The sequence below is a fragment of the Luteimonas rhizosphaerae genome (genome assembly GCF_002849595.1).
GTDB classification, from domain to species: Bacteria; Pseudomonadota; Gammaproteobacteria; order Xanthomonadales; family Xanthomonadaceae; genus Luteimonas; species Luteimonas cellulosilyticus.
Window position 1 is genome coordinate 398,766 of sequence record NZ_NRQR01000026.1, and the last position, 109,159, is coordinate 507,924.

Here is a 109,159-nt window from a genome sequence, read left to right on the forward strand (position 1 = left end):
CTGCTCGATCTGGAAGACGACCTGTCCGTCGTCGGTAGCGCGGCAGACGGCGAGAGCGCCTGGCGCGAGCTGCAGCGGCTGACGCCGGACCTGCTGGTGACCGATATCGAGATGCCGGGCCTGACCGGCCTGGAACTCGCGCAGCGCATCCAGCGGCACGCGCTGCCGATCCGCGTCGTCATCGTCACGACCTTCGCCCGCGCCGGCTTCCTGCGCCGCGCGCTGGACGCGGGCGTCGCCGGCTACCTGCTCAAGGACGCGCCGGCCGAACATCTGGCCGAGGCGCTGCGCACCGTGCATCGCGGCGGCCGGGCGATCGATCCGCAGCTCGCACTCGATGCCTGGAGCGAGCCCGATCCGCTCAACGACCGCGAGCGCCAGGTGCTGCGACTGGCGGGCGAGGGCCGCACCGCGAACGAGATCGCCGCGCAGCTGCATCTCTCGCACGGCACCGTGCGCAACTACCTGTCCGAGGCGATCGGCAAGCTCGGCGTCGGCAACCGCATCGAGGCCTACCGGCTCGCGCGGCAGAAGGGCTGGCTGTAACGCCGCGACGCCGGATGCGCGGCAGCGTGGTGAGCCCGCCCGCGTGCGCATCGTGGGCGCGCGTCCGAAGGCCACCGGCGGTGGCCGATCGACGGACGCGTTACCCTCGCACGCTGCGATCCTGCACGTCCGGAGCCCGACCATGTCCCTGCACACGCCCATGCCACTCGGCGCTCGCGTCGTCGCCCTGATCGCGCTGCTGTGGAACCTGTTCGGCGTGCTGATGTTCGTGCTGCAGATGTCGGTGACGCCGGAGCAGGCCGCGTTGCTGCCGCCCGCGCAGCAGCAGATCAACGCGGCGATGCCCGAATGGGTGCTCGGCGTGTTCGGCGTCGCGGTCGTCGCCGGCACCGCGGGCGCGTTCGGCCTGCTGATCGCACGCCGCTGGGCGGTGCCGTTGCTGCTGCTGTCGCTGGTCGCGGTGGTCGTGCAGCTCACGGCGAGCTACCTGCTGACGCCGGTGTGGGCATTGACCGGCGCGTCGGGCGCGCTGTTGCCGGTGTTGCTGGTCGGCGTCGTCGGCGCGGTCTGGCTGTTCGCACGCGCCGCGGCCGGCCGCGGCTGGTTGCGCTGAGCTGCTGCCTCCTCGTCGCGTCACGCCAGGCCGCGGCCTTCTGCGCCAGCTCGTCGCCGCAGAGGCAAGCAGGGGGCGTCCGCCTCACCCGTCATCGCCGCGAAGGCGGGGATCCATGGACGTGAGGCAATGCACGGCAGCGTCCCTGGATGCCTGCGATCGCGGGCATCACGTGCAGACGCCGCGTGGATGGAACGCGTGCACGCGACTGGACAGACGTCCGCTCGAGTGAAGCGCGACGCCCTTTCGGCGGAGGGCGCACGCGCGTTCGCGGAACGCGCGCAAGACCGCGACGCCGCGCAGCGCTGCACCGATCAGGACACCGGCACGCCCAGCGCCGCCAGCGAGTCGCGCTCGATCCGCGCGTAGAGGTCGAACTCGTCGTGCACCGGCATGCCCAGCGCCGCTTCGAAGGTATCGCGGTTCGCCTGCGCGCCATACGCGCGCTGTTCGCCGCCGCCGAGGTTGGACTGGAAGATGCCCGCGGCGCTGACCGGCAGGAAATCCTCGTAGACGATCGGGTCCGCCGTCGCCAGGCCCGCGGCGAGCAGGTCGTCGACGCTGCGGCCGGCGCGCGCGGCCGGGTCGGCGCGGCCGGCGTCGGTCAGTGCGTAGCGATAGAAACCCAGCCCCTCGCGGCGCAGGCGGTCGTCGTCGTCCGGGAAGGCGGCGAACGCCGCGGCCAGGCGCGTCGCGTAATCGCCGGTGCTGCCGGCGCCTTCGATCTCGCGCGCCTGCGCCAGGACCTCGTCGTACAGCGCGCGGCCCTTGCGGGTCAGCGCCAGGCCGCGCTGCTCGATCTCGCCGAAGCGCGCGGTGTGCGTGCCGGCGTCGGCGCCGTCGCCGCCGGGAAAGCGCACCGGTTCTTCCAGCGCGCGGAAGCTCGTCTGCCGCAGCAGGATCGGGCAACGGCGCGGCGGCGGCCCTTCGATGACCGCCTTGGCGTCGAAACCGCGGGCCTGCATCGCCGCCTGGGCGGCGTCGATGTCCAGCGTGCGCGGCGTCAGATGGTTGATGTGCGAGCCGCTGAAGCAGACGACATCCGCGATCAGCCGGTGGGCCTCGTGCAGCGCGCGATAGGTCGCCTGCGACACGGTCGCCTCGCTGTGCCAGCGGAAGGTCTCCAGCGCCTCGGCGACGAAGGCCGTCGCCTCGTCCTGCGCCAGGCCGCCGGCCTGCTCGCAGCGTTCGATCAACGCGACCGCGCGCGGGGTGAAGATCTCGCGCCGGGCGAGGATCGCCGCGGCCGCTTCGCGCAGCACCGGATCGTCGATCAGCTCGAGCCGCAGCAGCGAGGTGAACACCCGGAACGGATTGCGCGCCAGCGACGCCGCTTCGATCGGCCGGAACGCGGTCGCGTGCACCGGCACGCCGGCGACGGCGAGGTCGTAGTAGCCGACCGGCGCCATGCCCATCACCGCGAACATGCGCCCCAGCATCGCCAGCTCGCGCGCGCTGCCGACGCGGATCGCGCCATGGCGTTCCTCGTCGAGCCGGTCGAGCGCGTCGCTGCGCGCGAGCCGCGACGCCAGCGCCGGATCGCCGGCCAGCGTCGCCGCATTGACCTCGGCGACGAGCGACATCAGGTCGCCACATCGCCTGCGCGAACAGGCGGCGGATCTCGTCGGGAGCGACGTGCGGCGTGGTGTGCATCGGATGAGGTCGTCGAAGAAACGGTGGGAGGGCGCCATGATGCCCGCCCGGCGGCGCGGCATCACCGCGGTCCACGGAGGCGTGCGCGATGGCCCGGCCGCGCGCTGCCGCGACATCCCGGGACGTCGCGGCGGGATCCGGCTGGCGTCAGCGCGCGCGTGCCTCCAGCAACGCGTAGGCCGAACGCAGGCCCAGCGCGGCGCCGCCCTGCGGATGACCGGGCCGGCTGCTGTCGTTCCAGGCGTAGGTGTCGAGATGCGCCCAGGGCGTGTCCGCCGGCACGAAGCGTTCGAGATACAGCGCCGCGGTGACCGCGCCGGCCATCCGCGAGCCGGCATTCGCCATGTCGGCGATACCGCTGGTCAGGTAGCGCAGGTAGGGACGCCACAGCGGCATGCGCCAGACCGGGTCGCGCGTGGTCTGGCCCGCCGACAGCCACGCATTCGCCAGCGTGTCGTCGTTGCTGAAGAGCGCCGGCAGGTCGGGACCGAGGGCGATACGCGCCGCGCCGGTCAGCGTCGCGAAATCCAGGATCAGGGTCGGCGACAGCTCGCCGGCATATGCCAGCGCGTCGCACAGCACCACGCGGCCTTCGGCGTCGGTGTTGTCGATCTCGACCGACACGCCCTTGCGCGTCGCGATGACGTCGCCGGGGCGATAGGCATCCGGGCCGATCGCATTCTCGACCGCCGGCACCAGCAGCGTCAGTCGCAACGGCAGCCCGCGCGCCATCACCAGCTCGGCCAGCGCGATCGCATGCGCCGCGCCGCCCATGTCCTTCTTCATGTTGCGCATGCCGTCGGCGGGCTTGATGTCGAGGCCGCCGGTGTCGAAGCACACGCCCTTGCCGACGATGACGACATGCGGATGCGCGGCGTCGCCCCACTGCAGCTCGATCAGCCGCGGCGCGCGATGCGAGGCGCGACCGACCGCGTGGATCGCAGGCAGGTTCTGCGCCAGCAGTGCGTCGCCGACGATGCTGGTGCAGGTGGCGCCGTGCGCCGAGGCGATGTCGCGGGCGACGGCTTCGAGCTCGTCCGGGCCCATGTGTTCGGTCGGGGTGTTGACCAGATCGCGCACGCGCGAGGTCGCGGCGATGAGGTCGAGGGCCGCGGCATCGGTCGCGTCGAGCGCCAGTCGCGCCGGCGCGCGCGGCGCCTGCTTGTAGCGGGTGAAGCGGTAGGCGCCGAAGCCCCAGCCGAGCTGCAGCGCCTGCAGCGCGTCGGCGTCCAGCGGCGAGGCCAGCGCCCAGTCGCCGGCCGGCAGGCCGAAGGGCGCATGCGCGTACGCGCTGGGATCCAGCCGGTCGCCGACGCCGAGCACCGCGCCTGCGATGCCGGCTTCGCCCGGCAGCAGCAACAGCGTACCGGGCGCGCCGTCGAAGGCCTGCGCGTCGAGCCAGGCCTGCACCGGCGCCGGTTGCGCGTCGCGCCAGGCCCCGACGTCGTCGCGCGTGACCACGTGCAGCGGGCGCGTGTCGGTGGCGCCGACGGCGAACAGCGCCTCGGCGGCGGAATGCGTGACGGCATCGGACATGGAATTACCTCGGGATCAGGGGCGGTCGCCGGCGACGGGCACGGTGTCGAGCCAGTCGGCGAGCGCGGTGAGCGTGTCGAATTCGAGATCCGGCGCGAGTTCGGGATGTGCCCAGCGGCGGTCTTCGCGGTTGATCCAGCAGCTGCGCAGGCCTGCCCGCGCTGCGCCGGCGACGTCGGCTTCGATGTGGTCGACGACGTGCAGCACGTCGCCGTGCGCGCAGCCGAGGCGATCGCAGGCCGCATGGAAGATGCTCGCGTCGGGCTTGGCTGCGCCGTGTTCGCGCGACCCGAGCTGGAACGCGAACAGGTGCGACAGCCCCATGCGCGCGAGGTCGGCATTGCCGTTGGTCACCGCGGCCACCGGCACGCGCGCGGCGATGCGCTCGAGCGCGGCGAGGCTGTCGGGGTAGTAGTCGACGCGGTTGCGCTCGGCGTAGAACACCTCGTAGGCCGCATCGAGCAGACCCACATCGCCGCCGCTGTCGCGCAGCGCGTGCGCGATGGTCAGCTGGCGCAGCGCCGACAGGTCGTGGGTCAGATGCGCGTTGTCGGCGTACACGCGCTCGCGCAGGTCGCGCATCTTCTCGACCGGGAACATCGCGGCGGTCGCCGGGCTGTGCTCGCGCAGGAAGGCATCGAGCGCCTGCTCGATCCGCACGCCGATCGGCGCGAACGGCCACAGGGTGTCGTCGAGATCGAGGGTGATGGCGCGGACCGGGAATGTCATGGTTCGCATTGTAACGAGTGCCCGGTGCGGGCCCCGTGGCGCAGGCCCGTGCGCCCTTCGTCGACAGGGCGCGGCGTGGGCCTTCGGTCATACTGGGCGCGCTGGAGTCGCCACCGTCCGGACGTGGCGGCAGCGGGCGGCTCGCCACTCCCGATGCCAATGCCGAACGCCTACCGATTCTCCGATTACCTGCTCGACTGCGATGCACGCGAGTTGCGCCACGGCGAGCACGTGGTCGTGGTGCCGGCGCGCGTGTTCGCCTGCCTACAGCACCTGCTCGAGCATCGCGAGCGCGCGGTGGCCCGCGACGAGCTGGCGCTGGCGATCTTCGCCCGCGACAACGTCTCCGATGCCCAGCTGAGCCAGATCATCCTGCGTGCGCGCCGCGCGGTCGGCGACGACGGGCAGGAGCAGCGGGTCATCCGCACCGTGCCGAGCTTCGGATTCCGCTGGGTGGCGGAGGTCGAGCCGGTGGCCGCGGCGGAACAGACGCCACCCCCCGGGGTGGCACCGGGGCGGCCCGAACCCGCGGCGCCCGAAGGCGCGACATCGCCGGTCCGATTGGTCCGGTCCCGCCATCTGCTCGGCGCGATGGCCGCGCTGGTCGCGGCGCTGGCACTGGCGGCGGCGACCTGGTGGTGGGTCGGCGCCGCACGTTCGCCCACGCCGGATGCGGACGCCACGCCACGACCCGGCGCCGGCGCGGTCATCGTGTTGCCGACCGAACTGGCGCAGGCCGATGACGTGGCCTGGGCGCGGTTGGGCCTGATGGACTTCATCGGCGATCGCCTGCGCCGCGCCGGCCTGCCGGTGGCGGCCAGCGAAAGCGTGCTGTCGCTGCTGCATGCCCATGCCGGCGAGCGCATCGTGCCCGCGCGCCTGCGCGACGAGGTCGCCGGCGACTGGGTGGTCCACAGCCGGGCGCTGCGGCGCGGCGCGGTCTGGCGCGTCGAGATCACCGCCGAGGGCCGCGACGATGCGGCGCGGCATGCGTTCGGCGAACACGCCGACCTGGTGCGTGCCACCGACCAGGCCTGCGGCCGCCTGTTGGCCGCGCTGGGTCGCGATGCGGCGGGCCCCGACGTCGATGCCGGCCTCAGCGAACGGTTGCAGCGCGCCCAGGCCGCATTGCTGAGCAACGAGCTCGACGCCGCCCGGCGCATCCTGGCCGAGGCACCGGCCGCGCAGCGCGACGATCCGGATCTGCGCCTGCGCCTGGCGCAGGTCGATTTCAGGGCGGGCCTGTATCCGAAGGTCCGTGAGGAGGTCGAGCGGCTGCTGCGGCTCGAAGCGGCCGAGGCGCCGCTGTTCCGCGCCCGGGTGCTGCTGCTGCGGGCCGGTATCGACCGGCGGCTGGACCAGCGCGTCCCGGCCGAACGCGACTACACCGAGGTGCTGGCGCTGGTCGGGCCCGACGGTGACATCGCGCTGCAGGGCGAGGCGCTCAACGGGCGCGGCATGGCCCGCGCGCTGCTCGGCCACTACGACGGCGCGCTCGAGGATCTGGGGCAGGCGCGGATCCTGGCCGCGCGCACCGGCGACCCGCTGGCGGTCGCCCGGGTCGATGCCAGCCTCGGCTTCCTCGAGAAGGTGCGCGGCCGACCGGCCCAGGCCGCCGAGCACATCGCCCGCACGCTCGGCGAATTCCGCCGCTTCGGCGCGATCTACGAGCTGGTCTCGATGTCGGTGGCGCTGGCCGAAACCCAGTTGCTGCTGCTGCAGCCCGACGAGGCCCGCGCGAGCATGGAACAGGCCTGGGCGCTGCGCGCGCGCATCTCCGACCCGAGCCAGCTGACCAACATCGCCCTGGGCCGCGCCGAGGCGATGGTCCGGCAGGGCGCGTTCGCCGTCGCCGAGTCGATGCTGCAGTCCCATGCGGACGACGCGACCCTGAACAGCGACCTGCATCGCGCCGATGCGCTGCGGGTCGAGATGGCGTGGCGGCGCGGTGACCCCGCCGCAGCGGTGCGTGTGGCCGATGCGGTGCTCGCCGGATGGCGACCCGACGCGCGGACGGAGCGGCTGTTCCGGGTGCGCTGGATGCGGCACCAGGCCGCGCTGGAAGCCGGGCTGCCGCTGCGCGCCGACGCCGCACCGCGGCCGGCGTCGGCCGGGACCGGCTATGCCTGGGACTGGCTGCTGGTGGCGATGACGGCGCAGGCGCAGGGCCGCGATGCCGAGGCCGGAGAGGCGTATCGCAGCGCGGTGGCGCGCGCCGAACAGGACGGCGTGCCGGAGGAAGTCGCGCAGGCCGTCTATGCCGGCACGACGTGGCTGCTGGCGCACGACGACCACGCCGAGGCGACCGCACTGGTCGGACGCATTTCGCCCTGGGCGCGCCAGGATTTCGACCTGGCGCTGCTGCAGACCCGGCTGCTGCACGCGCTCGGTCAGACCGATGCCTGGTCGATCGCGCTGCAGGACGCCAGGCGCCTGGCGGGCGAACGGGTCATCCCCGCCGCGTTGCAGGTGCCACCGTCCGCGCCGGCGTCGGCGGATGCTGCAGGCCACTGATCGAAAAAGGAAAAATGCCGCTGTAATGGATCGGTAACAGGCCAGGAATGGCCTTCTCCGGCGCGCCGGGCGAAGGATCGGGTGCTGTCGCGTTGCGCGGCAATTCAGGTGGAACCCCCGTTCCGCCGCCACTGTTCCGGAGCCCCTCATGACCCGTACGACCCTGGCGCTGGCCATTGCCGCGCTCGTGACCGCCCTGCCGCAAGCGCATGCGCAGACCCCCGATCCCGGCCAGCCGGTGGGCGGCGATACCGCCGTCGCACAGGAGGCGACCGCGGACCCCGGAACGTCGGCCGACGCGAGCCTGCTGCAGGAAGTCGGAACCGAACAACGCTCTGCCGCCGAATCGGACGCCGTCGGTGCCGCCGCCGCGGCCGACGAGGAACCACCCGCCGGAACCGGCGTTTACTTCGCCGCCAACGGCGACGCCGGCGCATCCGCCGCGGGCGAGTTCGCGACGGCCGCCGGCTCGGGCGCGGCCGCGGGCGCACTGGGGGCCTCTGCCTTCGGCAGCGGCGCGTTCGCCGTCGGCGACTTCGCCACCGCCAGTGGCCACAACGCCGTGGCGTCCGCGCAGTGGAGCACGAGCCACGGCGCGTTCAGCGAGGCGACGGGCGCGAGCGCGGTGGCCGTGGGCGGGCAATTGAGGATGCTGATCGGCTCGCCGGGCGAATGGGACTGGGTGGAGGTGGACGTCTCGACGGTCGCCTCGGGCCACGCCAGCACGGCGATCGGGGCGGCTGCACAGGCGGTCGAGGCGAACACCACCGCGGTCGGGATGACGGCCGAGGCCAGTGGCATCGGTGCGACCGCCTTGGGCGCCGCAAGCACCGCCCGGGGTGACGACAGCATCGCCATCGGGGGACAGGCACGTGCCTACGCCGGCAACTCGACCGCCGTGGGCGCGAGCGCGGAGGCGCACGGCGAGCGGAGTTCGGCGTTCGGCCTGTTGTCCTACGCCTGGGGCGAGAACAGCCTGGCCCTGGGCAACTGGAGCGCGGCCGGCGGCCACGGAAGTGTGGCCATGGGGTCCAACAGCATCGTGCATCCGGGCAGCGACGGCGGTCTGGCGCTGGGGCGCAATGCCATGGTGGCCGATGGCTACGCCAATGCGGTGGCGCTGGGCGCGGGCTCGTATGTCGATCGCGACAACGCCGTGTCGGTCGGCACCCATGCGCGGGAGCACGTCGGCGGCAATCCCTTCCCGACGGACGTCGAGGCGGTCGACCGCCAGATCATCCACGTGGCGGCGGGCACCGAGGACACCGATGCGGTGAACCTCGGCCAGCTGCGCGATGCGACCCGCTACGCCGATTTCTTCGAGGCCACCGGCGACGCGGACAACCAGCAGCCCGCGACCGTGATGGGCGACTACGGCACCGCGGCCGGTTCCGGCGCGCTGGCGGCGTCGCTCGGCGCATCGGCCTTCGGCAGCGGTGCGTTCGCGTATGAGAAACACACGACGTCGGTCGGCTTCAACAGCGCCGCATCGGCCGACTACGCCAGCGCGTTCGGCGCGGGCGCGCAGGCTTCGGCCGACAGTGCGACCGCGATCGGCGGCCAGTACTACGTGATGAACGGCGAGACCTGGGAGATGGAGGAATTCTCGACCATCGCATCGGGCCGCGAGAGCACGGCCGTCGGGGCCGGGGCGCGGGCGCTGGAATACGCATCGACCGCGGTCGGCGCGGGGGCTTACGCCGGCGGCGAGGAATCGGTTTCGATCGCCGGCAGCGCGCAGGGCAATTCGACGACGGCGGTCGGCGTCATGGCGACCGCGGCGGCCGACAATTCGACCGCGATCGGCCACAGCGCGGCGGCCGGTGCGATGCGCACGCTGGCGGTCGGCGGCAGCGCCGGCGCCTATGCCGACAGCGCCACCGCAGTCGGCCAGGTGGCGCGCGCGTACGGCACGCAGAGCGTGGCGCTGGGGTTCCGGAGCCAGTCCGACGGCGAGGCCAGCATGGCGCTGGGCGCCGATGCGTGGGCAACCGCGACCGGCAGCGTCGCGCTCGGCGCCGGCGCCTTCGCCGATCGTGCAGGCACGGTGTCGATCGGGGCCGCGGGCGCGGAGCGGCAGCTGGTCAACGTCGCCGCCGGCACGCAGGGCACCGATGCGGTCAACGTCGACCAGCTCAGCGCGGTTGCCGACAACGCGATCGGCTACGACGACGCGAGCCGCGGCCAGGTGACGTTCGCCGGCGAGCGGGGCACGCTGCTGACCAACCTCGCCGAGGGCGAGGTTGCGGCGGACAGCTCGGACGCGGTGACCGGCAGCCAGCTGTTCGAGACCAACCAGCGCGTCGGCGCGGTCGAAGGCCGTGTCGACGGCATCGAGGACCGCATCGGCGACATCGAAGGCGTGGCCGGAAACGCAGTGGCCTATGACGACGCTGCGCGCGATCGCGTCACGTTGGCCGGCGAGGACGGCACGCGACTGGGCAACGTGGCGGCGGGTGCGATCAACGCATCGAGCCGCGAGGCGGTCAATGGCGCCCAGGTACACGCGGGGATGCAATCGGTCGCGACCGCATTCGGCGGCGGCACCGTCGTCGACGCCGGTGGTCGTCTGATCGGCAGCGTGTTCACGGTACAGGGTAGCTATTACGGCAACGTCGGCGACGCGCTGGGGGCGCTCGACGGCGTCATCGCGGGACTCGACGGTCGGGTCGGCGCGCTGGAGAGCGGTGGTGGCGCAGGCGGTGGAGGCGGTGGCGTGACCGCGCCGCCGTCGGGGCACGGCGACGGCCTGTCGATCGGCGACGGCAGCGTCGCGGTCGACGGCAACGACACCGCGGTCGGCAATGGCGCCGTGGTGGAAGCCGAAGGTGGCGCCGCGCTCGGCAGCAACGCCACGATCACCGCCGACGCGTCCAATGCGGTCGCCGTCGGTGCCGACGCGCGCGTCGAAGCGGCATCGGGCACCGCGATCGGACAGGATGCGCAGGTGAGCGCCGACGGTGCGGTCGCGCTCGGCCAGGGGGCGATCGCCGACGAAGCGAATACGGTCTCGGTCGGCAACGCGGATCAGCAGCGCCGGGTGACCCACGTCGCCGAGGGCATCCACGAGACCGACGCCGCCAATGTCGCCCAGGTGGACGCGGGCGATGCGCGCACGCTGCAGGACGCCAATGCCTACACCGACAGCCGCTTCGCCGCCTGGGACGACAACTTCTCGGCGCTGCGTGGCGAGATCGACGACCGCCTCCGCCACCAGGACCGTCGCATCGACCGCATGGGCGCGATGAGCGGTGCGTACGCGGGGATGGCGCTCAACACGTCGGGACTCGGCGGGCGCAATCGCGTCGGCGTGGGCGTCGGTGCGCAGGGCGGCGAACAGGCGATCGCCGTGGGGTACCAGCGTGCGATCGGCAACCGGGCCAGCGTGTCGTTCGGTGGGGCGGTCGCCGGCAGCGACCGCAGCGTCTCGGCGGGTGCGGGTTTCAGCTGGTGATCCGCGACGCCCTTGCCGGTCTCTGCCGGCAAGGGCGGTGCAGCGTCGGAGCGCTCACTCCAGCAGCCGCGCCCAGCCTTCGAAGCCTTCGACGCGGGCCAGCACCAGCTTCACGCACACCAGCAGCGGGACGGCCAGCAGCAGGCCGACGATGCCCCACATCCAGCCGAACAGCATCAGCGCGAGGATCAGCATCAGCGGGGAGATCGCCATGCGCCGGCCGAGCACGATCGGCGTGACCAGCTGGCCTTCGATCGTGTGCAGCGTCAGGTACACCGCGGCCGGCACCAGCGGCGCCCACGCGGACGTCGGCCAGTCGCCGTCATAGCTGATCAGGCCCATCAGCAGCATCAGCAGCACGCCGATCAGCGGGCCGACATACGGCGCGAAGTTCAGCAGCGCCGCGACCGTGCCCCACAGCAGCGCGTCCTGCAGGTCGAGGTCCATCCACCACAGCACGCCGGCGAACACGGCGCCCAGCGCGACGTTGATGACGGTGATCGTCAGCACGTAGCGCGAGAGCTCGCGCTCGATCGAACTCATGATGTCGACGGTGAGTTTCTTGCGCTGGCGCGTCGGCAGCATCGCGATCGCGTTGCGCTGCAGGTTCTCGCCGTAGACCATGAAGAAGAACGTCAGCAGCACGACCGCCAGCACCGAGGCCAGCACCATCGGCGTCGCGATGAGCGTGCGCCACGAGGCGTTGTCCTGGATCTGCACGACCTGCACGCGGCGCTGCGGCCCGCTGTCGGTCGCACGCGCCAGCGATTCCGCGGCCTGGTTGGCCTGGTGCATCGGCTGGGTCATCTGCTTGAGGCGCGGTGCCAGCGCACGCAACTGCTTGGGCGCCTGTTGCACCCACTCGCTGGCCGGACCGGCGAGCTGCAGGCCGAGCAGCCCGGTCGCCGACAGGCCGGCGACGATCAGCAGCACCGCGCCCAGCACGCGCGGGATCCAAAGCCGGCGCAATGCACGCAGCACCGGATTGCCGATCAACGCGAAGAACATCGCCAGCAGCACCGGCAGGATCACCGCCTTGGCCGCCCACAGCGTGGCGAACACCGCCAGCGTCGCGACGACGACCAGCGCGGTCGAGGCCCGCGGTCGGGTGAGCACGGGGGTCGGCGTGGGTTCGGGCGCACCCTCGGCGGGAGGCGGACTGATGGGCGTGCTCATCGATGTGTGCCGGGCCGGCCGCTCAGCGGTCGGATTCGGAAACGTCGGTCGCGGCTTCCGCGGGACGCGGCTGCTCCGCGTACGCGGGTTCCGGACGCCGGCGATCGGCGCGCGCCAGATCCGGCTGGACCTGGGGCTGGACACCGACCGGCGTCGTCGCCGCGCGCGTGCCGGCGGCGGCGGCCGCGCCTGCCGCCGCACCGGCGGCCGCTGCGGCATCGACACCCGCCGCGACCGGTGCGCCCGCTTCCTGTTGCACGGTTTCGGCGGCGTCCTGCGCGTCGCTCGCTGCGGCATCGGCGGTGTTGGCCGCCTTCTCGGCGGTCATCGCCGCAAACGCGGCCTGCATCGAGGTCAGCATGCCGGCGATCGAACTCACCAGCTGGATCGATTTCGGACCGCCGAGCTTGCCCAGCTTCTGCAGCGCATGGCGTGGTTCAGAACGCCCGGTCACGAAGCCGGCGATCAGGCCGGCGATGACGATACGACCCGGCGTCCAGGCATCGCGCCAGCTCGACTTCAGGGCGCCGTAGCGGTCGCTGGTCTGCTGCAGGCGGCCTTCGACCAAAGTCTCGGCGCGTTCGACGCGGGATTTGAGGGCTTCGAACTTCATGCGGGCGGCGTGGCGCGGGGCGCATCGGGACCGCTGGTGCCGGTCGTGGGCGTGGGCAGGTCGTCGTCGCCATCGTCGTCGACGCTCTCGTTGAAGAGGCCGAGGCGCGACAACTGGCGGCGCGTCGCATGCATGCCGGCGTAGTCGAAGAACACCGACACGCGCCAGGCCGCGATCGCGGTGACGATCAGGCTGATCAGCGTGGCGATGGAAATGGACCCCAGCCACGACATGCCCCAGGACTGCAGGAACGCGATCGCCGCGCCCATGGCCAGCAGCCACGCGGACGCGCCGAACACGACCGACACCGCCGACCAGGCGAGCGCACGGCCGAGGGCGCTGCGGGAAAGGGCAAAGTCGGCGGAGAACAGCTTGCGCAGGGCGCGGCCGCTGTCGAGTCCGGAACTGAAGGTCTCGCTGCCTGCCGCACGGATGCGACGGATGCTTTCATCGAGATGGGGGGCTTCGCCTGGGGCCCGGCCCGCCGCGCTGGCGGGCCGGTCTGCAGGGGAATCGCCTGGATCGCGTTCGGTCATGGAACAGCGACAGGCTTACTTGTCGCTGCGCGCGAGCTTCGCGATGATCCAGCCGGCCGCGAACGCGGCGCCGAACGAGGCGATCGGACGCTCGCGGATCATGTCCGCCGCGCTGTCGAGCAGATCACGGCCACGCTCCATCAGCACGTCCGCCTGTTCCTTGACCGCGGCCTGGCCTTCCTCGAACGCGGCGATGCCGGAGATCGCGGAGTCGGCGAGGTCGGCCTTGACGCTGGCCTTGCCGAGCTTGAGCTCGTCGGCGGCGACGGCGGACGCGCTCTTGACCGCGCTGGTCGCGTCGCGCGCGGCCTGCGCGAGGTGCGAGCCGGCTTCGTTGAGGTTGGTCTTTACCGCATCGGTCGAGGTGGGGGTCATCGTCGTTCTCCAGAGAGTGGCGCGAGCCGCGCGAGAGGTGCGCGGCGTGGTGGAATCGGGTCACCGCATGATCAGGTCACCGGTGCGTCCGCGGCGTGAAATGCGGATCGCCAGATCGGCCGGCCGGTCGGCCAGCGAGTCGCGGAACCCCGCGAGGTCGCGGAATTCGCCGCTGTTCGCCGCGAGGATCAGATCGCCCGCGCGCAGGCCGCTGGTGTAGGCGCGGCTGCCGGCTTCGACGTTCTCGACCAGCACGCCGGCGGCGCGTGCGTTCTGGCGGCGCAGCGCTTCGGGCAGGTCGGCGAAGGTCGCGCCGGCGAGACGCGGATCGAAGCTCGCACCGTCGCGCGGCAGGGCGCGCAGGCGCGTCTCCAGCGTCACCGGCCGGCCGTCGCGCAGCAGCTCCAGCGTCACCGGCGTGTCCAGCGCCTGCAGGCCCTGGAAGTTGCGCAGCGCTTCGCTGCTGTCGATGCGCTGGCCGTTCGCCGACACCACCACGTCGCCGGTGCGCACGCCGGCCGTCGCCGCGGGCGAGCCGCCGTAGACACGCGTGACCACGGCGCCGCGCGGCGTCTCCAGGCCGAGGCCCTGGGCGATGCGCGCATCCACCGTCTGCGTGTCGAGGCCCAGCGTGCCGCGTTGGACGCTGCCGGTCGTCGCCAGCTGGGTCATGATGTTCTTCGCCAGGCCGATCGGAATCGCGAAGCCCAGGCCGATGTTGCCGGCCATGCTGCCCTGGGTGTTGAAGCTGGCGGTGTTGATGCCGACCAGTTCGCCGCGCAGGTTGACCAGCGCGCCGCCGGAGTTGCCCGGGTTGATCGACGCGTCGGTCTGGATGAAGTTCTGGAAGCCGACACCCGGCACGTTGCTGCGGCCGACCGCCGAGACGATGCCCGAAGTCACCGTCTGGCTGAAGCCGAAGGGATTGCCGACCGCGACGACGAAGTCGCCGGCCTGCAGGTTGCCGTCGCGGGCCAGCGGAATCGCGGTGAGGTTCTCGGCGGGGATGCGCATCAGCGCGACGTCGGTGTCGGCATCGGACCCGACGAACTCCGCCTCCAGCGTGCGGCCGTCGGCCAGCGTCACCGACACGTCGTCGGCGCCTTCGATGACGTGGTGGTTGGTCAGGATGTAGCCCTGCGCCGCATCGACGATCACCCCCGAGCCCAGCGACTCGTTGATCCGCTCCTGCGACAGCTCCGGGAACATGCGGCGGAAGAACGGGTCGTTGCCGAACGGGCTCACCCGCACGCGCTGCTTGGTGTGCACCGACACCACCGACGGCGTCACCGTCTGCAGCATCGGCGCCAGCGACGGCAGCGGCTGGCCATCGACCACGGCCGGCAGCGCGGCCATCGTGCGCGTCGCGAGCGCGGGATTCGCAGGCGCGGCCGCGGCGGGCTGCTGGACCACGTTGTGGATCGCGGTCGCGGCGAAACCGCCGAACGCCGCCGCGGCGGTCAGGGCGAGGAGGGTGGTGCTGGTGCGCATCGTGGCAACCCCTGTCGAGATGGCAATGGCAAAGCGTGGAAGGTCCGGCGGCGACGGTCAAACCGGTGTGACCGGGCCGTACGCCGAGGCCGCAGTCTCGGCCCGCACGCTTGAATCCTGCTTGAAGCGCGCATTCATCAGGCGCCGCGCCGGCGCCGATTCCGCGTGCGGCGCCGGGTACTGCCACGACACGACGGCGACGCCGCAGAACGGCCGTTCCGTCGTTGACACCCCGCAGGCGTGAGCGTAGCGTGGGCCTCCGTCGCCGCCACTACATCTTGGGTGTCGACAGGCGGCAGGCCCAAGTGATGGGGCTTTCGCCAGAAGGCCGTCTCGTCGCCGTCCAGGGGAATGCACGCCGATGGAAGTCAGCACCACGCAGGACCCGGCCACGCGCCGGTCGTCGAAGCGCGCACCCGCGCAGCCTGCCGGTCGTCCCCGCACATGCCCGGTCCGCGCGTGATCCACGCGCGGCCCTGCCGTCGCCGGTGGCCTGCCACGGCGCGGTCGCCACGTCATTCCACACAACAACAACAGCGCGCCCGGCACGACCTGGCGACGTCATCGAAGGAGTTCGCACCCGCATGAGCACGGTTCGCCTGGAGGCGGTGAAGACAGACGCCGGTCCCGAGATCCCGATGCAGCCCGCATCGACCGACATCTGGGACAAGAAGTACCGCCTGAAGAGCAAGCAGGGTGTGGCGATCGATGCCGACATCGACGGCACCTACCAGCGCGTCGCGCGCGCGCTGGCCGACGCCGAGCCGACCGCCGAAAAACAGAAGTACTGGAACGAGCGCTTCCTCTGGGCGCTGCGCCGCGGGGCGATCCCCGCCGGCCGCATCACGTCCAACGCCGGCGCGCTGGAACACAAGCCCGCGACCAGCACGATCAACTGCACCGTGTCCGGCACCATCGTCGATTCGATGGACGGCATCCTCGAGAAAGTCCACGAGGCCGGCCTGACGCTGAAGGCCGGTTGCGGCATCGGCTACGAATTCTCGACGCTGCGCCCGCGCGGCGCCTTCGTCGCCGGCGCCGGCGCGTACACGTCCGGCCCGATGTCCTTCATGGATATCTACGACAAGATGTGTTTCACGGTGTCGTCGGCCGGCGGTCGCCGCGGCGCGCAGATGGGCACCTTCGACGTCAGCCATCCCGACGTGCGCGACTTCATCCGCGCCAAGCGCGAGGACGGCCGCCTGCGCCAGTTCAACCTGTCGCTGCTGATCACCGACGGCTTCATGGAGGCGGTCAAGAGCGACGCCGACTGGCCGCTGGTGTTCCCGGTCAGCGACAAGGAAGTCGACGAGATCGACCTCGCCAACGCCGAGCAGGTGGTCTGGCGCGACTGGCCGCAGCACGCCGGCTACATCACCCGCGACGACGGCCTGGTGGCCTGCAAGATCTACGGCCAGATCCGCGCCCGCCATCTGTGGGACATGATCATGGTCTCGACGTACGACTACGCCGAGCCGGGCTTCATCCTCATCGACCGCGTCAACGAGATGAACAACAACTGGTGGTGCGAGAACATCCGCGCGACCAACCCCTGCGGCGAGCAGCCGCTGCCGCCCTACGGCGCCTGCCTGCTGGGCTCGGTCAACCTCACCAAGTTCGTGCGCAAGCCGTTCACCCGCGAGGCGACGTTCGACTGGGAGGAATACAAGGAAGTCGTGCGCGTGTTCACCCGCATGCTCGACAACGTCGTCGAGGTCAACGGCCTGCCCCTGCAGCAGCAGCGCGACGAGATCCTGCGCAAGCGTCGCCACGGCATGGGCTTCCTCGGCCTGGGCAGCACCGTGACCATGCTGCAGATGAAGTACGGCGAGCCGGCGTCCTGCGAGTTCACCGAGCGGATCGCCCGCGAGATGGCCGTCGCCGGCTGGGAAATGGGCCTCACCCTGGCCCAGGAAAAAGGCCCCGCGCCGATCATGGAAGAGCGCTTCACCGTCGACGCGGCCATGCTGCGCCAGCGGCCCGAGATGGTCGCCGACGGCTGGACCCTCGGCCAGCAGATTCCCGGCAAGGTGCTGCACGCCAAGTACTCGCGCTACATGCAGAAGATCGCCAGCGTCGCGCCGGAGCTCGTCGAGAAGCTGGCCGAGACCGGCGCGCGCTTCACCCACCACAGCTCGATCGCGCCGACCGGCACCATCTCGCTGAGCCTGGCCAACAACGCCTCCAACGGCATCGAGCCCTCGTTCGCGCACCACTACAGCCGCAACGTGATCCGCGAAGGCAAGAAGTCGAAGGAGAAGGTCGACGTCTTTTCCTTCGAGCTGCTGGCCTACCGCGAGCTGGTCAACCAGAAGGCCATGCCGTACTCCGAGGACGCCGAGGCGCAGCTGCCGGACTACTTCATCGCCGCCGACGACATCACGCCCAAGGCGCACGTCGACGTGCAGGCCGCCGCCCAGCGCTGGGTCGACAGCTCGATCTCCAAGACCGCGAACGTGCCGACGGATTACCCGTACGAGGACTTCAAGGACATCTACCGCTACGCCCACGAGCAGGGCCTCAAGGGCTGCACCACGTTCCGCTTCAACCCCGCCGCGTTCCAGGGCGTGCTGGTCAAGGAAGCGGACCTGGAGAACACCACCTACCGCTTCGAACTCGAAGGCGGCGAGGTGCTGGAGGTCAAGGGCAACGAGCAGATCGAATACGACGGCGAGATGCACAGCGCCGCCAACCTGTTCGATGCGCTGAAGGAAGGCTATTACGGCAAGTTCTGACCGGTGCCGCGCGTTGGCCGCATCCACTCACCGGATGCGGGCACGCCACCACGCCGGGGGCTCCACGCTGTTTCTGCTTGCACCGTTGAACGTTCGCGCTACATTCCGCGTGCGGGCGACTGGCTCCGCCAAAAAGTTCACTGACGAGGACATCACCATGAGTAACGGCAACGGGGTCACGGAGACCCTGACCCACGCCGTCGAAGTCGTTGCCGAAACGGCAAAGGGCTTCGGCGACACGGTCAAGAAGAAAGCGAGCGCTGCGGTCAAATCCGCGAAGAAGACCGTGCAGGGCACCGAGAAGTCGGTCGGCGCGCGCACCAAGAAAATCGGCAAGGCCGTGACCAAGCGTGTCACCGCCGCCAAGAAGACCCTCACCGCCGCCAAGACCGCCGCCGCGGCCGAGATCGCCGCGCTGAAGAAGAAGGGCGCTGGCAAGGCCGCTACCAAGAAGACCGCCAAGAAGGCGACCAAGAAGGCCGCTACCAAGAAGACCGGCCACCGCGAAGAAGGCACCGGCGAAGAAGTCCGCCGCCGCCAAGTCCGCGACGCGCAAGACCGCCGCCAAGAAGGCCGCGACCACGCGCAAGGTCGCCACCAAGAAGGCCGCGGTGAAGAAGACCGTCAAGAAGGTCGCGAAGAAGGCCGCCGCCAAAAAGGCGACCGTCAAGCGCAGCGTCGCCGCGAAAAAGGGCGTTGCCACCAAGAAGGCCGCGACCGCCAAGCGGTCCGCCGCCGCCAAGAAGGGCGCCACCAAGCGCGCGTCGAAGAAGGCGTAAGTCCGCTTGAACCCCTCTCCCGCTTGCGGGAGAGGGGCACCCGCTCCCCGCCTGGGGAGAGCCTGCTTGAACCCTTCTCCCGTCTGCGGGACTGGGTGCCCTCCGGGGTAGAGGGGCAGGGGTGATGGCGCTGTTGCATGTCGCGCCCTCCGCATCCCGCCGGAACACCACACACCGCATCAGCACACCAGGAACCGCGTCATGGCCGTCAAGATCGATCGCAAAATCACCGGGTACGCCGTCGTCAAGCCGGAGGACAAGGCCGTCGAAGCCAAGGCCGTGCCGCGCGAGACCGTCGAGGCCGAGCTGCCCAAGGCCGACGTGATCCACATGCACGAGCGCATCGAGCGCCCGGAAGTGCTGATCGGCAGCACCTACAAGATCAAATCGCCGCTGGTGGAACACGCCATGTACGTGACCATCAACGACATCGTGCTCAACGCCGGCTCCGAGCACGAGCAGCGCCGCCCGTTCGAGATCTTCATCAACTCCAAATCCATGGAGCACTTCCAGTGGATCGTCGCGCTGACGCGCATCATGTCCGCGGTGTTCCGCAAGGGCGGCGACGTGACCTTCCTGGTGGAAGAGATGCGCGCCGTGTTCGATCCCAAGGGCGGTTACTTCAAGGCCGGTGGCGTGTACATGCCGTCGCTGGTCGCCGAGCTCGGCATGATCGTCGAGGACCACCTGAAGTCGATCGGCATGATGCACGACCCGCAGATGAGCGACGCCCAGAAGGCGCTGATCGCCGAGAAGCGCAAGCAGGTCGAGCAGCGCGAAGGCTCAAAAAAAAACGCTGACGTAAGCGGCGCGGCGCGCGCGTCCAGCAGTGCCGACGAGCACCCCGAAGACATCGCAATCACCGGCGACGGCGCGAGCTTCCCGCCGTCCGCGACCATGTGCCACAAGTGCAGCACGAAGGCGCTGGTGCTGATGGATGGGTGTGCGACGTGTTTGAACTGTGGTTATTCGAAGTGTGGTTGAGTTGGAATCCCACTCTCTCCGCCAGAACCTTTAGTAAATCAATGGCTTGTGAGGTATTTGTGGGCCTACCCACAAGTCACCCAGCAACATAATTCATTGCTGAATCGGATTTTTCCGATTTCTCTCGTTTGGCTGCATGACACCGGAACTCAGTCAATTCGCGCCGAGTCGCCATGCAGATAGTCATGGAGCGACCAGCATGGCAACGATCGAAGTTAGAGAAATGGACGGCGGCCGGTTCGAGGTCTACGCCGAAGAAAGACACCACGAAGCGTTCGCGGGATAGCTCGGCGCGGTCCTGTGCGCGAGCGCGCTGGCCGCCACGTTTGAGCGTGAGACGGGCGAGCCGTCCGACGTTGTGCGGGTGCGTCGCGACGCGTGAGGGAGTTGAGTCGGCAGCCCAGGAGTGGGGGCAACGCATGCATACTCGATGCACTGCACAACATGGAGAAGCGCATGGATCTGACGACGATTAGCCGAGTTGCGATGACCGACCTAGCAGACGACGTCAATCGCATGCTCGATGAGGGCTGGGTGCTTCTCGCCGTGAAGCCAGAGACCGATCCGTCGGGAAACGCCTTGTTCTGGCACTCGCTCGGATTTCCGGGCCGGTCGCCGCTTCGCGTGCTCGAGGACATGAAGAGTGGCAAAGAGTCTGGCCAAGGCGGACTAAGCTAAACCTCATACCCGATATTGATGCGTGCGGCCGGCAGGCAAGGGGCAGTCGGAGGAATGGTGGCGGCGCCAAGAAGCCAGGCGCGCGGGCCGGCGCACGAAGGATTGGTGGAATAGGCTCCTTCCTCCGTAGCAGCAAGGCGGCTAGCAATTCGCTACGACGTGGGTCAGGTTCGTTCATCTTTAGGAAGACTAGGTATGACGGTGAAAATACTCAGAGCCGAAGAATTGACCTTCAAGGCGATTCGGGACATCCCCATTGGCTCAATCGCCCGATTGGCCGGGAATAGGGAAGACATAAGCCTATTCGTGCGCTGCGCGAACAGTGTGGATGGTTCGCCTTACTTGCTCTTTCTCGGAGGAGAGAGGTCGCTCCAGTACGTCGATTTCTACGCCGATGCGCTAGCGATGATCGAGGTTGAAGCCGAAGACGTGCGGTTTGAGTTAGGTGAGCGCGACGTCCGCGCCAATTTCAGCCACTTTGGTGCTTTGGGCATCACATCCGCAGGCGCTTACATAGCATCGCAAGGCATCGAGCGACCCATGCATAGGCTTTTTGATGTAAGCACTTGGGCGCCTCGCGCGCAGAACACCCTCGGAGACGAGCAGGCGATGTATCCCATCTGGAACATTGGCTACATCGATGGTCGCGGAGAATTCGTTGCCGTCAGCGCGCTGCGCTAATTCTTCGATCAACCCAAAGCGCTGCCGCAAACAGGGGGTCAGAGCGCAGTTTTCATTTTCGGTCTCCTCTACCGCCATGGCTATTCGGTCGGAGGAGGTAGGTTTTGTCGACGAGAGCTCGTCTCGCCTAAATCGGTGATCAGAACAATTCGCCCCAAGTTCACTTCAAAAGGCGGTCGTATCAGCACTTCGCTTTTCTGGATGAGGGCGCCGTCGGAGTGAGGTCAATGCAGCTGTTCTAAAGTCGACTCCGCCCCTTGCTTCATACCAGGTAGCTGACACCAATGCCCTTGATGAGCTTTGATGAAGCCGTAGCGCGATCTTCTGATCATCGTCACGTACTGATGGGAAATGGATTTAGCATCGCCCTGCGACCAGAGATATTTTCTTATCAGGCACTCATTGATCGTGCAAAGATTGATGAGCTCGCTGGTGGCAGAGAGGTCTTTACGGCACTTGATACTACTGACTTTGAGGCGGTGATCAGGGCGGCAGTAGATGCAGCAAAGCTTGTGCAAATATTTGATGGCTCGTCACCAATCAGCGCTCAGCTAGATGAGCTTGCGAGTGGCCTTCGCGAGAAACTAGTCCAAGCAATTGCTGGTAGTCATCCGCCTCACCCTTTCGAAGTTTCGGAAGACCAATACCGAGCCTGTAGGCGATTTCTTGGTTTGTTCAAGCGTAGGTACACGCTCAATTACGACCTATTGCTTTACTGGGCACTTATGCGTACGGAGATTGATGATCTCCAGCTTGAATCTGATGATGGTTTCAGGGATTCGCCTTGGGAAGAGGATGCAAATTACGTCTCATGGATAGAGCACCACAGCGCAACCGTTGTCTACTTGCATGGAGCTGTCCATCTTTTCGACGCAGGCCACGAACTAATTAAGTACACATGGTCGCGCACGCAGATTCCGTTGATGGATCAGATAAGAGTGGCGCTGGAGCAAGAAAAGTATCCATTGTTCGTTGCTGAAGGATCCACTAGACAAAAATTCGAGAAGATTGTTCACAGCGCGTATTTGCATCGCGCATATCGAAGTTTCAGTTCAATTGAAGGTGATCTTTTTATCTACGGTCACTCACTTAAGTCAAATGATCAACACATTTACGACGCGATCTCAGAGGGAAGGATCTCGTCTATCTACGTATCGGTATATGGCGATGAGAACAGCCAGGCGAATCAAGAAATAATGAGATCCGCAGAGCAAATTTCATCAATGCGCAGAGGGCGGCGCCCACTAAATGTTCACTTCTTTGATGCCGCCTCGGCGCGCGTGTGGGGGTAGCGAACAAAAACGGTAACGGTGCCAGGTTCACTTCTTGATAGCTAACGGATAGCTGACGGTGCCAGGTTGAGTTCTTCGGCACCTATCGACTGAGGTCGAGGCTTGTCCGTAGCGTCCTTGAGGCATGGCAACCACATACGAGTCGGCGCGGAGGACCGCAATGCGGATCGCGACAATACATTCCGTCCCACCGGAATCCTTGGACGTCCGGATGCTCTACGAGGTGTTCGGCTGGGGCCGAGAGGCCATGGCGGAGTATCTGTACCACGGCGAGATCAATGCACGAATAACGGGGTCAGGTTCACTTCTTGATCCATAGACGTTTGCAGCGAGAAGCCATACCGGTAACGGTGCCAGGTTCACTTATCGCGGCGGCGATTGACGGTTTGAAGCATAAGGAACAAATAACGGGGTCAGGTTCACTTCTTGACTCATAGACGTTTGCAGCGAGAAGCCATGGACAGGGCGCCACTGACGTTCGAATTCCTGGATGCCCAGATCGAGGCAATGCCCGAAGGGCCGGTCGCGGCGCTCAACATGCCGCGTTGGATCCGGCTTTGGACGCTGATCGGTGTGGCGGGCACGGTGCTGGCCCTGTCGCCGTCGTTGCTGATCCAGTGGCTGACGCCGGCGCAGTGGATGGTCGCAATGGCGCAGACAGGCCTCGCGATCATGATCGTCGGCTTCGCGCCCGGCTTCGTCCGCAACCTCCATACGATGTGGCGCGAGTTCCGCCAGCACCGGCGTGGGCTGATCGCGCAGTTCGATCACGACACAGGTGAGTTCCGTGCGCTTGCGACGCGATTGTCCCGCTACCCGCGACAGGAACTGGAAGCGCAGGCACGCGCGGCGCGGATGGGCTACGACAGACTCGGCTCACGGTTGGTCATGATGGTCGGCGGCATCGAGCGCTTGGGATTGGTTCCGTTGTTGCTCTCGCTGTTCGTCGTGCTGCGCAATTGGCGCGACCTGATCGCGCTACCCAGCTGGATCGCCTTCTTCGGCGTGATGGCAGCGATCCTCTGGGTGATCGGCTGGGCAGGCGCCGAGTTCCGGCGACGACTGCAGTACTACGCCTATCTGCTCGATGAGGCGCTCATCATTCAGGGCGAAACGGGCATGCCAGCCGGCTGACAGGGGCTGGTGCGCCTCTTCCGGCTCGTCCTGCTGCGCCGCGCTATTGCGCACTAAGCGCTGGTTCGAGCGCCGGTCCCTGCGTCAGTAGATGCACCCGTCCTGGCATAGCGGATCTCTTGGGTTGCATGTACAACATTGGGCGCTGCGCCCCTCAGCACGACCGCTGCGGAAAGCCCACATGGGAGATGGATCGCCTGATGAAGCGTCTGCACAAGGGACGGCTGTACGGGTTCTACTTCGCGATCGCGCTGATCGTGTACGCGTTGCTCGGCGACGTGCTCAACGATCTGTTCATTCCTGGACGACGCGGGCGTGGGCTGCACCTCCACTACGAGGCGATACCGCCCGCGGTCCTGGCGATCGTACTGCTGGCCAGCAAGTTGCTGGTCGACACCTTCAGCCCGATCCCCTACGAGCGCTGGGTGCAAAGAGGGCTTACGGTCGCGGCCGTCCTCGCGTTCGGGTGGTCCCTGTATCTGGTCGGCAATCCCACCGGGCGCCGGGCGGCATCGCTCGAAGGCTGCCATGCGACATTCGCCCGGCTCGCCTCGGTGGTGGACGACGCGTCGTGGCAGGACATGATGCGCGAGCGCAGCGCAGCATGCGTGCGGGAGCCCGTCCTGGACACCTATCATCGATGCGTCGTCGCAGCCGAGCAGCCGCAGGACATCAATCGATGTGGGCCCTACGCGCAACATCTGTTCGAACGCGAAAATTCGACACCGAGCAGATAACGGCTCCAGGTTCAGTGCTGTGAAAACAGGAGTCAGAGTGCAGTTTCACTTCAGGGACACAAAAGGCAAGGCGCCGGTCTCTGTCGTCTAAGTGTCAGCCGAATGAGCGAGCTTATGATTATTGGACGTGGCGATGAAATTTTCTTTCTTCAAGCAAGCTCGAATAGATTTGGCTGGCAGGGCTGTCGGAAACGTCGCTCCATTCGATGAGCTGAGATCGCATCTGTTCGAGATCGGCGGTGTGCTCATGGACCGCGATGAAACCAGCGCGCGCTTCGCGCTCAACTTGGGCTGGTCCATCAACGTTGCGTTCGAACGGTATGGGCAAGATTTTACGATCTCGCTGTTCGATCACGGTACCCGAACCGACTACGCGATCTGGATCCTGATGGAGGTCTTTGAAGTGCTGCGTGGCAAGCAGTACGGTCCGCCCACGATCGAGAATCAGGTCGAGTTCTTGAAGAACGAGGGCACGCTGCTGTTTGGCGATCCGGGCTTCTACGCCTCCGCATACCGCGAACGCCTCATGGTGCCTCCGCCACGCAGTTCGCGGGGATGACGAAGCGTGCTCGTCGCGAGCCGAATGCCGTTGCCAGGGGCACTTCCGAGGTAGCGCCGGCGACGACAGGGGACCAAGGGAATTGATCTGGCGCCGACTGCAAGTGACGGTGCCAGGTTCGGCCAGATTCACTTCGTCGATTTGCTGGCGTCTGCAGCTGGCTGGGCCGCCTTGCGCTGCCCCTGGGTAAACCCAGGGGTAGCGGGCTTCAAAGAATCAGGTCACTGGATAACGACAGGGACGTCCCCGCCGCCACCGCCACCACCACCGCCACCGCCGCCACCACCGCCACCGCCACCGCTGGCAGGAACGCCGGTGACATGGATCGTGGTGGTTCCGGGCAGGGGATAGGCGTGCCCGACCCCGGCGAGGTCTCCCGCATACGCTGCGAGAATGAACTCGTAGGATGCGCCCGGCACGATCCAGTTGGGCACCGAATGATGCCTGTTGCCTGGCCACTCACACTGGTGGACGTGCCAGTACTGCTCGCCGCTCGTGCGCACGTAGATGCATGCGAGCGGGAACATCGCGCCACCATGGAACCAGTCCCACTCCCACGTGAGCGTCACGCTGCCCAGGCCGGTGGTGGGTGATGCGACGGAAATCGTCCTGTCGGCTGAAAGCTGCCCGATCGGTATTCCGCAATTGACGTAGCAGTACGGTGCCGACGGCTTCCACGCATTCGCCTCGTTGGGCGTGCCGAGGCCAGCGCCCAGCAGAAGTGCCGACGCGCCGATCAGTGCCTTGATTTTCATCCCTAACTCTCCGTAGTTGTTGAAAGTCCATGTAATCCCGCGAGCCCTGCCCGCGCTCGGAGTAGGCCATACGAGGGAGGTGAACAAAAGGTGAATAATCAGGGTTTGTGATGCGTGCACGGATTTGCGCCATCGGCCCTGCCGACGGCGTTACGCGGGTGGGATTCACCCACGGCACCACCCTCGTTCGGACGTGCGGATCGACTCGCCGCTCGGAGCGCATCGGCGTGCCTGACCTCGGCCCGCCCGCTAGACTGCGCGCCCGTTTCCGCATTCGACCAGGATCCCGCCATGCCCCTCACCACCACCCCGTCCGGCCTGCAGTACGAAGACACCGTCGTCGGCACCGGCGCAGAAGCGCAGCCCGGCCGCAACGTGACCGTGCACTACACCGGCTGGCTGTACGAGAACGGCGTGCAGGGCGCGAAGTTCGATTCCAGCAAGGATCGCGACGAGCCTTTCATCTTTCCGCTGGGCGGCGGCATGGTCATCAAGGGCTGGGATGAAGGCGTGCAGGGCATGAAGGAAGGCGGCCAGCGCACGCTGATCATCCCGGCGAATCTCGGGTATGGCGCACGCGGTGCCGGTGGCGTCATTCCGCCCAATGCCACGCTGAAGTTCGACGTGGAACTGCTGGGCGCCTGAGTCCCGCGACGCACGCAGCGCTTCACGCCAACTGATCGCGGGCGGACTTAGGGTCGACCTCCGCGCCCACCGGCACCCGCCGCGCCCGGCGCATCCACCGGCATCGGAGGACACGGCCATGGCATCCGGACACACGCTCACCCCCGCGGCGGAACTCGTCGGGCAACCCGCGAAGCGCTTCCCCAACGAGAGCGATGCGTACCGCAAGGCACGCAATGCGCTGCTGGTCGAGGAGATCGAACTGCGGCGCCACCTGTCGCGCGTCGCGGAACAGCGGCGCGCGTTGCCGCCGGGTGGCGAGGTCACGCGCGACTACCGCTTCACCGGCGCGAACGGCGAGGTGGGACTTGCGGAGCTGTTCGGGCGGCACGACACGCTGATCGTCTACAGCATGATGTACGGGCCGCAGCGCAAGCAGGGCTGCCCGATGTGCACATCGCAGGTCGCTTCGTGGGAGCCGGAGGTACGACACCTGCAGCAGCGCGTCGCGATCGCGGTGGTCGGACCGACATGCCGCTGTATGCGGACGACAGCGGCGACTTCACCGCGGACTTCGTCGGCGAGCGCGACGCGGACATGCCGGCCTACACCGTGTTCTCGCGTCGCGACGGCACGCTGCGGCATTTCTATAGCGCCGAGGGCGGCGCGCATCTCGCCGACCCCGGCCAGGATCCGCACAACGCGCCGGACATGAATCCGCTCTGGATCCTGCTCGACACCACGCCGGAAGGCCGCGGCACGGACTGGTATCCGCGGCTGGATGACGTTCCGCGTCGCGACTGACGTCCGCTCGCAGCGGGGCGCAGCGTCGCCGGCAGCGCGCGTGCAGGATCGTCTGCCGGTTGCAGGGCCGGCGCGCGGATGCTGGACGTCGGGAAGCGCGGCAATCCGCGCTTGCCGGGCGATCTGCTTCAGGTCGCCGCGACACCCACCGCGCCTGCCTGGTCGACCTCGAGATCGCGATCCAGCAGGCAGTCGATGAAGGCGCGCAGGGCAGGGCGCATGTGGCGCCGGTTGGCGTAGTAGAGGTACAGGCCCGGCACCGTCGGCGACCAGTCGGCGAGCACGCGCTGGAGCCGGCCGTCCTGCAGCGCCGCCGCGACGCCGTCGTCGTGGTAGGTGTAGAGGATGCCGAGGCCGGCGACGGCGGCGGCTGAAATGATGCTCTGGTGGTTCGCGATCACCGGGCCTTCGCCATAGAACTCGACCCGCTTGCCAGCCTTCATGAACTCCCAGCCGGCGATCCTGCCGCTGCCGGGAAACCGGAAGTTGATGCAGGCGTGGCGCGCCAGGTCGGACGGGGCGGCGGGTTCGCCGTGACGGGCCAGGTATTCGGGGCTTGCGACGGCCATCAGCTGCACGTCGGGCGTCAGCCGGACCGCGACGACATCCTTCTCCAGTCGACCGCCCACGCGGATGCCGGCGTCGAAGCCTTCGGCGGCGATGTCGCTGAGCCCGTCGCTGATGACGATGTCAAGCACGACATCCGGGTGCGCCCGGCCGAAACGCCCGAGCCGCGGCGCGATGAGCGTCTCGGCCGCCATGCTGAAAGTGTTGATGCGCAGGGTGCCGGCAGCACGTGCGTTCGATCCCATGGCTTCGGCCACCGCCTCGTCCATGTCGCGCAGCATCGGCGCGATGCGCGTGTGCAGGCGCCGGCCGGCTTCGGTCGGCGACACGCTGCGCGTCGTGCGGTTGAGCAGTCGCACCCGGAGGCGTTCTTCCAGCTGGCGGATGATCTGGCTCAGGGCCGAGCGGGACAGCCCGAGGTGATCGGCGGCCCGGGCGAAGCTGGACCGGTCGACGACGGCCGCGAAGGCCCGGAGTTCAGCGAATTCGGACCCGCGCATTGTGCACCGTTTTCGACATAAGCTGATTCGATAATAGGCGATTCACAGCACGATTCACGCAGCGCAGCATGACCGCTCCAACCGACAGGAGCGCGTCATGCACACCCTCGATCTCCCCGAACCGATTGCCGCCTATTTCGACGCCGACCGTCTGGACGGCCAGGCCTTGGCCCGCTGTTTCAACGACGACGGCGTGGTCCTGGACGAGGGCCATACCCAGCGCGGCCCCGCGCAGATCGCGGACTGGAAGACGGCGATGGACACGAAGTACGGCGCCACCGCCCGGCCGCACACCGTGGCGCAGGACGGTCGCGCGTATGTCGTGACCTGCAACGTGTCCGGTGCATTCCCGGGCAGTCCGGTCGACCTGCGCTACACCTTCACCCTGGCCCGCGGCCGGATCGCCTCGCTGGAGATCGCGCCATGACCTTCGATCTCCGACTCTCGGGCACACGCGTCCTGGTCACGGGCGGCACGCGGGGCGTGGGCGCCGCGGTCTCCGCACTGCTGGCCAGCCTGGGCGCCCGCGTCGTGGCGACGGCGCGGTCCATCCCCGACGAGACTGTGGACGGCGTTCGCTACCTCGCGGTCGATCTCGCCACGCCCGAAGGCGCCGCGCGCGCGGTGGACGAGACGCGCACTCATCTCGGCGGTGTGGATGCCCTGGTCAATGTGGTCGGCGGATCTTCGGCGCCCGCGGGCGGCTTCGCGAAGCTCGACGACGCGGAATGGGCCAGGGCGCTCGATCTCAATCTGATGGCGGCCGTGCGCACCGATCGTGCGGTGCTGCCGGAGATGCTCGAGCGTGGCGCGGGCGTGATCGTGCACGTGACCTCGATTCAGCACCGCTTGCCGCTGCACGATTCCACCATCGCCTACGCCGCGGCGAAGGCCGCGCTGTCGACCTACAGCAAGGCGCTGTCGAAAGAGGTGACGCCGCAGGGTGTGCGCGTGCTCCGCGTCTCGCCGGGCTGGGTGGAGACCGAGGCGACGACCGACTTCCTCGGCACCATCGCCGCGAACGCGCACACCGATCTCGCGGGCGCACGGCAGCAGGTGATGGATGCGCTGGGCGGCATTCCGCTCGGCCGGCCGGCGATGCCCGCGGAGGTGGCCGATCTCATCGCCTTTCTGATCTCGCCCCGCGCGGCGGCGATGTCGGGCAGTGAGGTCACGATTGATGGTGGGACGGTGCCGACGGCCTGACGTGCACGGAGACTGCCGCAGCGGAGGGCTGCGGCAACCCGGTCGGTGTGCGCTCCGCAGCGCGCCCGATGCCCGAGGCGGAACACGTGCCGACGGGCCACGTGTTCGCCAGGAAGGCCCGAGCGTTTCCCCGGCAGGTGTCTGGCGCGGACACGCGGTAGCGTTCCAGGTTCTTCCCCGAGCTCGGTGACCGTTTGCGCGGGATCAGGCCACGGGCAAGGCACGACTGGCATCGGGGCGCCTTGAATCTGTGCTGCGCCCGGGCCCTGCGTCGGGGTGCGATCGACCGGCGCCACGAGGTGGAGGGCGATCGTCACCCGGCACAACGACCGTCTCTGCTTCGATGCAGCCCCCGGCGGGTCACCGTGGTGCGGTGACCCGCCATTCGCCTCGATACAGGAGCTGGTCCCCATGCAGATTCGCGGCCTCATCCCTTCTGCCCTGATTGGCGCGGTGGCAAGCGCGCGCTCCATGACCCCCATGGCCACCCTCGCGGCGGCGCGCGTGACCGGCCGGCAAACGGACGGACACCTCGTGCTGCTGGATCGCCCGCTGTTCAAGTACGGCGCGATGGCGATGGGCGTGGGGGAGCTGCTGGGCGACAAGATGAAGACGGCCCCGGATCGCACGGTGTTCCTGGGCCTGCTGGCGCGCGTAATGAGCGCTGGGATCGCCGGCGCGGCCCTGGCGCCCAGAGGGCGCGAGCGGGCCGGCGCAGCGGTCGCGGTGGCCGTCGCGGTGCCGCTGGCCTACCTGACGCTCGCGGGCCGCAAGCGCGCCATGGCACGGCTCGGGCAGACCCGCAGCGGCCTGATCGAAGACGCGCTGGTGGCCGCCGGCGGCACGGCGGTCGTGGCGCTGTCCACGCGGGCCCGGGCGCGTTCGACGGACACGCGCTGACGCTGGCCCTGGCGGTCGAAGGTGCCTGGTGGTCAGAGCGTCGGGTCGAGTGGGGACTGCCTGTTCCGGGGTTGGCACCGAACACGATCGCGTTCTACGCCGCAACGAGGTGCCTGTCCGCGCCGGTCGCTGTGGATGGCGCACACGATGCGCGGCGTTTGGATGACGGTTCGATCGCTGTTCCCGTAGTCGCGTCCCGTGCGTGCAAACGGATGCCGGCGCGCGCCGCCGGCTTCACTCACGACCCGAGCGTGGCCAAGGCGACGAGTCGCATCACGACGATGACGACGACCCCCAGTGCCAGCCAGTGCAGCGGCTTGCGTGCGCCGGGTCTTCCGCGCAGGTAGACCAGGCCGAAGATGAGCGCCAGCAGCGGTACGGCGCAGATCAGGGCCCAGGCCGGATCGATCGAGTGCAAGACGTTCAAGGGCAGAGCCTCCTGTGTGCGGGGTTTTGTCCTGGCGCTGCGGCCCGGTGCGACGAAGTACAGCAGGCGATGTCGTGAACGCGATGCCAAGCATTCCGACGGTTTCCGGAATCGCCGGATGGATGTAGCTGCGGACGGATGCGACGCCCTTGCACTGTGCAGGCCTGCATCGTTCGCAGGAGCAGGGCGTCACTGTGCGCGTCCTGCAGGGCGGGACGCCATCATCTGCCGTTGGCATTGATGAACGCTCCAATGCAGTGGCAGCCCGGTCTCTCACGCGCCGTACGCATCGTGCGCACCACACTCCGGCCACACATCAACCGCTGGAGACCCACATGAAGCTCAATATCGCCCGCATTCCCCTGGCCATCGCCCTGACCTCTGCGCTGGCGTTCTCCGTCGGTTGCGCGAATGACAACGCCGCCGACGACGCTGCGATGACCAATGACCCGGCCGTCACCGCGCCGCCCGCCGACACCTCGGCCGACATGACGCCTGCCACCGACACGCCGACCACCGGCGCGATGGATGCGAGCGCAGGCCCGGGCGACGGCCGCGATTCCGACCAGCCGGTCGACGACACCTGGATCACCACCAAGGTGAAGTCCTCGCTGCTCGCCGATACCGATGTCGCCGGTCTGGACATCAACGTCGACACGCTCAATGGCGTCGTGACGCTGTCGGGCCAGGTGGACGAAGACACGCAGATTGCCGAAGCCGTCCGCATCACCCGTGAGATCGAAGGCGTCACCGACGTCGTGACCACCGGCCTCACGATGGCGCCCGCCGCCAACTGATGCACCGGCCACACGCCGGGCCGACACCGGTCCGGCGCGTGTGCCAGGCAGACGTAAACGCATGCCGCAGACCTCCGGGTCTGCGGCATTTTGTTGTGTGGGGTAATCAGCGCGGACGCATCGATGCGAGCGTTGCGCTATGACATCGCGTCGAACTGCAGCTGGCGTAGTCGGGCGGGCGATGCGTACGTCGCTGCTGACACATCGATTCTCGCGATGCGTTGCGGCCTCTTTGCGTGCGGTGCGAACGCGCGTCGCGCGTCCCAAGCCGGCTCAGGCCGGCCGATCCACCAGCAGTACGAATGCGCCGAGCTGCGAGCCCATGCCGATCGCCAGGCTGCGTTCGCGGTCGGCGGCCAGGGTCGCGGCCGGTACCGAGGCGTCCGGCGGCAGGGCGCGATACGAGGCGTCTTCGTCGGCCAGCGCGTCGCGGACCAGATAGCCCATCAGCACGTTGACCATTTCGCCCAGCGCGTCCAGCGCGAGGGCGTCGTCGCATTCGTCCGGCGTGATGCCGAGCAGGGCGCAGGCCAGCGCGCGTGCGGCGGCCATGTCGCTGGCCAGGCCGATGCCGAAGGGATGGTCGCCTTCGACGCGCACGTGCGCGACGCAGGGCCATTCCTCCAGGTCGTCCGGGCCCAGCACTTCGGCCGGCAGGCACTGGCTGCCGAGCATGCGCGGGAACAGCCGCGCGCACAGGTCGATCGCGCTGTTGGCGAGGCCGCCGAGCGCATGGCTGGCGACTGCGGTCTCGAGCGCGTGGCGGGCCTGCTCCTGGTCGGCGCGGTGCAGGGCGATCTCCGCGTCTAGCCGCTTCGCATCCAGCGCGCCCTGTTCCAGCAGCACCTGGCCGAGCAGCTTGCGCCCGGCCTTCTGCGCTTCGAGCAGGGCATCCAGCCGGTCCTGGTCCAGCGCGCCCATCTCCAGCGCGATGTCGCCGAAGCGGCGGTCTTCCACGCGCTGGCGCTGCTGGATGCGCTTGGCCTGGGCGGCGTCGAGCCAGCCCTTGCGCATGGCGAGTTCGCCCAGCAGCGGATTGGACGCGCGTTGCGCCTCGATTGCCGCCAATAACTGCGGCGCGGTAATGACGCCGCGCTCCAGCAGGAACTGGCCCAGGAATTTCGCTGCCATCGTGTGCCCTCTACAAGGAAAATTCGGACGGGTCGCCGGTCAGGCGAGCACCTGCTGGAGCACGCGTTCCATCGCGTCGGGATCGATGGGTTTCTGCAGATAGGAGCGGGCCCCCAGGCGCAGGCACTGCTCGATGTCGCTCTGCGCCCCCAGCGAGCTGAGGATCACCACGCGCGCCTGCGGATCCAGTTCGAGGATGCGGGCCAGCGCGCGGCGGCCGTCGCACTCGGGCATCACCAGATCCAGCAGCACCAGGTCCGGGCGCAGCGCCTGGTACTGGCTGACGGCTTCCAGGCCGTTGCCGGCTTCGCCCACCACGTCGAACCCGGCGGCGTCCAACTGCCCGGCCGCGAGCATGCGCAGGGCACGCGAGTCGTCGCACAGCAGCACGGTCGGTCGTGCGGTCATCGGTGTCTCCTGGTCGAAGTGAGGGCGCCTTTCTGCCCTATCGGCCGGCGTGCGGCGTTCTTTAGGCCTTGCAGAGGACGTGGCGAGCCGGCGCGGCGGTCCCGGCAGTGCGTGGCGGTGGGCATGGCACCCGACCCGTCCGAGGCGGTGTCGGAGACGGCGTTCAATCCATAGCGCCGACCGGCATGCCGCTCCGCCGGGAGTTCCGCTGCCGCCTCGACGATCACCTGCCGACGCTCTGTGCGCCGTCGACGACGCTGGAGGTCCACGGGAGCATCACGGGCTGCGGTCCAATACGACCCGGATGAAGCTCGAAGTGGCGCAGCAGTAGCGGACGCGCGGACCGGTTCTATGCCGCCTGATCACGACGGGGACAGAATCGAATCTGCACGCCGGGCAGCCTTTGCCGGCAAGACTGGACCGGTCACGGCAGCGTTTGCGTGTTCCGGCGGCGAATCAGGATTTCACGCGAGGTTCGACGCGATCGCGGATCGATTGCGGTGGCATGCGGTCACCTATACTCGCGCCTCCTTCCACCCGCGGTGACGCACCATGATCGATCCCATCCCGCTGGAAGACCTGGCCCTCCTCGACGTGCTGCAGCAGGTCAGCCAGGACAGTGCGGCGACGCGCTTCGAGGCCGAGATCAAGAAGCGACTGCTCGAAAGCGCGCTGATCGAAGAGGGCGAGGACGGGGTCACCCTGACCCACGCCGGTGTGGCGCTGTGCAAGTCGCTGCAGCACCGGGTGGCGGCGGACAAGCTGGCCGCGGAAATCCTCGAGAAGCGCGAGAGCGCGGGCGACACCCTGCCACCGTTGCCGGGTGAGCGCCCTCCGGTGGCACCGCCAACGGTCGACTGAGGCATCGCCAGCGGCTGCGTCGTTCCGGGTGTGCCCCATCCGGAGTGGACGCGCCCGAGCGTGGAGGCGATCCGCGCGCTGCGCCGTCGCCCCGAAGACACAATCCGCCGGATGGCGACCCCGTTGGATCGCAGCAGAGCCCGGGCGCGACCTGCGCGCAGATGCGCTGTTGGTTTCGGTGGCCGCTCCTGTCCGGCGACCACGTTCTTCCGCACGACGCGCCACCGGGCTCTAGGCGCTGGAGAACTGCGCCGATGTTCGTTCCGGTCTGGCTGGTGCTGAGTGCGGTCATCGTATTCGTCGCAATCGCGGCGTGGAGCTGGCTGCTGGCGCACGGCCGCAACCCGCTGCCGTTTCCCGATGGCGGCTCGCGGATCTTCGCGGCGGCGTCGCCCGAGGCGCGTGCGGCGGTCGTCGACGTGCTGGCGCGTCACGGGTTGCGGGAGCGGATGCGCGTGGATACCGACAGCGTGCAGCGTTCGATCCTGTTCGACGGCACGATCATCAACGCGTCCTCGCCCGAGGTGATGCGCCGGGTGCGGGGCGCGACGTCCGCGATCGGCCTGGTCTCGGACGATCCCGCGGCGCGCGCGGCCGATGCGGCATCGCTGCTGCGCACGCGTGGATTCAGCGCCGAGCTGGTGGCGCACGTCGAGCCGGGCATGCCGATCGTGTTCCTGCTGACGGATGCCTTGCCCGGCACCGCACTCAACTTCCGCCCGCATGTGCTCCGCATGCCACGTCCGGGCGTGGCGCAGACACGCTGATACGGGCACGCCAGGTCGAGGCGGATCCATCGATGTCGCCGTCGCCGGGCTGTGTCGATCCGCCGTCTCGGCGCAGCACACGACCCGCCCGCACGGGGCGACTGGCACCGATGCGGACGGGGGGCGTACCCTGCGTCGACGTCATCTGCACGGACTGCAGTGGAGCCGGCCATGCATGCGCGATCCCTCGTCCTGTCTGTCCTCGCGGCCGCGCTCCTCGGCGCGCTGGTCTGGGTCGCGGTCGTCGGGCGCGATGACGGTCGCCAAGCGGTCGCCTCCGAAGAAAGCCCGGCTCCAGTTGCGGATGACGAGGGGCCGGGCACCATCGCGTCGACGCAGCGCGCGCCGTCCGCATTAGCCGCTGATGCGACGTCCGCACCGGGCGCGGCATCGGCTGCAGCGCCTGGTGTTCGAGGCCGCGATCCGGTCGAGATGCCTGGCGCAGGCGAGACGGGTGTGCTGCCGCGCGCGCCTGCGACCACCCTGCCTGCCGCCGGCCCGAGGCCGTTGTCGACCGAGGGCGAACGCCGCATCGCCGACACGATCGCCTACACGCGCGTGCACGACATTGAGTTCGACGACATGCAGACGCTGCTGGAGCACGATGCCCGCGATGCCGTGTCGGCGGACGCGATCGAAGGGCGGATCGTGGAACACATGCGTGTGCACGGCGCGCGCTACAGCGGGCTGGAGATCGCGCCACCGCGTTGCACGGACACGCTGTGCAGCCTCAACGCGACCGCGCTGCCGGGACTGACGACCGATGCGGCGCACGCCGATGCCCAGGCCCTGTTCCGCGGGATGTATGCCGAACCGTGGTTCCGCGAGTCGCTGGGCGACCCCACGCTGATGGTGACCATCCGCGACGGCGCCGTGGTCTATGTCAGTACGTTTCTGCGCGAGCCGCCCGGCGGCTGACGCTGCGATCCCGGATCGGCGTGCCGCCAGCGTCGTCCCGCCGCAAGGCGCGAGCGGCGTGCGGCAAGTCAGAACCCGGCCTGGCCCGGCAACATGGCGCGCAGTTCGGCGTCGGTAAGGTTGCGCCACTGTCCGGGCTTGAGATGCGCCAGCTTGACCGGGCCGATCCGCACGCGGACCAGCTGCTTCACGCGCAGGTTGAAGTGCGCGGCCATCAGGCGGATCTGCCGGTTGAGGCCCTGCACCAGGGTGATGCGGAAGCCGTGCTTGCCGAGCGGGCTGGTGCGGCAGGGCAACGTCATCTGCCCGTGCACCGGCACGCCGCGCGCCATGCCACGCAGGATCTCCTGGGTCACCGCGTGGTTCACAGTGACGAGGTATTCCTTCTCCAGCTTGTTCTCGGCGCGCAGGATCGCGTTGACGATGTCGCCGTTGCTGGTCAGCAGGATCAGGCCTTCGGAATCCTTGTCGAGGCGGCCGATCGGGAAGATGCGTTCGCGATGGTCGACGAAGTCGACGATGTTGCCCTTGACCGAAGTCTCGGTGGCGCAGGGGATGCTCGGTGGCTTGTGCAGCGCGATGTAGACGTGGCGACGCTTGCCGGGCGCCGCGCTGCGCGTCTGCAGCGTCTGGCCGTCGACCATGACGGTGTCGCCTTCGCCGACTTCCGAACCCACGCGCCCGCGGATCCCGTTGACCGTGACCCGGCCCTCGCCGATGAGGCGGTCGGCTTCGCGCCGCGAGCAGAAGCCGGTGTCGCTGATGTGCTTGTTGAGCCGCATGGTCGAGAACGTGGGCGCCGGGGATCGCGAAAGGCGGGAAGTCTGGCAGATCGCGCCGGCGGGGTCATCGCGCGCGCCATGGCGTTTCTGGGTTTCGCGACCGTCGATGCAGAGCGACGTTCCTGCAGGAGCGGGCTTGCGCGCGACCGGATCCGCGCGAAGGCCCCATCGCGCGCCAGCGCGCTCCTACATGGGCGCGCGCGCTCGGCAGCGGCGCGGATCGCGCGCAACAAAAAACCCCGGACGTTGCCGCCCGGGGTTTTCGAGTACCGCTTGCGCGGTGCAGGTCGAGAATTACTCGGCCTGGACTTCTTCAGCCTGCAGGCCCTTCTGGCCCTGCGCGACCTTGAAGGAGACCTTCTGGCCTTCCTGGAGCGACTTGAAGCCGCTGCCCTGGATCGAACGGAAATGGACGAACAGGTCGTCGCCGCTCTGCGGGGTGATGAAGCCGAAGCCCTTGGCGTCGTTGAACCACTTGACGGTACCGGTTTGACGATCAGACATGGTGTTACTCCTTGGATCAGTTGAGGGTGCACGGCCCGCGGAAAACGCGGTGCCGGACTGTATCGAGCAAGGGGTAACGCGAAGCGATGGAGCGGATCGTCTGGAGAGGCCGTTGCCGGCCCTGGAACCTGTGATCAACCGCATCGGAGCCACGATGTACCGTGATCCCGCTTTGAACAGTGGGGGCACCATACCGCACTTCGGGCTCCGGCTGTGAAATTCACGACGGTCGCCGTTAATCCGCCGGCACCCATGACCCCCGCCGCGCGACGTCACCGCCGTGCCGCAGGTCGCGGCGACGCCTCATCGCTCGGGTTCGATGCGCGCGTCGAGCCGGTCCGACGGGACCATGTAGCCGGCGGCTTCGACCGCATCGCGGACCTGCAGCAGCGCGTTGCCCAGCGTGTCGAGGTCGTCGGCATCGGCAGCGCCGACGATCTCGATGCAGCGCCCGTTGAACCACGTCCAGAACTGGCGGAAGGTCTTGCCCTGCCAGTGTTCGTGGCGGATGCCCTGGTAGAGCTCGCCGACGGCGATGGTCAGGTGATCGCGCATGGCACGGGTTCCGGGAGCGTGGAGCGGGCCGCGATTGTCGCCCAGGCGTGCCGCGGTGGTGGCGCGCCACCTCCACGGACGCTTGATCGGGCAGGGTGCAGGCTGGGACCACCTCGGCGCACCGCCGACAGGGAGACGCCCCATGGGTACGCCGCAGACGCCGGACAGCATCAAGAAATCCCAGCAGGACAAGACCCCGCCACCGAAGCCGGAAGACGAGCCGAACCGCAAGCTTTCGAACGACGAGGAAGGCGATCGGGCAGAGGAGCGCCAGGGCGGGCATTGACCGGAGGGGCATGACGGCCCGGCAATCACTGCAGGAGCGGTGAAGGCCTGGCCGTACTCGCGTTCGCTGCGCTCGCTTCATCCCGGCCGGCAAACGACGGCTTGCCGTCTGCACGCCGCGACGGTCACGCAGGCTGGCGTGAGGACCGGTCGCGTGACCGAGAGCAGACATCGTGGAGTCGCGATGTCGCGTCCGACCGATGCGGCGCCCTCGGTGCCTGTGCGGTCGACATGCGGGCGTCCCGGGCGATCGATGATCCCCTCGAGCCGCTTGCTCTGGCCGGCTCCCTGCCGGTGGGGCCAGCGACTGCCCGCACGGCCCCCGCGCGGTCGCAGTCGCGCGTCGCGCAACGAACCGCTTCCCCGATCCGCCAGCGATCGGGACAATCCACGGCAACGTTCCCTGCCGTCTGGAAGCCGATGCCACGTCCCCGCGTTCCGTCCGTGCCGCGCCGCCTGGTCTTCCCGCTGTGGCTGTGCGTGGCCGGCGCGACCCTGCTCGCGCTGTTCAACCTCTACAGCAGCCTGCCGTTCCTGGCGGCGCACTGGTATTACCCCGCGACGATGGTCGTCGGGGCATTCGTTGCGGGCTCGACGCCGGAAGGGGGCGGCGCCGTCGCGTTCCCGGTGCTCAACATCTTCCTCAGCGTCGACCGCGTTCTCGCCCGCGATTTCAGCCTGATGGTGCAGTCGATCGGCATGACCAGCGCCAGCATCCTGATCCTGTCGCGCAAGGAGTCGAAACTCGCGGACTTCAGGCCGCTGCTGTGGTGGGTGCCGGTGGCGTTCGTCGGCTTCATCGTCGGCATGGCGACCCTGCAGGGCGCGCGCGTGCCGGTGATCCAGGCGTTGTTCCTGAGCCTGATCGCGGCGTTCGCGGTGGTCTATCTGCGCAGTCCGCATCGGGGCTTCGCCGATGCGATCCAGGGTGCGACGCGCCGGGACCATCTCGTCACGAGCGGCGTGCTGTTCATGGGCGGCCTGTGCGCGAGCCTGTTCGGCACCGGCGCCGACATCCTGCTCTACACCCTGCTGGTCACGCGTTTCGCGCTGAAGGAAAAGCGCGCGACGGAAATGAGCATCGTGCTGATGGCGAGCCTCAGCGTCCTGGGCTACGCCTGGCGCGGACTGGTGCAGGGCGAGCTGACCGCGTTCCAGATCCAGACGTGGCTGTGCGCCGCACCGGTCGTGCTCGTGATGGCGCCGCTCGGCAGCGCGGTCCTGCGCCGCATTCCACACGAATGGATGCTGCGGGCGATCGTCGTGCTCAACATCGGGCAGCTCGCTTATTTCAACCTGGTCCGGCCGACCTGGGAAAAGACGCTGTGGTCGCTCGCATTGACCGCGCTGCTGCTGTTGCTCTTCGGCTGGGTCATGGGTCTGGTGGGCAAGCACCGCAACAGGCTGCTCGCGGCGGCGTCGCGCTGATCCCGTCGCCGCCGCACGGCGGCACGCGGGTGTGGCGCCGGAGGAAACGACAGCGGCCGGACATGCCCCACGCGCGGTTCGCCCGGCGCGCACCGGTGCCGCGCTTGTGCTTCGCTGGCGCACCCCAACGTGGGTGGGATGACCGAGCCAGATCCCACGCCGCGCCACCGCGTCCGCGCCTTCGTCGCCGACACCACGGCGCTGGTGCTGTTCTTCACCGTGACCGGTGCGTTGAACGAGCGCTTCGTGTCCGGCATGGGCTGGGACGAGGTGCTGCAGGCGCGGTTGCTCGGCGCGGCGCTGATGATCCCGGTCGCGCGTCCCTACGGCATGTGGCGCGACTGGCTGATGCAGCGCGCAGCGCCGACGCGGGTCTCGCGCATCGTCTGGGACAGCATCGCGCTGGTGACCTTCCAGGTGCCGATCTACGCCGCGATCATCGCGATCAGCGGCGCATCGGGCCGTGGCCTCGTGCTGGGCATTCTCGGTGCGACGGCGATCATGCTGGTCTCCGGTCGGCCCTACGGGGCGTTCCTCAACTGGATCCGCCGCCTGTTCGGTCTGCCGCCCGGCGGCGGAAAGCCGATGAGCCTGCAGGAATGATCGGCAGGAGTCGGCGGCGGCGCCTGGCATCGGCTGTCGTCGTGTCGGGTTTCACGCTGCGTCCGGCGACGATGGCGTCCAGTGGGCATCCTCGATCCATGTGGAGCCCGTCATGCGCGACATCCTCAAGACCCTCAAGAGCGAACACGCCGAGTTGAAGTCGCTATTCGACGAGATCAACGCCACGACCGACCGCGCCGAGAAGAGGCGCAACGAATTGCTGGCGAAGATCGAGGCCGCGTTGATTCCGCATGCGAAGTGGGAAGAGCTGGTGTTCTACCCCGCCTTCGCCGAGCGCGCCTCCCACGACGAGCTTCTGCAGCACGCCGAAGCGATCCAGGAGCACCGTGCGGTCGAGCTGACCGTGCTGCCCGACCTGCATGCCTCGTCCAAGACCAGCCGCCAGTTCGCCGGGTCGGTCAAGGTGCTGGCGGAGTTCATCACGCACCACGCGAAGGAAGAAGAGCGGGAGATGTTCGCATCGGCGCGCAAGCTGTTCACCGCCGCCGAGCGCGCGGACCTGGACGTGCAGTACGAGGAATGGAAAGCCTCGCCGGCCGCGTCGGCGCTGACCTTTCATGCCAAGGCCAAGACCGCGCTGAAGTCCATCGTGCGCAATCCCAAGGCGCCTGGCTGATCGCGCCGGGCGTCGCGGATGCAGCGCCGTCCGGGACAAGCGCGGCATGCAGCGCGTCTAGGCGATACGCGTCACGCGCCGCGGCGGGTTCCCGGCGCGGCCTGCCGTCAATCCGCGGCGTATTCACGTGATGCCATCACGGGGTGGCCTACGGTCGTCGGCACTCTGTCTCGACCGGAACCGTCATGGCCCACGACACCTCCCCCCTGCCCGCCGGCTACATCGCGGCGCAGAAAGCCCGCCTGCTCGACCTGCTCGAGGAACTGGGCAGTGACGACCGCGCATCCGCGGCCGAGGAAGCCGAGCTGCAGGCCGATTCGCTTGACGAGCCGCAGGGCTCGGGCGACGACGCGCAGAAGACCAACCTGCGCGACAACAACGCCGCGCTGATCGAACACAATGCGGCGCGCCTGACTGCAGTGAAGCGCGCGCTGCAGAAGATCGAGGACGGCACCTACGGATTGTCCGACCGCAGCGGCGATCCGATCCCGAAAGCGCGGCTGGACGTGTTGCCGGAAAGCCTGTGGACGGTGGAGGAAGACGCGTCCGAGTGATCGGATGGCGTTGAGCCGCGGGTGTGCCGGACGCTGCCCGCCGACGCGCGCGTCGTGTGCGGGCCATTCGCCGTGGCGAAGGTCTCACGCGCCGAAGCATTTTCGACATGCTGTGCCACGCGGCACGCGCATCGCGTGCGGTCGCGAGATTCGGCCGCTGCAGGAACGCGCTCGCACGCGCACGCCATCGTCCTGTCGCGCTGGCCCCTCGTCATTGAAGGCGCGACCGGCGATTGCGCGCTACGCTCCGGGCACACGGACGACGGAACAGGTACATGCGGACGCGAGTCGCTGGTCTCATCGTGGTGGGCGCGCTCGGGTTGGGCGCGCTGGGCTGGTGGCTGCAGCGTCCGGTGCAGGAGGCAGGCGCTTCCGAAGCCACCGGCAACGTCGTGTCGCAACGCGACGCCAGCGCATCGCGGCATTCGGTGCCGGGTCCCAAGGCCGGCACGTCATCGCCCGTCACGGCCGCGGACACGCCGCCTTCCGGCAATGCGGCCGCAGACAGCCGGACGGATCCCGTGGCGTCCGGGAATCGAGCGCCGCGTCGCGCTGCGCCCGGCTCGACGCAGCCCGCGCCACTGTCGATCGAGAGCGAAGCTCGCGTCGCGGCCCTGGTGGCGCAGGTGCGGCGCGATGCCCCGGTGGTGGACGACACGCTGGCGCTCTGGGAAACCGAAGCGCGCGATCCCGTCTGGTCGGAGGCCATGGAGCGCCGCTTCGAGGAGGTCATCCGGTCTTCGGACGCCCTGGGTGGACTCGAGATCAGCACGCCACGCTGTACCGCCACCGTCTGCGTGATCAACGCGACGCAGGGCGCGGGCACGACACAGAACTGCCAGCGCCTGATGCAGGTCCTCCACGCTGCCCCGGGGATGGCGGACGCGTTCGTCGACCAGCGCACCAGCGTCGGCTACTTCGACGGCATCGCCGCCTGCGTGTCCACGTTCCTGCGTCCCATGCCGGCGTGAAATCCACGCGGCATGCCGCGCGCGTGTGCGTCGCGATCTCAGCATCTGCGACATCCGGCAAGGACACTTCGCGGCCACGGGACGGAGGCGATGCGATGGGTGTGCTGGCAACGGTGGAAGCGGCGATCCTGTCGCTGCATGCGACGGGTGCGCGCCCGCGACGCGTGCGGGTGCCTGAAACCGATGCATCCGAATTGCGACAGTCGCTGTTGCGGACCCGGCGCGGGCGGGTGGACGTGGATCCACCGCTGCACATCCTCGGCATCCCGTATGTCATCGAGGGCACCGAGCTGGTGGTTGAATCGGCCGGGACGGGTTAGTCCGGCTGAGGCAGCACGCACTCGTCCGGCACACCGTGCTTGGTGGCCAGCGCATGCAGTTGCCGGTTGATGTCGCTGCGCTCGTCGGTCTGCGCGCGTTCGCGCAGCACGACGGCCACGTTCGCGAGGGCGGCGATCTTCTTCAGCCGGTCCTGCTCGGAGGTGCCGTAGCGGTGCAGACTCGTGTCGAGGTCGTGCAGGATGGCGCTTGTGTCGTCGCTGATGGTCATCGGGGCGTCCTGTTCGATGCCCGCACTTTAAGTGCGGCGCGTGCAGGATTTGTCTGCACCGGCGCGATCCGTGCGAATCGTGGCATCGTCTGGCACGCGAGGGTCGCAGCGCATCGCCGTGGTCCTGTCATCGGAGCAATGCCGCCATGTTCGCGAATCCGGTCCCGAACCTCGTGCCCTGGGTGCTGGCCCATGTTGTCGCGTTGATGCTTGCCGCGCCGGCTGCGCACGCGGCCGGCGCGCCGGCCTTCGCCTGGCCCGAGGGGCAGCGTGCGGCAGTCAGCCTGGCGTACGACGATGCGCTCGACTCGCAACTCGACACCGCGATCCCGGCGTTGGACCGGCACGGCCTGAAGGCCAGCTTCTACCTGACGCTGTCGGCCGACAGCGTGCAGCGCCGGCTGGCGGACTGGCGCGCGGTCGCGCGCAGCGGCCACGAACTCGCCAATCACAGCCTGTTCCACCAGTGCGCGGGCTCGAAGCCCGACCGCGCGTGGGTGACGCCGCAACGCGATCTGGATGCGACGACGGTCGCGCAGATGCAGGAGCAGATCGCGCTCGCCGACGCGATGCTGCAGGCCATCGACGGCCTGCAGCAGGCGCGCACGTTCACCGTGCCCTGCGGCGATCGACGTGCGCGCGACGGCGACTACGTCGACGGGCTGGGTGCGCGCTTCGTCGGCATCAAGGTCGGCGGCGAGGCAGTGGTGCGCGACATGGCCACGCTCGATCCGCTGGCGGTGCCCGTGGCCGCACCGGTCGACATGACGGGCGAGGCGCTGATCGCGCTGGTCGACGCGGCCGCGCGTCGCGGCACGATGGTCAACCTCACGTTCCACGGTATCGGCGGCGATCACCTGGCGGTGTCGACCGAGGCGCATGCGCAGCTGCTGGCGCATCTGGCGGCGCATCCGGACCTGTTCTGGGTCGACACGTTCGCGGCGCAGATGCGCTGGGTGCGTGCGCAGCGGCAGGTGGGTGGCGATATGCCACCGGTGGCGGGGGCGCAGACGCCTGGCGATTGAGGCTTGAGACGGGGCGCTGCGGTGTATCAGGCGGCTTGTGCCGCGCCGGGGCCCGCTCGGGCGTCTGCGACGTCAGCGCGGCAGCGGACGCACGCGACGTGGAGAGACATGGCGGTTGCCGTCGACGTGCCAGCGCCAGGGCAGATCGACCGCTTTGGAGATGCCGACGCGTGGGCCGACCACCGGCCGCGCCGGCGGGGGCATGCCGTCCGACACGATGCGGATGCCGCGGTCGCCGCCGACCAGATCGGCGCCATCGAACGCCCGGTCGATACCCATCGCCTGCGCGAGTCGGCCGGGACCGCTGGCGAGATCGACATCGCGCTTCGCCTTCGTGCGCGCCGCCCGCATCCGCTCGAGTCCGGCCACCGGTTCGAGCGCGCGCAACAGCACGCCCGCGCCGTCGTCGACCTCGCCGCAGACCGCGTTCGCGGCCCAGTGCATGCCGTAGCTGAAATACACGTAGAGATGGCCGCCGTCGCCGAACATCGTCGCGTTGCGCGCAGTGCGCCCGCGGAAGGTATGGGCCGCGGGGTCCTCGCGGCCGGCATAGGCCTCGACCTCGACGATCCGCCCGACACGCCCGTCGTCGCGCACCAGCAGCTTGTGCAGCAGCTCGGGGGCGACCTCCGCCGGATGGCGACGGTAGAAGGCACGCGGCAGGGCGACGTGGCGGGATGGCGGGGGCAGCTCGTTCACGGGGTCTCGGACGTGGCGTGCACGCGCAGCGCGGCACGGGCGCCCAGCCTGCCGCAGCAGGCGTGAGCGTCGCGCCGCCAGCGCATGCGGACGCCGCACGGCGACGGCTTCACCGCATCGTGGCGCGACGGGCGGGACAGTCGACCGCGATGCCATCGACCACGCTCTATCTCGTCCACCTCAACACCGCGTCCGTGCCCGACGCCAGCGTGTCGGCCGATCTGCGCCCACTCGCGCCCGGGTGGTATCTCGCCGCCTCGACGCAGACCCGTTCGCAGCTGTATCACGCGCTGAAGCGGCGCTTCCGCCCCGGACGTCTGCTGGTGGCGCCGCTCGCCGACGATCCGAAATTCATGGGCATGGACGCCGGCGCACTCGCCTGGCTGCGTGCGCGACGCGACACGCAGCCAGGCGGACCGTCCGGCTGACGCCACGGCGTTGCGCGACGGCATGTCCGCCAGCGGCGACGCAGGCCTCGCGCGGAACCGCTGCGGTTACTTGTACTGCTTCTCTTCGACGAACTGCGAGCCGGCCAGCCGGTTGATGTCGTTCTTCAGGCCGACCCGTTCGCCGTTGTGGCGGCTGACGTCGCGCGCGAGCTGCACGAAGGTCTCGTCGAAGGTCTGTGCGGCTTCGCGTGCGCGCAGCGCGTCCTGCACGTCCCACATGCGTTCGTTGACCGCCTTCAAACGGACCTTGAGCGCAGCGATATCGGGATGCGCGTCGGCCAGCGGCCGCCACAACGGCGTCAGCCCGTCGAGTTCGACGCGGACGTTGTCGCGCTTGGCCGCGTCGGCGATGCGTTCCGACTTGATCTCCAGGATGGTGATCTTGTCGGCCAGCTCGCCGATGGAAACCGGCGCCATGATCGTGCCCATGGGTAAACCTCGGTGCGATGTGCGGAAGGCCGCCATGGTAGACCGCCGGCGCTGAAGCGCCGGCGCCACGCTGGTTGCCGGCGGGTCGGGGCGTGGACGCCGTCTCGGAGCCGGCATGGCAGAATCGCGGGCCGCTTCCGGAGTCCGCGATGCACGAGCCCGCCGCCAAGCTGTCCCCGCACGCGGAAGCGCGTCGCCTCGCGTCGCTGCGTGCCTACGGCATCCTCGACACGCCCGAAGAGGCGGTGTTCGACGACATCACGCGGATCGCGTCGGCGGTCTGCCAGACGCCGATTTCGGTGGTCAACCTGATCGACGCGCACCGGCAGTGGTTCAAGTCCGAAGTGGGCCTGGGCGTACGCGAAACGCCACTCGAGACGTCGATCTGCGCGCACGCGATCCTCGAGGAGGACTACCTCGAAGTCGCCGATACCACGCTGGATCCCCGCTTCGCATACAACCCGCTGGTCACCGGCGAGCCCGGCCTGCGTTTCTATGCCGGCGCGCTGCTGAAGACGCCCGACGGCCTGCCGATCGGCACCGTGTGCGTGCTCGACACCGTGCCGCGCGCGCTGACGCCCGAGCAGATCGCCACGCTGCAGGCGCTGGCGCGCCAGGTCATGGCGCAGCTGGAACTGCGCAAGATGCTGGCGACCGCGCACGACATCAACGTGCACCGGGCCCGGGTGCTCGCGACCGCGGGCCACGACCTCAAGGGGCCGCTGCGCACGGCTCTGTACGCGATCAGCCGTGCGCGGGCGACCGCGAGCGGCGAGCAGGACGCGCGACTGGAGAGCGCGGAACAGGAACTCGGCGTCATCCACCAGAAGTTCGGCGAGCTGATCGCCGCGGCGACCGGCAAGGCCGGCGTGTCGCTGCCACAGTTGGGCCCCGTCGAGATCGGCCCGGTGCTCGAGAGCGTGCGGCGCCACTGGCAGCGCGCGGCGCAGCGCAAGCGCATCACGCTCGATGTCGACGCCGCCGCCTGCAGCGCGCGCGCGAATGCCGCGCTGCTCGAGACCCTGCTCGGCAACCTGGCCTCGAACGCGATCAAGTACACGCCCGAGGACGGTCGCGTGGTACTGGCCTGCCAAGCGGCCGGTGCCGGCGTGCGCATCACCGTGACCGATACCGGCATCGGCATGGACGAGTCGCTGGTGGGCGGTTACTTCACCGCGTTCCGCCAGGCGCAGGCGGGCTCCGAAGGCCTCGGCATCGGCCTGTGGATCGTGCAGCAGACGGCCGATGCGCTGGAGGCGACGGTCGAGGTCCACTCCGCGCTGGGCGCCGGCACCCGCGTGGAGATCGTGCTGCCGCCTGCGTGACGCACGCGCCGCCTGGCCGGATGCGCGCCGTTCCTGCGTCCGTCGAGGTGGTCTGATCCGGAGCCCGTCGATGTCGCCTTCCGCCGTTGCCGCGCACCCGGTCCGGCGCGCCTGCCGCACGGCACTCGCCCTGGCGCTGGGCTTCGTCGCGGTCGTGCTGGTGAACCTGGCCGGCGCGTGGCTGGCGTCGGCCCTGGGACTGGCCGACGGCGGGCACCGGCGACTGGCGTGGGATCTCGCGATCGTCTGTCTCGCCGGCGTCGCCGGTGCGTGGGTCGTCGTGCGGCGCGCACCGCGCGCGCCCCGCGGCCACGCGCTCGCCTTCTTCGTGCTCGCGCTGGCTCTCGACACGATCGCGGTCGTGCAGCTGGGACACGGGATGCCGCTGTGGTTCAGCGCCGGCGTCCTGCTGACACTGCCGCTGCAGGTCTGGCTGGGGCTGCGGCTGGCGCTGCGTGGCCGCGCCGACGCCGCGACTTCGGCCTGAGACGGGGCGTCGCGCTACAGCGTCTGCACGAGCGCGAGGATGTTGCCCTCGCTGTCCTTGAACCAGGCGGCCTTTGCGCCGCCGCCGACGAAGACGCCGTCCTCGACCGTGCCGCCCGGCATCTCGATCCGTTCGAACACGACGCCGCGCGCTTCCAGGTCAGCCTTCTCGCGGCGGATGTCGCCGACCTCCCAGAACGCCTGGCTCGCCTGCGAGGTTCCGGCATGCGGCGTGGGATAGAGGAAGCACGCGGTACCGCCGGCGAAGCGGTAGGTCACGCCGCCGCCCGTGGTCTCGCCGGGCGTGAAGCCGAGCACCTCTTCGTAGAAGCGGCGGGCGCGGGCGACGTCGCGCGCCGGCAGATAGCTGTAGAGCGGATGCTGCTGGAGCATGGCGCACCTGTGCGGATCGCATGGCAGGCCATCACACGCCTGCCGCGGTGAAGCCTGCGTGGCATGCATCGCGGCGGCGCGCGTCGAGCGCCGTGGCATCATCGCCGGTCGCCACCGTGCGCTGTCGCGGAGGCGGTCACCGTCGAAACTGCAGGAGAACCGCCATGCGCCATCGCGCCTTGTTGCTCGTCGCCGTGCTGTGGAGCGCAGCGTGCGTCGCGTCCGCCGCGCCGCCCACCGGCCCGTCCGAGGTGCGCATCGTCGAGACGCCGGAAGGCTATCGCCTGACCGTCGATGGCGACCCGTTCTACGTCAAGGGGGCGGGCCTGCAGGCCGGCGACCAGGAAGCCCTCGCCGCGCGCGGGGCCAATGCACTGCGCACTTGGCACACGGGCGACGACCACGCGGCCGTCGTCGCGATGCTCGACCGCGCGCAGCGCAACGGCCTGCGGGTCGCGATGGGTCTCGACGTCGGCAAGGAACGCCACGGCTTCGATTACGACGACCGCGCCGCGGTCGCCGCGCAGCTGGCGCGCCTGCGTGCGCAGGCGGCGCTCTACAAGGACCACCCGGCGGTGCTGATGTGGGTGGTCGGCAACGAACTCAATCTCGAATACCGCAACCCCAGGGTGTGGGACGCGGTCGAGGACATCACGACGATGCTGCACGCCATCGATCCGCACCATCCGGTGATGACGCCGCTGGCCGGCTTCGATGCCGCCGTGGTGCGCGAGATCAAGGCGCGCGCGCCGTCGCTCGATCTGCTCGGCATCCAGATGTACGGCGACCTCGGCACGCTGCCGGTGAAATTGCGTGCCGCCGACTGGACGGGTCCCTACCTCGTCACCGAGTGGGGCCCGACCGGCCACTGGGAAAGCCCGGAGACCGCGTGGGGCGCGCAGATCGAAGACGACGCCTCGCGCAAGGCGGCGCTGCTGGCCGAGCGCTACACCGGCGTCATCGAGGCCGATCGCCGGCAGGGGCTGGGCTCGTTCGTGTTCCTGTGGGGACAGAAGCAGGAGCGCACGCCGACCTGGTACGGATTGTTCCTGTCGTCGGGCGAGTCGACGCCGGGCGTCGACGCCATGCAGCGGCTGTGGACCGGCGCCTGGCCCGCGAACCGCGCGCCGTCGATCACGCCGATCCAGCTCGACGGCCGCGCCGCCGTCGACAGCGTGACCCTCGCCCCCGGCGGGCGCCACTCGGCGCGCGTGCGCGCCAGCGATCCCGATGGCGATGCGCTGGCCTATCGCTGGCGCGTGCGCGAGGAAAGCACGGCGACGTCGATCGGCGGCGATCCGGAAACCGTGCCGCCCGAAGTCCCGGTGCAGGCTGACGCCGGTGACGATGGCACGCTGGCGTTCGATGCGCCGGCCACGCCGGGCCACTACCGCCTGTTCGTCGAGGTCCGCGACGGTCACGACCATGCGGCATACGCGAATTTTCCGTTCCGCGTCGCGGCCGACCGCGCCGTCGAGAGCGAGGGCGACACGCCGGCAGCGCCCTGACGTCGCGGGGCCTGCCGCGCCTGCCTCGATCCGAATGGGCCCCATGCAGGAGCGCGCTGGCGCGCAACCGAGACCGCGCCACGCGCGCGTCCCGAACGCTCAGTCCGGAACCACCCGCAGCACGCGGCCGTCGGCCGCATCGGTCAGCAGGTAGAGCGCGCCGTCGGGGCCGGTGCGCACGTCGCGGATGCGCGCGCCCAGTTCGGTGAACAGCACGTCCTGCGGGCCTGGCGTGCCGCCTGTCATCGGGATGCGGCGCACGCTCCCTTCCGCCAGCGTGGAGACGAACAGGCTGCCGCGCCACGCGGGAAACAGCGCGCCGTCGTACCAGGTCATGCCGGACGGCGCGATCGACGGCGTCCAGTGGGTCAGCGGTGCGGTGATGCCGGGCAGGCTGCGATACGGCGTCACGCGGGCGCCGGTGTAGTCGACGCCGTCGGTCGTCAGCGGCCAGCCGTAGTTGGCGCCGGCGACGATGCGGTTGAGTTCGTCGCCGCCCTTGGCGCCGTGCTCGTGCGCGTAGAGCACGCCGTCGCGTACGACGAGGCCCTGCGGATTGCGATGGCCGACGCTGTAGATCTCGGGCCGCGCACCGGCGTGCCCGACGAAGGGGTTGTCGTGTGGCACGCCGCCGTCGCGCTCGATACGGATCGACTTGCCCAGGTGCGTGTGCAGGCGCTGGGCATCGGTGCGCTCGAGATTGCCGTCGCCGACCGCCGTCACGAGCGTGCCGTCCGCGAGCAGCGCCAGTCGGCCGCCGAAATGCTGGCGATGGGTCTTGGCGGGCTGCGAGGTGAAGATCGGCGTGACGGCGTGCAGGCGCCGGCCGTCGAAGCGCGCGCGGACGATGCGCAGGTGATTGGCGGCGTGGGTGCCGTGTGCGAACGAGAGATACAGCAGGCCGTTGTCGGCGAAGTCCGGGTCGGGCAGTACATCGAACAGCCCGGCCTGGCCGCTGACGAACGCGGGCGGCACGCCGTCGACCGGCGCGACGACGAGCGCGGGCGTGCCGTCGGCGGCCGGGGCGATGACGCGCAGGCGTCCCGCACGTTCGGTGACCAGCATGCGTCCGTCGGGCAGGAAGGCCAGCGACCACGGAAATTCCAGCCCGCTGGCGACGGTCTCGACGCGGTACGCAGGGGACGCAGCCACGCCGGTCGGCAGCAGCGCCAGCAGCAGCAACGTCGTGATGCCGAAACGGAATGCCGCGCGACGCCGGCGGGGCGGGGCGGCGGGAACGGATGCGGACGTCATGCGGCAGACCGGTGCGGAGGAACATCGCATGATGCCGGCCCGGCTTACGCAACGTCGAGGCGAGTGGGGTCGCTGCGCCCGCAGACCGTGCCGCAACGCGCTCAGGCGTCGAGCGTGGTCTCGATCGCGAACTGCTTGTGCAACGCCTTGTGGATCGGGCAGGCGTTGGCGACGCGCAGCAGATCCTGGCGCTGCGCGGCATCGAGTGCGCCGTCGAGGCGCACGCGCCGGGTGATGCGGTAGCCCTCGCGGTCCTCGTCGTGCTCGACGTCCGCATGGCGTAGAGCTGCAGCGTCAGCACCGTGCAGGCGGCCAGTGCGCCGTCGAGCAGCGCGTGCGGCGTCGGTGCGGTGCCGTGGCCGCCCGATGCGGGGTCCAGGTCGGCGCGCCAGGTCGCGTTGCCGTCGACGAGTTCGGCTTCGGTGGTGCCGGCATCGGCGCGCCAGCGGGCGGTGACGGTCATGCGGAATCTCCTCGGAGGATGGACGACGGGCGTCGGCAGACGTGGGTGCGTCGCCTGCGGCATCATCGTCGGCCTCCTGCTGCCGGGCCGCAACCGATGACGACCGTTTCCACGCGCCGACACTGGCCGCGCCTGCTCGCCGCCTTCGTCGCCGCGCTTGTGGTCGCGGCGGTGTGGGGCTCGCTGGTACAGACGCAGTTCAATCTCGGCGCGCTGACCGCGCTCGGCGTCGACCTGCCATGGCGCCTGCGGCTGTTGACCTCGGTCCAGGATCTGGTCGGCTTCGGCCCGGCGTATCTCGGCATCGTGCTGGCCGGCTGGCTGCCGGCGTTCCTGGTGGCGGCACTGCTGGTGCGCCGGTTGCCGCGCATGCGGACGGCGTTGTACGCGCTCGCGGCCGGCGTGGGCGTCGTCGTCGCGATCCGCGCCGTCGACGCGGTCGCGCCGATGCCGGTGCTGATCGACGCGACCCGCGGAACCGCCGGCCTCGTGGCGATGGCACTGGGCAGTGTCGCCGGGGGTGCACTGTTCGCGCTCTGGACCCGGCGGGCGCGGACGCCGGATCGCTGATCGTCGAATGCGCGGATACGCAGGAGACGAATCCGCGGACCCGCAGGCTGCCCGGCACGTTAGGCTGGAGGCCGCTCCGCACACCGGCGTTCGCATGGTCCGATTCTTCTACGTCACCGCTGTCGCGTTGTCCGTCGCGCTCTGCGCGCTCTCAGGTCCCGTCGCGGCCGACGATGCCGACGCCTGGTGGTCGCGACTCCAGGCGCTGTGCGGGCAGGCGTATGCCGGCACGTTGATCCGCGCACCGGACGGCGACGACACCTTCCGCGACCGGCCGGTGACGATGCACGTCCGCGACTGCAGCGCGACACGCGTGCGGGTGCCGCTGGTGATCGGCGACGACCGCTCGCGGACCTGGATCTTCAGCCGCGACGCCGATCGCATCACCCTGCAGCACGATCACCGGCACGCCGACGGCACGCCCGATGCCGTGACCCGCTACGGCGGCACGACGAGCAATGCCGGCAGCGCCGACACCCAGATGTTTCCGGCCGACGACGACACCCGGCGCATCCTTCCGGGCAGCGGCCTGCGCAGCGCGTGGCTGGTCGAGATCCACCCGGGGACGCGTTTCGTCTATGCGGCGAACCGGGTCGGCACCGAGCGCGGCTTCCAGGTCGATTTCGACCTGGGCCGGCCGGTCGCGCCGCCGCCCGCGCCCTGGGGCTGGCAGGACTGACCGGAGGCGCCGCGCGCATCGCATGCGCCCGACGCGCGCGCCACGGGGCTGCGCTATAAGGAACGCAACGTCCCTGTCACGGAGCCGCCCATGGAAACCGACAGCCTGCATCGCGGTCGCCTGATCGATCACCTGCATCTGGTCGTGCGCGACCTGCCGGCCAGCCAGCGCTTCTACAGTGCGGTGCTCGACGTGCTGGGCGTGCCGCTCGGCGGCACCGGCGACGGCTATTTCTGGGCCGACGAACTGTTCGTGTCGTCCGCCGAAAGCGAGGCTGCAGCGGGCACGTTGACCGGGCGCCACCATCTGGCGTTCCAGGCGCGCGACCGGGCGATGGTCGACGCCTTCCACGCGGCCGCGCTCGCATACGGCGGTACCGATCACGGCGCGCCCGGCGAGCGGTCCTACCACCCGGGCTACTACGCGGCCTTCGTCCTCGATCCCGACGGGAACAACATCGAAGCAGTGTTCCACGGCAAGTCGGTGCGCAGTGCGGCATCGGTGCACGTGACGTTCTAGCCGGCTCGCGTCCGCGCGCTGCATTCGGCGCGCGCGTGTCGCGTTCGCGCCTCCATCATCGAAGGCGGGGCACGATCGCCCCCTCTCCAGACTGCGGGCTGCCGTCATGTCGCTCCGGGTTCCGATCGCACTCGCGCTGGCCGCCGTCGCGGGCACCGCGCAGGCCAACCGTCCCGTCGATACGCTCGAGCTGGACCGCTACGTCGGCACCTGGCACGAGATCGCGCATCTGCCGATGTTCTTCCAGCGCAAGTGCGTCGACGAGATCACCGCGACCTACACGCCGCGCGACGACGGTCGCATCGAGGTCCGCAATGCCTGCCGCACGCAGGACGGGTCGCGCAACGAATCGACGGGCGTGGCGAAGACCGTCGACGGCGCGCCCGGCCAGCTGAAGGTGCGTTTCGCGCCGGCGTGGCTGTCGTGGATCCCAGGCGTGTGGGCCGACTACTGGGTCATCGATCTCGATCCCGACTACCAGTGGGCGGTGGTCGGCGGACCGAGCCGCAAGTACCTGTGGATCCTGTCGCGCACGCCGACGATGGAGCGCGCGCTGTACGAGCGGCTGGTCGGCGACGCCGCCGGTCGCGGCTATCCGGTCAGCAGGCTGGTGCAGGCGGCGCCGATCGAGTGACGCGCATGCGCGGCCGTCCCGTCATGCGTTGACGTCGACGACGGTGCGTCCGCGAACCTGCCCCTGCAGCAGCTTCGGGGCGAGGTCGATGACCGCGTCGAGGCCGACTTCGGTGGTCATGCGTGCGAGCAGGCCGGGATCGAGATCGCGTGCGAGCCGCGCCCAGGCGTCTTCGCGCACCGCGTGCGGCGCATTGACCGAGTCGATCCCCGCCAGCGTGACGTTGCGCAGGATGAAAGGCAGCACCGACGCCGGCAGGTCCGTGCCCTGCGCCAGGCCGCAACAGGCGACCGCACCGCGATACGCCGTCTGCGCGAGCACGTTGGCCAGCGTGTGGCTGCCGACGCTGTCGATCGCGCCGGCCCAGCGGGGCTTGCCGACAGGTTTGCCCGGCGCGCCGAGCGTCGCGCGGTCGATGACGTCGGCCGCGCCGAGCGCGCGCAGATGGTCGGCATCGCCGCTGCGCCCCGTCGACGCGATCACGCGGAAGCCGAGCCTGTGCAGCAGGGCGATCGCCACCGAACCGACGCCGCCATTGGCGCCGGTCACCAGCACGTCGCCCAGGTCGGGGGTCACGCCGGCGTGCTCGAGCGCACGCACGCACAGCATCGCCGTGTAGCCGGCGGTACCGATCGCCATCGCCTGGCGCGCGTCGAAGGCATCGGGGCGTCGCACCAGCCAGTCGCCCTGGACACGCGCCTTCTGCGCGTAGCCGCCGTGATGGGTCTGGCTCAGCGCCCAGCCGTTGAGGACGACGGGATCGCCGGGCGCGAAACGCGCGTGCGTCGAGGCCGTCACCGTGCCGGCCAGATCGATGCCGGCAATCAGCGGAAACACCTGCGCGATCGGCGCGGCGCCGGTGATCGCCAGTGCGTCCTTGTAGTTCAGCGTCGAGTAGTCGACATCGATGTCGACGTCGCCGTCCATCAGGTCGTGGGTGTCGAGGTCGGCGACGCGCGCCTGGATCGTGTCGTCGTGCCGGGTGAGCTGGATCGCGCGGAAGGTCATCGCATGCCTCGATCGGAAACGGACCCGCAGTGTGCACCTGCGCGCATGCGCATCGGGTCGCTGCGGCGATGCGCGGGTCGCGAATGGCGGCCCGACACGGCGATGCCCCGGCGCGAACCGGGGCATCGGGACCTGACGTACGGACGGCAGCAGCGCCGGCACGCGTGATGCAAGGTGCGGCTTATTCCTCTTCTTCGCCGCCGCCCGCGCCGGGTGCCTGCCACGGTTCCTGATCGGTGCGGCCCGGTTGCTGCGGGGTGTTCGGGGGATTCGGCTGTGCGCTCATGAGATCTCTCCATCGCGGCGCAGATCGCCGCCCGGGGACGCTGCGCCGGCCGGCGTGAACGCGACGCCAAGCCCCCGGTATTCAGCGAATGATTTCGATAGCACGGGCGGAGATCACCCGCGTGCGACGGCATCAGGTGCCGGAAGCGCCCGTCGGCTGTCCACTCTCGACGTCGAAGGCGGCATGCATCGCCTGCCGCGCTGCGCGCGTGCGCCGGATCCGCAGGCGCAGCAGACGCGCGGCGGCGCCGAGCAGCATCAGACCTGCCAGCACTGCGGCGATGATCATCGGCCACGAATACCAGGTTGCGAGCACCGACAGCATCGAACCTTCGGTGCGTGCGAACGCACCACTGAACACGGCTCCGGCCAGCAACGTGTAGACCGGCAATACCGCCGTGCGCCACATCACCCGTCGCGACATCATGGCGCGATCTCCCGCAGGTCTCTGCAGCGGTTCAACCGCGCCACTGGCCCGCTCCGTTGGGGAAGTCGTCATCGCGGCGCTGCGACGGGACGAAATGCGGTGGCGCCTCGCTGTCGCGACGCGCGGTCGGTAGGATCACCTGCGCGGGCGTCGGCAGCTCGCCGCCGAACAGCCAGTGATTGGCGGCGACCGAACGCACCGAATTCCAGTGCACGCCGCGCGGTGCGGCATTCCAGAGGCGACGCAGGCCGGGTTCGACCTCATGCCAGTCCGCGCCCGGCTGGGCCACACGGACGACGCGCGCCATTTCGGCGAGCATGGCATGAATGCGTGCGCGGTCTGCGGACATCGACGGGGCCTCGGACAAGTGGCCTCAGGCTAGGCGCGCGACGTTCAAGTGCACGTGAAAACACGGCCGGGCCCGACGGTGTTCAGGTGCGGTGCCGCTTCGTCGCGATGGGGTCGCCGCCTGTCGTGATCCGCCGCATGCGACAGCGCGCGTCGATGCGCGTCGATGCGCGCCGTCGTGCCTGTTCATCGACGCGGAACGGCGACGGTCGCCGCGGCGATCAGGTCGGCAGACCCGGCTCGATATGCACGCGATCGCGGCCTGCCCGCTTGGCGGCGTACATCGCCTTGTCGGCGCGACGCAGCAGTCGCGCGGTGTCCGTGTCGTCTTGCTGCAGTTCGCTGATGCCGGCGCTGAGCGAGATGTGCAGGGCCGGCACGCCGAGCGAATCGATCGAGCCGTGCAGCGCACGGCGCAGCGATTCGGTGCGCTGCGCCGCGTCGCCGGGACCGGCGCCGGGCAGGATCACCAGAAACTCCTCGCCGCCCACGCGCGCGACGTAGTCGATATCGCGGAACGCGCCGCGCAGCATGCGCGCGACATGCCGCAGCACGCGATCGCCGACTTCGTGACCGTGGCGGTCGTTGATCCGCTTGAAATGGTCGATGTCGATGAACACGACCGCGAGCGAGGCGCCCGCGTCGAAGGCCTCCAGGCGCGCGGTCTCCAGACGCTCCAGGCCCGCACGCCGGTTCGGCAGGCCGGTCAGCGCATCGGTCTGCGCCAGACGGCGCATCTCGTCGCGCTGCTGGCGCAGGCTGCCGAGCCGCAGGGTGAGCACCATGCTCGAGGTCAGGGCCAGCCAGTTGCCGGCCAGCATCATCGCCTCGACCTTCCAGCGCGCCAGCAGGTCCGGCGCGAAGGCCTCGAAGAGACCGACCGCAACCAGCGGCAGCACCGCGCACAGCGTCGCCGCACTGTGCCGCTTGCCGCGGAACAGGCGCACGAGCGCGAACACCAGGAACACCACGCACAGCAGGTAGAAGCCGACTTCGGCCACGACCGACGCGATCGACAGCACGCCATCGGGCAGCAGGCCGACCGCCAGCGCGAGCACCAGCGTCACCTGCACCGTGCGCGTCGACAGCCGGTCCAGCGTGGGCAGCCGGTTGCGCATCCAGCTCTGCCGGACCAGGGCATGCACGGTCACGCCGGTGAGGGCGACGCCGAGCGCGACCATGACGTGGATCGAGCTGTCGCCGAGCGGAATCCACGGCCGCGGATACGCCCACAGTCCCGACAGCAGCGCCAGCCACGCAGCAGCGCCGGCCGCGACGAGGGCGTAGCGGAGGAAGGCGCGTTCGCGCGTGCTGAAGAACGTCAGCAACGCCGACAGCATCAGCGCAATCATGACCGCGACCGACGCGACCCGGATCGAGAAGCGCGCGGTGTCCTGGCGCTGCACCGGCGCCGGTTCGCCCAGCTGCACGATCGGCCGCCACAGCGGCAGCAGCGGGCGGTCGAATTCGACTTCGATCGGCGCGGTGTCGCCCGGCGCCGGGACCAGCACGGTGCCCATGCCGGCGCGGAAGCGCGAGTCCAGCGTGCGTGCGTCCTGCAGCGTGCCGCAGCGATCGCGTGCGCCGTGGCGGATGTCGACTTCGCCCTGCAGGGCGTTCATCACCACGACCGCCTGCGGATGGCCCGACCAGCCGCCCGCGGGCGCGGGCAGCAGCAGCCGGTGGCGCTCGCGGCGATGGTCGTGCACGCAATCGCGCTGCGTTTCCGCCGCGGTCGCCGGCGCGCCGGTGACGACGTGGTCCTCGCTGAGTCGCCCGCAGGCGGCCAGCGTGCACAGCAGGAGTGCGACGCCGAAGCGTCGCAGCAGGGCGTGAAGCGCGTCAGGTCCTGTCATGTCCTTCCAGGAAGATCCAGCGTCGTTGCGGCCTTGAACGACCGCGCATCGTATCCGGATGGCCGCGTGATCCCCAGCGGTAGCGGCCGGCGTGCGCCCGACTTGAGCCCGGGCGGCACCGCGCATCGCCGGCGTCACGCGGCTATGCTGCCGGGCCCGACGCCAGCCAGGTCGCCCGATGGGTGCTCGCGCGCTCTTCCATCTGCTGTTGCACGCCGCTGTGCCCGCGCTGCTGGCCTGGGTGTTCTGGCGCGGGTGCTTCGCACGCGCGTGGATGCTGATGCTGCTGGGCTGGGTCATCGATCTCGACCATCTGCTGGCCGATCCGATCTACGCGCCGGACCGCTGCAGCATCGGTTTCCACCCGTTGCATACCGCGCCGGCGATCGCGGTCTACGGCGCGCTGGTCGTGCCGAAGCGCACCCGGCTGTTCGGCATCGGCCTGCTGGTGCACATCGCGCTCGATGCGATCGACTGCCTGTGGATGCACCACGGCCGCTGACGCGGTCGTCCGGCGGATGCGACGATGCCTGCTGACGAACACGACGGAGAGACCGCCATGCGCGTGATGCTGGTCGGCGCGACCGGACTGGTCGGACGCCAGGTGCTGGCCGGACTGCAATCCGAGCCGCGCGTCGCCGCGATCGTCGCGCCGACGCGCAGGCCGTTGCCCGGGGTCGCGACCAAGGTGCACAACCCGGTCGTCGATTTCGACGCACTGCCGGCCGATGCCGACTGGTGGCGGGTCGACGCGGTGATCTGCACGCTGGGCACGACGATCCGGGACGCCGGTTCGCAGGCGGCGTTCCGCCGCGTCGATTTCGACTATCCGCTGCAGGTCGCCCGCCTCGCCCACGCGCACGGTGCGCGGCATTACGCGTTGAACTCGGCGATGGGCGCGGACGCGCGGTCGCGGTTCTTCTACAACCGGGTGAAAGGCGAACTCGAGGCGGCGCTGGACGCGGTCGGCTTCGACGCGCTGTTGCTGGTACGACCGGGCCTGATAGGCGGCGAGCGGGCCACGGTGCGTCCCGGCGAGCGCATCGCCGGCGCGGTGCTGGGCGCACTGGCGCCGGTGCTGCCGCGCCGCTACCGGATCAATCCCGCGGCGCGCATCGCGGCCGCGTTGATCGATGGCGTGGTCGCGCCGCGTCCCGGTCGTCACGTGGTGCCGTCGGACGCCCTGGTCTAAGGCGCCCGCGCAGCCGCGTGTCGAGCATTGGAGCCAGCGCACGTTCAAGCCGCAACTGGTAGCGTCGAAGACGTGCGCGGTCCGCGTGCGTCCCGGAGGAACCGCCATGCGTGCGAAAGCCGCGCTCCTGCTTCCCCTGCTGCTCGCGGCGCTGCCGGCCAGCGCGGACGATCGCGATCTGGACCTGCGCCTGCCCGATGCGCCGATGTTCTCCGGCGCGGGCGCCTTCGGCGAAGGCACCTATACAGGCCCACGGACCGAGACCCGCGAGTACCGCGATGCGCACGCCGACGGGGCCCGATTCGCCGGCCGTGGCGGGTGCCCGACCTCGCCCGACGGCGAGGACGCGACGGTGACCGGCAGCGTGACCACCGGCATCGGCTACAGCTCGCGCGGCGGCAACAGCAACTGGAATGCGGCCGACATCAACCTGTGCAAGGAGTCGGTGAGCGCCAGCGGCAACGTCAACACGGCCAACCTCAACATCCGCGTCGGTCGTTACGATGGCCCGGGCTATCCGATGGGGCACTACTTCGACGGGCCCGGCATGTACGGCCATCCGGGCCTCGGCTTCGGTCCCTACGATGGCGGTTTCGGTGGCTTCAGCGGCCCGCGCCAGGATGGCTCGTGGACCGAGGGACGACGCCCCTGGCGTTGAACGACATGGGCACGCACGGCCCTGACGCGATGACCGGTGGCTACAGGTAGCGCCGCAAGCAATGCCGGGTCGTGACCATGCGCCTTGCGTTGCGCAATGACCGCATTGACGGCATCAGCGAAACACCCAGCAGCAACGGGATCCCCACCAGGGCGCCGACGCTGTCGCCGGGCACCATGTCCCGGTCTGCAGGGCGATCCGACACAAACCGCACTCGAACAGAATGCCCAGGTCGCTCGCCGCCATCGATCTGGCGGCGCGCGTCGAGCCAGGTCGAGAGCCCGGTCAGCAAGACGGACACCGGCTCGCACAGGCGGGCCAGCAGGTGGCAGACGAATAACGCGTGCGCCGCGTGCGCCGCGTTCAACGGATCGCCGACCTGACGATGCAGGTGGAACGTCTCCCGGATGGGCCGAGCATCCGCAGCATCGCCGTGCCGCGCAGTAGATCGATCGGCGCGAGGCGCCCAGATGCGCACGGCAGGGGAGGCGACCAGGTTGCAGACCAGGGACGCGATCCCGGCAATACGCTTGCGGGTTTCGGCACGCGCGGCGCATCGCCATTGCCTGAACCACTCGCACTCCCGACCGGTGCCCGGATCCGCCCAGCCACGGGCTGCGCGCCCATGCGCATGAACAGGCGCGACGCGTCCAACGCGCCCCACACGTGCGCGATGCACGGTCCTCACGAACGCGTCCCTAGAGTCGAACGACACGCCAACCGGCGTATGAATCCGACAGTCGAAGTGGAGACAACAATGACGATGAAGATCCCGCAGGGCGCGCTGATCGTGGTGGCGGACGGTGGTTCGGCACGCGTGTTCAGCAACGTGGGCGACGACAAGGCGCTGACGTTGAAGCAGGAAGCGCTGCTCGAGGGCATGAATCTGGACGACGATGGCCCGGCCGGCTCGATGCCGACGGAATCCAGCGCGTCGCAGCTCGACGAGGCCACCTTCGCCAAGCAGCTTGCGAACGGCCTCAACGAAGGCGCACTGAAGAACCGCTACGACCACGTCGTGCTGATCGCCGATCCGCAGACCCTCGGTCGCGTGCGCCCGCTGCTGCACAAGGAAACTATTCAGCGCCTGGTGGGCGATCTCGCCAAGGACTACACCAACGCCCCGCTGGAAACGATCCAGCGCGCGCTGTCCTGACGGCGCGGTGACCGTGGCCGCGTATGCGCCCGAAGCGCCGGACCGGTCTGCCGTCGACGGCATGCCGGGTCTGGTGGCACTGGAGTTCGGCACCGACTGGTGCGGCCATTGCCAGGCGGCGCAGACGCCGTTGGCCGCCACGCTCGGTGCGCGTGGCGACATCACGCATCTGAAGATCGAAGACGGGAAGGGGCGGCCGCTGGGCCGCTCCTTCCGCGTCACGCTGTGGCCGACCGTGATCCTGTTGCGGGATGGCGAGGAGGTCGCGCGGATCGTGCGGCCGACCAGCGCCGGGGACATCGCGCCGGCCCTCGCGCTTTTCTAGACACGCCTTGCGAGATCAGTCGTCCGACCGCTTGATCACCGTGATCTTGCCGGAGGTCTCGAGAATCGCGATCTCGATGTCCGAGATCGCAGTGCAGCCGGCGCTGCGTCGCGCGGTGGCGAAGTCCTCCCGGCTGACCGATTGCCGCATCAGCTCGTCGCGAAACACGTGCCCGTGCCGGGCCAGGATCACCGGCCGCCCCGCAACCACACGTTCGAATGCACGGCTGCGGGCCGAAAACGCACCGACGCCCCAGTTCAGCGACATCAACGTAGCGGCGAGGATCAATCCGCCCAGCAGCGACGTGTCCTCGCCGATCAGCGAGTTCTGGACCGCCGTGCCCAGCAGCACCACGACCAGCAGATCGAACGGCGTGAACTGGCCGACCGTGCGTTTGCCGGTGATCCGTACCAGGGTCAGGACCACGACATAGACCGCCACCGCGCGCAGGACGAATTCCCACCAGGGCATCGCGAGTTCGAACAGGCCATCGGGCATTGCGACATCCGGGGGCCGCGGGGGGGCGGCGTGCGGCGCTCTTATGCGCTGCGCGACGTAGCCATCAGGTGAACGCGCTCTTGGCAAAACGGAATAGGGGCCACGCACGCGTCCATCACCACGGCACGCCTATCGTCGCCATGTCGCAGTGCACCAATCGCGACTATCCCGTTCTCTCCCAGGATCTGTCCCTCCATGGAATCCGTCCACGTCACGCTGCGCTACAACTTCCAGGCCGGTGGCTGGGAACTCGTCGACGACGCGACTTCGCGCGTCCATGCGCTGTTCCATACCCGTACCGCGGCCCTCGCGTCCGACATCGTCGATCTGCTGTTCGCCCCGCGCGGCGGTGTGCTGTGCATCCGCGGCTCGGATGGCTGCTTCGAGTCGGAGCGGCGTTATCCGCCCGCATTGCAGGCTGTTGCGGCCTGAGCGGACATCCGCAAACCGCGAGGATGCGGCTGGCGTGACACGCGTCGATGCGTGCTGCCAGGATCGTCGGTATGACAGCGCAAACTTGGCCCTGAGCCGACACGGTCACGTGGTTCGACTGGCTCACGGCTTCTGACCACCATGCTGGAAGGTAGAACGCGCCTGCGTCGAGCCGCAGAGCGCTATACAGCGCGGTGGATCGAAGACGCGAGCTCGCACTGAAGACAAACGCTGCTGTCGCCGCGACTTACTCGACGTCGCGCCCGCGCGATCCGCGCTGTCTACATGCGCTCGAACGAGTCGGACAACGCGGACAGACGGCCGGAGCCGTCCGTCCCGCGTGTCGAACGAGCGTCGCCTCAATCCGGCGACCCGCGTCGTCCTCGATCCGGCAACCCGGTTACTGCGGAACCGGCGGGTCCTGGGGACGCGTCGGCGACGGCGGATCCTGCAGCGGCTGCGGATCGCGCTCGGGATCGCCCGGCGTCGGCAGCGGCGGGTCGACCGGCTGGTCGGGCACCGGATCGTGCATCGGATGCGGAATCGTGCCGGGGATGTCGTTCGGTGGCGACTGCGGCGTCGGAACATCGGCGGGCGGGACGTGCTGGTTCATCGCGAGACTCCTGCGGACTGGACGCCTCACGATGCGTGAGCCGGCGCGCGCGGCCCGTGAACGCGGCAGCGCGCGCACTGTGGATTCACGCGACGGGGCCGAAGATCCGCGCATGACCCGTCCGATGCGATGCCGTTGGCGAGCCGCGCCCCATGCGTAGATTCGTCCAGAGCTTTTCCGGCCAGGCCGGCATCGACGGCCTGCCGTCGCGCGTCACGGATGCGCTGGCCGCAGTGCCCGATCGCTACAACATCGCCGTGCGCAACCCCGCGGCGATCGTGCTGGATCGGGGCGAGGGACTGCAGGTCGAAGCCCTCGACTGGGGGTTGATTCCGCGCTGGTCCGCGTTGCCCGAAACCAAGTACACCACCGTGACCGCGCGTCTCGCGCGCGCGGCGACAAGCCGCATCTTCAAGCGCCCTTGGGAGTCGCAGCGCTGCATCGTGCCGATGAGCGGCTACTACAAATGGGACCGCAGTCGCGCGCCCCCGCATCCCTGGTTCATCCACACGCGCGACGGCGCCCCGTTGTTCGCCGCCGGATTGTGGGAGCACTGGGAACGCGACACGCCACATGTGCTGTCGTTCGCGGTGCTGACCCATCCCAACCCCGCGATTCCCGCGCCGCTGGTGCCGGACGGGCCGCTGTTCCTGCCGGCTGACCGGATCGCCGAATGGAGCGCGGGTCCGCGTGCGCCCGAACGTTTTCTCGCCGACATGCCGCAGCCGGCGCTGGACGCATATCCGGTATCGCCGAAGATCCGCATCCGCGACATCGACGATTACACGCTGCTCGAACCCGTCATGCCGCAGGCCGTGGAAGACGACGGCACCTGGCTCGACGACGCGTTCGAGGACGATGGGGACTGAGCGCCTAACGGCGCCTCGACACCGCGCGCGTATCGTGGCCCGACGCGACCGACCGGTCGCCCGACCGGAGGCTGCAGGCATGGCGTCACGACCCCGTTTTCTTTCCCCGCTGCTGCTGGCGACCCTGGCGATCGCCGGTCCCGCGGCGGCGCAGTCCCAGCTGACCGACGCGCAGACCCGCTACATGGGCGCCTACGTGTTCGAAAAGCAGCTGGGTATTTTTCGCGAGTACTGCGCAACCGACCCGCAGGGCGCCGCGGCGCTGAAGAGCGGCGTCGACACGTTCCGCAGCAGCAATCCCGATTTCGCCGCGGCCCTGCAGGCGCGTCCGACCGAACCCGAGTTCACGGCCGGCGTCGCGAACTTCGACAGCCAGTTCGAGACGGTCGCCACCCAGATGCGCACCCAGCTGGCGCAGCAGCCTGCCGCGCAGCAGTGCACGGCCCTGGGCCAGCAGCTCGGTGCGCTGCGCTTCGCGACCCTGCTCGAGGAAGGCCGCAAACGCGCCGAAGCGATGCAGGCTGCACCGCCGCCCACGCCGTAACGGGGCAGCTGGTTCCGTCGACGCATTGCGTACCGGCCTGCATCCGACGGAACGCGACCGCTCAGAACGGATTGCCGGTCATCGGGTCCCGCACCGGATCCGGCACGGCGTCGATGCGTGCGCAGGCCGCCGCATCCGCGGGTGCCCGGCACAGATCCCAGTCCTGCCCGTCCGGATAGGCGCCGACGACCTGGAAGTCGTCGCTCGCCTGCAGGCAGCAATGACCGGTCCCCGCAGGCAGCAGCAAGGCATCGCCGGCCTGCAGGTCGACGACGGTGCCGTCCGGGCCTCCCAGCAGCAGGCGCGCCTGCCCGCGCGCGATGCCCAGCACTTCGTGCGCGGTGGAGTGGAAGTGGTGGAAGTCGTAGACGCCGCCGCGCCAATCGGGCGGCCAGCCGTGGGCGGCGAAACGGCATTCGAACGCGCGTGCGTCGAGAGCGGCGCCATGTGGCGCGCGATAGAGGCGGACCGGCAGCCGCGGGTTGTTGGGGACGTCCGCATTGCGGGTCAGCGTGAGGGTGTCGCGTTGCATCGCAGGGGTCCGGGCACGGGCGTTCCGCATGCTGGCGCCGCGGAGGTCGGCGCGCTGTCGACGCCGCGGCTCAGTAGCCTGCCGCCGCGTGCAGCGGCGCGTCGGCGTCCCAGCGTGCGCGGCCGCCCAGCGCGGCCAGTTCCACCAGCACGGCGGCCCCGACGACCGTCGCGCCCTGCCGCGTGCACAGCGCATGCGCGGCGCGCAGCGTGCCACCGGTCGCCAGCACGTCGTCGACCAGGACGACACGCGCCCCGGCCGGCACCGCGTCGACGTGCATCTCCAGCCGGTCGCTGCCGTATTCGAGCGCGTAGTCGTGGACCAGCACGCGTGCCGGCAACTTGCCGGGCTTGCGGACCGGCGCGAAGCCCGTGCCCAGCGCCTGCGCGAGCGCGGCGGCGAAAATGAAGCCACGCGCCTCGATGCCGACGAACACGTCGGGCGACGCCTCGCGCCACGGCGCGGCCATCGCGGCGATCGCGGCCGCGAAACCGCCGGCGTCCGCCAGTACCGGGGTGATGTCCTTGAACACGATGCCCGGTTTCGGGAAATCGGGGACGTCGCGGATCAGCGCCTGCCAGTCGATCATCGTTGCGGCTCCTTGTGGGGGCGCCGATGATGGCCGCCGCCGCGACGATGCACAAACGTCACGGCCACCCGCGTATCCGTCGCGGGTCAGTCGGGAGTCGTGGATGCGCAGCGGTCGGGCAGGGTGCACACCTTTATGGTGGGTCGGGGCAGTGGCGGTCGCGCTGCTGGCGCTGCCGTGGCCGGCCGAGGCGCGCACCGTCTACCGCTGCGTGCGCGACGGCACCGTCAGCCTGTCGACGGCACCCGAACCCGGGTCGCGTTGCGAGGCACGCGAGATCGACGACAGCGCGGTGCAGACGCCGAACCTGTGGGGGGCGATGGGCATCTTCAGCGGCACCCTCTACGAGCGCGAGCAGGACGGCGTGCTGGTCTACGGCACGCGCAAGTTGCCGGGCGCTCGCGTCTATCTGCGCTTCACCGTCGAGACGCCGGAAGGCGAGCAGGCGCATGCGGGCCTCGGCAATGTCGGGACGCCGCGCCTGCAGCCACATGCGGCCGTGTTCCGCGCCGCCGCCAAGGCCAACGGACTCGACGAAGCGTGGCTGCGCGCCATCGCGCACGTGGAAAGCGATCTCGATGCGGGCGCCGTGTCGCCGAAGGGCGCGGTCGGCGTCATGCAGCTGATGCCCGATGTGATTTCCGATTACGACGTTACCGATCCCCGGTCGGCCGAGCAGTCGATCCGCGCGGGCGCGCGCCATCTACGGTCGCTGCTGCGCCGCTACGGCGACGACCGCACCCTGGCGCTGGCCGCCTACAATGCCGGTATCGGCACCGTCGCCCGGTTCGACGGCGTGCCGCCGTATCGCGAGACCGAGGCCTACATCGCCAAGGTGCAGGCGCTGTACGTGCGGTACCGCGAGGCGATGGGCAATCCGATCGAGCGTCCGGCGCAATAGCGTCGTGGCCGCGGTGTCGCGCCCCGGGTGACTGCAACGGCCGGGCGGTGCGTGTATCCAAGGCGTCGGCGGCACAAAAAAGGCCACACCCTTCGCGGCGTGCGGCCCGGTAGCGACGCAGCGGCCAGAAGGCGCTGCGGGAATGCGTCAGCCCTTCGGCGTCAGCTTCAGCAGCTTGCCGCCGCCATCCTCGAGCGCCCACAGGCTGCCGTCCGGCGCCTGGGCGACGTCGCGGATGCGTGCGCCCATCGCGAAGCGCTCCGCTTCCTGCGCCGTGCTGCCGTTGAACGACACGCGCACCAGCGACTGGCTCGACAGGCCGCCGATGAAGGCGCTGCCGGCCCAGTCCGGGAACGCGTCGCCGGAATAGAACATCAGGCTCGACGGCGAGATCACCGGCGTCCAGGTCACTGCCGGGGCCTTGAACTCCGGACGCGTGTCGTGATCGGGGATCGGACGGCCGTCGTAGTGGTCGCCATTGGAGACGATCGGATAACCGTAGTTCTCGCCGCGCTCGACGAGGTTCAGTTCGTCGCCGTCCTTCGGCCCCATCTCGCTGTTCCACAGCTGGCCCTGCGCGTCGAACGCAATGCCGAGCGGATTGCGATGGCCCAGTGACCAGATCTGCGACGCGACGTCGCCCTGGCCCGCGAACGGATTGTCGGCCGGCACGGTGCCGTCGTCGTTGAGGCGCAGGATCTTGCCCATGCTCGAGGCCATGTCCTGGGCCGGGTCGAACTTCTGCCGGTCGCCCGACGAGATCCACAGCATGCCGTCCCCGTCGAACGCGATGCGATGGCCGTAATGCCCGTTGCCGTCGACCTTCGGCGTCTGCCGCCAGATGACCTCGACATCCTGCAGCGTGCCCGCATCGGCATCCAGCCGCGCGCGTGCGACCGCCGCGCCGCGGCCCCCATCGCCGTCCTCGGCGTAACTGAAGTAGACCAGGCCGTTCTCGGCGAACAGCGGATGCGGCTTGATGTCGCCGAGTCCGCCCTGGCCGGCGTTCGCCACCGCCGGCACGCCGGCGATCGCGCGCTTGCTGCCATCGGTCAGCGACACCAGCTGCAGCGTGCCGCCCTTTTCGGTCACCAGCAGGCGTCCGTCGGGCAGGAAGCCGAGCGCCCACGGCGCGTCGAACGCGGCCACGGCCTCGACGTTGAACGGCAGCGCTGCCCAGGCATCGTTCGCGGGAAGCGCGGGCGCTGCATCGCCGGCATCGGCAGTCGTCGTCGCCTGTCCGGTATCCGCGGTATCCGCGGTCTGCGCGGTCGGCGCCGCATTGCCGTTGCAGGCGGCGAGCGCCAGCAACGACGTGGCGAGGGTGGTCAGAACGAGCGGTCGGGTATGACGCATGCGGAACTCCAGGATGCAATCAGGGAAAACCCGAGTGTTGCACAGCCTCGCGACGACGCGCGTGGACAGCCGTCCGAGGCGGCAACCGTAAACGTTGTGTTCGATTCAGCCGCCGGGGACGGCATGCACAGACTGCGCGAACACGCAGCGCGTCGCCCGAGCCCCGTCCAGCGGCATTTGGCGCGCGGGATTCATGCCTGCGCAACAAGTCGCTAGCCGGTGTCGCGTTGCGCGTGGTTAAGCAGTCGTAAGGACATCCGGCGCCGTGCCGATTGCGGTTCATCCGGTCGCTTGCAAGGTGATGGCCGAGCGGAATCCACGACGAGGATTGATCCACCGCCGCGCGTTACCCCTTTTCCGTACGGAGACACATCCCATGAAGAACGCACGCAAGCCGTTGATCGCCATGATTGCCCTGGCCGCCGCGATGGCCGCGCCGATGGCCTTTGCCCAGGATGCAGCCACCACGCAGACCGACCCGACCGCGGAGACCACGCCGCGGACCGAAGGCTATGCGCAGGATGCGGCCGCGCAGGCGCAGCCGCAGGCCGGCCAGAGCCAGGTGACCTGGGCGGATCTGGACGGTGACAGCGACGGCAAGCTCAGCCTCGACGAGGCCTCCGGTCTGCCGGCACTCGCCCAGGTGTTCGCGGATGTCGACGCGGACAGCGACGGTTTCGTGACGCCGCAGGAATACCAGGCGTATGTCGCCGCGCGCTCGAACGGTGCGACCACCCGACGCGAGACGGGGCGGCCTTTGGGTCGCCCTTTTTTCTGGAGGGTTCCAGCTTGAGAGGCGTCCCCAGACTCCGGTCGTGTTGAGGAGTCGTGCCGTCCCGGTGCGACCAATCCCGATCCAGATGCCGATGCCGATGCCGATGCCGCGAGACCGGAGCGGGGATGTGGCGCGCCCGCCCGATCTTCGAGTCACCGACCGCAGGTGCCAGCGCATAATGCGCGCATGAACTCCGGCATCCGACTGGTCGGCTTCGATGCTGACGACACGCTCTGGCGCAGCCAGGATTTCTTCGACGCAGCCCAGCTCGAATTCGAAGACATCGTCGGCCGTTACGTGGATCTCGCCGACGTGCGCGTCGCCGATGCGCTGTACGCGGTCGAGTCGGCGAACATCGCGGTGTTCGGTTACGGCGTCAAAGGCATGGCGCTGTCGATGATCGAAGCGGCGACGCAGATCACCGCCTCGCGCATCAGCGCAGCCGACCTGCACCGGATCGTCGAGATGGCGAAATCCCTGTTGCGCCATCCGGTCGAGTTGCTGCCCGGCATACGCGACGCGGTCGAGACGATCGCGATGCGCTTCGACGTCGTGCTGATCACCAAGGGCGACCTGTTCCACCAGGAAGCGAAGGTGCGTGATTCCGGCCTGTCCGATCTGTTCGGGCGCATCGAGATCGTCAGCGAGAAGGACGCGCCGACCTATGCGCGCGTGCTGTCGGAGTTCCATGCCGAACCGGCGCAGTTCCTGATGATCGGCAATTCGCTGCGCTCCGACATCGCGCCGGTGCTCGAACTCGGCGGCTGGGGCGTGCACATGCCCTACCACGTGACCTGGGCGCACGAAACGCGCGCCGACATCGTCGACCGCCTGGACCGGATGCAGCAGGTCGCGACGCCCGCCGAGTTGCCCGACGCGGTCGCGCGACTCGCCACGTGTGCGAAGCAGATGTCCGCCCCGTCATGACCCACGCAGGAGCGGCACGCGGCGCGTCGGAGGGGAAAACGATTCCAGCGGCGTGGTAACGGTTACAACTTGAACGGTTCGATTACGGCCCGGCCGTGATGCGGGTCGAGACCGAAAAATTGCGTTGCGATTCATCCCCGCCGACGCATCGTGAATCAACGGCGCTGCGACGGTGCCGACACGATGGAGCCTCACGATGACGATCTCGACCCTGTACCGCTGGCTGTTGCCTGCCGCACTCGCCGCCGCCGGCTTTGCATCGATGACGATCTCCGCGCCGGTGAAGGCGAGCGACGATCTGGTGCGGGTCATCGTCGACGTCGCGGACGTCGTGCTGCGGGGCAATACGCCGTATTACCGGCACGGCAACTACGGCCAGTACGACCGCCTGGTCGTCACCCGCGACCGTTACGGCCGCCCGGTCTACTACCGCACGGCGCCGCGCTACTACAACGCGCAGTACCGCCCCGGGCCGCCGCGTCACGCGCCGGCACACGGTTATCGCCATGACCGCGGCCGCCACGACCGTGGTCGTCACGCGACGCGCTGCGACAGCCGCGGCCGCTGCACGACGCAGTACTACGATCCGCGCCAGGACCGCTCGCACCGCCGCGACTGGCGTCGCTGAGCAAAGGCCTCCGCGCAGGGATGCGCGGACGTCGGGGGCCTGTCGGCAGGTGACAGAGGCCGACATCCTTTTCTGCTAGCGTGGCGGCCATGCCTGTCCGCACGCGTTTTCTTCCGCCTACCGTCATGTTGCTCGGCGCCTGTCTGCTGGCAGCGCCGGTATTCGCGCAGGCAGCCGAGCCCATTTCCTGTGAACTGGCGTTTGCCGCGGATGACTGGTCGCCGCAACGTCAGGCGGCCCGGGGGAGCGGAACGGTGCGCTGCAACGACGGACGCTCGCTGCCGGTCCGCATCAGCATGAAGGGCGTCGAGCGCGTACAGGTCGGCGAGCCGAGGATCCGCGCGGGCGCGGGCAGCTTCGCCGGGGTCACGGATCCGCGCGACGTCATCGGCGGCTATGCCGCGCAACGCGGTGACTCGGGTCCGAACCTGATCCTGCGCAAGGGCGCTGTCGCGTTGCGGGTGACCGGCACCGGCGCCTGGTGGAACCAGGGCGGGCGTCCCGCGAGCCTGGTGATCTCGCCGCGCTGACGCGCGTCAGTCGCTGCGATGGCGCGTGTCGTCGTCGAGCGGCGTTGCGCGCATGGTGCTCGCTGCATCCTCACCGATCCGGGTCGCCATCTGGTCGAGCGCGACGGCGAATACGGCCAGCAGGGCGGCGGCGATGACCGCGGCGATGGACCAGCGGCGCCAGCGTGACGGGCGGGGTGGAGCGGAGATGGTCATGGCGCATGTCTCGAAGCGGATGTCGCGTTGGGGTATGGTCGCGTCCCGTGCGTCGCGACGACGTGGACACGCGATACCTGCCGGGTCCAACGCGTCCACGCGGGTCAGGAGGACATCCCAAATGCCGTCACCGCTGCCTGCCCGCGTCCTGTCCGCGCTGTTGATCGGATTGTTGTTGCCTGGCGCCGCCGTTGCGCAGGACGCCGCGTCGCCGGCGACGGCACCGGAGGTCGAGGCCGCACCGGCGGAATGGGCGCCGCGCACCGGCGATGCCTGGCTCGACACCTGGATGACCGACGTCAACCGCTATGGCGCGCGCTACCACGACGCCTTCGTCGATGAACTGGTCCGGTACCAGGGCGCGCCGCGGGTGCTGGTCGAGGAACTGCTCGTCGACGAGCGCTGGCGGCCCGCCGATGTCTATCTCGCCTGCGCGACGGCGGTCGCCATCGGGCGGCCGTGTCGCGGCGTCGCGTCGGCGTTCCGCCGCGATCAGGCCAGCGGCTGGAGCGGGGTGCTGACGCAGCTCGAGGTCACCCCCGACGCGGCGCCGTTCCAGCGCATCAAGGTGGGGCTCGTCTCGAGTTACGCGCGCTGGGCGCGTCCGATCACGCTGGATGCGGGGTTGCGACAGGCCCTGTCCGATCGCGAACGCTGAGGCGGTTTCAGCCCGGCGCGATGGCATCCGACGACGCGCGCGCGTCGTCGAATGCGCGATGGAAGTGTGCGACCCGTGCGAGCAATGCCGGCTCGCGCAGGGCGAGGTCGTGCGACCACGCGCTCGCGATCACGGAGGTCGCCAGCGCCGGCGACGGCGTCGCGCCCGTCCGCAGTTGCACAACCCGGGCCGCGACGACGGCCGCCTCCCACAGCAGGATCTCGTGGGCGTCAGACTTGACGTGATACGCGGCTGCCCCGCTTTCGAGCGACCGCACCAGCGCCTCGCCCGTCGCCACCAGCGCGCCGGCCCCGGTCGGGCCGGTCGCGGCCTCGCCGGCCGTCATCGCGGACCGGCGACGCGCATCATCCGATCGCGAGCGTCTTGTTCTTGCGCTCGGCCAGGCGCTTTTCCAGGTAGTGGATGTTCTGGCCGCCGGCTTGGAACCCCTGGTCGCGCATGATCCGCTGCTGCAGCGGGATGTTGGTCTTGATCCCGTCGACGACCATTTCCGACAGCGCCACGCGCATGCGCGCGATCGCGGTCTCGCGGTCCGGGCCGTGGACGATCAGCTTGCCGATCATCGAGTCGTAATGCGGCGGCACCGTGTAGCCCTCGTAGACGTGGCTGTCGACGCGCACGCCCGGGCCGCCCGGCGAGTGGAAATGGTGGATCGTGCCGGGCGAGGGCAGGAACGTGTCCGGATCCTCGGCATTGATGCGGCACTCGATCGCGTGGCCGGTCAGCACGACGTCTTCCTGCCGGATCGACAGCTTGTGGCCCGAGGCGATCATCAGCTGCTCGCGGACCAGATCGACGCCGGTGACCAGTTCGGTCACCGGATGCTCGACCTGGATGCGGGTGTTCATCTCGATGAAGTAGAAGCGGCCATCCTCGTAGAGGAATTCGAACGTGCCCGCGCCGCGGTAGCCGATACGGATGCAGGCGTCCACGCAGACCTTGCCGATGGCCGCGCGCGCCTCGTCGGTGATGCCGGGCGCCGGCGCTTCCTCGACGACCTTCTGGTGGCGCCGCTGCATCGAGCAGTCGCGCTCGCCGAGGTGGATCGCCCCGCCCTGGCCGTCGGCCAGCACCTGGATCTCCACATGGCGCGGGTTCTCGAGGAACTTCTCCATGTAGACCATGTCGTTGCCGAACGCGGCCTTGGCTTCCTGCTTGGTCGTGGCGATCGCGTTGACCAGCGCCGCCTCGGTATGGACCACGCGCATGCCGCGCCCGCCGCCGCCGCCGGCGGCCTTGACGATGACCGGGTAGCCGATCTCGCGCGCGATCTTGACGTTGGTCGCCGCGTCGTCGTCGAGCGGGCCGCCGGAGCCGGGCACGCAGGGCACGCCGGCTTCCTTCATCGCGCGGATCGCCTCGACCTTGTCGCCCATCAGGCGAATGGTCTCGGCCTTCGGCCCGATGAAGATGAAACCGGACTGCTCGACGCGCTCGGCGAAATCGGCGTTTTCGCTGAGGAAGCCGTAGCCCGGGTGGATCGCCTGGGCGTCGGTGACCTCGGCGGCGGCGATGATCGCCGGCATGTCGAGATAGCTGCGGTTGGACGGCGGCGGGCCGATGCAGACCGACTCGTCGGCCATGGCCACGTGCTTGAGGTTGCGGTCGACGGTGGAATGCACCGCGACCGTGCGGATGCCGAGGGTGTGACAGGCGCGCAGGATGCGCAGCGCGATCTCGCCCCGGTTGGCGATGACGATCTTCTCCAGCATCGCGGCGGCCTCAGCCGATCACGAACAGCGGCTGGTCGAATTCGACCGGCTGCCCGCTCTCGCACAGGATCGCGACGACGGTGCCGGCGGTGTCGGCTTCGATCGGGTTGAACATCTTCATCGCCTCGATGATGCCCAGTGTGTCGCCGGCCTTGACCTGCTGGCCGACGGTGACGAACGCGGGCTTGTCCGGCGCGGGCGACGCGTAATAGGTGCCGACCATCGGCGACTTGGTGACTTGGCCGGCCGGCAGTTCGTCGCCGGCGGGCTTGGGCGTGCCGCCGGTGGCGGCATCGACGGGCGAGCTCATCGGCATCACCGGTTCGGGCGCGCGCGGCGCGGCGGCCTGCGGCATCTGCGCGTACGCGACAGGCGCGCCGTGGTGCTGCGAGCGCGACAGGCGGACGGATTCCTCGCCTTCCTTGATCTCGATCTCGGTCAGGTTCGACTCTTCGAGCAGGTCGATGAGCTTCTTTATCTTTCTCAGGTCCATGCTGGGCCTCTTCTCGGTTGGGTCGCGCGACGCGCGAAAACGGAATGCGGAGCGGCCGGGCGCGGACGCCGGCTGCGGAACGGAAGGTCAGGGGGCGGGGCGGGTCCGCAGGTGGGCGATCGCCGCATCGAGCGCGTAGCGGTAGCTGTCCGCGCCGAAGCCGCAGATCACGCCGACCGCGAGGTCGCTCATGTAGCTGCTGTGACGGAACGGCTCGCGCCGGTGCGGGTTCGACAGATGGATCTCGATGAACGGCAGCGCGACCGCCGCCAGTGCATCGCGGATCGCGACGCTGGTGTGGGTGAAGGCGGCGGGATTGAGCAGCAGCATCGCGGTGCCGTCGCTGCGCGCGGCCTGGATGCGGTCCACCAGCACGTGCTCGGCGTTCGACTGCAGGCAGTCCAGCGTGCAGCCGGCTGCAGTCGCGGCGGCCTGCAGCATCGCGTCGATCTCGGCCAGCGGCGTGTGGCCGTAGACCGTCGGCTCGCGGCTGCCGAGCAGATTGAGATTGGGGCCGTGGAGGACGAGAAGCTTCGGCATCGGAATCGCAGGACCGGACGTGCGCGAAGTCTGCGGGATGTCTCCGATGGTGTCCAGTTCGCCGACGTTTGACGATTTTAAACGAGCGTTTGAGTTGCGTCGGTCAGTCGGCGACCCAGCCGTCGATCTCGCCGTGTTCGAACGGCCCGATCCGCTGCTTCAGCAGCACGCCCTCGGCCGAGACGAGCGCGGTATAGGGCAGCACGCCGCGCGGATTACCCAGCCGCACGCCGGCGTCGGCGGTGCCGGGTGCGTCGATCGCGATCCGGTACTCGACCGGCACCCGCTGCAGGAAGGCGCGGACGGCCTCGGCATCGTCGAGCGCGATCCCCAGCACCTGGACGCCGTTCGCGCCCTGTTCGCGGGCGAAGCGGTCGAGCTCCGGCATTTCCTCGATGCAGGGGCCGCACCAGCTGGCCCACAGGTTGATCAGCACGGGGCGGCCGGCGTAGTCGCCCGGCAGGCGGACCAGCGGGCCCTCGAGCGCGGCGACCTCGATCGCCGGGATCGCCTCGCCGCGGTTCGCCATGGTCACCCCGGCCGGGGGCGCCGGTGCGGCCGCGCGGATCGCGTCGTTGTACAGGCGCTGTCCGGTCTCGGTGCCGAGCAGCGGGCCGGGCCCTCCGACGAACAGGCTGACCAGCACGCCGAGGCCGCCGGCCAGCACCGCGATGACCACCACGACCCATGGCCCGAACTTCATCGCGCCGCCTCCAGCGCGTCGACGACGATCGCGTCGCTGAGCACCGGCGGCAGCACCGCACCCGCGCCGCCGCCGGCCGGGTACACCACGTACAGCGGCACCCCGACCGCGCCGTGGGCCTCGAGGAAGGCGCCGATCTCCGCATCGACATTGGTCCAGTCGCCGACCATGTAGGTCGCGCCGGCGCCGGCGAGCGCGTCATGGAAGACGGCGCCCGACAGCACCCGGCGTTCGTTGGCCTTGCAGGTGACGCACCAGTCGGCGGTCATGTTGACGAAGACCGGCGTGCCGGCAGCGCGCAGCGCCTGCAGGCGGTCGGCGGAATAGGCGACCTGTGCGCTGTCGGTCGGCGCCAGCGCCGCCGGTGGCGGCAGGCGCGAGACCGCGACGACCGGCAGCACGAGGGCCGCGCACACGAACGCCAGCGCGAGACCGCGGGCGAGCCCGCCACCGGTCCAGCGGCGCCGCTCGAACCACCACAGGCCCAGCGCGAACAGCGTCAGGCCGGCGAGCAGCAGGCCCATCGCATCCACGCCGCGCTGCTTGCCGAGCACCCAGGCCAGCCAGAGCGCGGTCAGGTACATCGGAAACGCCAGCAGCTGCTTCAGGGTCTCCATCCAGGCGCCGGGTTTCGGCAGGCGGTCGGCCAGCGCCGGGACCAGGCCGATGACCAGGAACGGCAGTGCCAGGCCGAGGCCGAGCATCAGGAAGACGGCCAGCGCCATCGGCGCCGACGCGGTAAAGGCGAACGCCAGTGCGCCGCCCATGAACGGCGCGATGCACGGGCTGGCGACGACGCAGGCCAGCACGCCGGTGAAGAAGTCGCCGGCCGGCCCGGTGCGCGCCGCGAGCGACTGGCCGAGGTTGCCGACCCGCCCGCCGAGCGTGAACACACCCGACAGGCTCAGGCCGACCGCGAACATCAGATAGACCAGCGCTGCGACGAAGCCCGGCTGCTGCAGCTGGAAGCCCCAGCCCGCCGCCTGTCCGGCCGCGCGCAGGCCGATGACCAGCGCGCCGATCGCGGCGAACGCGGTCAGCACGCCCGCCGTGTACCAGAGCGCATGGCGCCGCGCGCTGGCACGACTGCCGCCGCTCTGCGCGAGCCCGAGCACCTTCAGCGACAGGATCGGCAGCACGCAGGGCATGAGGTTGAGGATCAGGCCGCCGAGCAGCGCGAGCCCGAGCGCCGCGAACAGGCCGCTGCCGACGGTGGCGACCGGTGGGCGCGTGCGCGCGGCGTTGTGATCGGCGGTGGTGCCGGGTGCGCCGTCGAGCGCGGCACCGGCGGGGCTTGCGCCGGCGTCTGCACGGGCCACGCCGTCCGCGGCAGGCGCGGCCGCGACCGGCAAGGCCACGCCGCCGGTGGCGGCCGACGGCAGGGCGGCGATGTCGCTGCCGCCGGCGGGGGGTGGTCGCCTCCGCGTCGGATGCCTTGACGCGCCCGGCGGGCAGCGACACCGGCACGGTGCGCGTCATCGGCGGATAGCAGATGCCATCGGCCTGGCAGCCCTGGAAGGTCGCGATGACAGTGACGTCGGCCGCGTCGGCGCGGGTCCGCACCAGCGGCAGCGGCACGTCGACCTGGTCGAAATACACGGTGACGTCGCCGAAATGCGCGTCGTGGTGCGCCTTGCCGGGCGGCCAGCGCGGCGCGCCGGCGCGGATGCCGTCGGCGCCGGCGATGCGGAATTCGTTGCGGTCCTGGTAGAGGTAGTAACCGCGGGCCGGGGTGAAGCGCAGCAGCACGGTGTCGCCGTCCCCCGCGATCGCTTCGAAGCCGAAGGCCTGCTCCGGCGGCAGCGCGTCGCCAACACCGAGCAGCGTCGGCGCTGCACCCGGCGCACCCGCCGCGCTGCCGAGCGTGCGGCCGAGCGCGGCGAAACCGCGGTCGGCGGCGCCGGTCGCTGGCGGCAGCGCGACCTGCAGCGTGCGCGTCTGCGGCGGATAGCAGATGCCCAGATCCGCGCAGCCCTGGTACTTGACCTCCAGCGCGACACGGCGGATCCCATCCGCGGCCTGCCCGGGCAGCGTGGCGACGAGCGCGCCGCGATAGGTCTCGACATCGCCGAAGAACTCGTCGTGATGCTTGCGGCCGTCGGGCAGTTGCAGGGTCGCCGCGCCGAAATCGCCGGCCGGCACCCGTGCCGCGGTGCGGTGCCGGTAGAGGTAGTAGCCGTCGGCGATCCGCCAGCGGATCTCGATCCTGTCCCGGCCCACCGCCTGTGCGGAGACCGACAGCGCCTCGTCGACCGGCAGCACATCGTCGAAATCGATCGCCAGCGCCGGCGCCGCGGCGAACAGCAGCAGGGCCAGGGCGACCAGGCGGCGACAGCGATGCAGCAGGCCGGCGCATCGAAGCGCGCCATGCGGCGGACGGGCACGGTGGGGCTGGAATCGCGCGACGGCAGGGGCTGCGCTGGCAGGGAAAGACGGTGTCATCGCCCCAGTATCGCAGGCCGGTTCCGTCGGCGCGGCCTGCCCGGTCCCCGCGATTCGGGTCCGGCTCAGCCGTTCGCCGTCGGCGGCGCGTGGACCCGCGCTGCCCCCTGTCGCCACACGACGAACGGTGCGTCCCGATCCTGCCGCGCACGCCGGCCTGTCAATTACTGAACTGACCGGTATTATTACGGATCGCCAGACGCCGCCCCCGACCATGACACTTCACACCCTCCGCTTTGCGCTGTGTGCCGCGCTCCTCGCCGCCGCGCCCCTGTCCGCCGTCGCCCAGGCGCCGATCGAAGTCGGCGCCGGTGCATCGGCGACCCGCGACAACACGACGACCTTCGTCGCCTCCGTGGCCTGGTTGCCCGAGTGGCGCCGCACCGCCAACGGCGCGCTGCGCTGGGATGTCGGCGCCATCTACGTCAACGGGCGCGACAACACCCGCTTCGATCTCGAAGAAGACGCCGGTGTCGTCCACGGCGGCCTGCGCTACGAACGCGACAACGGTTTCGTCGCCGGCTTCGGTGCGGGCGTGCAGTTCGGCAGGACCGACGCGCTGTCGGGCAATCCGCAGTTCGTCAGCACCGTTGGGTGGCGCTGGCAGCGCTTCGCGCTGCTCGCGCGGCACATCTCCAACGCCAGCCTGCATCAGCCCAACGACGGCGAGACGATGCTCCTGGCGACCTGGCGTTTCCGCTGACGGCCCCGGCCACCTGCCGGCGCCGATCTGCGCCGGCCCCCTTGTAAGCCGACCCCGCGTCCCCATCTCCGAGCGGTCCCGGCGTTCCGGGCTTTCTGCATCCGCGGTTCTGGCAGTCGCCCTGTGCGAGTGCTAAAATCGCCATCTGTTTTCTTCACAATCAATCACTTAGAGAGGGTTGAAATGAGCAATCTGAAGCCGCTGTACGACCGCATCGTGATCAAGCCGATCGAAGCCGAGGAAAAGTCGGCGGGCGGCATCCTGATCCCCGACAACGCCAAGGAAAAGCCCACCAAGGGTGAAGTCGTCGCCGTCGGCGAAGGCAAGGCCCTCGACAACGGCAGCCTCCGCGCGCCGAAGGTCAAGGTCGGCGACCAGGTCATCTACGGCCAGTACTCGGGCAGCGCCTACAAGGCCGATGGCATCGAATACAAGATCGTCAAGGAAGACGACATCCTCGCGATCGTCGGTTGATCCGCGGCGGGCACCGTGCCCGCGCGACTCCCTGATCGCCTCCGGCGGGCGCTGCCCGCCAGTCCCACCCCAATTCAACTTCTGAGGTAATACCGCAATGGCTGCGAAGGAAATCCGCTTCGGCGAAGACGCGCGTTCCAAGATGGTGCGCGGCGTGAACGTGCTCGCCAATGCCGTCAAGGCAACCCTGGGCCCGAAGGGCCGCAACGTCGTGCTCGAGAAGAGCTTCGGCGCGCCGACGATCACCAAGGACGGCGTGTCCGTCGCGAAGGAAATCGAGCTGGCCGACAAGTTCGAGAACATGGGCGCGCAGATGGTGAAGGAAGTCGCGTCCAAGACCTCCGACAACGCCGGTGACGGCACCACCACCGCGACCGTGCTGGCGCAGGCGCTGATCCGCGAAGGCTCCAAGGCCGTTGCGGCCGGCATGAACCCGATGGACCTCAAGCGCGGCATCGACAAGGCCGTCGTGGCCGCCGTCGCCGAGCTCAAGAAGCTGTCCAAGCCGACGGCCGACGACAAGGCGATCGCCCAGGTCGGCACGATCTCCGCCAACTCGGACGAGTCGATCGGCACGATCATCGCCGACGCGATGAAGAAGGTCGGCAAGGAAGGCGTGATCACGGTCGAAGAAGGCTCGGGCCTGGACAACGAGCTCGACGTCGTCGAGGGCATGCAGTTCGACCGCGGCTACCTGTCGCCGTACTTCGTCAACAACCAGCAGTCGATGTCGGCCGAGCTGGATGACCCCTTCATCCTGCTGTACGACAAGAAGATCTCGAACGTCCGTGACCTGCTGCCCGTGCTCGAAGGCGTGGCCAAGGCCGGCAAGCCGCTGCTGATCGTCGCCGAGGAAGTCGAAGGCGAAGCGCTGGCGACCCTGGTCGTCAACACGATCCGCGGCATCGTCAAGGTCTGCGCCGTCAAGGCGCCGGGCTTCGGCGACCGTCGCAAGGCGATGCTCGAAGACATGGCCACCCTGACCGGCGGCACCGTGATCTCCGAGGAAGTCGGCCTGACGCTCGAGAAGGCGACCATCGCCGACCTCGGTCGCGCCAAGAAGATCCAGGTCTCGAAGGAGAACACCACGATCATCGACGGCGCCGGCGACACCTCGTCGATCGAAGGCCGCATCAAGCAGATCAAGGCCCAGATCGAGGACACCTCGTCCGATTACGACCGCGAGAAGCTGCAGGAGCGCGTGGCCAAGCTGGCCGGCGGCGTTGCGGTGATCAAGGTCGGTGCCTCGACCGAGATCGAGATGAAGGAAAAGAAGGCCCGCGTCGAAGACGCCCTGCACGCCACGCGTGCAGCGGTCGAAGAAGGCGTGGTCCCCGGTGGTGGCGTGGCGCTGGTGCGCGCGCTGCAGGCGATCGGCGAGCTCAAGGGCGCGAACGAAGACCAGAACCACGGCATCATCATCGCCCTGCGTGCGATGGAAGCGCCGCTGCGCGAGATCGTCACCAACTGCGGTGAAGAGCCGAGCGTCTTCGGCATTCTGGACCCGACCAAGGTCACGCGTTCGGCGCTGCAGAACGCAGCCTCGATCGCCGGTCTGATGATCACGACCGAAGCGATGGTCGCCGAGCTGCCGAAGAAGGAAGAGCCGGCGATGCCGGGCGGCGGCGGCATGGGCGGCATGGGCGGCATGGATTTCTGATCCCGCCCCATCCCGTTGCACCGTGAGACGAGAAACCCCGCCGAAAGGCGGGGTTTTTTCTTTGGCGCCAGAGACGCCGCGGCGGTCGCCGTGCGTCGGCGGCGAAGGCCGGACGCGTTCGATCACCGCGGAAGGCGTTCCCGCGCACGCCGCGCGCATCGCCCGTCGCCCCGGATGTCCCGCCACCGTGGGGCGTGCGCGGATCGTGCGCGCGGGGGCAATGAAGCGGCCGCAGCCGCGCCTTGGGTGGGCTTGCACGCATCACCGTGCAGGCGACCGTCACCGCCGATCGGCGATGCTGGTGCCATGTCCACCGCTCCTGCCCACTGGATCCGCGCCCATCGGCGCGGCCTGCGTCGTGCCGCGCTCGTCGCGGTCGTGCTGTACGGGCTGTACCTGATCGCCGCCAACGTCTTCCTCAATACCGCGCTCGGCGAGTCGGTGATCAACCGCAAGCCGGAGCGCTACCACGCGCAGTGGGACTGGGCGATGAGCCTGTATCCCGGTCACATCCATGCGCGCGGCATCCTCATGGGCGGGCATGCGCGCACCACGCGCTGGACCGCCGCCGCGCCCGTCGCCGACGGCCGGATCAAGCTGCTGCCGCTGCTGGCGAAGCAGGTGCGCTTCGGCACGATCGATGCGCGCGACGTCTCGGTCTTCGTCGGGCGCGCGTCCATAGACCTGCCGTCGACGAAGCGGCCCGGCAAGTCGCCGTGGGTCTTCCATTTCGATGCGATCACCACGCCCAGCCTGCGGCGTCTGGATTTCTACGAGGCGCGCGTGACCGGCACCGGCGAGGCGCGGTTCGCGTTCGCCAAGACGCTGGCCGGTGGCCCGATGGAAGTGCGGCCCTCGTCGCTGACGATGCCCGACGCCGCGCTGTCGGTCGCGGGCATCACGTTGACCGAGGACGCGCAGCTCGACTTCGACATCGCCATCCCGCCGCACCTGCGCGAGCAGGCGGAAGGCGAGGAGAAGCTGGTCCTGCTCGATGCGCACCTGCGTGTCGACGGCCGCGCGCCCGGCATCGACCTGGAGGCGCGCGACGACCAGGCCCTGCCGATCGCCGTCCGCGCCGAAGCCGGCCGCGTGAGCGCCGATCTGACGATGGAACGCGGCGTGCTGATGCCGGGCAGCCGGCTCGACTGGGCGACGCAGGTGCTGGGCCGCGATGCGGACGGCGCTGCGCGTGGATCGCAGCGGCATCGCGGTCGCCGCGCGCGTGCCGCCGCAGGACGAGAATCCCACCCGCCTGCGCGCCGATCTGCAGGTCGAGGACCGCCGCATCGATCCCGACGACTGGCTCGCGCCGGTGCGGGCGTTGTCGGGTACGGTCGACCTGCAGTGGCGCTTCGCGAGCCTGCGGTGGATCGACGCGATGCTGACCGGGCAGGGCTGGCTGACGCTCGACGGCGCGGCCGACATCGAGGCCGATCTGCGACTCGACCACGGCGAGATCGTCGAGGGCAGCACGTTCGCGATTCCCGCCGCGCAGATGCGCGCCGGCATCCTGGACAACGTCTTCACCGGGACCGCGCACGCGGCCGGCCGGGTGACGCGCGACGCCGATGCGGGCCTGCGCACGGCGATCGACATCGTCGCGGACCGCTTCGCGCTCGCGTCCGGCGCGGCGCCCGACACGCTGTACCTGCGCGGTCGCGACCTGCGCCTGGATCTCGTGTCGACCGGCGACCTCGCGCGGTTCCACGAGGACCTGCAGGCGCGGCTGCGTTTCGACGATGCCGAAGTCCCGGATCTGCGGGCCTACAACCGCTACCTGCCCGAACGCAGTGCGCGCCTGCTCGGCGGGACGGGTGCGGCGAGCGGCGACCTGTCGCTCGATGCGGCCGGCGAGATGGTCACCGGGCGCGTGCAGTTGCAGGGCGAACAGGCGCGCATCGCACTCGGGCCGTCGCGCCTGTCGGGCAACCTGCAGATCGACAGCCGGCTGGCGCGCTTGCAGAAGACCGGACGCCGCTACGCGCTGGAAGGTTTCGATCTGCGCGTCGACGGCGTGCGCGTCGAGGGCGGCGACGATGCGCTGTGGTGGGCGCGCTTCGGGCTCGACGATGCCACGCTGGACTGGCGCGAGCCGCTGCAGATCGATGGCCGCGGACGCCTCGACATGAAGGACGTCAGCGTGCTGCTGGACCTGTTCGCCGAGCGCAGCGCCTTTCCGCGCTGGATCGGCGACCTGGTCGATTCCGGCGAGACCCGCGCGACCGGCCGGCTGCGCATCCGCGACGACGAGGTCGTGTTCGACCGCATCGCGGCCAGCAACGACCGGATCGACCTGCAGGCGCGCCTGCGCATCGCCGGCGGCGATCCGACCGGCGATCTCTATGCGCGCTGGGGCGTGCTCGGGCTCGGCGTCGAACTCGACGACGGCGATCGTACGCTGCACGTCGCCGGTGCGCGCGACTGGTACGAGTCGCGGCCCGCGCTGCTGCCCGATGCCGACTGAAGCGCCGGCCCGGCTGCAGCTGGTCGCAGATGAAACGGTAGGCGTCGCGGGCGACGCGTGGTATCAAGTCCGCCGATGACCGCCGTCCGCGCCCGCTCGTATTGGTACGCACGATTCCCGACCCTCCGGCGGAGGACGGCGTGCGCGTGACCTGAGCAACGGTTCAGACGCATCCCGACAGCCGCCAGCACCCCTGGCGGTTTTTTTGTGGCCGCCATCGCCCCGATCTCCCGGAGACACCAGATGGCCCCCCATACCGACGATCTGCGCATCCGCGCCCTGCAACCGCTGGCCACGCCGGCCGCACTGCTCGACGCGCTGCCCTGCGACGAACTCGCCTCGACCACCGTGGCCGATGCACGCGAGGCCTGCCACGCCATCCTCCACGGCCACGACGACCGGCTGATCGTCGTCGTCGGTCCGTGTTCGATCCACGATCCCGAGGCCGCGCTGGACTACGCGCGTCGCCTGCAGCCCTTGCGCGCGCAACTCGGCGATGCGCTGGAACTGGTGATGCGGGTGTACTTCGAAAAACCGCGCACGACGATCGGCTGGAAGGGCCTGATCAACGATCCCGGACTGGACGGCAGCTTCCGCATCAACGACGGCCTGCGGCTGGCGCGCGGTCTGCTGCGCGACATCAACCGGCTCGGCCTGCCCGCCGGGGTCGAATTCCTCGACACGATCTCGCCGCAGTACCTCGCCGATCTCGTGGCCTGGGGCGCGATCGGGGCGCGCACGACCGAGAGCCAGGTGCATCGCGAGATGGCGTCGGGGCTGTCGTGTCCGGTCGGCTTCAAGAACGGCACCGGCGGGGACGTGCGCATCGCCGTCGACGCGGTCGGCGCGGCATCGCATCCGCATCATTTCCTGGCCGTGACCAAGGACGGCCGCAGCGCGATCGCCACGACGGCCGGCAATCCGGATTGCCACGTGATCCTGCGCGGCGGCGTCCAGCCGAACTACGACGCGGCGCATGTCGATGCGGCGGCGCAGGTGCTGGTCGCGCAGGGGTTACGGCCGGCGCTGATGATCGACGCCAGTCATGCCAACAGCGGCAAGCGGCACGAGAACCAGCCGGCGGTCGTCGACGACATCGCGCGCCAGCTCGCCGGCGGCGAGGGCCGAATCGTCGGCGTGATGATCGAAAGCCATCTCGTCGCCGGCAAGCAGGCGCTGGTGCCGGGGCAGGCGCTGGTCTACGGCCAGAGCATCACCGACGGTTGCATCGACTGGGCGACCACGCGCGTGGTGCTGGACCGGCTGGCGGCGGCCGTGCGGGCGCGCCGCGCACGGGCGGACGCACAGGCAGCGTGATGCGTGCGGCCTTTCGGTCGCGTCAGCGCGTGGCGATGGAAGGCCGTTAGACGCCTGTCGCGCGCAAGCGCGCTTTTCCACGTCTGCATTGGGGGTGGGTCTGGCGCCGAGGCGCATTCGAAAGAAGTCCAGCCGGCGCGCCTGCAAGCGCATTGCCGAATCGGGAACCAACGACACACGCCGCGTCAGGCGACCTCGCCGGCCGCCACGCCCGACGCCCAGGCCCACTGGAAGTTGTAGCCGCCGAGCCAGCCGGTCACGTCGAGCACTTCGCCGACGAAGTACAGCCCCGGCACGTGCCGCGATTCCATCGTCCGCGACGACACGCTGTTCGTGTCGACACCGCCCAGCGTCACTTCGGCCGTGCGGTAGCCCTCGGTGCCGCTGGCGACCAGCGGCCAGGCCTGCAGCAGCGCGGCGGTGTCCTGCAGCTGCGGCGGGGTGTACTGCTTCATCGGCCGGTTGGCGATCCACACCTCGCACAGGCGCTGGGCGAAGCGGCGCGGCATCAGGTCGGCGAGCACGTTCTTGAGCTCGGTGCCCGGACGCTCCGCCTGCTGCGCCTGCAGCCACGCCAGCGCATCACGTCCGGGCAGCAGGTCGAGGCGCAGAGCGTCGCCGGGCTGCCAGTAGGAGGAGATCTGCAGGATCGCCGGGCCGCTGAGGCCGCGATGGGTGATCAGCATGCGGTTGCGGAAGTTCGCACCGTTGCAACCGGCCTCGACGTCGAGCGCGACGCCCGAGAGCGCACCCAGCCGTTCCTGGTGCTTGCCGCTGAGCGTCAGCGGCACCAGGCCGGCGCGCGTGGGCAGCAGGGTATGGCCGAACTGCTGGGCGACGTCGTAACCGAACCCGGTCGCGCCCATGCTCGGGATCGACAGGCCGCCGGTCGCGACGATCAGCGACGCGCAGCGCAGCGTGCCGATCGCGGTGTCGAGCACGAAGCCGCCATCGCCGCGACGCGGCGGCTGCACCGCGCAGTGCGTGCGCACCTCCACGCCCGCCCCGTCAGCTTCGTCGAGCAGCAGCTGCACGATCTGCTTCGACGCGCCGTCACAGAACAGCTGGCCCAGTTCCTTCTCGTGCCAGGCGATGCCGTGGCGATCGACGAGGTCGATGAAATCCTGCGGCGTGTAGCGCGCCAGCGCCGACTTGCAGAAATGCGGATTCGCCGACAGGTACTGCGCCGGGGTAGTGCCGGTATTGGTGAAATTGCAGTGCCCGCCGCCCGACATCAGGATCTTCTTGCCGACCTTGTTCGCATGGTCGAGCACCAGCACGCGCCGGCCGCGCTGGCCCGCCGCGATCGCCGCCATCAGCCCGGCAGCGCCGGCGCCGATGACGATGACGTCCCAGTCGCCGGTGCCGGAAGGCGGTGGGTGGGTCACGGCGGAAACGGGGGAACGCGACATGCGGGCGGCGAAGGAAGCGGGGGCTGGGCAGTGTAGTGGCTGGCTCCGGGCCGGGACGCGCAGGGCCTCACCACGTCCCGCGCGCGGCCGCTATGCTCCCGCGACCCCGGCCTTCCGGTCGGCGCTGACCGAGCATGCGACCTATGGATCTGAAGAGTGGCTACCCGTACTGGGCCGTCAACAACGGCCTCATGCATGCGTTCCCGGCAATGTCCGATCACCACCGCTGCGACGTCGTCGTCGTCGGTGGCGGCATCACGGGCGCGCTGATCGCCGACGAGCTGGCCGCGCATGGCCACGAGGTCGCCGTCGTCGAGCAGCGCGACGTCGGGTGGGGCAGCACCGCCGCGAGCACCGCGCTGCTGCAGTACGAGATCGATACCCACATGGTCGATCTGGCCAGGCAGTACGGAGAGGCCGACGCGGCGCTGGCCTACCGCGCCTGCGCCGACGCGATCGGCATGCTGCACGACAGGGCCCGCGACGTGCGCGACGTCGATTTCGCCCGCAACGAGAGCCTGTACTACGCCAGCCGCCGGCGCGACGTGGCGGCCCTGCGCGAGGAGCTCGCGCTGCGCCGGCGCCATGGCTTCGACATCGACTGGCTGGCGCCGGACGACATCCGCGACCGGTTCGGATTCGACGCGCCGGCCGCGCTGCTCAGCCGGCTCGGCGCGCGCGTCGACCCGTACCGCTTCGCCTACCGGCTGCTGATGCGGCTGGAGAAGCGCGGCGCGGCCGTGTTCGACCGCACGACCATCGATGCGATCCAGGCGACGTCGCGCGGCGTGGTGCTCGAGACGCCGGCCGGCCTGCAGCTGCGCGCCAAGCACGTCGTGCTCGCGGCCGGTTACGCGAACCAGCGCTGGCTCAAGCCCAGCGTCGCGCGCAACCGCAGCAGCTACGCCTTCATCACCGATCCGATCGCCCCCGACGTGCTCGGACCGCTGGCCGACACGCTGGTATGGGAATCGGCGCGGCCCTACCTCTACCTGCGCAGCACCGGCGACGGCCGCCTGCTGATCGGCGGCGAGGACGACCACGTCGACGTGCCGGCGCGCCGCGACGCGCGCGTCGAGAAGAAGGCGCGCACGCTGCTGAAGAAGGTCGCCGCGTTGTGGCCGGACCTTGAGCTGACGCCGGCGTTCTCGTGGGCGGGCACGTTCGCCGAAACGGCCGACGGGCTGCCGTTCTTCGGCGCGCATGCCGATTCGGGCCCGCGCGTGCATTTCGCGATGGCCTACGGCGGCAACGGCATCACGTATTCGATGCTGGGCGCGGGCATCGTGCGCGCAGCGATCGAGCGCCGGTCGCATCCGCTGGCCGCCCTGTTCTCGTTCGGCCGCCTCGACCGCTGAGCACGCGGCACTTCCCGCGGCGGCGCGCGTGCGGATAATCGCGGCATGTCCGCGTCGCCGCCCTGGTTCGTCTACCTGCTCGAATGCCGCAACGGCAGCTACTACGCCGGCATCACCAACGATGTCGGCGCGCGGCTGCTCGCGCATGCCGGCGGCAAGGGCGCGAAGTACACGCGCGCCAACCCGCCGGCGCGGCTGCTGGCCACGCGCGCGTATCCGGACCGCGCCGCCGCCTCGCGCGCGGAATGGGCGCTCAAGCGCTTGCCACGCGCACGCAAGCTGGCTTTCCTGCAACCGCTCGATCCCGCTGCCGCCGGCCTGCCGCTGACGATCCGGCGCGATCCGCTCGACGATCCGCGCGTCATCGCGCTGCTGCAGTTCCACCGCCACGACATGACCCTGCATTCGCCGGCCGCCAGCATCCACGCGCTCGATGTCGCCGGCCTGCGCGCGCCGGGACTCACGTTCTGGTCGGCCTGGCGCGGCGACGACCTGCTCGGCTGCGGAGCGCTGCAGGGTCTAGGCGACGGGCAGGGCGAACTGAAGTCGATGCGGACCGTGGCCGCGGTGCAGGGGCAGGGCGTCGCGTCCGCGCTGCTGCGGCATCTGGTCGATGCGGCCTGCGCACGCGGCTGGCGCCGCCTGAGCTTGGAGACCGGTTCGGCCGCGGCTTTCGCGCCGGCGCACCGGTTGTACGCGCGCCACGGGTTCGCGGCCTGCGGCCCGTTCGGCACGTACGTGGACGATCCCTACAGCGTCTTCATGACCCGCGCGCTCGGGGACGGCCAGGACGCCGCGCTCGCCGACTGACGCGCATGGCCGGCATCCGGCGCACTGGCTATAGTGCGGCGCTGCCGTTTCGAGGTCCGCCATGTCACGTGTCTCCGCCGCTCCGCCCGCCTCCCTGCCGACGGTCGCGCTCGCCGCGGGCGGCACCGGCGGTCATCTGTTTCCCGCCGAGGCGCTCGCGCGCGAGCTGCAGGCGCGCGGACACGGCGTGGTGCTCTACACCGAGCGCCGCGGTGCCGCCTACACCCAGGCGCTCGCCGGTCTGCCGCATCCCGTGCTGCCGGCGCGCAGCCTCGACGGCGGGCTCGCCGGCAACGGCGCCGCCGCCATGACGATCCTGCGCGCGACCTGGCTGGCGCGCGCGGACATGCGCCGGCGCGATGTGCGCCTGCTGGTCGGGTTCGGCGGCTATCCGAGTTTCGCGCCGGCACTGGCGGCCAGAAGTCTCGGTTGCCCGCTGCTGCTGCACGAGCAGGGCGCGCGCCTGAGCCTGGCGAACCGCAAGCTGCTGCGCTTCGCGGACGGCGTCGCGACCTCGTTTCCGCAGACCGCCGGCCTCGACGGCATCGACGCCACGCACGTCCACGACACCGGCAATCCGGTGCGCCGCGCGATCCTCGACGCCCGCGGCGACTATCCGCCGCTGTCGGCGGACGCGCCGCTGCGCCTGCTGGTCGTCGGCGGCAGCCAGAGCGCGCGCGTCTTCGGCGAGGTCGTGCCGCCCGCGCTCGCCGCGTTGCCGGAGACGATCCGCCGTCGCCTCCAGGTCGCGCTGCAGGTCAAGGGCGACGCGGCCGACGCCATCGCTGCGACGCTGCGCGACGCCGGCATCGACGCCACCGTGCGTCCGTTCTTCGACGACATGGGTGCGCGCCTGCGCGACGCCCACCTGGTGATCACACGCGCCGGCGCGACCACGGCGGCTGACCTGCTGACCGTGGGTCGGCCGGCGATCCTCGTGCCAATTCCGCACGGCGGCTCGCGCGACGAGCAGCGTCGCAATGCCGACACGCTCGCGGCGGCCGGCGTGGGCTGGTGCGTGCCGGAACCCGAGCTGACGGTCGAGCATCTGACGCGCCTGCTCACCGAGGCCTTCGAATCGCCGCAGCGCCTGCCCGACGCCGCGCGCGCCGCGGCGGCGCTGGGCCGCCCGCAGGCCGCGTCGGCGCTGGCGGACCTCGTCGCCGCCACGCTGCGGCGCCAGGCATGAGCACGCGCCGCGACGACTGCGATGTGCTGGTCGTCGGCGGCGGCCACAACGGCCTGGTCTGCGCTGCGTATCTCGCCGGCGCCGGCCTGCGCGTGCGCGTGCTCGAGCGTCGCGCGCGCGTCGGCGGCGCGGCGGTGACCGAGGAGTTCCATCCGGGCTTCCGCAATTCGGTCGCCAGCTATACCGTCAGCCTGCTGAATCCCCAGGTCATCGCCGACCTGCGACTCGCGCAGCACGGGCTGCGCGTCGTCGAGCGGCCGTATTCGAATTTCCTGCCGCTGGCGGATGGCCGCGCGTTCCGCCTCGGCGGCGAACACGGCAGCCACGAGGTCGCACGCTGGTCGCCGCGCGACGCCGAGCGTCTGCCGCAGTACCACGCGATGCTCGACCGCGTCGTCGCGGTGTTGCGCGTGTTGATGACGCGCACGCCGCCGAACGTCAGCGACGGCTTCGTGCTCGCCGACTGGCTCAACTCCTGGGCCGTGGCCAGGGAACTGCGCCGGCTCGACATGCGCGGCCGCCGCGATCTGCTCGACCTGTTCACCAAATCCGCCGGCGAACTGCTCGACAGCTGGTTCGAGTCCGCGCCGCTGAAGGCCGCGCTGGGCTGGGATTCGGTGGTCGTTCGGCGAGGTCAACGGCAAGAGCGGTGTCTGGGGCCACGCGATCGGCGGCATGGGCGCGATCAGCGAGGCGATCGCGACCGAATGCCGCGCGCGTGGGATCGTCATCGAAACCGATGCGACGGTCGCGCAGGTGCTGGTCGAAGACGGCGCGGCGCGCGGCCGGGCCGTCGGCGTGGCGCTGGACGATGGCCGCGAGCTGCGCGCCCGCGCGGTCGTCTCCAACCTCAATCCGAAACTGCTGTACCAGCGGCTGGTGCCGCGTGACCGGCTCGACGACGACACCGCCGAGCGCATCGCGCGCTATCGCTGCGGCTCGGGCACGTTCCGCATGAACGTCGCGCTGTCCGAGCTGCCCGATTTCACTGCCGCCCCCGGCACGGCGCTGCAGCCGCATCACCAGAGCGGGATCCTGATCGGCGATTCGCTCGCCTATTTCGAACGCGCGTATTTCGATGCGAAATCGCGCGAGCACAATCCCGGCTGGTCGCGTGCACCCATCGTCGAGCTGGTGATTTCCTCGACGCTCGACGACAGCCTCGCGCCGCCGGGCCAGCACGTCGCCAGCCTGTTCTGCCAGCACGTGCATCCGGAGATGCCCGACGGCGCAGGCGGATGGGATGCCCATCGCGACACCGTCGCGCGCTTGATGATCGCGACCGTTGACGCCCGTGCGCCGAACTTCGCCCGCAGCGTGCTCGGATACAAGGCGCTGACCCCGCTGGACCTGGAGCGCCGCTTCGGCCTGGTCGGCGGCGACATCTTCCACGGCAGCCTCGGCGCCGACCAGCTGTTCAGCGCCCGGCCGCTGCTGGGCCAGGGCCATTACCGCGGCGCGCTCGACGGCCTGTATCTGTGCGGATCCGGTACCCATCCCGGCGGCGGGGTGACCGGCTTGCCGGGCCGCAACGCGGCGGGCGAGATCCTGCGCGACCTCGGCCGGCGCCGGCACGCGCCAGCCTGACGCGGCGGCCGCCTTATTGAACCGGACGGTATCGTTTTGCACTGCAGCGTGCACCCGGCTAACAGTTCTTTCACTATCGCCCTGCACCCGACGTGGGGGAGGGAGCAAGCCCGTAACCGGTTCGCCGGATGCGGGCTTTTTTATGTCTGCCGGCCGCGCTGCGCCCGGACGCGTCGCGAGGCCGGATGCGCGCGCCGCATGCCTCGACGCGCTTCTGCCGCCGCGTTGCCACATCGGCTGCGTTGTCCCGGCCGCGGCGGGCGTGATCCGATCCGATTGCCGCCCAGCTCGACGCGCATTGCGCGCGCGCGATTGCCCCGTTCGCCGACGTGCTGCGCGATGCGCCCGCCGCGCGCGCGCGTCTGCTGCGCCTCGCCCGGGTCAGCGATTTCGCGATCGAGACGTTGGTCCGCCAGCCGGACCTGCTGATCCGGCTGCTGGCCGATGACGGCGAAACGCCGGTGCCGATCCCGGTGCTGGCCGCCGACGATCGTGCGTCGTGGCCCGGCCTGCTGCGACGCTATCGTCATGCCTGTTCGACGCGGCTGGTCTGGCGTGATGTGTTCGGACTCGACACCCTCGACGTCACGCTCGCGGGTACGACCGCGCTCGCCGAAACCTGCCTGCAACGTGCGCTCGAGGCGCTGGAAACCGAGTTCGCCGCGCGCTACGGCGTGGTCCGCGACGCTGCCGGTGCGCCGGTGCGGCTGGTCGTGTTCGGACTCGGGAAGCTCGGCGGCGGCGAGCTGAATTTCAGTTCCGACGTCGATCTCGTCTACGCGTTCGAAAACGCCGGCGACAGCGACGGCCCGCGCGCGCTGGCGGCCGAGGATTACTTCACCCGCCAGGGCCAGCAACTGGCGAAGCTGCTCGACGACACGACGGCCGACGGCTTCTGCCATCGCGTCGACCTGCGGCTGCGCCCGTTCGGCAGCGCGGGCCGCATCGCGCTCGCCTTCAGCGCGATGGAGCAGTACTTCCAGCGCGAAGGTCGCGACTGGGAACGCTATGCCTGGCAGAAGGCGCGACCCGTCGCCGGCGATCTCGCCGCGGGCGAACGCTTCCTGGCCTCGCTGCGGCCCTTCATCTATCGTCGCTACCTGGACTACGGCGCGCTCGACGGCCTGCGGCAGATGAAGGCGCTGATCGAGGCCGAAGTCGCGCGCAAGGAGCTGGCGGACGACATCAAGCGCGGCGACGGCGGCATCCGCGGGATCGAGTTCCTCGCCCAGGCGCTGCAGCTGATCCGCGGCGGACGCGAACCGACCCTGCGCGAACGGCGCCTGTTGCCGGCCCTGGAGGCGCTGCATGCCGCGGGGCAGGTGTCGAGCGAAGCGCTGGCGCAGTTGATCGAGGCCTACCGTTTCCTGCGGCGGCTGGAGAACCGCCTGCAAATGCTGCGCGATGCACAAACGCACGTGCTGCCGCTCGATCCGCTGGACCGGCTGCGCATCGCCACCGGTCTGGACTACGTGGACTGGCCGGCGCTGGTGACTGATCTGAAGACACGGCGCGTCATCGTCGCCCGCGAGTTCGACGCGCTGCTGGCACGGCGCACGCGCGACAAGCCTGCGGTCGACAGCGATCTGACCGGCTACTGGCGCGGACTGCCCGACCACGGCGACGTCGTCGTGCTCGACGCGGCGGGCTTCGCCGATGCCGGCGACGTGGACGCCGCGCTGCGCGACTTCGCGCGCTCGCCCAGCGTGCGCGAGCTGTCCGACAGCGCGCGCGCACGGCTCGACCGGCTGATGCCGGTGCTGCTGCAGGCGTCCGCGCCGGCCGACCGCCCGCTGCAGGCGATCCGCCGGTTGCTGGCGCTGCTGCACAACATCCTGCGGCGGGCGAGTTATCTGGCGCTGCTCGACGAGCGGCCGGCGGCGCTGGCCCGGCTCGTCGACGTGGTCACGCGCAGCGCCTTCCTCGCCGAGCGGGTCGCGGCGCATCCGCTGCTGCTCGACGAACTCCTGGACGCGCGCGCCGAAGGCCCCTTGCCGGCGCGCGACGACATCGTCGCCGCGTGCGCCCGCGCGCTGCAGCATCCGGATCTGGAACACGGGCTGCTTTCGCTCAACGAGGCCCGGCAGCAGCTGAGCTTCCGGGTCGCGCTGGCGACGCTGGACGGCCGCCAGGCAGGTGGCGATGCGACGAGGCAACTCGCCTGGCTGGCCGACGCGGTCGTCGATGTCGTGTTGACCCTGGTGACGCGCGAGATGACCGCCGCGCACGGCAGCCTGCCCGGGGCGCGTTTCGCGATCATCGGCTACGGCAGCCTGGGCGGCGAGGAACTCGGGTTCGGTTCGGATCTGGATCTCGTGTTCCTGCACGACACGCCGGCCGATGCGCAGTCCGACGGTGCGCGCCCGCTCGACGCCCAGCGCTGGACCTCGCGGCTGGCGCAGAAGATCGTGTCGCTGCTCGGCACCGTCACCGCCGGCGGGCGCCTGTACGACGTCGACGTGCGCCTGCGCCCGGATGGCGGCAAGGGCCTGCTGGTGTCGTCGCTGGCGAGCTACGCCGAATACCAGCGCGAGCGCGCGTGGACCTGGGAGCACCAGGCGCTGGTGCGGGCACGGTGCGTGGCCGGGGAGGCGTCAATGGCGGCCGATTTCGAGCGCGTGCGGCGCGACACGCTCGCCAGGCCCCGGGCGCCGGCAGCGCTGCGCGACGACGTGGCCGCGATGCGCCGGCGCATGCGCGCCGAGCTCGATCGCGGCACCGCCGGCCGGTTCGACCTGAAACAGGGGCCGGGCGGCCTCGTCGATCTCGAATTCCTGCTGCAGTACTTGGTGTTGCGCGACAGCGCGCGGCACCCCGCGCTGCTCGAGCCGCGCGCGACCCCGGGACTGCTCGCCGCGGCCCGTAATGCCGCCCTGCTGACGGCGGACGACGGCGATGCCCTGCTGGCGGCGCACGCCACCCTGCTCGGACTCGGCCTGCAGTGCACGCTCGACCGGCGGGCACGGGTCGTGCCCGACTCCGCCGCGTTGCTGGAAGACGCCCGCGCCGCGATTCTGGCCGGCGCGCGGGCGGTGGGCCTCGCGGACGCGGAGTGACGATGCATCCATGCCCGCCGGGCACGCTGTGCGGCCTTCCGGTTTCGCGGTGACGTCATCTGCATGACCGGCGGCGGACCGGAGAGCGGGTTGGGTCGATGGGATTCATCGCGATGTCATGGCGCACGGGTGATGCTGTCGTCGGCCGCCCAACGCCGGATTACCGCTGACGCGCCATCCGGAGTGCTCGGATCCCAACTGGTTGATTCCGCAGTTGATTTTCCGGGCCCATATTTCCGAATTCGGATCCGATTGGGGAATCAAAGCTTTTTCATTCCATGAATGGAACACTCGGGAACTCCGACGGCCCTTAGCAGTCTGATAACCCGACTGCTAACATCCCTTCCCATGAGCACGCAGACGATGACCCACGCTTTGGTTGCCAACAGCCTGCCGACCCTCAGCCCGCTGGGGTCGCTGGACGCCTACATCTCCGCCGTCCACCAGATCCCGGTGCTGTCGGTCGAAGAGGAGCAGGCGCTCGCGCAGCGTTTCCGCGATCACGAAGACCTCGATGCCGCCCGCGAGCTGGTGCATTCGCACCTGCGCTTCGTCGTGCACGTCGCCCGCGGCTACAACGGCTACGGCCTGCCGCTGGGCGATCTGGTGCAGGAAGGCAACATCGGCCTGATGAAGGCCGTGAAGCGCTTCGATCCCGACGTCGGCGTGCGGCTGGTGAGCTTCGCCGTGCACTGGATCCGTGCCGAGATGCACGAGTTCATCCTGAAGAACTGGCGCATCGTCAAGGTCGCCACGACCAAGGCGCAGCGCAAGCTGTTCTTCAACCTGCGCAAGTCGAAGAAGCGTCTGGGCTGGTTGAACGCCGCCGAGGTGAAGGCAGTCGCTGCCGACCTCAACGTGTCCGAGCGCGAGGTGCTGGAGATGGAATCGCGCCTGTCCGGTCGCGACATCGGGTTCGATGCGCCCGCCGGCGAAGACGACGACAACGCGCCGCCCGCGCCGGTCGCGTATCTCGTCGCCCGCGACGAGGACCCGGCCCAGCTCTACGAGCGCACCGACAGCGAAGACAACAAGCTCGACCTGCTGCGCGAAGGCATGGCCACGCTCGATGCGCGTTCGCGCGACATCATCAGCCGCCGCTGGCTCGACGACGAGCACAAGGTCACGCTGCAGGAGCTCGCCGACGAATACGGCGTGTCCGCCGAGCGCATCCGCCAGGTCGAGGCCAACGCGCTGAAGAAGATGAAGGCGTTGTTCGTCGCCTGATCGTGTGAGCGGCACGCGGCCCCCGAAGCCCGGCCGAGTGCCGGGCTTTTTCATGGAAGCGCGGGTACGCTTCGGGATCCCCGGTTCAACCGCCCGTGCCCATGACGTTTTGGATCGTGATGTACGCCATCGGTGCTGCGCAAGCGGCGATGTTGTCGCTTGCGTTATGGCGGCGCACGGCCAATCCGCAGGCCAACCGGGTGCTGTCGGTCTGGCTCTTACTGGTCGCTACGGATTTGGCGCTCAAGGCCGCGTATCTGGGGTCACCGAGCGGCGGGCTACGGGGTGCTTTCCATGCGACCCGTCTGCTTCCATTTCTCTATGTCAGTCTGTTCTTCATCTATGTCCGTGCGCTGACGACTGGCCGTGGATTCGCGCCGGCCGACATCCTGCATGCCGGTGGCTTTCTGGGCGCCTCGGTTTGGGCGGTCTGGCTGCTGTGGTCGAACAGCACAATGGCGCACGGCCGAGGCTGGACACCGGCCTGGTTCGACCCGGTCCAGTTTGCTTGGGCGGCTGCCTATCTTCTGGCCGCGCTGGTGCGGGTGCACAGATATCGGCGACGCAAGCTGCGTCAACGAGCGGATGCAGATCGTGGGTCTTTGCAATGGATCGTGCTGATGGCGGCGTGCCAGCTCGTCATTTGGGGCATCGCCGCGGTGCACGTCGTCTTGCGTCTGCCCTATGTCGACTATTTCCTGATCTATGGCGCGGTCGCGGCGTGGGTCTGTGTGGTCGGTTGGTGCAGCTTGGCGCAACCACCGGTGGTTGCGCTTTCGGTCGACAAGGAGGTCGTAGCCGATGCTCCGTTGCCCGTGCTGCCCGACGACTCGCGTACGGCGGATGTCGAGGCGCGGCTATCGCAGTTGATGACGGGCGACGCGTTTTATCGCGAGCCCGCATTGACGATCGCGCAGCTAGCGCGTCGCAGCGGCTACCCCGAGTATCTTGTGTCGGCCGTGATCAATCGTCGTTTCGGGGGAAATTTCTGGGATTACGTGAACCGGCATCGCATCGAAGCGGTCCGTGTGCGTCTTTCGGACCCGCAAGACGGGCGCACGATCCTGGACATCGCTTACGACGCCGGATTCACTTCAAAATCGACGTTCAACGCATCGTTCAAGCGGTTGCTCGGCGTCACGCCGAGTGCGTACCGTCGGCGAAGCGCGCATCTGTCCGCGACCGATGGCGCAGAAGCCACGCACACACCGCCAGATTGATCAGCCAGCTGCCCCAGGCCGCCCCGATGTAGGTCGCAGCGAACGGAAACCGGAACAAACCCAAGCCCAATCCGAGCATCAGGCGCAACGTAATCGCCGCTGCGGTTAGCGCGATGCTGTACGCCATCCATGTTCGGTGACCGACCATGTCATGGATCACGGCGAGCCGGATTCCATTAGCGGTGACGCCTAGCCACAGCAGCGCCAGCACAGCGAAGCCGATCGTGCTGGGCAGCCCGGTCTGAGCGCCTGGTGCCAGGGAAAGACCCGAGATCCCACCGATCAGCACCGCGCAGGCATAGAGCCAGCCTCCGGTCCGGTGCAGGGCAGGCCACTGCCGCCGCGCGTATGTGCTCAGCTGCAGGGGCACCAGTAACAGTGCGAGGCCGGCGCCGAAGAAGTGCGCCGGCACGTCCCAGCCGGAAACCGCGAATTGCGCGGCAAAGGGGTTGTGTGGCGAATGGCTGCGGAACAGAAAGGCGAACGCGTAGGCGGACACCAGCACGCAAGTTGTGGAGAACAAGCCGTACGGAAGCAGGGCGATCAGGGCCCGGACAATGCGTCGCATGGGTGCACGCCATCAGATGGATGGAGGCAGGCTGGGCGAATGCGTGCAGCGGGTCGTCCGGTCCGGCGGAACCGGACGCGTACCAACGTCAGGACGTGCGAATTGGCGGGCTCACACCTGCTCTGCATGTCGTGTTGGCATGGAACGACGGAAGTCACCGCGTCGGCCGGTTCACCATTTGAACAGGACCAGACTGATCGCCAGTGCCGCCATGCCGGCGACGAGGCCGTAGACGGTCTCGTGGCCCTTCGCGTAGCGCTTGGCGGCGGGCAGCAGTTCGTCGAGGGCGAGGAACACCATGACGCCGGCGATCAGGCCGAAGACCACGCCGAACACCGGCTCGGACAGGTAGGGGCGCAGGACGGCGTAGCCGATCAGCGCGCCGATCGGTTCCGCCAGCCCGGACAGCAGGCAGGCGAAGAACGCGTAGGTCTTGTTGTTGGTGGCGAAGTAGACCGGCACCGCGATTGCGATGCCTTCGGGAATGTTGTGGATCGCGATCGCGAAGGCGAGCGGCAGGCCGACGCCCGGGTTCTCCAGCGTCGCGAAGAACGTCGCCAGGCCTTCGGGGAAGTTGTGGGCGGTGATCGCGATCGCGGTCAGCAGGCCGACACGCTTGATGTAGCTCGCGTTGTGCGTGTGGAAGTAGGGATCGTCGACTTCCAGCCGTTCGTGGGGATTCGGGACCAGCCGGTCGATGCCGACGATGAAGAGCAGGCCGCCGAGGAAGGACAGCGTGCCCCAGGTGAAGCCCAGCGTGTCGCCATAGGCGTTGGTGAACGACAGGACCGATTTGTCCAGGATTTCGGTCAACGACACGTAGACCATCGCGCCGGCCGCGAATGCCAGTCCGAAGGCGAGCAGCCGCGCGTTGGGCTGCTTGGCGAAGATCACCATCAGGCTGCCGAGCCCGGTGGCCAGGCCCGCGGCCGTGGTGACGGCGAGGGCGATCAGGAAGTTGGCGTTGGAGACTTCGATCATGTCGGCGCAGGAGCTCGGGCGGGGACGGCTGGCGGGTTCGCCCGGCTGCAAGCGACGGTGCGGGAGCGCGGCGCCATGCTAGCCGAACGCCGCGCCGGTGGGTGTCAGCGTGGCGCGTCGGGCGGCGTGGGCGGCTGTTCGTCGCGGCCGAGGATGATCCGCGCCGCGCGCTGGTAGCTCCAGTAGGCCCAGGTCCAGTTGAGCAGCACGACGAGCCGGTTGCGGAAGCCGATCAGGAAGAACACGTGGGCGATGAGCCAGAACCACCAGGCGAGCACGCCCGAGAGTTTCAGTCGGCCGAAGTGGACGACGGCGGCCATGCGTCCGATGGTCGCGAGGTTGCCGAAGTCGCGGTAGACGAACGGCGTCGTCGGCTGGCCGCGCAGGCGCGCGCGGATGCCGGCCGCGACGTGCCGGCCCATCTGCTTGGCAGCGGGGGCGACGCCCGGCACGGGCTGGCCCCCGCTCTGCACGGCAGCGAGATCGCCGGCGACATAGAGGTCGGGATGACCCGGCACGCGCAGATCGGGTTCGACCTGCACGCGGCCGGCGCGGTCGCGCGGCACGTCGAGCAGGGCGCCCAGTGGCGACGCCGCGACGCCCGCGGCCCAGATCACGGTCTTCGCCGCGACGCGCTGGTCGCCGAGGCGGTAACCGTCGGCGTCGATGTCGGCGACCGGCGTGCCGGTCTGGACCTCCACGCCGAGCGTCTCCAGCTGGCGTCGCGCCTTCTCCGACAGATCGTCGGGGAACGAGGCCAGCACGCGCGGGCCGGCTTCCACCAGGCGCACGCGCGCCAGCGCCGGATCGATGTTGCGGAACTCGCTGCGCAGCGTGTGCCGCGCGATCTCGGCCAGCGTGCCGGCCAGTTCGACCCCGGTCGGGCCACCGCCGACGACGGCGAAGCTGAGCCACGCGGCGCGCCTGTCGGGATCGGTTTCGGCCTCGGCGCGTTCGAACGCGAGCAGCAGCTTGCGGCGCAACAGCAGCGCGTCGTCGAGGGTCTTGAGGCCCGGCGCATGTGCTGCCCAGTGGTCGTTGCCGAAGTAGGCATGCGTAGCGCCTGCGGCGAGCACCAGCGTGTCGAAGGCGAGCGTGGTGCCGTCGGCGAGCGCGAGCGTCTTCGCAGCCGTGTCGATGCCCTGCACCTCGCCCAGCCGCACTTCGACGTTGGCCTGCCGGCGCAGGATGTGGCGCAGCGGCGCGGCGATGTCCGGCGCCGAGAGGCCGGCGGTCGCGACCTGGTAGAGCAAAGGCTGGAACAGATGATGGTTGCCGCGATCGACGAGGGTGATGCGTACCGGATCGCGTGCCAGCGCACGCGTGGCCCAGAGGCCGGCGAAACCGCCGCCGATGACGACGACACGGGGAAGGCGATCGGAGCGGGACATGGGACCGGCAGGCATGGAGTCGGCCGATTGTAGGCGGCCGCCCAGGAACGCGGCGTCAGTGCATCGAACCTGTCGGCGCGTGCTTGCGCGCCATGGGCGCGAATAGCGCGCTCCTACAGGGGGCGCGTCGCGTTCCGCCTCAGAGCCGTGCGCGCTGCGCGGCGAGGGCGTCGTGCTGCGCGGTCCAGTCGACGAGACGCTGACGCTCCTGGTCGACGACGGCCGCCGGCACCTTGTCGCTGAACTTCTCCAGCTTGGCCGCGCTCTTGTCCTTCTCCGACAGCACACGGGCGATCTCCTTGTCGAGGCGCGCGCGCTCGGCATCGAGATCGACCAGGCCGTCGAGCGGCACGAACAGCGCCAGTTCCCCGACCAGCGCCGAGGCGGCCGGCGGTGGGTCGCCGTCCCGCGTCTCGATGCCCGACAGCCGCGTCAGGAAGCGCAGCTGCGAGGCGAAGCGCTGCACGCGCGCGACATCGTTGGCGTTGCCCGCGCGGGTCAACAGCGGGATCTGCTTCGACGGCGGCACGCCCAGTTCGCTGCGGATGCGGCGCAGCGCGGTGACCATCTGCTTGAGCCATTCGACATCAGTGGTGGCCTGCGCATACGACGCGACCAGCGCGGCGTCGGCAGCCGGATACGGCCGCAGCGAGATCGTCGCGGCGTCGATGCCGACCCGCGGCGCGACCTGACGCCACAGTTCTTCGGTGACGAACGGAATCAGCGGATGCAGCAGACGCAGCAGCGATTCGAGCACGTGCAGCAGCGTGTGGCGGGTGCTGTTCGCGGCCGCAATGTCTTCGCCGAGCAGCGCCGGCTTGGCGAGCTCGACGAACCAGTCGCAGAAATCGTTCCACGCGAATTCGTACAGCGTCTGCGCGAGCAGATCGAAGCGGTAGCTGGTGAAATGCGCGCGCGCCTCGTCGGCGGTCGTCGCCAGACGCGCGAGGATCCACTTCTCCGCGTCCGTCGTCGGCTCGGGCGCGCCGGCGGCGCTGAAGCCTTCGGTGTTCATCAGCACGAAGCGCGTCGCGTTCCACAGCTTGTTGCAGAAATTCTTGTACCCCTCGGCGCGACCGAGATCGAACTTGATGTCGCGGCCCGGGCCGGCCAGCGCGGCCATCGTGAAGCGCAGCGGGTCGGCCCCGTGGGCAATGATGCCGTCCGGAAATTCCTTGCGCGTCGCCTTTTCGATCTTCGGCGCGTCCTTGGGCTTCATCAGCCCGGTGGTGCGCTTGGCGACGAGGTCTTCGATGGTGATGCCGTCGATGATGTCGAGCGGATCGAGCACGTTGCCCTTCGACTTCGACATCTTCTGGCCGTCGCGGTCGCGCACCAGACCGGTCATGTAGACATCGCGGAACGGCACCTGGCCGGTCAGGTGATCGGTCAGCATGATCATCCGGGCGACCCAGAAGAAGATGATGTCGAAACCGGTGACCAGCACGCTCGACGGCACGAACTGCTCGAAGCCGCGCTCGGCCATCGCCGTCTCGTCCGGCCAGCCCATCGTATTGATCGGCCACAGCCCCGACGAGAACCAGGTCTCGAGCACGTCGGTGTCCTGGGTCAGCACGACATCGGCGCCGAGCCCGTTGCGCGCACGCGCTTCGGCCTCGTCGCGGCCGACGTAGGGCGTGCCATCGGCGTCGTACCACGCCGGAATGCGGTGGCCCCACCACAGCTGGCGACTGATGCACCAGTCCTGGATGTTCTCCATCCAGTGGCGATAGGTGCTGGTCCAGTTCGGCGGGACGAACTTCACTTCGCCGCTCTCGACCAGATCCATGCCGCGCTTGGCGAAGCCGTCCATCGCGACGAACCACTGGTCGGTCAGGTAGGGCTCGATGACCTGGCCGGTGCGATCGCCGCGCGGGACCTGCAGCCTGTGCGGCTTCGTTTCCACCAAGAAACCGCCGGCTTCGAGATCGGCGAGCACGGCCTTGCGCGCGTCGAAGCGATCGAGGCCGCGGTAGCGCTCGGGCGCGTTTTCGTTGACCGCGGCGTCCGGCGTGAACAGGTTGATCATCGGCAGGTCATGACGCTGGCCGACCTGGTAGTCGTTGAAGTCGTGCGCGGGCGTGACCTTGACCACGCCGGTGCCGAACGCGCGGTCGACGTAGCCGTCGCCGATCACCGGGACCCGGCGACCGGTCAGCGGCAGCACGACGGACTTGCCGATCAGATGCGCGTAGCGCGCATCATCGGGATGCACCATCGCCGCGGTGTCGCCGAGCATGGTTTCCGGGCGTGTCGTCGCGACGACGAGATAGTCGCGCGTCTCGCGCAGCGTCTCGTGGCCGTCGGCGTCGACTTCGACGTGTTCGTAGCTCGCGCCATCGGCGAGCGGATAGCGGATCGACCACAGCGACCCGTCTTCTTCCTCGCTGACGACTTCCAGATCCGAGATCGCGGTCTTGAGCACCGGATCCCAGTTGACGAGCCGCTTGCCGCGGTAGATCAGGCCTTCCTCGTGCAGGCGCACGAAGGCTTCGACGACCGCCTGCGAGGGCAGCGGATCCATCGTGAAGGTCTTGCGCGACCAGTCACCCGACGCACCGAGGCGGCGCATCTGGCGCTCGATCGTGTCACCGGACTGGCCCTTCCACTCCCACACTTTTTCGATGAAGCCGTCACGGCCCAGCGAATCGCGGGTTTCGCCCTTGCCTTCCAGCGCGAGGTTGCGCGAGACCACCATCTCGGTCGCGATGCCGGCATGGTCGGTACCCATCTGCCACAGCGTGCGGTGCCCCAGCATGCGGTGGTAGCGGATCAGCGCGTCCTGCAGCGTGTGCTGGAAGGCGTGGCCCATGTGCAGCGTGCCGGTGACGTTGGGTGGCGGCAGCAGGATCGTGTAGGCCGGGCCGTCGCCCTGCGGCTGGAAGACGCCGCTCTTCTCCCATTCCGCGTACAGGCGGGCTTCGAAGGTGCCGGGGTCGTAGCTTTGGGCGAGGCTGTCGGTCATGGTCGCGGTTCGCATTCGGTCATCTCCTTCGCAGGAGACGGTGCCCGGAGGGCGGATGGAGAAACTTGCGCCGGAAGCGGGCGTGCATCGCGCGGTCTGCGCGCTTCGATCCGGTCCGCTCCCGCGCGGGAGCGGGGCTCACATGTCGTACTTGGTGACGTCGAGGCCGGCGGCCTTGTACTGCTTCCAGCGCTCGCGCAGCGGTTCGCGGGCGGAGTCGTCGGCCGGTACCACTTCCAGCACGCGCTCGAAACCCGACGGCGCCACGGCGTCGCGCAGATTGATGACCAGCGCGCGCATCGGCGCGTCGAACTCGGGTGTCGCGATCAGCACCGGCGTCTCGTCGTCGTCCTCGTCCATGCCGGCGATCTGGTGCGGGATGTAGGCGTCTTCGCCCATGTCCCACAACAGGTCGTCGAGCGCTTCGGCCTGGGCGGCGTCGCGCGCGAGGATCAGGGTCCACAGGTCCGCGGCGTAGGCCTTGCGGACCAGTTCGCACACCAGCCGCAGCGGTTCCTCGCGGAAGCGCGGCTTGGCGATCAGGTAGAAATCGGCGCGTGCCATGACGGGACGACGGCGCGGCTCGCTTCAGCCGGATCGCAGCGGCGTGCGCCGCGCCCCGGCTTCCGCGACCCGGGCCGGCTCAGCGGACCTGGTCCATCAGCCACTGGCTCAGCAGCCCGACCGGGCGGCCGGTGGCATAGGCCATCTTGCCGCTGCCGCTGGCGCTGCCGGCGATGTCGAGATGCGCCCAGCGCTGCTTCTCGGTGAAGCGCGACAGGAAGCAGCCCGCGGTGATCGCGCCGCCCCAGCGGCCGCCGATGTTGTAGACGTCGGCGAAGTTCGAATCGAGCATCGACTGGTATTCGTCCCACAGCGGCAGGCGCCACGCGCGGTCGAACACCTGCTCGCCGGCGGCCAGCAGCTCGTCGGCCAGGTCGTCGTGCTTGCTCATCAGGCCGGTGGCCTGGGTGCCCAGCGCGACCATGCAGGCGCCGGTCAGCGTGGCGACGTCGAGCAGGGCGGCCGGCTCGAAGCGCTCGGAATAGGTCAGCGCGTCGCACAGGATCAGGCGGCCTTCGGCGTCGGTGTTGCCGACCTCGATGGTCTTGCCCGACATGCTGGTGATGACGTCCGACGGGCGATACGCGTCGCCGTCGATGCCGTTCTCGACCGCCGGCACGACCACGCGCAGGTTGATCGGCAGATCCAGCCCGACCGCGGACACGAAGGTGCCCATGACCGTCGCTGCGCCGCACATGTCGAACTTCATTTCCTCGATGCCGCCCTGCGTCTTGAGGTTGACGCCGCCGGTGTCGAAGGTGATGCCCTTGCCGACCAGCACGTAGGGCTTGGCATCGCCGCCGTTGTTCCAGCTCAGCACCACCAGACGCGGCCGGTTGGCCGAGCCGCGCGCGACCGCGAGCAGCGCGCCCATGCCCAGCGCTTCCATGTCGGTGTCTTCGAGCACCTCGCAGGAGGCCTTGTCGAAGCGCGCCGCGAAGGTCTGCGCCTGCTCGGCGAGATAGGCCGGGTTGCAGATGTTGGGCGGCAGGTTGCCGAGCTCGCGGGCGAACTGCACGCCGGCGGCGATGGCCTTGCCCTGCGAGACGGCGGTCTCGTCGTCGCCGCAGACGGCGATCGAGGTCAGGCCGGTGATCTCGCGCTTCTTGCTCTTCGCGCCGAAGGTCGCGGTGTAGCGGTAGGCGGCATGGTCCGCGGCGACGACGGCCTGGCGGATCTTCCACGCGGCGTCGCGGCCGGCGACGTCGAGCTCGGGCAGCGTCAGCGCCGCCGAGGTCACGTTGCCTTCCTTCAGCGCCCGCACGGCATCGCCGACGGCCTTGAGGTAATCGGCCACGCCGAACTTGGCGCGATCGCCGAGGCCGATCGCCAGCACGCGCGGCGCGGCGACGCCGTCGAGATCGTGCAGCAGCGTCGTCTTGCCGGCCTTGCCCGGCAGGTCGCCGCGTTTGGCGAGTGCGGCGAGCTTGCCGCCGCTGGCGCTGTCGATCGCCTGGGCGGCGGCGGTGAGGGGGCCATCGGCGAACACGCCGACGACGACGCAGTCGGTCGTCAGGGCGGTGGGCTGATCGCGGTTCAGGGAGAATTCGAGGGTCATCAACCAGATTCCATAAGGTGATCGGTACACTTCACGGTCCAGTGCGCGGCGCGGAAGATCCCGGCGGCCGCAGCGGATGCGCCGTGTCGGCGCTGCTGGACGAACCCCCAAGTCTAAAGCAAAGCGCCCGATGCCGAAGCTCGACCGATATCTGTTCCGCGAATTCGCGCAGGCCACCTTCGCGGCGCTGGTGATCCTGATGATCGTCAGCCTGGGCGGGGTGTTCGCCGACGTGCTGAGCGATATCGCGCGTGGACGGGTGCCGGCGAAGCTGATGCTCGCGCAGCTCGGCCTGCAGGTCATCAACTACCTCCCGCTGATCCTGCCGCTGGGCCTGATGCTGGGCCTGATGCTGGCCTTCGGTCGGCTCTACCGCGATTCCGAGATGCCGGTGCTGACCGCGACCGGCGTCGGCCCGCGCCGCCTGCTGCGGCCGCTGCTGCTGGTCGTGGGCCCGGTCGTGGGTTTCATCGCCCTGTGTTCGCTGTGGGCCGGGCCGTGGGCACGCGACTATTCGCAGCAGATGATCGAGGCCGGCCAGCGCAGCCTGCTGGTCGCCGGCCTGGAGCCGGGCCGCTTCGTCGAATTCCCCGGCGGCGGCGGCGTGATCTACGTCAACGCGATGTCCGACGACGGCAGCAAGCTCGGCCGCGTGTTCGTCTACCGCCAGGACGAAGGCCGCATGGACATCACCACCGCGCTCGGCGGCGAGCTGAGCGTCGAGGGCGTCGACCGCTTCCTGCGCCTCGACGACGGCTTCCGGGTCGAGGGGCCGATGGACGCGGGCCTGGATTTCCGCCTGATGCGCTACGCCAGCAACGAACTGCGCCTGCCGTCGGCCGATGCGAGCGGGCGCGACGACGATCCCGAAACCCAGAGCACGCTGGCCCTGCTCGGCGATCCGCGGCCCGAGGCCCACGCCCAGCTGCATTTCCGCCTCGCGCCGCCGCTGCTGGCGCTGGCCTTCGCGCTGCTGGCGGTACCGCTGGCCCGCAGTCCGCCGCGCCAGGCGCGCTACGGGCGGATGATGCTCGGCTTCCTCGCCTACGTGCTGGGCATGAACCTCATGCTGCTCGGCACCGACTGGGTCGCCGAAGGCCGGATCCCGGTGCTGCTGGGGCTGTGGTGGCTGGTGCTGCCGCTGCTGGCCGCCGGCACCTGGCTGTATTTCACCGATGGACGGGTCGCTGCGCCGGTCTGGAAGCGCACACGATGAAGCCGATCCTCCGACTCCACGACCTCTATGTCGCCCGCGTCGTCGTCGTCACCGTCTTCGCCGTCTGGGTCGTGCTGGTCGGACTCGACGCGGTCATGGCCGGCGTCAGCGAGATCAGCGCGGTCGGGCAGGGCGACTACACCTACCTGTCGGCCGTCACCTACATCCTGCAGACCCTGCCGCGGCGCGCCTACGTGATGTTCCCCACGGCCGCCGTGATCGGTGCGCTGATGGGGCTGGGCCAGCTGGCGGCTACGTCGGAACTGATCGCGATGCGCGCGCTGGGCCTGTCGCGAACGCGTCTGAGTGTCTCGGTGGCGCTGCCGCTGGTGCTGCTGACCGGCCTGATGATCGTCAACGGCGAGACGCTCGGCCCGCTGGCCCAGCGCAACGCCGATACGATGAAATCGTCGGCGCGCTCGAGCAACATGATCGTCGGCCATTACTCCGGCCTGTGGGCGCGCGAGGGCGACACCTTCCTCAATGCGCAGAGCGGCCAGGAACTCGCCGACGGCGGCCGCAACCGCATCGAACTGCAGGACGTCCGCCTGTTCGAGTTCGCCAGCGACGGCCGGCTGGAATCGGTGGCGCACGCAGAAACCGCCGAGCACGGCACCGACGGCTGGCTGTTGCGCAACGTCAAGCGCACCTGGTTCGAACCGCGCGCGGTCACGCGGACCGAGGCGCTGGAAGAGCGTTGGGCCTCGCAGCTCGACGCCTCGACCGTCGCGGCCAGCGCCAGCAACATCTGGCGTCCCCGTTACATGACGGCCAGCGAATTGCGCGCCGGCATGGAGTACCGCCAGCGCAACGAACTCGACGCCAGCGAATTCGAAGAACACTACTGGGGCCGCTGGTTCTATCCCCTGAACGTGCTGGCCCTGTGCCTGGCGGCGATCCCGTTCGCCTTCGGCTCCCTGCGCAGCGGCAGCGCCGGCAAACGGCTGTTCATCGGCATCGTCTTCGCGCTCGGCTTCTGGCTGGCGCAGACCCAGATCGTCAAGCTCGCGGCCGTCTACAAGCTCGACTACCGCCTGGCCTACGCGATCCCGCCAATCGTGATGCTGCTCGTCTCCTGGATGCTCTTCCGCAAACGGAGTGGGTGAGCTGCCGCAGCTCGCGCGCCACTGGCGCGCGCGGCAGCGAACGCCCGGCGCGCTGCGCCGGGCCGGACGAGCACTGGAACGACAGACCGGTAGCACTTCGATCCATGCGCGTGCGCCGAACGCCTCGCGCTGTGCGAGGCCGGACGGACGCTGGAGTGATAAAGCCGGCAGCAATTCGCTCCGCAGCGCGGCGCCGGGCGCAATCACGAATTACCACTACCGGATCGACCGCTCAGCCGCGCGTCAGCGAATTCCCGATGTCGCTTGGGCCCTGCGCTTGCCGTTGTAGGAGCGCGCTCGCGCGCGACCCGCCCAACCCTACGTACTCGCCGGACCCGCGCAGCGTTCTGGCCGGCCAGTTCGAGCGCAATGCCCCATCGCGCGCCAGCGCGCTCCTACAGAAATCACGCGATGCGCATCGATGGCCGCGTGTGGCCTGCCGCTCCCGCACCTACGACCGCACGCATCGCGTCCGCCAGATCCCGCGATCCACCCTCACTCGTCCCGGCGCGTCCCCTTCGCCTCGCGCACGATCCGCGTGCCGCTGGCGCGGTCGTGCCAGGTCAACCGGTCGCGATCGAGCCACGCCCACCAGAAGCCGAGGCCGCCGCACAGCAGGGACACGCTGCCGACCGCGTAGCGGCGCCACAGCGCGCCGACCGTCGGCCGCCCGCCGGCCAGCGTCCGCACGCGGATGCGCCAGGGCCGCATGCCCAGCGTCTGCCCGCCATGCCGCCAGCTGACGACCGCGTAGGCGCCGGCGACGCTCCAGCACGCTGCCCACAGCGTCCATTGCAGGGTGCTCAGCGGGGCGATGTTCTCGTGCGGGTCGTGGTGGCCCAGGTAGGTGAAGCCGGCCGTGAACAGCGCCGACAGCAGCAGCCACAGCGCCAGGACCGGCCACAGGTCGTAGACCAGGGCCAGCAGGCGCCAGCCAATCCAGGGGCGCGGGTGGGGCGGGGACGGCGACGGTGTCTGCATCGCGACAGGATAGCGGCAGCGCCCGTCGGCTAATCTGCGTCGCATGTCTTCGACCACGCCCGCCGACCGCCGCATGCTCGCGCAGGCCCTGCCGCCGTTGCGGGACGCCGATCGGGTGGCCATCGACGGTTTTCTCGATGCGTTCTGGGCCGAGATGGGCAGCGCCCAGCAGACGATCGCGGCCTACCGGCGGGATCTCGAAGGGCTGGCCCGCTGGCGCGACGGACACGACGGCGGCATCGCCCAGGCCGATCGCGCGGGCCTGTTCGACTATCTCGCCTGGCGCACGCGGCACGGCTGGACGGCGCGCAGCAATGCACGCCTGCTGTCGGCGTTGCGCGCGTTCTACGCGCATCGGCAGCGCCACGGGCGCCGCGACGATCCGACCGCGCTGCTGGAACCGCCGAAGCTGCCGCGGTCGCTGCCCAAGGCGCTGGGCGAATCGGACATCGACGCGCTGCTGGCCGCACCCGACGACAGCACGCCGGACGGCCTGCGCGACCGCACGATGCTGGAGCTGATGTACGCCTGCGGCCTGCGCGTCAGCGAGCTGACCGGCCTGCCGGCCAACGACGTCAACCTGCGCCAGGGCGTGCTGCGCGTGACCGGCAAGGGCAGCAAGGACCGGCTGGTGCCGATGGGCGACGAGGCCCAGCACTGGGTGTCGCGCTACCTCCGCGACGGGCGTCCCGTGCTGGCCGGCGAGCGCAGTATCGCCACGCTGTTCGTCGGCCCGCGCCAGCAGCCGCCGACCCGGCAGCAGTTCTGGGCCACCGTGAAGCGCTACGCCGCCGCGGCCGGTATCGATCCCGCGCGCGTCAGCCCGCACGGGCTGCGCCACAGCTTCGCCACGCACCTGCTCAACCACGGCGCCGACCTGCGCGCACTGCAGATGCTGCTGGGCCACAGCTCGCTGTCGACGACCCAGATCTACCCCTCCACACCGCCCACCACCCGAGGGGGTGAGACGCACCCGTTTGCGCGGCATGCCGCGCGGGTGCGCCGAACGCCTCGCGCGCTGCGCGAGGCCGGACGCGCGCCGAAGCGCCTTGCCGATAGCACCTCGCCCGCCGACCGCGCGGGTAAGCCGAACGCCTCGCGCGCTGCGCGAGGCAGGACGCGCGCCGAAGCGCCTTGCCGATAGCGCCTCGCTTCGCCGACCGCGCGGGTGCGCCGCACGTCCCGCCCTGCCGCAACGGTCCAATCGCCCGGTCGTCGACGTCAGGCGCGCGCCTGCGCAGGAATGGCGTCGGCGCACGGGGGAACGCGCTCCCACAGGCGCTCGTTGCTTACGCATCCCAGGCCTGCCGCGGCCCCCGCCATGAACCGCCCCCCCAACCGAGGTTAAGCCGGTCCGGCCTGTTCGGCGCTTCGTGGCAAAATGCCGGGTCCCGGAGTCCCTCCGCCCGCGGTAGCCGTCTTGATGAAGCGATACGCCCTCGCGCTGCTCGGCGCGTTCAGCCTTTCCGCCTGCGCCCAGAGCGCGGATCCGTCCGACGCGACCGCCGGGGCCCCCACCGATACCGCCACGACTGAGGCGGCCGCCGCCGCGCCTGCCGGCTCGCCCGCCGCGAACGCGCGCGAGGCGATCCTGTCGATCAACCCGCGCGTCTCGATCGAGAGCATCAGCACCGCGCCGATGCCCGGCTTCCAGGAAGTCATCGTCTCGGGCCAGGTGCTCTACGTCAGCGACGACGGCCGCTACGTGCTGCAGGGCAGCCTGTTCGATGCCGAGGAGAAGCGCGATCTCAGCCAGGTCGGCCTGTCGCAACTGCGCAAGATGCTGCTGTCCGAGGTGCCCAAGGACCAGCGCATCGTCTTCGCGCCGGCCGAACCCCGCTACACCGTCGCGGTCTTCACCGACGTGGAGTGCGGCTACTGCCGCAAGCTGCACGAGGACATCGCCGAGTACAACGCGCGCGGCATCGCGATCGAATACCTGGCCTATCCGCGGATGGGCCCGGGCAGCGACGATTTCCGCCTGATGGAATCCGTCTGGTGCGCCGACGACCGCAAGCAGGCGCTGACCGACGCCAAGTCCGGCCGCCGGGTGCCGCCCAAGACCTGCGACAGCCCGGTGGCCGCGCATTACGCACTGGGCCAGCGCGCCGGCTTGACCGGCACGCCGATGATCGTCGCCGAGGACGGCACCCAGATGCCCGGCTACATGCCGCCGGACCAGCTGCTCTCGGCGCTGCAGCGGCTCGAGACCGAAGCGACCGACGCGCGCTGAGTGGGCAGGCGCGGCGTCGGGCCGCGCTTTGGCTACAATAGCGAGCCCTGAAATTCGGGTTCCCCGGACATGATCGTCCTCGAGGGCCAACCGGCCCTGTCGTCGTTCCGCCGCGAACGGCTTGAATCGCGTCTGCAATCGGTGGTCCCCGCGCTGCGGGTCGTTGGTGCATGGCACGTCTACTTCGTCGAAGCCGAGCCGGGCCAGGTGCCCGACGACGCCCGCCTGCGCCGCATCCTCGACGTCGATGCCGGGCCCGCGCCTGCACGTGGCGACGGCGCGGTCTCGCGCTACGTGTCGCCGCGGCTGGGCACGATTTCGCCGTGGGCCAGCAAGTCCACCGAACTGCTGCGCGGCGCCGGGCTGCCGGTCCAGCGCGTCGAACGCGGGCTGCGGGTCGACGTCAGCGGCTGGCCGGCCGATGCCGGCGCGCAGGCCGCGGTCGCGAGGCTGCTGCACGACCCGATGACCCAGTCGCTGCTCGGCGCGGTCGACGACGCCGACGCGCTGTTTGCCGTGCCGCCGCGCGGCCAGCTCGAGCGCGTGCCGCTCGACGGGCTGGAGGCGGCCAACGCGCGCCTCGGCCTGGCGCTGGCCGATGACGAGATCGACTACCTGCGCACGCGCTTCGCGGCGTTGGGCCGGGCGCCGTCCGATGTGGAGCTGATGATGTTCGCGCAGGCGAACTCCGAGCACTGCCGCCACAAGATCTTCAACGCCTCTTGGACCATCGACGGCGAAGCCATGCAGCGCGACGGCAAGCCGCAGTCGCTGTTCGGCATGATCCGCCACACGCACGCGCGCACGCCCGAGCACACGCTGTCGGCCTACAGCGACAACGCCGCGGTCGTCGAGGGTTATCCCACGCAGCGGTTCCGGCCCGATCCGGTGTCGTTCGAGTACCGCAGCGAGCCGCTGGCCGACAGCGCGTTCTGCATCAAGGTCGAGACCCACAACCATCCGACCGCGATCTCGCCGTTCGCGGGCGCGGCCACCGGCGCCGGCGGCGAGATCCGCGACGAGGGCGCGACCGGCCGCGGCGGCAAACCCAAGGCCGGCCTGACCGGTTTCAGCGTGTCGCACCTGCGCATCCCGACGCTGCCCCAGCCGTGGGAAGACGCCAATCCGTCTGCGCCGCGCGCGCTCAATCCGCGCATGGC

Annotated in this window: 112 protein-coding genes and 7 pseudogenes (2 of these 119 only partly in view); 71 read left to right on the forward strand and 48 right to left on the reverse strand. The window is 69.6% G+C overall.

Annotated features, from left to right (window positions below):
• A protein-coding gene (locus CJ022_RS15155) for a response regulator transcription factor (RefSeq protein ID WP_101927441.1) crosses the window boundary here: on the forward strand, positions 1 to 546 show its 3' portion. Its footprint begins 84 nt before the window's first position; only the last 546 of its 630 coding nucleotides appear in the window; its start codon lies beyond the left edge, outside the window; its stop codon occupies positions 544 to 546.
• 142 nt (positions 547 to 688) lie between these two features.
• The gene (locus CJ022_RS15160; protein WP_101927442.1) at positions 689 to 1,120 is read left to right on the forward strand and encodes a hypothetical protein; all 432 of its coding nucleotides are present in this window, start codon (positions 689 to 691) and stop codon (positions 1,118 to 1,120) included.
• 314 nt (positions 1,121 to 1,434) lie between these two features.
• On the opposite strand, the pseudogene hglS reads toward CJ022_RS15160, so the two are convergent.
• The 3 genes and pseudogenes from hglS to CJ022_RS15175 form a co-directional block, all read right to left on the reverse strand.
• Positions 1,435 to 2,773 (reverse strand): annotated as a pseudogene (hglS, locus tag CJ022_RS15165) (2-oxoadipate dioxygenase/decarboxylase HglS).
• A 147-nt stretch (positions 2,774 to 2,920) separates the two neighbouring features.
• On the reverse strand, positions 2,921 to 4,309 hold the full coding sequence (locus CJ022_RS15170; RefSeq protein ID WP_101927443.1) for a leucyl aminopeptidase family protein: 1,389 nt from the start codon (positions 4,307 to 4,309) through the stop codon (positions 2,921 to 2,923).
• 15 nt (positions 4,310 to 4,324) lie between these two features.
• Positions 4,325 to 5,038: an HAD family hydrolase gene (locus tag CJ022_RS15175; RefSeq protein ID WP_101927444.1), complete on the reverse strand. Its 714-nt coding sequence runs from the start codon at positions 5,036 to 5,038 to the stop codon at positions 4,325 to 4,327.
• A gap of 153 nt (positions 5,039 to 5,191) precedes the next feature.
• On the opposite strand from CJ022_RS15175, the gene CJ022_RS15180 reads away from it, so the two are divergent.
• Both CJ022_RS15180 and CJ022_RS15185 read left to right on the forward strand, forming a co-directional pair.
• Positions 5,192 to 7,552: a winged helix-turn-helix domain-containing protein gene (locus tag CJ022_RS15180; RefSeq protein ID WP_101927445.1), complete on the forward strand. Its 2,361-nt coding sequence runs from the start codon at positions 5,192 to 5,194 to the stop codon at positions 7,550 to 7,552.
• Positions 7,553 to 7,700: 148 nt separating this feature from the next.
• On the forward strand, positions 7,701 to 11,006 hold the full coding sequence (locus tag CJ022_RS15185; RefSeq protein ID WP_101927446.1) for a YadA-like family protein: 3,306 nt from the start codon (positions 7,701 to 7,703) through the stop codon (positions 11,004 to 11,006).
• 54 nt (positions 11,007 to 11,060) lie between these two features.
• Here the strand turns inward: CJ022_RS15185 and CJ022_RS15190 are convergent, their stop codons facing one another.
• From CJ022_RS15190 to CJ022_RS15210, 5 genes are read right to left on the reverse strand one after another with little or no spacing between them, the layout of a single operon-like run.
• Positions 11,061 to 12,182 carry an AI-2E family transporter gene (locus CJ022_RS15190; RefSeq protein WP_101927447.1) on the reverse strand — a complete coding sequence of 374 codons (1,122 nt, stop codon included), beginning with the start codon at positions 12,180 to 12,182 and terminating at the stop codon, positions 11,061 to 11,063.
• 22 nt (positions 12,183 to 12,204) lie between these two features.
• The gene (locus CJ022_RS17310) at positions 12,205 to 12,795 is read right to left on the reverse strand and encodes a hypothetical protein (protein ID WP_199171568.1); all 591 of its coding nucleotides are present in this window, start codon (positions 12,793 to 12,795) and stop codon (positions 12,205 to 12,207) included.
• Positions 12,792 to 13,331 carry a phage holin family protein gene (locus CJ022_RS15200; RefSeq protein WP_101927448.1) on the reverse strand — a complete coding sequence of 180 codons (540 nt, stop codon included), beginning with the start codon at positions 13,329 to 13,331 and terminating at the stop codon, positions 12,792 to 12,794. Before CJ022_RS15200 ends, CJ022_RS17310 begins: the two co-directional genes overlap by 4 nt.
• 15 nt (positions 13,332 to 13,346) lie before the next feature.
• Complete coding sequence (locus CJ022_RS15205; protein WP_101927449.1) at positions 13,347 to 13,706, reverse strand: hypothetical protein; 360 nt, start codon at positions 13,704 to 13,706, stop codon at positions 13,347 to 13,349.
• A 60-nt stretch (positions 13,707 to 13,766) separates the two neighbouring features.
• Positions 13,767 to 15,197, reverse strand: a complete 1,431-nt coding sequence (locus CJ022_RS15210) for a Do family serine endopeptidase (protein ID WP_101927450.1) — start codon at positions 15,195 to 15,197, stop codon at positions 13,767 to 13,769.
• Between CJ022_RS15210 and CJ022_RS16940 the strand changes: the two genes are divergently transcribed.
• From CJ022_RS16940 to CJ022_RS15255, 10 genes are all read left to right on the forward strand, one after another.
• Positions 15,184 to 15,441 (forward strand): hypothetical protein, encoded by a 258-nt coding sequence (locus CJ022_RS16940; protein WP_143704010.1) that lies wholly within the window; start codon positions 15,184 to 15,186, stop codon positions 15,439 to 15,441. The two genes, CJ022_RS15210 and CJ022_RS16940, sit on opposite strands and share 14 nt — an antisense overlap.
• A gap of 340 nt (positions 15,442 to 15,781) precedes the next feature.
• Positions 15,782 to 17,932: an adenosylcobalamin-dependent ribonucleoside-diphosphate reductase gene (locus tag CJ022_RS15215; protein ID WP_101927451.1), complete on the forward strand. Its 2,151-nt coding sequence runs from the start codon at positions 15,782 to 15,784 to the stop codon at positions 17,930 to 17,932.
• Between the two features lie 157 nt (positions 17,933 to 18,089).
• Positions 18,090 to 18,836: a hypothetical protein gene (locus tag CJ022_RS17145; protein WP_158238439.1), complete on the forward strand. Its 747-nt coding sequence runs from the start codon at positions 18,090 to 18,092 to the stop codon at positions 18,834 to 18,836.
• Between the two features lie 76 nt (positions 18,837 to 18,912).
• Positions 18,913 to 19,695, forward strand: a complete 783-nt coding sequence (locus CJ022_RS15225; protein ID WP_101927453.1) for a TSCPD domain-containing protein — start codon at positions 18,913 to 18,915, stop codon at positions 19,693 to 19,695.
• 456 nt (positions 19,696 to 20,151) lie between these two features.
• Positions 20,152 to 20,373: a hypothetical protein gene (locus CJ022_RS15230; RefSeq protein ID WP_143704012.1), complete on the forward strand. Its 222-nt coding sequence runs from the start codon at positions 20,152 to 20,154 to the stop codon at positions 20,371 to 20,373.
• Between the two features lie 195 nt (positions 20,374 to 20,568).
• On the forward strand, positions 20,569 to 21,054 hold the full coding sequence (locus CJ022_RS15235; protein WP_101927455.1) for a hypothetical protein: 486 nt from the start codon (positions 20,569 to 20,571) through the stop codon (positions 21,052 to 21,054).
• Between the two features lie 284 nt (positions 21,055 to 21,338).
• A complete protein-coding gene (locus tag CJ022_RS15240; RefSeq protein ID WP_101927456.1) occupies positions 21,339 to 22,346 on the forward strand; it encodes a DUF4917 family protein in 1,008 nt (335 codons plus the stop codon).
• A 456-nt stretch (positions 22,347 to 22,802) separates the two neighbouring features.
• Positions 22,803 to 23,480: a hypothetical protein gene (locus tag CJ022_RS15245; protein ID WP_101927457.1), complete on the forward strand. Its 678-nt coding sequence runs from the start codon at positions 22,803 to 22,805 to the stop codon at positions 23,478 to 23,480.
• A gap of 200 nt (positions 23,481 to 23,680) precedes the next feature.
• The gene (locus CJ022_RS15250; RefSeq protein WP_143704013.1) at positions 23,681 to 24,217 is read left to right on the forward strand and encodes a hypothetical protein; all 537 of its coding nucleotides are present in this window, start codon (positions 23,681 to 23,683) and stop codon (positions 24,215 to 24,217) included.
• A 133-nt stretch (positions 24,218 to 24,350) separates the two neighbouring features.
• A complete protein-coding gene (locus tag CJ022_RS15255; protein ID WP_143704014.1) occupies positions 24,351 to 24,776 on the forward strand; it encodes a hypothetical protein in 426 nt (141 codons plus the stop codon).
• Between the two features lie 221 nt (positions 24,777 to 24,997).
• Here the strand turns inward: CJ022_RS15255 and CJ022_RS17150 are convergent, their stop codons facing one another.
• Positions 24,998 to 25,531, reverse strand: coding sequence for a hypothetical protein (locus CJ022_RS17150; RefSeq protein ID WP_158238440.1), 534 nt, complete (start codon positions 25,529 to 25,531; stop codon positions 24,998 to 25,000).
• Positions 25,532 to 25,822: 291 nt separating this feature from the next.
• Between CJ022_RS17150 and CJ022_RS15265 the strand changes: the two genes are divergently transcribed.
• Positions 25,823 to 26,176: an FKBP-type peptidyl-prolyl cis-trans isomerase gene (locus CJ022_RS15265; protein ID WP_101927461.1), complete on the forward strand. Its 354-nt coding sequence runs from the start codon at positions 25,823 to 25,825 to the stop codon at positions 26,174 to 26,176.
• A gap of 118 nt (positions 26,177 to 26,294) precedes the next feature.
• Positions 26,295 to 26,959 (forward strand): annotated as a pseudogene (locus CJ022_RS15270) (DUF899 family protein).
• A gap of 128 nt (positions 26,960 to 27,087) precedes the next feature.
• Here CJ022_RS15270 and CJ022_RS15275 read toward each other — a convergent pair.
• The gene (locus tag CJ022_RS15275; RefSeq protein ID WP_101927462.1) at positions 27,088 to 28,026 is read right to left on the reverse strand and encodes a LysR family transcriptional regulator; all 939 of its coding nucleotides are present in this window, start codon (positions 28,024 to 28,026) and stop codon (positions 27,088 to 27,090) included.
• A gap of 97 nt (positions 28,027 to 28,123) precedes the next feature.
• Here CJ022_RS15275 and CJ022_RS15280 point away from each other — a divergent pair, with 97 nt between their 5' ends.
• From CJ022_RS15280 to CJ022_RS15290, 3 genes are all read left to right on the forward strand, one after another.
• Positions 28,124 to 28,453, forward strand: a complete 330-nt coding sequence (locus CJ022_RS15280; RefSeq protein ID WP_101927463.1) for a nuclear transport factor 2 family protein — start codon at positions 28,124 to 28,126, stop codon at positions 28,451 to 28,453.
• A complete protein-coding gene (locus CJ022_RS15285) occupies positions 28,450 to 29,232 on the forward strand; it encodes an SDR family oxidoreductase (RefSeq protein WP_101927464.1) in 783 nt (260 codons plus the stop codon). The genes CJ022_RS15280 and CJ022_RS15285 overlap by 4 nt, the downstream gene beginning before the upstream one ends.
• 411 nt (positions 29,233 to 29,643) lie before the next feature.
• Positions 29,644 to 30,132, forward strand: a complete 489-nt coding sequence (locus tag CJ022_RS15290) for a hypothetical protein (protein ID WP_101927465.1) — start codon at positions 29,644 to 29,646, stop codon at positions 30,130 to 30,132.
• 238 nt (positions 30,133 to 30,370) lie between these two features.
• Here the strand turns inward: CJ022_RS15290 and CJ022_RS15295 are convergent, their stop codons facing one another.
• Positions 30,371 to 30,559: a hypothetical protein gene (locus tag CJ022_RS15295; RefSeq protein WP_143704015.1), complete on the reverse strand. Its 189-nt coding sequence runs from the start codon at positions 30,557 to 30,559 to the stop codon at positions 30,371 to 30,373.
• 335 nt (positions 30,560 to 30,894) lie between these two features.
• Between CJ022_RS15295 and CJ022_RS15300 the strand changes: the two genes are divergently transcribed.
• Entirely contained in the window at positions 30,895 to 31,356 is a 462-nt protein-coding gene (locus CJ022_RS15300) for a BON domain-containing protein (protein WP_233198826.1), read from the forward strand.
• A 273-nt stretch (positions 31,357 to 31,629) separates the two neighbouring features.
• On the opposite strand, the gene CJ022_RS15305 is transcribed toward CJ022_RS15300, so the two are convergent.
• A complete protein-coding gene (locus tag CJ022_RS15305; protein ID WP_101927467.1) occupies positions 31,630 to 32,487 on the reverse strand; it encodes a chemotaxis protein CheX in 858 nt (285 codons plus the stop codon).
• A 39-nt stretch (positions 32,488 to 32,526) separates the two neighbouring features.
• On the reverse strand, positions 32,527 to 32,895 hold the full coding sequence (locus CJ022_RS15310) for a response regulator (protein ID WP_101927468.1): 369 nt from the start codon (positions 32,893 to 32,895) through the stop codon (positions 32,527 to 32,529).
• 552 nt (positions 32,896 to 33,447) lie between these two features.
• Between CJ022_RS15310 and CJ022_RS15315 the strand changes: the two genes are divergently transcribed.
• The 3 genes from CJ022_RS15315 to CJ022_RS16955 all read left to right on the forward strand — a co-directional run bounded on the left by CJ022_RS15315 (position 33,448) and on the right by CJ022_RS16955 (position 35,441).
• On the forward strand, positions 33,448 to 33,756 hold the full coding sequence (locus CJ022_RS15315; RefSeq protein ID WP_101927469.1) for a hypothetical protein: 309 nt from the start codon (positions 33,448 to 33,450) through the stop codon (positions 33,754 to 33,756).
• Between the two features lie 254 nt (positions 33,757 to 34,010).
• A complete protein-coding gene (locus CJ022_RS15320) occupies positions 34,011 to 34,523 on the forward strand; it encodes a hypothetical protein (protein ID WP_101927470.1) in 513 nt (170 codons plus the stop codon).
• A gap of 171 nt (positions 34,524 to 34,694) precedes the next feature.
• Positions 34,695 to 35,441 carry a hypothetical protein gene (locus CJ022_RS16955; protein WP_143704016.1) on the forward strand — a complete coding sequence of 249 codons (747 nt, stop codon included), beginning with the start codon at positions 34,695 to 34,697 and terminating at the stop codon, positions 35,439 to 35,441.
• Between the two features lie 68 nt (positions 35,442 to 35,509).
• Here CJ022_RS16955 and CJ022_RS15330 read toward each other — a convergent pair whose 3' ends face one another.
• The 3 genes from CJ022_RS15330 to CJ022_RS15340 all read right to left on the reverse strand — a co-directional run bounded on the left by CJ022_RS15330 (position 35,510) and on the right by CJ022_RS15340 (position 37,282).
• Complete coding sequence (locus CJ022_RS15330) at positions 35,510 to 36,223, reverse strand: pseudouridine synthase (RefSeq protein WP_101927472.1); 714 nt, start codon at positions 36,221 to 36,223, stop codon at positions 35,510 to 35,512.
• Between the two features lie 294 nt (positions 36,224 to 36,517).
• Positions 36,518 to 36,727 (reverse strand): cold-shock protein, encoded by a 210-nt coding sequence (locus tag CJ022_RS15335; protein WP_100321765.1) that lies wholly within the window; start codon positions 36,725 to 36,727, stop codon positions 36,518 to 36,520.
• A gap of 303 nt (positions 36,728 to 37,030) precedes the next feature.
• Entirely contained in the window at positions 37,031 to 37,282 is a 252-nt protein-coding gene (locus CJ022_RS15340) for a hypothetical protein (RefSeq protein ID WP_101927473.1), read from the reverse strand.
• Between the two features lie 142 nt (positions 37,283 to 37,424).
• Here CJ022_RS15340 and CJ022_RS17155 point away from each other — a divergent pair, with 142 nt between their 5' ends.
• The 7 genes from CJ022_RS17155 (at position 37,425) to CJ022_RS15370 (ending at position 42,080) form a co-directional block, all read left to right on the forward strand.
• A complete protein-coding gene (locus CJ022_RS17155; protein WP_158238441.1) occupies positions 37,425 to 37,568 on the forward strand; it encodes a hypothetical protein in 144 nt (47 codons plus the stop codon).
• A 419-nt stretch (positions 37,569 to 37,987) separates the two neighbouring features.
• Positions 37,988 to 38,995 (forward strand): sulfite exporter TauE/SafE family protein, encoded by a 1,008-nt coding sequence (locus CJ022_RS15345; RefSeq protein WP_101927474.1) that lies wholly within the window; start codon positions 37,988 to 37,990, stop codon positions 38,993 to 38,995.
• 138 nt (positions 38,996 to 39,133) lie between these two features.
• The gene (alaE, locus tag CJ022_RS15350; protein WP_101927475.1) at positions 39,134 to 39,598 is read left to right on the forward strand and encodes an L-alanine exporter AlaE; all 465 of its coding nucleotides are present in this window, start codon (positions 39,134 to 39,136) and stop codon (positions 39,596 to 39,598) included.
• Positions 39,599 to 39,710: 112 nt separating this feature from the next.
• Complete coding sequence (locus CJ022_RS15355) at positions 39,711 to 40,235, forward strand: hemerythrin domain-containing protein (protein WP_101927476.1); 525 nt, start codon at positions 39,711 to 39,713, stop codon at positions 40,233 to 40,235.
• Between the two features lie 185 nt (positions 40,236 to 40,420).
• Positions 40,421 to 40,789, forward strand: coding sequence for a TraR/DksA family transcriptional regulator (locus CJ022_RS15360; RefSeq protein ID WP_101927477.1), 369 nt, complete (start codon positions 40,421 to 40,423; stop codon positions 40,787 to 40,789).
• A 302-nt stretch (positions 40,790 to 41,091) separates the two neighbouring features.
• Positions 41,092 to 41,760 (forward strand): hypothetical protein, encoded by a 669-nt coding sequence (locus CJ022_RS15365; RefSeq protein ID WP_143704017.1) that lies wholly within the window; start codon positions 41,092 to 41,094, stop codon positions 41,758 to 41,760.
• 95 nt (positions 41,761 to 41,855) lie between these two features.
• The gene (locus CJ022_RS15370; RefSeq protein ID WP_101927479.1) at positions 41,856 to 42,080 is read left to right on the forward strand and encodes a hypothetical protein; all 225 of its coding nucleotides are present in this window, start codon (positions 41,856 to 41,858) and stop codon (positions 42,078 to 42,080) included.
• On the opposite strand, the gene CJ022_RS15375 is transcribed toward CJ022_RS15370, so the two are convergent.
• The gene (locus CJ022_RS15375) at positions 42,077 to 42,310 is read right to left on the reverse strand and encodes a hypothetical protein (RefSeq protein WP_101927480.1); all 234 of its coding nucleotides are present in this window, start codon (positions 42,308 to 42,310) and stop codon (positions 42,077 to 42,079) included. The two genes, CJ022_RS15370 and CJ022_RS15375, sit on opposite strands and share 4 nt — an antisense overlap.
• Before the next feature lie 146 nt (positions 42,311 to 42,456).
• On the opposite strand from CJ022_RS15375, the gene CJ022_RS15380 reads away from it, so the two are divergent.
• Positions 42,457 to 43,335, forward strand: coding sequence for a polysaccharide deacetylase family protein (locus CJ022_RS15380; RefSeq protein WP_101927481.1), 879 nt, complete (start codon positions 42,457 to 42,459; stop codon positions 43,333 to 43,335).
• 72 nt (positions 43,336 to 43,407) lie between these two features.
• Here the strand turns inward: CJ022_RS15380 and CJ022_RS15385 are convergent, their stop codons facing one another.
• A complete protein-coding gene (locus CJ022_RS15385; protein ID WP_233198827.1) occupies positions 43,408 to 44,034 on the reverse strand; it encodes a DNA-3-methyladenine glycosylase in 627 nt (208 codons plus the stop codon).
• Between the two features lie 149 nt (positions 44,035 to 44,183).
• On the opposite strand from CJ022_RS15385, the gene CJ022_RS15390 reads away from it, so the two are divergent.
• Positions 44,184 to 44,462: a hypothetical protein gene (locus CJ022_RS15390; protein WP_143704018.1), complete on the forward strand. Its 279-nt coding sequence runs from the start codon at positions 44,184 to 44,186 to the stop codon at positions 44,460 to 44,462.
• 66 nt (positions 44,463 to 44,528) lie between these two features.
• Here CJ022_RS15390 and CJ022_RS15395 read toward each other — a convergent pair whose 3' ends face one another.
• Entirely contained in the window at positions 44,529 to 44,912 is a 384-nt protein-coding gene (locus tag CJ022_RS15395; protein WP_101927484.1) for a DUF6165 family protein, read from the reverse strand.
• 149 nt (positions 44,913 to 45,061) lie between these two features.
• Between CJ022_RS15395 and CJ022_RS15400 the strand changes: the two genes are divergently transcribed.
• Positions 45,062 to 46,237 (forward strand): GAF domain-containing sensor histidine kinase, encoded by a 1,176-nt coding sequence (locus CJ022_RS15400; protein WP_101927485.1) that lies wholly within the window; start codon positions 45,062 to 45,064, stop codon positions 46,235 to 46,237.
• Positions 46,238 to 46,307: 70 nt separating this feature from the next.
• Positions 46,308 to 46,724: a hypothetical protein gene (locus tag CJ022_RS15405; protein WP_101927486.1), complete on the forward strand. Its 417-nt coding sequence runs from the start codon at positions 46,308 to 46,310 to the stop codon at positions 46,722 to 46,724.
• Positions 46,725 to 46,738: 14 nt separating this feature from the next.
• On the opposite strand, the gene CJ022_RS15410 is transcribed toward CJ022_RS15405, so the two are convergent.
• The gene (locus CJ022_RS15410) at positions 46,739 to 47,116 is read right to left on the reverse strand and encodes a VOC family protein (protein WP_101927487.1); all 378 of its coding nucleotides are present in this window, start codon (positions 47,114 to 47,116) and stop codon (positions 46,739 to 46,741) included.
• Between the two features lie 164 nt (positions 47,117 to 47,280).
• Here CJ022_RS15410 and CJ022_RS15415 point away from each other — a divergent pair, with 164 nt between their 5' ends.
• A complete protein-coding gene (locus CJ022_RS15415; protein WP_101927488.1) occupies positions 47,281 to 48,624 on the forward strand; it encodes a glycoside hydrolase family 2 TIM barrel-domain containing protein in 1,344 nt (447 codons plus the stop codon).
• A 99-nt stretch (positions 48,625 to 48,723) separates the two neighbouring features.
• On the opposite strand, the gene CJ022_RS15420 is transcribed toward CJ022_RS15415, so the two are convergent.
• Both CJ022_RS15420 and CJ022_RS17665 read right to left on the reverse strand, forming a co-directional pair.
• Positions 48,724 to 49,878: a PQQ-dependent sugar dehydrogenase gene (locus CJ022_RS15420; protein WP_101927489.1), complete on the reverse strand. Its 1,155-nt coding sequence runs from the start codon at positions 49,876 to 49,878 to the stop codon at positions 48,724 to 48,726.
• A gap of 101 nt (positions 49,879 to 49,979) precedes the next feature.
• Positions 49,980 to 50,102: a hypothetical protein gene (locus tag CJ022_RS17665; protein WP_255407587.1), complete on the reverse strand. Its 123-nt coding sequence runs from the start codon at positions 50,100 to 50,102 to the stop codon at positions 49,980 to 49,982.
• 335 nt (positions 50,103 to 50,437) lie between these two features.
• Between CJ022_RS17665 and CJ022_RS15430 the strand changes: the two genes are divergently transcribed.
• The 4 genes from CJ022_RS15430 to CJ022_RS15445 all read left to right on the forward strand — a co-directional run bounded on the left by CJ022_RS15430 (position 50,438) and on the right by CJ022_RS15445 (position 52,743).
• Entirely contained in the window at positions 50,438 to 50,911 is a 474-nt protein-coding gene (locus tag CJ022_RS15430) for a hypothetical protein (protein WP_101927490.1), read from the forward strand.
• A 94-nt stretch (positions 50,912 to 51,005) separates the two neighbouring features.
• The gene (locus CJ022_RS15435) at positions 51,006 to 51,590 is read left to right on the forward strand and encodes a hypothetical protein (RefSeq protein WP_101927491.1); all 585 of its coding nucleotides are present in this window, start codon (positions 51,006 to 51,008) and stop codon (positions 51,588 to 51,590) included.
• 90 nt (positions 51,591 to 51,680) lie between these two features.
• Positions 51,681 to 52,109 carry a VOC family protein gene (locus CJ022_RS15440; protein WP_101927492.1) on the forward strand — a complete coding sequence of 143 codons (429 nt, stop codon included), beginning with the start codon at positions 51,681 to 51,683 and terminating at the stop codon, positions 52,107 to 52,109.
• A gap of 91 nt (positions 52,110 to 52,200) precedes the next feature.
• On the forward strand, positions 52,201 to 52,743 hold the full coding sequence (locus CJ022_RS15445; RefSeq protein ID WP_425490786.1) for a lipocalin family protein: 543 nt from the start codon (positions 52,201 to 52,203) through the stop codon (positions 52,741 to 52,743).
• 21 nt (positions 52,744 to 52,764) lie between these two features.
• Here CJ022_RS15445 and acuI read toward each other — a convergent pair whose 3' ends face one another.
• The 4 genes from acuI to CJ022_RS15465 all read right to left on the reverse strand — a co-directional run bounded on the left by acuI (position 52,765) and on the right by CJ022_RS15465 (position 56,667).
• Positions 52,765 to 53,751 carry an acrylyl-CoA reductase (NADPH) gene (gene acuI / locus CJ022_RS15450; protein ID WP_101927494.1) on the reverse strand — a complete coding sequence of 329 codons (987 nt, stop codon included), beginning with the start codon at positions 53,749 to 53,751 and terminating at the stop codon, positions 52,765 to 52,767.
• A 418-nt stretch (positions 53,752 to 54,169) separates the two neighbouring features.
• A complete protein-coding gene (locus CJ022_RS15455; RefSeq protein ID WP_101927495.1) occupies positions 54,170 to 54,463 on the reverse strand; it encodes a hypothetical protein in 294 nt (97 codons plus the stop codon).
• 31 nt (positions 54,464 to 54,494) lie between these two features.
• The gene (locus CJ022_RS15460; protein ID WP_101927496.1) at positions 54,495 to 54,782 is read right to left on the reverse strand and encodes a hypothetical protein; all 288 of its coding nucleotides are present in this window, start codon (positions 54,780 to 54,782) and stop codon (positions 54,495 to 54,497) included.
• Between the two features lie 250 nt (positions 54,783 to 55,032).
• Positions 55,033 to 56,667 (reverse strand): GGDEF domain-containing protein, encoded by a 1,635-nt coding sequence (locus CJ022_RS15465; protein WP_158238442.1) that lies wholly within the window; start codon positions 56,665 to 56,667, stop codon positions 55,033 to 55,035.
• A 178-nt stretch (positions 56,668 to 56,845) separates the two neighbouring features.
• Between CJ022_RS15465 and CJ022_RS15470 the strand changes: the two genes are divergently transcribed.
• The 3 genes from CJ022_RS15470 to CJ022_RS15480 all read left to right on the forward strand — a co-directional run bounded on the left by CJ022_RS15470 (position 56,846) and on the right by CJ022_RS15480 (position 58,517).
• Positions 56,846 to 57,169 carry a DUF6122 family protein gene (locus CJ022_RS15470; RefSeq protein ID WP_101927498.1) on the forward strand — a complete coding sequence of 108 codons (324 nt, stop codon included), beginning with the start codon at positions 56,846 to 56,848 and terminating at the stop codon, positions 57,167 to 57,169.
• A gap of 57 nt (positions 57,170 to 57,226) precedes the next feature.
• Entirely contained in the window at positions 57,227 to 57,859 is a 633-nt protein-coding gene (locus CJ022_RS15475; RefSeq protein ID WP_101927499.1) for a Rossmann-fold NAD(P)-binding domain-containing protein, read from the forward strand.
• Positions 57,860 to 57,965: 106 nt separating this feature from the next.
• Positions 57,966 to 58,517, forward strand: a complete 552-nt coding sequence (locus CJ022_RS15480) for a hypothetical protein (RefSeq protein WP_101927500.1) — start codon at positions 57,966 to 57,968, stop codon at positions 58,515 to 58,517.
• Positions 58,518 to 58,557: 40 nt separating this feature from the next.
• Here the strand turns inward: CJ022_RS15480 and CJ022_RS17825 are convergent, their stop codons facing one another.
• Positions 58,558 to 59,232, reverse strand: coding sequence for a hypothetical protein (locus tag CJ022_RS17825; RefSeq protein WP_143704020.1), 675 nt, complete (start codon positions 59,230 to 59,232; stop codon positions 58,558 to 58,560).
• Between the two features lie 42 nt (positions 59,233 to 59,274).
• Between CJ022_RS17825 and CJ022_RS15490 the strand changes: the two genes are divergently transcribed.
• Positions 59,275 to 59,673 (forward strand): host attachment family protein, encoded by a 399-nt coding sequence (locus CJ022_RS15490; RefSeq protein ID WP_101927502.1) that lies wholly within the window; start codon positions 59,275 to 59,277, stop codon positions 59,671 to 59,673.
• 61 nt (positions 59,674 to 59,734) lie between these two features.
• Positions 59,735 to 59,998: a thioredoxin family protein gene (locus tag CJ022_RS15495; protein WP_101927589.1), complete on the forward strand. Its 264-nt coding sequence runs from the start codon at positions 59,735 to 59,737 to the stop codon at positions 59,996 to 59,998.
• Between the two features lie 15 nt (positions 59,999 to 60,013).
• Here CJ022_RS15495 and CJ022_RS15500 read toward each other — a convergent pair whose 3' ends face one another.
• Complete coding sequence (locus CJ022_RS15500) at positions 60,014 to 60,496, reverse strand: DUF421 domain-containing protein (RefSeq protein WP_101927503.1); 483 nt, start codon at positions 60,494 to 60,496, stop codon at positions 60,014 to 60,016.
• 195 nt (positions 60,497 to 60,691) lie between these two features.
• Here CJ022_RS15500 and CJ022_RS15505 point away from each other — a divergent pair, with 195 nt between their 5' ends.
• On the forward strand, positions 60,692 to 60,928 hold the full coding sequence (locus tag CJ022_RS15505) for a DUF2188 domain-containing protein (RefSeq protein WP_101927504.1): 237 nt from the start codon (positions 60,692 to 60,694) through the stop codon (positions 60,926 to 60,928).
• A 400-nt stretch (positions 60,929 to 61,328) separates the two neighbouring features.
• On the opposite strand, the gene CJ022_RS15510 is transcribed toward CJ022_RS15505, so the two are convergent.
• The gene (locus CJ022_RS15510; RefSeq protein WP_101927505.1) at positions 61,329 to 61,541 is read right to left on the reverse strand and encodes a hypothetical protein; all 213 of its coding nucleotides are present in this window, start codon (positions 61,539 to 61,541) and stop codon (positions 61,329 to 61,331) included.
• A gap of 152 nt (positions 61,542 to 61,693) precedes the next feature.
• Here CJ022_RS15510 and CJ022_RS15515 point away from each other — a divergent pair, with 152 nt between their 5' ends.
• Together CJ022_RS15515 and CJ022_RS15520 are read left to right on the forward strand one after the other, a co-directional pair.
• On the forward strand, positions 61,694 to 62,410 hold the full coding sequence (locus CJ022_RS15515; RefSeq protein WP_101927506.1) for an SOS response-associated peptidase: 717 nt from the start codon (positions 61,694 to 61,696) through the stop codon (positions 62,408 to 62,410).
• 79 nt (positions 62,411 to 62,489) lie between these two features.
• Positions 62,490 to 62,954, forward strand: coding sequence for a hypothetical protein (locus CJ022_RS15520; protein ID WP_101927507.1), 465 nt, complete (start codon positions 62,490 to 62,492; stop codon positions 62,952 to 62,954).
• Between the two features lie 61 nt (positions 62,955 to 63,015).
• On the opposite strand, the gene CJ022_RS15525 is transcribed toward CJ022_RS15520, so the two are convergent.
• On the reverse strand, positions 63,016 to 63,486 hold the full coding sequence (locus tag CJ022_RS15525; protein ID WP_101927508.1) for a cupin: 471 nt from the start codon (positions 63,484 to 63,486) through the stop codon (positions 63,016 to 63,018).
• Positions 63,487 to 63,556: 70 nt separating this feature from the next.
• Entirely contained in the window at positions 63,557 to 64,075 is a 519-nt protein-coding gene (locus CJ022_RS15530; protein WP_101927509.1) for an adenine phosphoribosyltransferase, read from the reverse strand.
• 103 nt (positions 64,076 to 64,178) lie between these two features.
• On the opposite strand from CJ022_RS15530, the gene CJ022_RS15535 reads away from it, so the two are divergent.
• The gene (locus CJ022_RS15535) at positions 64,179 to 64,976 is read left to right on the forward strand and encodes a lytic transglycosylase domain-containing protein (protein ID WP_101927510.1); all 798 of its coding nucleotides are present in this window, start codon (positions 64,179 to 64,181) and stop codon (positions 64,974 to 64,976) included.
• Between the two features lie 147 nt (positions 64,977 to 65,123).
• Here CJ022_RS15535 and CJ022_RS15540 read toward each other — a convergent pair whose 3' ends face one another.
• Positions 65,124 to 66,332: a PQQ-dependent sugar dehydrogenase gene (locus tag CJ022_RS15540; RefSeq protein ID WP_101927511.1), complete on the reverse strand. Its 1,209-nt coding sequence runs from the start codon at positions 66,330 to 66,332 to the stop codon at positions 65,124 to 65,126.
• Between the two features lie 376 nt (positions 66,333 to 66,708).
• Between CJ022_RS15540 and CJ022_RS15545 the strand changes: the two genes are divergently transcribed.
• The 4 genes from CJ022_RS15545 to CJ022_RS15560 all read left to right on the forward strand — a co-directional run bounded on the left by CJ022_RS15545 (position 66,709) and on the right by CJ022_RS15560 (position 69,192).
• Positions 66,709 to 67,125: an EF-hand domain-containing protein gene (locus CJ022_RS15545; RefSeq protein ID WP_101927512.1), complete on the forward strand. Its 417-nt coding sequence runs from the start codon at positions 66,709 to 66,711 to the stop codon at positions 67,123 to 67,125.
• A gap of 168 nt (positions 67,126 to 67,293) precedes the next feature.
• Positions 67,294 to 68,034: an HAD family hydrolase gene (locus CJ022_RS15550; RefSeq protein ID WP_101927513.1), complete on the forward strand. Its 741-nt coding sequence runs from the start codon at positions 67,294 to 67,296 to the stop codon at positions 68,032 to 68,034.
• A 196-nt stretch (positions 68,035 to 68,230) separates the two neighbouring features.
• Positions 68,231 to 68,662 (forward strand): hypothetical protein, encoded by a 432-nt coding sequence (locus CJ022_RS15555; RefSeq protein ID WP_101927514.1) that lies wholly within the window; start codon positions 68,231 to 68,233, stop codon positions 68,660 to 68,662.
• Between the two features lie 125 nt (positions 68,663 to 68,787).
• A complete protein-coding gene (locus tag CJ022_RS15560; protein ID WP_101927515.1) occupies positions 68,788 to 69,192 on the forward strand; it encodes a hypothetical protein in 405 nt (134 codons plus the stop codon).
• A gap of 6 nt (positions 69,193 to 69,198) precedes the next feature.
• On the opposite strand, the gene CJ022_RS15565 is transcribed toward CJ022_RS15560, so the two are convergent.
• Positions 69,199 to 69,387, reverse strand: coding sequence for a hypothetical protein (locus CJ022_RS15565; protein ID WP_101927516.1), 189 nt, complete (start codon positions 69,385 to 69,387; stop codon positions 69,199 to 69,201).
• 121 nt (positions 69,388 to 69,508) lie between these two features.
• Between CJ022_RS15565 and CJ022_RS15570 the strand changes: the two genes are divergently transcribed.
• Positions 69,509 to 70,045 carry a hypothetical protein gene (locus CJ022_RS15570; RefSeq protein WP_101927517.1) on the forward strand — a complete coding sequence of 179 codons (537 nt, stop codon included), beginning with the start codon at positions 69,509 to 69,511 and terminating at the stop codon, positions 70,043 to 70,045.
• Positions 70,046 to 70,052: 7 nt separating this feature from the next.
• On the opposite strand, the gene CJ022_RS15575 is transcribed toward CJ022_RS15570, so the two are convergent.
• The 6 genes and pseudogenes from CJ022_RS15575 to CJ022_RS17600 form a co-directional block, all read right to left on the reverse strand.
• Positions 70,053 to 70,343 carry a DUF3105 domain-containing protein gene (locus CJ022_RS15575; protein WP_143704021.1) on the reverse strand — a complete coding sequence of 97 codons (291 nt, stop codon included), beginning with the start codon at positions 70,341 to 70,343 and terminating at the stop codon, positions 70,053 to 70,055.
• Positions 70,344 to 70,410: 67 nt separating this feature from the next.
• Complete coding sequence (gene accC / locus CJ022_RS15580) at positions 70,411 to 71,778, reverse strand: acetyl-CoA carboxylase biotin carboxylase subunit (protein ID WP_101927519.1); 1,368 nt, start codon at positions 71,776 to 71,778, stop codon at positions 70,411 to 70,413.
• Positions 71,779 to 71,788: 10 nt separating this feature from the next.
• Positions 71,789 to 72,271: an acetyl-CoA carboxylase biotin carboxyl carrier protein gene (gene accB / locus CJ022_RS15585; protein ID WP_101927520.1), complete on the reverse strand. Its 483-nt coding sequence runs from the start codon at positions 72,269 to 72,271 to the stop codon at positions 71,789 to 71,791.
• Between the two features lie 87 nt (positions 72,272 to 72,358).
• Positions 72,359 to 72,811 (reverse strand): type II 3-dehydroquinate dehydratase, encoded by a 453-nt coding sequence (gene aroQ / locus CJ022_RS15590; RefSeq protein WP_101927521.1) that lies wholly within the window; start codon positions 72,809 to 72,811, stop codon positions 72,359 to 72,361.
• Positions 72,812 to 72,914: 103 nt separating this feature from the next.
• Positions 72,915 to 73,514: a TlpA family protein disulfide reductase gene (locus CJ022_RS15595; RefSeq protein ID WP_101927522.1), complete on the reverse strand. Its 600-nt coding sequence runs from the start codon at positions 73,512 to 73,514 to the stop codon at positions 72,915 to 72,917.
• Positions 73,511 to 75,860: pseudogene (locus CJ022_RS17600) on the reverse strand (protein-disulfide reductase DsbD family protein). The gene CJ022_RS15595 and the pseudogene CJ022_RS17600 overlap by 4 nt, the downstream one beginning before the upstream one ends.
• Positions 75,861 to 76,170: 310 nt before the next feature.
• On the opposite strand from CJ022_RS17600, the gene CJ022_RS15605 reads away from it, so the two are divergent.
• From CJ022_RS15605 to groL, 3 genes are all read left to right on the forward strand, one after another.
• Positions 76,171 to 76,659 (forward strand): acyloxyacyl hydrolase, encoded by a 489-nt coding sequence (locus CJ022_RS15605; RefSeq protein WP_101927523.1) that lies wholly within the window; start codon positions 76,171 to 76,173, stop codon positions 76,657 to 76,659.
• A gap of 183 nt (positions 76,660 to 76,842) precedes the next feature.
• Positions 76,843 to 77,133 (forward strand): co-chaperone GroES, encoded by a 291-nt coding sequence (gene groES / locus CJ022_RS15610; RefSeq protein ID WP_101927524.1) that lies wholly within the window; start codon positions 76,843 to 76,845, stop codon positions 77,131 to 77,133.
• 97 nt (positions 77,134 to 77,230) lie between these two features.
• Positions 77,231 to 78,793 (forward strand): chaperonin GroEL, encoded by a 1,563-nt coding sequence (gene groL, locus CJ022_RS15615; protein WP_101927525.1) that lies wholly within the window; start codon positions 77,231 to 77,233, stop codon positions 78,791 to 78,793.
• A gap of 279 nt (positions 78,794 to 79,072) precedes the next feature.
• Here groL and CJ022_RS17605 read toward each other — a convergent pair whose 3' ends face one another.
• Positions 79,073 to 80,002: a hypothetical protein gene (locus CJ022_RS17605; protein WP_233198828.1), complete on the reverse strand. Its 930-nt coding sequence runs from the start codon at positions 80,000 to 80,002 to the stop codon at positions 79,073 to 79,075.
• Here CJ022_RS17605 and CJ022_RS17610 point away from each other — a divergent pair.
• Positions 79,968 to 81,260 (forward strand): hypothetical protein, encoded by a 1,293-nt coding sequence (locus CJ022_RS17610; protein WP_233198829.1) that lies wholly within the window; start codon positions 79,968 to 79,970, stop codon positions 81,258 to 81,260. The two genes, CJ022_RS17605 and CJ022_RS17610, sit on opposite strands and share 35 nt — an antisense overlap.
• A 243-nt stretch (positions 81,261 to 81,503) precedes the next feature.
• Positions 81,504 to 82,577 carry a 3-deoxy-7-phosphoheptulonate synthase gene (locus tag CJ022_RS15625; RefSeq protein WP_101927526.1) on the forward strand — a complete coding sequence of 358 codons (1,074 nt, stop codon included), beginning with the start codon at positions 81,504 to 81,506 and terminating at the stop codon, positions 82,575 to 82,577.
• A 185-nt stretch (positions 82,578 to 82,762) separates the two neighbouring features.
• Here CJ022_RS15625 and CJ022_RS15630 read toward each other — a convergent pair whose 3' ends face one another.
• Complete coding sequence (locus CJ022_RS15630) at positions 82,763 to 83,965, reverse strand: BaiN/RdsA family NAD(P)/FAD-dependent oxidoreductase (protein WP_255407592.1); 1,203 nt, start codon at positions 83,963 to 83,965, stop codon at positions 82,763 to 82,765.
• Positions 83,966 to 84,132: 167 nt separating this feature from the next.
• On the opposite strand from CJ022_RS15630, the gene CJ022_RS15635 reads away from it, so the two are divergent.
• From CJ022_RS15635 to CJ022_RS15665, 8 genes and pseudogenes are all read left to right on the forward strand, one after another.
• Entirely contained in the window at positions 84,133 to 85,347 is a 1,215-nt protein-coding gene (locus tag CJ022_RS15635) for an NAD(P)/FAD-dependent oxidoreductase (RefSeq protein WP_101927528.1), read from the forward strand.
• A gap of 45 nt (positions 85,348 to 85,392) precedes the next feature.
• Positions 85,393 to 85,656 (forward strand): annotated as a pseudogene (locus CJ022_RS17325) (GIY-YIG nuclease family protein); the annotation flags it as partial.
• 147 nt (positions 85,657 to 85,803) lie between these two features.
• Positions 85,804 to 86,157 (forward strand): annotated as a pseudogene (locus tag CJ022_RS17330) (GNAT family N-acetyltransferase); the annotation flags it as partial.
• 61 nt (positions 86,158 to 86,218) lie between these two features.
• A complete protein-coding gene (locus CJ022_RS15645; protein WP_101927530.1) occupies positions 86,219 to 87,346 on the forward strand; it encodes a UDP-N-acetylglucosamine--N-acetylmuramyl-(pentapeptide) pyrophosphoryl-undecaprenol N-acetylglucosamine transferase in 1,128 nt (375 codons plus the stop codon).
• Positions 87,343 to 88,933, forward strand: a pseudogene (locus CJ022_RS15650) (phytoene desaturase family protein). The gene CJ022_RS15645 and the pseudogene CJ022_RS15650 overlap by 4 nt, the downstream one beginning before the upstream one ends.
• A 275-nt stretch (positions 88,934 to 89,208) precedes the next feature.
• On the forward strand, positions 89,209 to 91,989 hold the full coding sequence (gene glnE, locus CJ022_RS15655; protein ID WP_101927531.1) for a bifunctional [glutamate--ammonia ligase]-adenylyl-L-tyrosine phosphorylase/[glutamate--ammonia-ligase] adenylyltransferase: 2,781 nt from the start codon (positions 89,209 to 89,211) through the stop codon (positions 91,987 to 91,989).
• 348 nt (positions 91,990 to 92,337) lie between these two features.
• Positions 92,338 to 93,216, forward strand: a complete 879-nt coding sequence (gene rpoH, locus CJ022_RS15660; RefSeq protein ID WP_101927532.1) for an RNA polymerase sigma factor RpoH — start codon at positions 92,338 to 92,340, stop codon at positions 93,214 to 93,216.
• A 101-nt stretch (positions 93,217 to 93,317) separates the two neighbouring features.
• Positions 93,318 to 94,436 (forward strand): helix-turn-helix domain-containing protein, encoded by a 1,119-nt coding sequence (locus tag CJ022_RS15665; protein ID WP_101927533.1) that lies wholly within the window; start codon positions 93,318 to 93,320, stop codon positions 94,434 to 94,436.
• Here CJ022_RS15665 and CJ022_RS15670 read toward each other — a convergent pair.
• From CJ022_RS15670 to CJ022_RS15695, 6 genes are all read right to left on the reverse strand, one after another.
• Positions 94,354 to 95,004 carry a DUF2306 domain-containing protein gene (locus tag CJ022_RS15670; protein WP_101927534.1) on the reverse strand — a complete coding sequence of 217 codons (651 nt, stop codon included), beginning with the start codon at positions 95,002 to 95,004 and terminating at the stop codon, positions 94,354 to 94,356. The genes CJ022_RS15665 and CJ022_RS15670 overlap by 83 nt on opposite strands.
• Before the next feature lie 171 nt (positions 95,005 to 95,175).
• Complete coding sequence (gene zupT, locus CJ022_RS15675) at positions 95,176 to 95,985, reverse strand: zinc transporter ZupT (RefSeq protein WP_101927535.1); 810 nt, start codon at positions 95,983 to 95,985, stop codon at positions 95,176 to 95,178.
• Positions 95,986 to 96,089: 104 nt separating this feature from the next.
• Complete coding sequence (locus CJ022_RS15680; protein ID WP_101927536.1) at positions 96,090 to 97,376, reverse strand: NAD(P)/FAD-dependent oxidoreductase; 1,287 nt, start codon at positions 97,374 to 97,376, stop codon at positions 96,090 to 96,092.
• A gap of 139 nt (positions 97,377 to 97,515) precedes the next feature.
• Positions 97,516 to 100,356 (reverse strand): valine--tRNA ligase, encoded by a 2,841-nt coding sequence (locus tag CJ022_RS15685; RefSeq protein ID WP_425490782.1) that lies wholly within the window; start codon positions 100,354 to 100,356, stop codon positions 97,516 to 97,518.
• 123 nt (positions 100,357 to 100,479) lie between these two features.
• On the reverse strand, positions 100,480 to 100,905 hold the full coding sequence (locus CJ022_RS15690; protein ID WP_101927538.1) for a DNA polymerase III subunit chi: 426 nt from the start codon (positions 100,903 to 100,905) through the stop codon (positions 100,480 to 100,482).
• A 79-nt stretch (positions 100,906 to 100,984) separates the two neighbouring features.
• Positions 100,985 to 102,463: a leucyl aminopeptidase gene (locus CJ022_RS15695; protein WP_101927539.1), complete on the reverse strand. Its 1,479-nt coding sequence runs from the start codon at positions 102,461 to 102,463 to the stop codon at positions 100,985 to 100,987.
• Positions 102,464 to 102,593: 130 nt separating this feature from the next.
• Between CJ022_RS15695 and lptF the strand changes: the two genes are divergently transcribed.
• Positions 102,594 to 103,679, forward strand: coding sequence for an LPS export ABC transporter permease LptF (gene lptF, locus CJ022_RS15700; protein WP_101927540.1), 1,086 nt, complete (start codon positions 102,594 to 102,596; stop codon positions 103,677 to 103,679).
• Positions 103,676 to 104,785, forward strand: coding sequence for an LPS export ABC transporter permease LptG (lptG, locus tag CJ022_RS15705; RefSeq protein ID WP_101927541.1), 1,110 nt, complete (start codon positions 103,676 to 103,678; stop codon positions 104,783 to 104,785). Before lptF ends, lptG begins: the two co-directional genes overlap by 4 nt.
• Before the next feature lie 495 nt (positions 104,786 to 105,280).
• Here lptG and CJ022_RS15710 read toward each other — a convergent pair whose 3' ends face one another.
• A complete protein-coding gene (locus tag CJ022_RS15710; protein WP_101927542.1) occupies positions 105,281 to 105,766 on the reverse strand; it encodes an RDD family protein in 486 nt (161 codons plus the stop codon).
• Positions 105,767 to 105,809: 43 nt separating this feature from the next.
• Here CJ022_RS15710 and CJ022_RS15715 point away from each other — a divergent pair.
• The 3 genes and pseudogenes from CJ022_RS15715 to purL all read left to right on the forward strand — a co-directional run.
• Positions 105,810 to 106,732 (forward strand): annotated as a pseudogene (locus tag CJ022_RS15715) (site-specific tyrosine recombinase XerD).
• A gap of 457 nt (positions 106,733 to 107,189) precedes the next feature.
• Positions 107,190 to 107,999, forward strand: a complete 810-nt coding sequence (locus CJ022_RS15720; RefSeq protein WP_101927544.1) for a DsbC family protein — start codon at positions 107,190 to 107,192, stop codon at positions 107,997 to 107,999.
• A 69-nt stretch (positions 108,000 to 108,068) separates the two neighbouring features.
• On the forward strand, positions 108,069 to 109,159 hold the 5' portion of the coding sequence (gene purL / locus CJ022_RS15725; RefSeq protein ID WP_101927545.1) for a phosphoribosylformylglycinamidine synthase. 2,833 nt of this gene lie beyond the right edge of the window; 1,091 of the gene's 3,924 nt are visible here — the first part of the coding sequence; it begins with the start codon at positions 108,069 to 108,071; its stop codon lies beyond the right edge, outside the window.

Bases quoted from the DNA above. Each gene is read 5' to 3' on its own strand.
- CJ022_RS15160 (WP_101927442.1), top strand. From the start codon at position 689: ATGTCCCTGCACACGCCCATGCCACTCGGCGCTCGCGTCGTCGCCCTG.
- CJ022_RS15170 (WP_101927443.1), bottom strand. From the start codon at position 4,309: ATGTCCGATGCCGTCACGCATTCCGCCGCCGAGGCGCTGTTCGCCGTC.
- CJ022_RS15175 (WP_101927444.1), bottom strand. From the start codon at position 5,038: ATGACATTCCCGGTCCGCGCCATCACCCTCGATCTCGACGACACCCTG.
- CJ022_RS15180 (WP_101927445.1), top strand. From the start codon at position 5,192: ATGCCAATGCCGAACGCCTACCGATTCTCCGATTACCTGCTCGACTGC.
- CJ022_RS15185 (WP_101927446.1), top strand. From the start codon at position 7,701: ATGACCCGTACGACCCTGGCGCTGGCCATTGCCGCGCTCGTGACCGCC.
- CJ022_RS15190 (WP_101927447.1), bottom strand. From the start codon at position 12,182: ATGAGCACGCCCATCAGTCCGCCTCCCGCCGAGGGTGCGCCCGAACCC.
- CJ022_RS17310 (WP_199171568.1), bottom strand. From the start codon at position 12,795: ATGAAGTTCGAAGCCCTCAAATCCCGCGTCGAACGCGCCGAGACTTTG.
- CJ022_RS15200 (WP_101927448.1), bottom strand. From the start codon at position 13,331: ATGACCGAACGCGATCCAGGCGATTCCCCTGCAGACCGGCCCGCCAGC.
- CJ022_RS15205 (WP_101927449.1), bottom strand. From the start codon at position 13,706: ATGACCCCCACCTCGACCGATGCGGTAAAGACCAACCTCAACGAAGCC.
- CJ022_RS15210 (WP_101927450.1), bottom strand. From the start codon at position 15,197: ATGCGCACCAGCACCACCCTCCTCGCCCTGACCGCCGCGGCGGCGTTC.
- CJ022_RS15215 (WP_101927451.1), top strand. From the start codon at position 15,782: ATGAGCACGGTTCGCCTGGAGGCGGTGAAGACAGACGCCGGTCCCGAG.
- CJ022_RS17145 (WP_158238439.1), top strand. From the start codon at position 18,090: ATGAGTAACGGCAACGGGGTCACGGAGACCCTGACCCACGCCGTCGAA.
- CJ022_RS15225 (WP_101927453.1), top strand. From the start codon at position 18,913: ATGGCCGTCAAGATCGATCGCAAAATCACCGGGTACGCCGTCGTCAAG.
- CJ022_RS15230 (WP_143704012.1), top strand. From the start codon at position 20,152: ATGGATCTGACGACGATTAGCCGAGTTGCGATGACCGACCTAGCAGAC.
- CJ022_RS15235 (WP_101927455.1), top strand. From the start codon at position 20,569: ATGACGGTGAAAATACTCAGAGCCGAAGAATTGACCTTCAAGGCGATT.
- CJ022_RS15240 (WP_101927456.1), top strand. From the start codon at position 21,339: ATGCCCTTGATGAGCTTTGATGAAGCCGTAGCGCGATCTTCTGATCAT.
- CJ022_RS15245 (WP_101927457.1), top strand. From the start codon at position 22,803: ATGGACAGGGCGCCACTGACGTTCGAATTCCTGGATGCCCAGATCGAG.
- CJ022_RS15250 (WP_143704013.1), top strand. From the start codon at position 23,681: ATGAAGCGTCTGCACAAGGGACGGCTGTACGGGTTCTACTTCGCGATC.
- CJ022_RS15255 (WP_143704014.1), top strand. From the start codon at position 24,351: ATGAAATTTTCTTTCTTCAAGCAAGCTCGAATAGATTTGGCTGGCAGG.
- CJ022_RS17150 (WP_158238440.1), bottom strand. From the start codon at position 25,531: ATGAAAATCAAGGCACTGATCGGCGCGTCGGCACTTCTGCTGGGCGCT.
- CJ022_RS15265 (WP_101927461.1), top strand. From the start codon at position 25,823: ATGCCCCTCACCACCACCCCGTCCGGCCTGCAGTACGAAGACACCGTC.
- CJ022_RS15275 (WP_101927462.1), bottom strand. From the start codon at position 28,026: ATGCGCGGGTCCGAATTCGCTGAACTCCGGGCCTTCGCGGCCGTCGTC.
- CJ022_RS15280 (WP_101927463.1), top strand. From the start codon at position 28,124: ATGCACACCCTCGATCTCCCCGAACCGATTGCCGCCTATTTCGACGCC.
- CJ022_RS15285 (WP_101927464.1), top strand. From the start codon at position 28,450: ATGACCTTCGATCTCCGACTCTCGGGCACACGCGTCCTGGTCACGGGC.
- CJ022_RS15290 (WP_101927465.1), top strand. From the start codon at position 29,644: ATGCAGATTCGCGGCCTCATCCCTTCTGCCCTGATTGGCGCGGTGGCA.
- CJ022_RS15300 (WP_233198826.1), top strand. From the start codon at position 30,895: ATGAAGCTCAATATCGCCCGCATTCCCCTGGCCATCGCCCTGACCTCT.
- CJ022_RS15305 (WP_101927467.1), bottom strand. From the start codon at position 32,487: ATGGCAGCGAAATTCCTGGGCCAGTTCCTGCTGGAGCGCGGCGTCATT.
- CJ022_RS15310 (WP_101927468.1), bottom strand. From the start codon at position 32,895: ATGACCGCACGACCGACCGTGCTGCTGTGCGACGACTCGCGTGCCCTG.
- CJ022_RS15315 (WP_101927469.1), top strand. From the start codon at position 33,448: ATGATCGATCCCATCCCGCTGGAAGACCTGGCCCTCCTCGACGTGCTG.
- CJ022_RS15320 (WP_101927470.1), top strand. From the start codon at position 34,011: ATGTTCGTTCCGGTCTGGCTGGTGCTGAGTGCGGTCATCGTATTCGTC.
- CJ022_RS16955 (WP_143704016.1), top strand. From the start codon at position 34,695: ATGCATGCGCGATCCCTCGTCCTGTCTGTCCTCGCGGCCGCGCTCCTC.
- CJ022_RS15330 (WP_101927472.1), bottom strand. From the start codon at position 36,223: ATGCGGCTCAACAAGCACATCAGCGACACCGGCTTCTGCTCGCGGCGC.
- CJ022_RS15335 (WP_100321765.1), bottom strand. From the start codon at position 36,727: ATGTCTGATCGTCAAACCGGTACCGTCAAGTGGTTCAACGACGCCAAG.
- CJ022_RS15340 (WP_101927473.1), bottom strand. From the start codon at position 37,282: ATGCGCGATCACCTGACCATCGCCGTCGGCGAGCTCTACCAGGGCATC.
- CJ022_RS17155 (WP_158238441.1), top strand. From the start codon at position 37,425: ATGGGTACGCCGCAGACGCCGGACAGCATCAAGAAATCCCAGCAGGAC.
- CJ022_RS15345 (WP_101927474.1), top strand. From the start codon at position 37,988: ATGCCACGTCCCCGCGTTCCGTCCGTGCCGCGCCGCCTGGTCTTCCCG.
- alaE (WP_101927475.1), top strand. From the start codon at position 39,134: ATGACCGAGCCAGATCCCACGCCGCGCCACCGCGTCCGCGCCTTCGTC.
- CJ022_RS15355 (WP_101927476.1), top strand. From the start codon at position 39,711: ATGCGCGACATCCTCAAGACCCTCAAGAGCGAACACGCCGAGTTGAAG.
- CJ022_RS15360 (WP_101927477.1), top strand. From the start codon at position 40,421: ATGGCCCACGACACCTCCCCCCTGCCCGCCGGCTACATCGCGGCGCAG.
- CJ022_RS15370 (WP_101927479.1), top strand. From the start codon at position 41,856: ATGGGTGTGCTGGCAACGGTGGAAGCGGCGATCCTGTCGCTGCATGCG.
- CJ022_RS15375 (WP_101927480.1), bottom strand. From the start codon at position 42,310: ATGACCATCAGCGACGACACAAGCGCCATCCTGCACGACCTCGACACG.
- CJ022_RS15380 (WP_101927481.1), top strand. From the start codon at position 42,457: ATGTTCGCGAATCCGGTCCCGAACCTCGTGCCCTGGGTGCTGGCCCAT.
- CJ022_RS15390 (WP_143704018.1), top strand. From the start codon at position 44,184: ATGCCATCGACCACGCTCTATCTCGTCCACCTCAACACCGCGTCCGTG.
- CJ022_RS15395 (WP_101927484.1), bottom strand. From the start codon at position 44,912: ATGGGCACGATCATGGCGCCGGTTTCCATCGGCGAGCTGGCCGACAAG.
- CJ022_RS15400 (WP_101927485.1), top strand. From the start codon at position 45,062: ATGCACGAGCCCGCCGCCAAGCTGTCCCCGCACGCGGAAGCGCGTCGC.
- CJ022_RS15405 (WP_101927486.1), top strand. From the start codon at position 46,308: ATGTCGCCTTCCGCCGTTGCCGCGCACCCGGTCCGGCGCGCCTGCCGC.
- CJ022_RS15410 (WP_101927487.1), bottom strand. From the start codon at position 47,116: ATGCTCCAGCAGCATCCGCTCTACAGCTATCTGCCGGCGCGCGACGTC.
- CJ022_RS15415 (WP_101927488.1), top strand. From the start codon at position 47,281: ATGCGCCATCGCGCCTTGTTGCTCGTCGCCGTGCTGTGGAGCGCAGCG.
- CJ022_RS15420 (WP_101927489.1), bottom strand. From the start codon at position 49,878: ATGACGTCCGCATCCGTTCCCGCCGCCCCGCCCCGCCGGCGTCGCGCG.
- CJ022_RS15430 (WP_101927490.1), top strand. From the start codon at position 50,438: ATGACGACCGTTTCCACGCGCCGACACTGGCCGCGCCTGCTCGCCGCC.
- CJ022_RS15435 (WP_101927491.1), top strand. From the start codon at position 51,006: ATGGTCCGATTCTTCTACGTCACCGCTGTCGCGTTGTCCGTCGCGCTC.
- CJ022_RS15440 (WP_101927492.1), top strand. From the start codon at position 51,681: ATGGAAACCGACAGCCTGCATCGCGGTCGCCTGATCGATCACCTGCAT.
- acuI (WP_101927494.1), bottom strand. From the start codon at position 53,751: ATGACCTTCCGCGCGATCCAGCTCACCCGGCACGACGACACGATCCAG.
- CJ022_RS15455 (WP_101927495.1), bottom strand. From the start codon at position 54,463: ATGATGTCGCGACGGGTGATGTGGCGCACGGCGGTATTGCCGGTCTAC.
- CJ022_RS15460 (WP_101927496.1), bottom strand. From the start codon at position 54,782: ATGCTCGCCGAAATGGCGCGCGTCGTCCGTGTGGCCCAGCCGGGCGCG.
- CJ022_RS15465 (WP_158238442.1), bottom strand. From the start codon at position 56,667: ATGACAGGACCTGACGCGCTTCACGCCCTGCTGCGACGCTTCGGCGTC.
- CJ022_RS15470 (WP_101927498.1), top strand. From the start codon at position 56,846: ATGGGTGCTCGCGCGCTCTTCCATCTGCTGTTGCACGCCGCTGTGCCC.
- CJ022_RS15475 (WP_101927499.1), top strand. From the start codon at position 57,227: ATGCGCGTGATGCTGGTCGGCGCGACCGGACTGGTCGGACGCCAGGTG.
- CJ022_RS15480 (WP_101927500.1), top strand. From the start codon at position 57,966: ATGCGTGCGAAAGCCGCGCTCCTGCTTCCCCTGCTGCTCGCGGCGCTG.
- CJ022_RS15490 (WP_101927502.1), top strand. From the start codon at position 59,275: ATGACGATGAAGATCCCGCAGGGCGCGCTGATCGTGGTGGCGGACGGT.
- CJ022_RS15495 (WP_101927589.1), top strand. From the start codon at position 59,735: ATGCCGGGTCTGGTGGCACTGGAGTTCGGCACCGACTGGTGCGGCCAT.
- CJ022_RS15500 (WP_101927503.1), bottom strand. From the start codon at position 60,496: ATGCCCGATGGCCTGTTCGAACTCGCGATGCCCTGGTGGGAATTCGTC.
- CJ022_RS15505 (WP_101927504.1), top strand. From the start codon at position 60,692: ATGGAATCCGTCCACGTCACGCTGCGCTACAACTTCCAGGCCGGTGGC.
- CJ022_RS15510 (WP_101927505.1), bottom strand. From the start codon at position 61,541: ATGAACCAGCACGTCCCGCCCGCCGATGTTCCGACGCCGCAGTCGCCA.
- CJ022_RS15515 (WP_101927506.1), top strand. From the start codon at position 61,694: ATGCGTAGATTCGTCCAGAGCTTTTCCGGCCAGGCCGGCATCGACGGC.
- CJ022_RS15520 (WP_101927507.1), top strand. From the start codon at position 62,490: ATGGCGTCACGACCCCGTTTTCTTTCCCCGCTGCTGCTGGCGACCCTG.
- CJ022_RS15525 (WP_101927508.1), bottom strand. From the start codon at position 63,486: ATGCAACGCGACACCCTCACGCTGACCCGCAATGCGGACGTCCCCAAC.
- CJ022_RS15530 (WP_101927509.1), bottom strand. From the start codon at position 64,075: ATGATCGACTGGCAGGCGCTGATCCGCGACGTCCCCGATTTCCCGAAA.
- CJ022_RS15535 (WP_101927510.1), top strand. From the start codon at position 64,179: ATGCGCAGCGGTCGGGCAGGGTGCACACCTTTATGGTGGGTCGGGGCA.
- CJ022_RS15540 (WP_101927511.1), bottom strand. From the start codon at position 66,332: ATGCGTCATACCCGACCGCTCGTTCTGACCACCCTCGCCACGTCGTTG.
- CJ022_RS15545 (WP_101927512.1), top strand. From the start codon at position 66,709: ATGAAGAACGCACGCAAGCCGTTGATCGCCATGATTGCCCTGGCCGCC.
- CJ022_RS15550 (WP_101927513.1), top strand. From the start codon at position 67,294: ATGAACTCCGGCATCCGACTGGTCGGCTTCGATGCTGACGACACGCTC.
- CJ022_RS15555 (WP_101927514.1), top strand. From the start codon at position 68,231: ATGACGATCTCGACCCTGTACCGCTGGCTGTTGCCTGCCGCACTCGCC.
- CJ022_RS15560 (WP_101927515.1), top strand. From the start codon at position 68,788: ATGTTGCTCGGCGCCTGTCTGCTGGCAGCGCCGGTATTCGCGCAGGCA.
- CJ022_RS15565 (WP_101927516.1), bottom strand. From the start codon at position 69,387: ATGACCATCTCCGCTCCACCCCGCCCGTCACGCTGGCGCCGCTGGTCC.
- CJ022_RS15570 (WP_101927517.1), top strand. From the start codon at position 69,509: ATGCCGTCACCGCTGCCTGCCCGCGTCCTGTCCGCGCTGTTGATCGGA.
- accC (WP_101927519.1), bottom strand. From the start codon at position 71,778: ATGCTGGAGAAGATCGTCATCGCCAACCGGGGCGAGATCGCGCTGCGC.
- accB (WP_101927520.1), bottom strand. From the start codon at position 72,271: ATGGACCTGAGAAAGATAAAGAAGCTCATCGACCTGCTCGAAGAGTCG.
- aroQ (WP_101927521.1), bottom strand. From the start codon at position 72,811: ATGCCGAAGCTTCTCGTCCTCCACGGCCCCAATCTCAATCTGCTCGGC.
- CJ022_RS15595 (WP_101927522.1), bottom strand. From the start codon at position 73,514: ATGAAGTTCGGGCCATGGGTCGTGGTGGTCATCGCGGTGCTGGCCGGC.
- CJ022_RS15605 (WP_101927523.1), top strand. From the start codon at position 76,171: ATGACACTTCACACCCTCCGCTTTGCGCTGTGTGCCGCGCTCCTCGCC.
- groES (WP_101927524.1), top strand. From the start codon at position 76,843: ATGAGCAATCTGAAGCCGCTGTACGACCGCATCGTGATCAAGCCGATC.
- groL (WP_101927525.1), top strand. From the start codon at position 77,231: ATGGCTGCGAAGGAAATCCGCTTCGGCGAAGACGCGCGTTCCAAGATG.
- CJ022_RS17610 (WP_233198829.1), top strand. From the start codon at position 79,968: ATGCGGACGGCGCTGCGCGTGGATCGCAGCGGCATCGCGGTCGCCGCG.
- CJ022_RS17605 (WP_233198828.1), bottom strand. From the start codon at position 80,002: ATGCCGCTGCGATCCACGCGCAGCGCCGTCCGCATCGCGGCCCAGCAC.
- CJ022_RS15625 (WP_101927526.1), top strand. From the start codon at position 81,504: ATGGCCCCCCATACCGACGATCTGCGCATCCGCGCCCTGCAACCGCTG.
- CJ022_RS15635 (WP_101927528.1), top strand. From the start codon at position 84,133: ATGGATCTGAAGAGTGGCTACCCGTACTGGGCCGTCAACAACGGCCTC.
- CJ022_RS15645 (WP_101927530.1), top strand. From the start codon at position 86,219: ATGTCACGTGTCTCCGCCGCTCCGCCCGCCTCCCTGCCGACGGTCGCG.
- rpoH (WP_101927532.1), top strand. From the start codon at position 92,338: ATGAGCACGCAGACGATGACCCACGCTTTGGTTGCCAACAGCCTGCCG.
- CJ022_RS15665 (WP_101927533.1), top strand. From the start codon at position 93,318: ATGACGTTTTGGATCGTGATGTACGCCATCGGTGCTGCGCAAGCGGCG.
- CJ022_RS15670 (WP_101927534.1), bottom strand. From the start codon at position 95,004: ATGCGACGCATTGTCCGGGCCCTGATCGCCCTGCTTCCGTACGGCTTG.
- zupT (WP_101927535.1), bottom strand. From the start codon at position 95,985: ATGATCGAAGTCTCCAACGCCAACTTCCTGATCGCCCTCGCCGTCACC.
- CJ022_RS15680 (WP_101927536.1), bottom strand. From the start codon at position 97,376: ATGTCCCGCTCCGATCGCCTTCCCCGTGTCGTCGTCATCGGCGGCGGT.
- CJ022_RS15685 (WP_425490782.1), bottom strand. From the start codon at position 100,356: ATGCGAACCGCGACCATGACCGACAGCCTCGCCCAAAGCTACGACCCC.
- CJ022_RS15690 (WP_101927538.1), bottom strand. From the start codon at position 100,905: ATGGCACGCGCCGATTTCTACCTGATCGCCAAGCCGCGCTTCCGCGAG.
- CJ022_RS15695 (WP_101927539.1), bottom strand. From the start codon at position 102,463: ATGACCCTCGAATTCTCCCTGAACCGCGATCAGCCCACCGCCCTGACG.
- lptF (WP_101927540.1), top strand. From the start codon at position 102,594: ATGCCGAAGCTCGACCGATATCTGTTCCGCGAATTCGCGCAGGCCACC.
- lptG (WP_101927541.1), top strand. From the start codon at position 103,676: ATGAAGCCGATCCTCCGACTCCACGACCTCTATGTCGCCCGCGTCGTC.
- CJ022_RS15710 (WP_101927542.1), bottom strand. From the start codon at position 105,766: ATGCAGACACCGTCGCCGTCCCCGCCCCACCCGCGCCCCTGGATTGGC.
- CJ022_RS15720 (WP_101927544.1), top strand. From the start codon at position 107,190: ATGAAGCGATACGCCCTCGCGCTGCTCGGCGCGTTCAGCCTTTCCGCC.